The organism is Nitritalea halalkaliphila LW7, assembly GCF_000265075.1.
Lineage (GTDB): Bacteria > Bacteroidota > Bacteroidia > Cytophagales > Cyclobacteriaceae > Nitritalea > Nitritalea halalkaliphila.
In genome coordinates, this window is record NZ_AJYA01000007.1 from 1 (window position 1) to 83,765 (window position 83,765).

Consider the following 83,765-nt stretch of genomic DNA (forward strand, 5'->3'; position numbering starts at 1 on the left):
GGTGGATTTGGCCGGAGATCACGGTTATCGAACTGCGCCGACGTGTTTCTTAAGGAGGACGGCTGGGTTTTTGGATAAAAAGGGCTAACTTACTTTTTTACTTCTTATGCTGCGTTTTGTTTTCGTACTTCTTTTGTTGCTGACTGCTGTCTTTTTTGCCGGAACGGCAAAGGACTTAACGCCTGCAGACTCTTCGCTTCGGATGGACCGTCCCCGTGTGGGGCTGGTGCTGAGTGGGGGTGGAGCTAAGGGCTTTGCCCATATCGAAGTGCTGCGGGAGATGGAGCGGGCAGGCATTCGGCCGGACTATATCGCCGGCACTTCCATGGGTGCCGTGGTAGGTGGACTCTATGCCAGCGGCTATTCGGTGGATGAGTTGGAGGACATCGTGCGGACGGGAGACTGGGGGCTGATTACGTCGAATCGGGTGCGTTTTAATGAAATCGCCTTTGAGGAGAAGGAGTATTATAATCGGTACCTCGTGGAGCTGCCGATCGTGGATTGGAGGCTGCAGCTGCCTACGGGCCTGATCGAGGGCCAAGAGCTTTCGCAGCTGCTGCACCGGCTGACCTGGCCGGTAAAAGATGTGGTGGATTTCGATGCGCTGCCCATTCCTTTTCGGGCTGTGGCTACGGATGCCAGTCGGGGCGTGAGGTGGTGATTCGAAAGGGGTACTTGCACGATGCCCTTCGTGCCAGTATCGCGATTCCCACTGCATTTACAGCGTTTCGGACGGATTCTACACTGCTGGTGGACGGAGGTGTGGTAAATAACTTTCCCGTAGATGTGGTGCGCGAAATGGGCGCTGAAGTCGTGATCGGGTCGAATGTGGGCGATGATGATTTTAAAGACCTAGAAGGGCTCGGGAGCTTTTCGGAGATCCTCTTGCAGCTGGCCATGGCGCGTTCCTATGAGAAGTTGGAGGCGCATATTCGCGATTGTGATGTGTATGTAAGTCCCGATCTTAGTGGTTTTGGGACGGCTTCTTTTAATCGTTTCGATGGGATTTTAGCGCGTGGGCGAGAGGCAGCCGAAGCAGAACGGGAGGCCTTTACGGCTTTAGCAGAACGATTAGGCGTGAGCGGAGAGGAGTTGCCAGATCGTGGCCTATCTCTCTCAGAATTACGGATTCGCAAAGCGAATTTTCGGGCAATTCCCTATTTAACACTACCTTACTGGAAAGCAAGCTCGACTTGCCGCTGTGTAGCCCTGTGAATTCTAAGCAGTTAGAACAAGCCATCGCGCGCGTGTATGGCATTAACGCCTTTCGTAAGGTGGACTACAGTCTAGACTTACAGGAAGGGGAAACCGATATTTTCGATCTGAATATTCGTGTCCTGGAGAAGCCTGATGCGCTGCTCTTTGGGGCCATACATTACGACAATCTTTTTTCGGTGGGGATCTTGCTCAACTTAACGCTGCGGGATTACATCGGTCGGCTTTCGCGCCTGCACCTGATCACAGATATCTCAGAAAACCCAAGTTTTCGAGCCGATTATTACCGCTACTTTACAGAAAAAAAGCGCTACGCTTTAAACGTGCGCTACGATTTTCTCTTTCGACGTCTTCCTATTTATGAAAACGGACGGCAGCGCGACATCGTAAACAGCCGCGATCAGCAGCTCCTGGTCCAAGCGATCTCTACGCGTTCCCTTAAGCAAAGCTATTTTCTGGGCGTGGTCTATGAGCGCAATCGTAGCGCTTCCCGCTTCAATTTTAACTTTCCAGAGGAGGTGCGTTTTCTTCGTCAGGAGTTTTTTGGCCCCCGGGCCGTATATACCCGTAACTCCCTAAATGACCGTAATTTTCCTACGAGCGGTGCTGAGACCTTCGTACAGGGGCTGTACAAGTTGAGCAGCCGGTATCGGGTGAATTTATTTGCAGGAGAGGAGGGCTTTGAATTTCAGACGCTGCGAGGAGAACGTAGGGAGATTCCAGAAGCGGAAATAGCAGATTTTCTTCGGGATGTCACGCCTCGCGATTATGCTACGGCTTTTTTTGCCTATCAGCGCTACTTCCCACTGGGTAAAGACCAGCAGTTGGTCCCAGAACTGGGCTTGGGCATGACACTTAGCAGCGAGAGTCAGGAGAAATTATTCCAAAACTTCCCCATAGGAGGGGTGCAGCGCGTCCTGTTTACCGATACACGGGCTTTCGGCTGGAACTACGCCGAGCTTTTCGCCCCGAACTTCATGAAAGTGGGGGCCGCGTATCAGTACACGGGCTGGCGCAAGTTGTACCTCCGTGCGGGAACGAATGTGGTGGGGCTGATGCAGCATGTGCCGCTCGCGAATGCTGCCCAGCTGGATTTTGATCCCCTGGTGTTAGGGAGGCGTTTGGATATCGGCTACGGTGCGGACTTGTCCTATGATTCTTTTTTCGGGCCGATTACCGTTGGGGTAGGAGGAAATTCCGGTGATCGGAACCTCCGTTTCTATTTTTCTTTTGGTTATTCTTTTAACTTTAATGATCGCTAAGAGCAGAAAATGCTTTAAGTGGTTGTGGGCGTCTTTTACCTGTATTTTTTTTGCGCGGGAGCGCAAAGGGAACGTGAATTTCCACCTTAGCTTGCGGTATTTTCCTCTACATGCGGCGCCATTAGGTGTAAGATCGCAGCGGCTTTTATCAGCTGATTACAGGTAAAATACACTGGATTTACGCGGTTCCGGATTTTTACTTCGACCACACCTTCTTCTAAGGCTAAAATGATGTCCTCCACATCTGCGATGCGGTAGGAACGAATTCCTGCGCCGTGGTCGATTTCCAAAGACTGGTTGGTGATGCGGAAGATGCCTTCCACGTCGAGGGTATAGCCGATGCGGCGATAGCGCGTGCCTGAGAGGTGTAGGAGCTCAGGGTGGCGCGTCGAAGGAATTTTCCATCATCTTCGAGGTAGCAGCTTTCGCCTCTTTTCATGGTTCGGCTGGCGTGGATGGGGGGAGCCCCTTGGCTGTGCATTTCGCGCATTTCTCCGAGCTCGCGAATCATTTGGCGCAGCCGCTGCCGGATCTCAGGACTCAGGTCCCAGGCGGCAGCTACTTCCATGAGCAGGGTTTCTTCCTCGCTGCTGAGCTGATGATCGGCCAACAGGTTTCCACGCGATTCGAGAGGACCATGTCTTTTACCAGGCGCAGATGCTGACTTTCCAAGGGGAGCCAGCGGTAATCGTTTGCACGGAAAGGGCTGCGGGCTTTATCTAGGTCTTCTTCCAGTAGCCTGCCGGCAAAATCTAGGGCTAGGGCTTTTTGGTCCTCGAGAGGTAGGGAGGAGGCGTAACGCTCCCAGCTGTTTTGATCGGCCATCGTGTTCGGGTCTTCCAGTAAATGTTTTTTCGCCTGTTTCAGCTTATGGCGACCCCAGAGCTGGTAGGCGTATTTCGCGACGAGGTAAAAAGCAATGAGGCCGAGAAATACGTAAAAGGGCTCCCAGCGGAAGATAAACGCCACGACCCCCATGAGGAACAGTTTTCCGGCGGGGGATTCGATTTTGGGCTTATCCAGTGTCTCGATTCCCTTCGGTAGTTCACGAGCTAGGGACAGATAGGGCGTGGTGAGACCGTTATGCTCGAAACTATCTACTACCTGAGGGCCAAGCTGCTGAAAAAGCTGGTCGGAGGCACTGGTTTGGGGTGCAGGGGAAGGGGTGGTGGAGCGACCGCGGGAACGTTTTCCTTTACTGTCCAGAAACTGACGGTAATAGATGCCATGGCGGCCGGCATGCACATAGGGTCTTCCTTGGCTGTTCACACCCAAGCGAGCTCCTTTTACACCTCCGGAGATGCCGATTCCTGACTTAGAGAAATTTAAACGCAGGGACCTACGCCCACAGATTTTCTTAAAAAAAAGCCCATACTTGTTCGATTGTTCCTTTATTACGTCCTAAAGATAACGTAAGTGACAGTTTTGGCCTTAAAAAAGTAACAGAAATTCGTTGTTTGGCGGCTGTTTTGCCCTTGTGTAGCAGGTTAAAGGAGGGGAAATAGGGAAAAAAACAAAAGCTGTTCAGGAGAACAGCTTTTGTTTTAACATCCAGAAGGAGAACGAGATATTTTTTGGACTCCACCAGGCGGCGTGGCTATCGAAAAGCAAGCGTCCATTATGGACTAAAGTTACTTTTTGGTCTAACTGCTGCCGGGTGCTCGCATAAAGTTTCCAGAGCGTTTTGATATCGGGTAGGCTTACGGGTAATGTGAGTGGTCCGCGAACGGCTATCCCGATTTCTTGAGCATCACTTTGGATTAAAATATGTTGTTCTCCCTGCGAGATGCTTAAATTCGCGTCTATGTGCAGGACTTTCATATTAGGCTCCTTTCTCGGAAGTGGAAATTTTAAGCTTTCCATTCATTTTCCAGGTGGTGTAGTCTGTAGATCCCACTTCACGAGGCACTCCTATGCTAAATTCTTCGAAGTCATAGGTGATGATAGCTCCTTTACCTGTTAACTTTTCATAGAGGCCTATAGCCAAATCTGGCCAAGATTGAATTTTTTCTGTTTGTTCTGCCATTTTTATGGTGTTTTGGTTAGTTGACTATATAACTTGCTCTCTGGGCTATTGTTTGTTTTTTTTGCAGGAGGGGGGTGGTTTTTTTAGTTGGGGTAGCCTAGCTCGACTATGGGTAGCTTGGCCTTTTGTATGTGCTTGGGTCGAGATTCACAAGCGTTGTTCAGTATGGCTACTTTTTGCCAGTTCTCGAATAAAAGAATAGAATGAAGCGGCAGTTACCATTCCCGTAATTTTTTTAACATTTTAAAAACGACTGCTTTTAATACCAAAAATTTTTACATACATTCGGATTGTAGCTTAAATTATGGTAAAAGCTGATCAAAAGCCTTTATTTTTCTACTGCTGTTATTTGCTTGAATTTTATGGATGAAGCGATTATCCAGCATAATAGCGCCCAAATTGCCTGAAAATTCGTGTTTCAAATTTCATAATTCTAAAAACCCTACTATGCGTAGAATCTTTACAAGTCTGTTGACGCTTCTGCTGGTTTTAGGAGTACATCTAGGGCTTTTTGCCCAAGGGGTACAAATCAGCGGGACGGTAACCTCTCAGGAGGATGGAGGCCCCATGCCTGGGGTGAGTGTTTTGGTACGTGGCACCACAGTGGGTGCTGTTACGGACATCGATGGAAGCTACACGATAAGTGTTCCAGAGGGCTCTGGATCCTTAGAGTTTTCCTTTATCGGTTTCGAAAAGCAGGTGGTTTCCATACGGAACCGCAGTATCATTAATGTTGCTTTACAGTCGGATATCTCCCAGCTATCGGAGGTGGTGGTGACGGCTTTCGGTATCGAGCAGGACAAGAAAGCCTTGGTTTCAGCTACACAGGAGGTGAAAGGCCGTGAGCTGGCACTTTCTCGTGAGCCGAATATGGTGGACGCTTTGAATGCCAAAGTGGCCGGTGTGCAAGTAACACGCCAGGGTGGATCTGCAGGTGCGGGGTCTAGTATCGTTATTCGCGGTATGTCTTCGATTTCGGGGGAGAATCAACCCTTATTCGTAATTGATGGTATCCCGATCAACAATTCTTTCCGTACGCGTTCTTCTACTTCGGGTGTAGATGTACCGAACCGAGCCATCGACATCAACCCGAATGATATCGAATCCATGAACGTGTTAAAGGGGCCTGCGGCTACGGCACTTTATGGTATTCAGGCAGCCAGTGGGGTAGTCATTATCACTACTAAAAAGGGTTCGCGCTCGGATGGCCGTACCATGTCTGTCAATATCAGCTCGAATACGGCTGCTGATCAGCTTCTAACGCGTTTTCCTACTCAGATGATGTATGCTCAGGGGGACAGGTCGCTGTTTGGCACTACGACTTTTGGCCACTTCGGCCCTCCTTTAAGTACACTTCGCTACGACGGATCTACGAATAATCCTGCCGACCCACGAGGGTTTATCGTGGATATGAATGATCCACGGGCCTTAGCGGACGAGCGTTTAATTCCTGTGGACAATCAGGCCTTGTTTTTCCAGACAGGTGTCACCACGGATAACAATATTAGCATTAGCTCAGGGACGAAGCACAGTTCCTTTTTCTTCTCTTATGGGGATTTTCGTCAGCAAGGGATTATTCCAAATAATGACTTTAATCGGCAGTCTTTTAAATTAACTGCAGAGTCTAGCTTAACGGATAAGTTTAAGCTCACTGCATCAGCGAATTACGTCTATTCGACCAGTACTCGTTTCGGTCGTGGTAATAATTTTTCTGATGTCGTTCAGGGAACGATACGTACTCCTCCAAGTTTTAATAATGCGCTTGGCTTCACGCTCCCTGACGGTAGCCAACGGGCTTTCCGTAATAATTCTCCTGATAATCCTTTCTGGGTAGTTAATAACAACCCATTTACAGACGAGGTGAATCGCTTGATTTCTTTTGTGCAGGCTGATTATCAGGTAACGCCTTGGTTAAGTATTTTGTATCGAGTGGGGGCTGATGTGTCTTCAGATAAGCGAAATCAGCAGTGGGCTGTTGGCTCCTTTGGTGGTGATGCCCTTCCAGGTGGTCGGGTTCAGGAACAGACTTTTAATGATCGTGTACTAAACTCAGACTTAATCATTACGGCTACCAAGGAGTACGGAGATTTTAACGTAAGCGCTATGGTGGGGAACAACTTTTTCTCCAACTCCTTCCAGTCCCAATTCTTCGATGGCCGTAATCTCGCTATTCCGGGCTTGTATAATATTTCCAATGCTCAGACCAATTTGGTACAGGAGCAGTTTCGCTCTTTGAAAGAGACAGCGGCAGTGTTCTCTCGTGTAGCAGTGGACTATAAAAATTACCTTTTCTTAGAGTTAAATGGCCGTAATGAGTGGACTTCCACCTTACGACCACCGAATAATAGTTTCTTCTATGGGTCTGTCGGTACTGGTTTTGTGTTTACCGAAGCCTTTAATTTAGATGGAGGCATTTTCTCTTTCGGGAAATTACGCGCTTCGTACTCTGAGGCAGGGCGTGATGCTCCTGTGTACACGGATCAGACCTTCTTTAATCGCGCTACCGTAGGGGGTGTTTGGGGTGGAGGTCTCGTCTTCCCACTTCCTTCAGGAGTAGGTGGTTCTCAGCTAGGCTTGACGGCAGGAAATCCAAATTTGCGCCCAGAGCGCAATAAGTCCATCGAAATAGGTGGTGAATTCCGCTTCTTCGAAAATCGCTTAGGTTTGGATGTGACCTACTACCGTGAGCGAAACGTGGATCAAATCATCCCTGTTTCTGTACCGGGAAGTACGGGCTTCGCGAATCAATTCATAAACGCTGGAACGATTCAAAACCAAGGTTGGGAAATCGTAGCTAATTTCACACCTATCCAGGGGGAATTTAGATGGGATATCGTAGCGAACTTTTCTCGAAACAGAAACATCGTATTGGATTTGCCGGTAGACCGTATCGGCCTCACAGGTTCGGTAATCTACGTCCACTTGTAAAAGAAGGACACCCGTACGGTGTTTTCTTCGGTACAGGTTTCCGCCGGGATGATGCAGGGAATGTGATTATCGGTCAGGATGGCTTCCCTATGCGCGAGATGCCTTCTCCAGAAAATCCTACAGGGGACGTAATGATCGGGGATCCTACGCCTGATTTCTTGTTAGGTATTCGAAATAACATGGCGTACAAAAACTTTGCCCTGACATTTTTATGGGATATCCGTGTTGGTGGCGACGTAGCAAATGTAACTACGAACTGGACGCGTGCTCAAGGTATCGATGCCTCCACGATGGACCGTGGCAGCCAGGTGATTTTCAGAGGGGTACTTGAGGATGGAAATGTGAATAATATTCCAGTTATCATCGATGATGTGAACTATTATAATAACACTAGAGGAAATCGTGATATCGCCGAGCGCTTTATCGAAGATGGCTCTTGGGTACGTTTACGTGATGTAACACTGTCTTACAGTGTCCCAAATAACATCGTGAATAAAATGAAGATGCGTAATCTGAATATTGGGATTTATGGAAGAAACTTGCTGCTTTTCACGGCTTATCGTGGCGTAGACCCTGAAACCAATTTGGGCGGTCCGAATACCTCTATGGGTGTAGATGCCTTTGGTACGCCTAACACACGAAGTGTAGGTCTTAATATTACAGCAGGTTTTTAAATTAACGCAATCAAGTTATGAGAAAATATATCAATAAATTATCAGTTTGGACCGTTGGGGTCGCAGCGGGCTTGGTAGTGAGCTCCTGTGATTTACAGGAAGCCAATATAAATCCAAACGCAGTGACGGATGCACCGATTAATGTAGTGTTACCGGCCGCACAAGCGAATATGACCTGGGCGATAGGAGATTTTTCTTCCCAGTCCGCCAGCACATTAGTGCAGTACATCACAGGTATCTTAAATGTGCAACAAAACGTTACCTTTTATGCCTATGTTCCAGCGAACTTCCAAACTACCTGGAACAATCATTATTACCGAAGTTTACAAGGTCTGAAAAAGATCATCGAAGATGGAGAAGCAGCGGGTGCCCTGCATTATAGTGGCATCGGAAAGATTCAGACTGCCTTAGTTTTAGGTCACTTGGTGGACTTATTTGGAGATGTTCCTTTTTCAGAAGCATTAAATCCGGAGGAGTTCCCCACACCAAGGTTCGATTCTGCTGAGCAGCTGTACGATGAAATCTTCCGCCTGCTGGATGAGGGAATCGCAGACCTGAATGCAGAGTCCAGCGCCTCTCCCTCGATAGATGATCTCGTTTTTCCGGCTACGAACGCGAATAACTGGAGAGCAAACTCACGTCCTAACTGGATAAAATCTGCACACGCCTTAAAGGCTCGGTACGCAAATCATCTGAGCAAGGTCGATCCTCAGGGTTCCGCTCAGGCAGCTTTGGCAGCCATTCAGGCAGGTGCTATCGACTCCAATGCCGCTAACTTGAATGTCATTTTTGGCACCACTCCAGATGCTGCAGGCCCTTGGTTTGGGTTTCTTCAGGGGACCTTCGGTCAAAATAACATTGCGCTGAATAACACCTTTCTTTCGAAGCTCATCGATCGCATTAGTCCAGGCGTTTCCGATCCGCGCCTTCCCTTTTATGCACGTGCGAATAGCGCAGGAGAGTTCGTAGGAGCGATAACGGTGCTTCATCTATTCCCTCTAATGTTTCTGTTATCGGAGAGTATGCCTTTACTCCTGGTGCGCCGACGAATTTTATCACCTTCGCAGAGGTGAAGTTCATCGAAGCCGAAGCACAGCAGCGATTGGGTAATTTTTCCGCCGCCGCGGAAGCGCTTAATGCAGCGATTACTGCGTCTATGCAGCGCGTGACCGGGAGTGCCCAGCCTGCCTATTTAGCTGTTTATGGTGCTACGGCAGCAGATATGGCGGAAAACGGACTAGAACGTATCTTCACCGAAAAGCACATCGACATGTTCCTGCAGACCGAGTCTTGGGTAGACTGGAGAAGAAGTATTCCAGCTGGAGCCGCCCCCACCGTAAGTGGTATTCCAGCGCTAACTGCGCCAGCGGGCAACCTTACAGATAACGCCTTTCCGAGAAGGTATCTGTACCCACCCTCTGAGCTGGATAACAATGCTGCGAATATTCCGGAAACCTCTCTTCTGGCACGTGTATTTTGGGACCGATAAAAGAAAATAATCATGAATATAAAAGCATCTATCGCAGGACTTTTCGTCCTTATCGCCTTCAGCTTGAGCTCCTGCTTCCAAGAATATGACGAAGGCTACGAACTCGTCGGCCGCGTGGCTACCATCTCCGTGTTTACGCTGAACCCTACCTCAGCACCCGCAGGAGCAAATGGGACAGCCACCGTACGCTACTTCTCCGAGCACGAGCTCGTCACCGCTTATAGACTCATCCAGTCTGTCGGTGGACAGCGTACAGAGGTCGTGAACGTTCCCGTCCAAAATCATAATGTGGAGGACTCTTACCAGGAAACGCTTAATTTCACCGTGCCAAATGTGGCCGCCGGAACGACGGTAACCTACATCATGCAGGTGGAAACCGCTAATGGTCTCGTGCGAGAGCGTACAGCGAACTTGACAGTAACGCAGTAAACAGCAGCTCCTCTCGATGCTGTAGAGGAGCGATTGAAAGGGTAGTGCCTAAGCAAAAGGGCGCTACCCTTCCTTTTTTGGCCCCTGGGCCAAAGGCTTCTGAAGAGAAAAGCAGGCCCTCATTCAACTAGCGGCCCTCAGGTAGAATAGAACATTTTACCGAAATCTTTTATCCCTAAGCAGATTCCGCGTATTTTTACGGTCATAGAAATTCGATTATGCAAAAAGTAGATGTGATTATCGTGGGCACAGGTCCCGCAGGTGCTTTCGCTGCCTACACCGCGGCAGCAGCTGGAAGAAGTGTCCTGCTCGTGGAAAAAGAGTGCCTGCCACGCTATAAAACCTGTGGCGGTGGACTGGTGTGGAGAGGCCGAAAACTTTTGCCCTTTGATATTAGCCCCGCTATAGAACGTGAATTTACCCGCGCCCATGTCTATTTCGAGCATTTACCGGACCCTGTCTTCGCCACACGTGAGGAACCCATCGTCACCATGGTCATGCGCGATACCTTTGATCAGTTGATCGTAGAGGAGGCGCGCAAGTTAGGCGCAGAGCTGCTCGAACAAGCAGCAGTGACCGCTGTTCGTGAGACTGCCGAGGGGGTGGAGGTGGACACCAAAAAAGGTACATATACAGGGAGCTACCTGATCGCCGCAGACGGCATGCTCAGCCCCACGGCCAAGCTAGCGGGATTTAAAGACGACCGCCAACTTATCCCTGCCATAGAATACGAGGTAGGCGTTTCGGAAGCGGATTTTGCGCGGCTAGCGCAGGAGGTACGCTTCGATGTGGACGCCATTCCGAAGGGCTATGGCTGGTGCTTCCCGAAGAAAAACCACCTCTCCATCGGTGTAGGTACCTTCGAGCGCAGAAAGATTAATCTGCGAACCTATTACCAAAGCTACCTCAAGCTCCTCGGAATTCAGGAGACTACCTTCGAGGAGGCTCATGGTTTTCAGGTGCCGATCACGCCACGCTCCCAGGGAATTGCTAAGGGGCGTGTCCTGCTGGTCGGCGATGCCGCCGGTTTCGCCGACTCTCTCACGGCGGAAGGAATTTCGAATGCCCTGTACACGGGTAAGCTGGCCGCCGAGGCCATCCATGCCGATTTCCATCAGCCACAAGCTGTGGTGCAGGGGTTTCAGGCCCTGCTGGATGCCTCCCTGATCCCGGAACTGGGGACCTCCCATATACTGGCCCGCATGTTTTATGGCCAAAAAACCATTCGTAACTTTATGCTCGGCACACGCCTCCAAGAGGTTTGCGATGTGCTGACGGGGGTTTTTATGGGGGAGCGCACCTATCCCGTGGACATGAAAAAAAGAGCCTTGCAGCGCATTCGGCAAGCACTCTTTTAAGCTATTTAGAACTTGAGGCCTTGGAAACAGGGCCTTATTTTATTCCCCTAGCGCAGCCTTTGGGCCGAGGCCCAAAAGGAAATCTCGGAATTCTGCCGTGTCAAAGTTGGACATCCCCTCCTGATAAAAGACGATTTTTCCCTCCGGACTGACCACCACCGTAGTCGGAATGCTCTGACTCTGCAAGCTGGGGCTTAGGCCTGCACCTGCATGGAGAACAGGAAAGTGAAAGCCTTTTTGCTCATGGAAGCGAAAGGCCTTTTCGGATTCTTGATCCACTGAGAGCATAAGAAAGACCAGATCCTCGGAGGCCACCTTTGTATATAAAGCATCGATATGGGGCATTTCTGCGCGGCAGGGCGGGCACCAAGTCGCCCAGACATTAATAAAGAGCGTTTTCCCCGCATAATCTGCTAGCCGCACGGTCTCTCCGGCGGCATTAGTGAAGGTCCCGCGAAAGTCAAAATCCTCCAAGGTGCGGTCCGTTAATGTGACTTTCGGCTTCTTAATGCCCGTGGCCAGCAGTCCCGACTGCACAAAGCCCATGATCGGCGTGATCCAGCCCGTCACATAAAGCAGCCCGAAGACCAGCGCCATTAGGGCATAGTCGCGAAGTATCGTTTTCCATGTGGTTGTATGCGTTTTTTTCTCTTTAGCGTTCTCCATGTGTAAGCGTGTATTTCAGGTACAAGAATAGGGATTGAAAGTCAATTTGTTAGTAACATTTCATACAAAAAACCAACAGAATGCACGTGAAGCCCCTCTATTTTCCTTTTCTTTGTGCTTCGAACAGGCGAATGTAGCATGGAAGTAAACCACTTTATTACGATAGCAAAAGAGCTGAACGTCAGCTTGAAACAAGTGAGCGATACCGTCGGATTACTCGATGAAGGAGCCACGGTGCCCTTTATCTCCCGATACCGAAAAGAGGTCACCGGCAGCTTAGATGAGGTGCAAGTGGCTGGGATCCGGGACCGCGTGGCACAGCTACGCGAACTGGAAAAACGACGCGAGGCTGTCCTCAAGTCTATCAAGGAACAGGGCAAGCTTACCGAAGAACTGGAAAAGAAGATCGCCGCCGCGGAAACGATGGCGGTCTTGGAGGATTTATATTTGCCCTTCAAGCCGAAGCGTAGAACGAAGGCGATGATTGCCCGTGAGAAAGGCTTGGAGCCGCTGGCGCAAAGGCTTTGGAATCAGGAAAACTTCGATCCGGAAGAGGAGGCGCAGCAGTACGTAAATGCAGCGCTAGAGGTCGCCGACACGGCGGCTGCTCTACAGGGTGCCCGTGATATTTTAGCCGAATGGATCAGTGAAGATGCTGGTCTCCGGCAGAAAACGCGCCAGCTCTTTTTAGAGGAAGGAAGCTTTACCTGTAAGGTCATCGCAGGGAAGGAAGAAGAGGCGGCTAAGTACAAAGATTATTTCGACTGGACAGAGCCGATTAAGACCGCACCTTCTCACCGAATCCTAGCCATGCGGCGCGGAGAAAAGGAGCTTCTTCTCCTTTTAGATACCGCACCTGATGAGCTCGATGCCCTTAATCTCATGGAACGCCACCTGCTGCATAGCGCAGAAAATAGGGTGCGTGAGCAGTGGTTGCTGGCCATAAAAGACAGCTATAAGCGCCTGCTCAAGCCATCTATGGAGACAGAGGTACGGATGCTAACGAAAAAGCGCGCCGATGAAGAGGCGATTCGGGTTTTTGCAGAGAATCTGCGCCAACTACTCCTCGGGGCACCACTAGGAGAGAAAGCGGTCATGGCCCTGGATCCAGTTTTCGTACAGGTTGTAAGCTGGTCTGCCTCGGTGCACAAGGGCAGCTTTTGCATTATGACACGATCTTCCCGCATGAGCCACAGCGTCGGACAGCTGAAGCTGGGGCGAAGGTGCGTGCACTCGTGCAGCAGTATGACTTGAAGGCCATCGCGATCGGAAATGGGACCGCCAGCCGGGAAACCGAGCAGTTCGTCCGCAGTCTGCAGCTAGGACCTGAGGTACTGGTGGTAATGGTAAATGAAAGTGGAGCTTCGATTTACTCCGCCTCTGAAGTGGCGCGAAATGAATTTCCAGACTTAGACCTGACCGTTCGTGGCGCCGTATCGATCGGTCGCCGCTTGATGGACCCCCTGGCCGAGCTGGTGAAAATCGATGCTAAGTCCATCGGCGTAGGACAGTACCAGCATGATGTGGATCAAAATGCCCTAAAGGCAGCCTTAGATGACACGGTGATGTCGGCGGTAAATGGGGTAGCGTAGAGTTGAATACGGCCTCGAAGGAGCTGCTGACCTATGTATCCGGCCTCGGACCGTCTTTAGCGCAGAATATTATTAACTATCGAAATGAGCACGGTCCTTTTACTTCGCGGACAGCGCTGAAAAAAGTGCCTCGATTAGGGGAAAAGGCCTTTGAACAGGCAGCGGGCTTTTTGCGCGTACGCGCGGGCAAACATCCACTGGATCGCTCTGCTGTGCACCCGGAACGTTATGGCCTCGTGGAAAAAATGGCTCAGGATCTCGGCGTGACGGTAGAAGCGCTGATGCAGGATCCGGCACTTCGTGCCAAAATAGATTTGAAGCGCTATGTGACGGCCGATGTGGGCCTACCGACCTTGCAGGATATTTTTGAGGAGCTTGCTAAGCCGGGACGTGATCCACGGGAGGCTTTCGAAGCGTTCGCGTTTCAAGACGGCGTGCACACTCTACAGGATCTGCGCGTGGGCATGAAGCTGCCAGGGCTGGTCACGAATATTACCAACTTCGGGGCCTTTGTCGATATCGGGGTGCATCAAGATGGTTTGGTACACCTGAGCCATTTGGCAGATCGTTATATCAGTGACCCGAATGAAGTGGTAACCGTTAACCAAAAAGTGGAAGTCACGGTCATGGAGGTAGATGTGGCACGTAAGCGCATCGGCCTGAGCATGAAAAAAGATCCTTTTGCGGCGAAAGCCGCTCCGGGCGGGAAAAAATCAGGTCGTAACAGGCAAGAGCCAGCCGCGGAAGGGGATTTAGCCAGTAAACTGGCTGCCCTGAAGCAGAAATTCGGCCAATAAAGTAGAGCGGTTCCAGTGCCAAGAGTAGTTCAAAGCACTGGAACCGCTTTTTTAGTTCCTGATCCTGTGTTTCTGGAGGGTGGAAAGGCCCTGAATTTTAAGCCTTTTTGTTTGAAAGTTGGTGTTTTCTTGTAATTTTGCTAGAACCACAGACTAAAAAGCCGCTTAAGGCTGTTCCCCACTTGAACCCAGTACGCATACTACTCTTCCTTATTTGCAGTTTTACTGCGGCCCTACTACCGGCACTTGGCAACACGTCCTTTGACTCGCTTGTACAAGAAGCGCGGCAAGTGCGTGTGAATAATCCAGATGCTGCCCTGAAGCTCATCGCGGAGTGGAAAGAAGCTGTAGGCTCAGATAAGCTAGAGATGTATTTTCCGCGTCTTCAAAATGAATGTGGCGCCATTTTTTATATTCGCGGAGATTATGTAAAGGCGCAGGAGGCTTACGCTGCTGCCTATCAGGCGCTTTTAGAGCGTTCTGACTATCCTGAGCATGCCACACACGTAGCACGGGCCTTAAATGGTAGAGGACTCGTCCGCCTGATGTATCATGATTATCAGCAAGCTAAGGCGTTTTTTCAGGAGGGGCAGGCACTTTTGGCGGGTGCAGATAAAGGTCTGGAGGCCTCACTGATTTTTAATTTAGGCTTGTGCTATTCAGAGCTGGGAGAGCTCGCTACCGCCTTGGGCTTTTTCTATGAAAGCCTAGAGCATCTCCCCGAGACAGCCCTTTCCGATCGTAGCCTGCGTTTTAACCGCATTGCCAAGACCTATTTAGACCTCGGGCGTTTAGCGGAAGCTGAGCAGGCCCTGGCTGCTCTAGATCTTCTGGAACCGCTGCCACTTTGGGAAGAAGCCTTTCGGGCTGCTACACAGGCGGAGCTGGCTGGCGCCAAAAGAGATACACTACGTATGCATGCTTTTGCGCTTCGCGCGTATGAGCAGGCTACGGAAATGGGAGCTATCTGGGATAAAAGCCGTGCTTTAGCACTTTTAGCAGATGCTACACGTACGCTGCAGCGCTGGGAGGAAACCGTGCACTGGCAGCAGGAACTCTTAGCTGCTAAGGATAGCCTGATGACGCGGGATAAGCTACTAGAAATTCAGGATTACGAGGCTAAAATAGCTGCTTTAGAGAAAGAAAAACTGTCGGATCAACTGGAATTATTTGAAGCGGCGACAAAAATAAAATCCTTAGTCATCGGAGTGGTAGTGCTTTTACTGCTCTTGCTCCTAGGCTTGTTTTGGTTTCAGCGTCGCACCCTTTATCTGAAGGCCCGTCAGATGGAAGAGGTGCAGGGGCTATATGCGAAACTGCAAGAGGCACACGCGGATTTACAGGTGCAAAGTGAGCGCTTGGCAGCTGTAAATCAGACGAAAGACAAGCTGTTTTCTTTAATTTCTCATGATATTCGAAGTCCATTAGGGATTTTGATTTCCTACCTGAGACTGCCAAGAAATGGGGGTGTTGACAGCTGAAGAACAGCAGCTCTCCCGGTCGAAGATTCTACAACAAACCACAGATACCCTCGCGATGGTGGATGCCTTATTAATTTGGGCCAAAGGCCAGCTGGAAGGGTTCAAGGTTCGGCCTCAGCGGGTGGCTATTCCGCCTATAGTGGAGCAAGTTTATCACCTTTTCGAGCCGAAGTTTAAAGATAAAAACGTTAGACTGCATGTAGATTCGCAACTTTCCTCGCTTTCCGTATTTTGCGATGAGCAGCACATGCGAATTATCTTCCAAAATATTTTGGCGAATGCCATCAAATACAGTGAAGTAGGGACTACGATCACCCTTATGAGCTATTCCTGTCCGCTGGGATATGTGGGTGTGGCTATTCAGAATACAGGTGCTAAGCCCCCTGAAAAGGTGTTACAGGATCTAAATGAAGAGGTGAAAATCGAGTCCAGCACGCCAGGAACAGCCTCGGAAAGAGGCACTGGATTAGGCTTGTATCTGGTGAAGCAATTACTCTTCCAAAACAGAGGTCATTTTAATCTGCAGTGCTGGGAGAAGGGGGTTGTGGTTCTTTTACAGCTTCCTACGGCCGATTTGGTGGTGGAAGATGGCGCTCTGCCGGAGGAAGTCCATAAAAAGCGGCTCTCCTCTTGGAAGAAATGGCAAAATGTTTAAATTCGTTTACAATCCTTTAGCTCCCGACTCCAGTCTCGTTGCATTTGTATGTTTGAGTATTCTTTAATCAAAACGATGAATACCTATGAAAAACAAAGTGCAGTTGATCGGCCGCTTAGGCAATAAGATCGAAATTAAAAAAGGGGGCAATAATGTCATTTTCGCCCGATTTAGCTTAGCCACCAACACGTACACCCAGCGCGATGGCGAGCGAGTAGAGGATACCCAGTGGCACCAGGTGGTGGCATTCGGAAAGGCGGCCGAGACCTTAGCGCAGCATACCGATAAAGGTCATGAGCTGGGGCTTACGGGTCGTTTATCCTATTCCTCCTATGAGGATAAAGAAGGAATCAAGCGCTACCAGACCGATATCATTTTAGAGGAGTTTATGTTTATGCAGAATCAGAGTAAGTCGGCCTAAAGGCCAATGGGACTTACGGGCTGCCGCTCGGTTATGAAATGCAAGTTTCTGAAAAGAAGCTTGCATTTTGACTATTCCAGCCGCATAGTTGCTTTCAGCGAAAGGTTTCTGTATCTTTTCCTAGGCTTAAGCATGCTTTTTGTGCTATAGCCTCCCAAGAAGTTTAGTAAACCAAAATAGCAGAACATGAGTAAACAAGCGACTTATAGTCTCTTCGAAGATGTGTGTAAATTCGTGGATGAGGCGGCTAGCTACATGCAGGTGCATCCAGGACTTTTAGAGCAAATTAAAGCCTGTAACAGTATTTTTCAGTTTAACTTTCCTTTAAAAAAAGCTGATGGATCCTACGAGGTGATGACGGGGTATCGCGTGCAGCATTCCCATCACAAGCTCCCTGTAAAGGGTGGGATCCGGTACAGTGAAAATGTGGAGCAAGAGGAAGTCAAAGGCCTTGCCGCCCTGATGACCTTTAAATGTGCGCTTGTAAATGTCCCTTTTGGAGGTGGTAAGGGAGGTGTCAAATTAGACCCAACCAAATACACGGCCGAGGAGTTAGAGCGTGTCACACGCCGCTACACCGCGGAGCTGATCAAAAAGAAATTTATCGGCCCGGCCATCGACGTTCCAGCACCGGATTACGGGACCAGCGCACGGGAAATGTCCTGGATCGTAGACACCTATGAAGCGTTTAATCCGGAGCTGATTAATGCCAAAGGCTGCGTCACAGGGAAACCCCTTTCTCAGCATGGTATCGACGGGAGAACAGAAGCTACGGGTTTAGGTGTCTTTTTTGGGATACGCGAGGCCTGCTCTGTGGCGGAAGACATGGAGGAAATAGGCTTGGAGCCAGGGCTCAAAGGAAAAAAAGTGATCGTGCAGGGACTTGGTAATGTGGGCTTTTATTCAGCCAAGTATCTCCAAGAGGCTGGAGCTAAAATCATCGGTGTAGCTGAATGGAATGGAGGTATCTTCGATGAAGCTGGCTTAGATGTCGAAGCACTAAAGGCATATCAAACCAAACATAAGACCTTTGAAGGTTTCGGTCGAGGAACTTTCGTGTCCGAAAGTTCGGAGCTACTCACCTATGCCTGTGACATCCTCATTCCAGCTGCTTTGGAAAATCAAATTACAAGCGAAAACGCTGGGGATATTCAAGCGAAAATCATCGCTGAAGCAGCGAATGGACCTGTGTCCCAAGCAGCAGAAAGTACACTTTTGGATAAAGGGATTCTGATACTACCCGATATGTACCTAAATGCAGGTGGGGTGACGGTTTCCTATTTCGAATGGTTGAAAAATCTCTCACGCGTTTCTTTTGGGAAACTGGAAAAGCGCTACGATATGGAAAAGTACCGAAAATTAATGGGGACGATCGAAAATGCAACAGGGGAACGCTTTACAGAAGATGAAAAGGAGGCCTTGATTCGCGGCGCCTCGGAAAGAGATCTGGTGATTTCGGGACTAGAAGAAACCATGGTTGACGCCTACCATAGCATGAATAACATGAGAAAAGCGAAGAAAATTAAAAGCCTTCGAACAGCAGCATTTATTCTTGCTTTACAGCGCATCGTCATCTCCTATACAGATCTCGGCATTTTCCCATAAAAGAGAACATGCACTTATTGGAAAATCGCATACACTTATGAAGTATTTTGATGCACTTGTAAATTCATCCGTGATGCATGCATTACACTTCGTACATTTGAACTATCAAAAGGAATTGAACCGGTAATCAAACCTCCTTATAGATAGCCATTATGTGTGGTCAGCCGATGGAAAAAGGCTGTAACCATGCCAGATCGGGTGATTTTTTTAGATTTAAACTTACCTAAGGAGAACTCTCATAAGTGGACTCCTTAGGGATTTTTTTTATAGGTGAAACCAACAGAATAACAAAAGCCCTAGCGCTTATTCCTTAAGAACAGGCGCCAGCACTTCTAATAGTTGTCTTGTGTTTTTTTGTAAGCTTTCCCAATCTATATGACCCGCTTTCCCCACTTCCTCTACCTGTGCCCATARCAGTCTCAGGGATATGCGCTGCCTGCGGCTGTAAAGCCCGTCCTGCTTCCTGAAGATGTATTTCCTGCTGCCTTTCGTCTTGAAAAGAGCGTTTGCGGAGGAGTAAATGCTGGCTTTCCATGCGCTTTAATAGGGGACTTAGCGTATTCGAGTTTAGGTGAAGGAGCTCGCTCAACTCCCGCATACTGACTTTTTCACGCTCCCAAAGGACAAGCATCACCAAATACTGTGGATAAGTCAGCCCTATAGCTTCTAAATGAGGCTGATACGCCCGCGTGAGCAAGCGCGATAAGGCGTAAAAAGGGAAACAAAGCTGCCGATTTAAGGAAAGATTCGTTTCCATGACTTATTTGGCTATGTAAGAGGCTATCTTCTCTGGTTTGGTCACCGGAGCAAAGCGCTTTACAGGCCGTCCTTGTTCATCAATTAGAAATTTAGTGAAGTTCCACTTGATGCTCGAGCCGAAAAGCCCACCCAACTGCTTTTTCAAGTATTTAAAAATCGGGTGTGCAGCATCGCCATTCACATCTACCTTAGCGAACATGGGAAAAGTAACCCCATAATTCAGAACACAGCCCGAAGCGATGCTAGACTCATCCCCAGGCTCTTGATTGCCGAATTGATTACACGGGAACCCTAAAATAACAAAATCTTTATCCTTGTATTTTTTATACAAGGCCTCCAGACCCTCAAACTGCGGCGTGAGCCCGCATTTGCTGGCGGTATTCACCACTAAGATCTTTTTTCCCTTGAATTCCTCCATGGAGATCTCCTTGCCTTGTAAGGTCGTCGCAGTAAAATCATAAAATCGCGTTGCTGCCATAGTCGTTTAATTCGTACGTGTAGGTTATGTTTCTCTACAAGCTACAACTCTTAAAAACCAGAAAAGGTTTAGCGCGGACGATTAAATCGCACACGATTGATTTAATTTTTACATGTTCTTGTGCGCCTACTTGAAAAGGTGTCCTAACCTGTACACCAAAACCCTAAGCCTGCATCAGAAGATAAAGTGCTCGCGCTGACGCTGAGGAGGTAGCTACTTTCAGTAATTTTTAAGGCCAGCAGCGCCACCTTCCTGACAGAGAAGAACACATAAAAAAACAGCTGGAAATTACTCCAGCTGTTCGATTCATTTCGTTGGTTTAGTGAAAAATTAATTAGGATTAAAAGGCAAAGAGGATTTATGTACGATGATACGCAGTTTTCCATCATCACCTTTTTTAAATACCCAAGTTTTGTCCACCATAATTTCATTTCCTTCTTTATCGGTCACATACACATTTCCCATCGTAATGGCAGTAGCACCGTAAATTTGGATTCCCTCACGTGAGCTTCCCAAGTTCTCGAAGCGGGCTTTCACATAAGGCGCTAGCGCAAATCCCTTGTCCTCTGGGAATTTATCACTTCCCCCCACGAAATAGGAGAGCGCGCCCTCCTTAGTGGTTCGGAACGTGTTCGTCCCGTAGGCTAAGGTCGGCTTAAAGAACACTTTTCCATACTGATAGTTGTAAGCCTCATCGATGACCTGCTCTGCATAGGCACGGTAATCCTGCCCCGCATCATAGCGTCGGCCTATTTCTACCAGAGCATCACACCAGGCATGTTGAGCAGCGAGTACCTCCTCGTAGGTAATAATCGTCGAAGCACCGTCCTCCACATACTGAAGCCTTAATTCTTCTACGATGCGCTGCACCTCTTCTTGCTGCTTGGTTAATTCAGAGGATTCTTTTTCTGGAGCCTGACAAGAAACCATCAGACCAAGGCTGCCAGCATGGCAAACCACTGCTTTTTAATTGTCATAAACGGGTAACTTAATAGAGTTAAATAAAATGAATAGATAGATAGTTTTTGTGAATCGAATGTCCACTCCCACTTATACTGTTATGCGTGTAAAAAGTTATATTTTTAGATGAAAATAAATTTAAAGAAACTCCCTACAATTTCTATAGAGAGTTATTAATTTATAAGCTTTGTATAATTAAAAAAGCATTCTAGCGCTTCCGGCTTCCAGGCTGATAAGACTCCTGCGCATGCTCCAAGACATCCTCCAGATAGTAGTGGACGGGCTTGAAATCACCCTGCACATACCGTTCCGCCTGATCATTAAAATGAGGAGAAGCAGGGTCTCCGCTTTGGCCCCCGGCCAAAAGGGACTTCGCCACCACGCGATCCCCGAACTCTACCGCAGCCACAAAACTGTTCCCCACATTTCCGTACCAGCGCTTGGTGTTCGGATAGGACCGGCTACCGTATGCGGCCAAACTACCCCACTGAGAGGAATTAAAGGGTACCGGAAGGCTCTCCTCTGCATCGCTGAAGGCGGGAGAAATGGAATTGTTGATCCGCTGAAAGCGATTGATCTCTCCCCAAGGGGTCTGCCAGCTGCCGAAATCATCCTCCAGCTTATCCAAGGCTTTTTTCAGAGCTTCTACCTGCATCTCTGCTGGCGCCGCCTCGGCTAAAAACTCAAAAACATAAGCATCCCAAGGACGGTCCAGTCGGCGGCCTGCGGCCAAAAGCGCCTGCCCATAATGCACGGCCACACTAGTGGCGATAGACTCCGTGCCCGTATGTAAATTCCAAGCCGTCAGGGTATCTATCGCCGCTTTGCCAAGGGCAAAAAAGGCATCCTCTTCACCTACTGTCTCACTAAAGGCTTTCGCCAGAGCTGGAATTAAGGCTCAAAGGCCAGTAATGCCGGATCATAGGCCACCTGAATGAGACCATCTAGGTCTAGCTTACCTGTCCGCTCGAGCACACGTACGGCATTAATCCCCCGTGCATTTTCGAGATCCCAAGCCACATAAGGGGGATAATCCTTCGGGTCAGGGCTCTCTTTTCCGGCGGCTGTAAAGGGGGTAGAATTACAGTTTTGTATCCAAGAAGTCGCTGGATTTTTAATGTAAATAAGCTCTTCTACCGCATGCAGCCCCTGCCAGTCCGTGGCTGGATTACTGCCATCACAGTGTTTCGCCAGTCAAAGAGAAGGATCCCGAACGGGCACAAAGTTTCCATGGTAGTAGGCGATCGTCCCGTCCTTATCTGCATACACGGTGCTGTTCGAGGAATTAGTCTGCAGCTGCATTGTCTGATGAAATTCGGCATGGTTGCGGGTTTTCGTCCGCATATAGGACTGTGTCAATGCTTTTTCTCGCTCCACCATCAGCGCGATGGCAATCCAGCGCTCGCCCTCAGCCCGAATTACAGGGCCGTGGTGGCTGTAAAAGGCCGTAAAATCACGTTCTGCCATGCTCCCATCCTCTTCCTTGTAGTTTAGACGAAGGGTTTTGGTTTCGAAGGGCTTCCACTCCGCGCCGTGGCGGTAAAAAAAGCCTTCTGAACGCTCCTCTACCTCCAAGCTAAACAGGTCGATGGCATCCGCCTTAGCACTGGTGTGCATCCAACCATTATGTGCATTAAATCCCTGATAGATAAAGAACTGCCCCCACGTTACGGCGCCGTACGCATTTAAGCCCTCCTCACTGACCATGTGCACCTCTGGACGAAAATAAAAGCTCGTATGCGGATTAATCATCAGCAGGGCATTGCCGCTGCTCGACTTTTCTGGGCCGATCGCGAACCCATTGGAGCCCTTAGGCTCTAACTCAAAATCCCGCTCCTCATACACCCAGGCGGTGTAAAAGCGGGATCATAAAACTCCTTTAAAGGATTTACCGGAATGGTTTCGATATCCCCTCCGATGCTACCCTCACTAAAGCTGAGCGCCATCCATGGCTCAAAACGGGTCAGCAGCATGGGCTCCACCTCCGGATGCGTATGCAGGTAGTAGTTGATACCATCCGCCCAAGCATCCATCAGCTCCCGCAGCCAGCGCGGACTAGCCGCATACTCCGCCCGCAAGTCCTCCTCATCGATGTAAAGGCGCATGCGTAAATCCACATACAACTTGCCGATGCCTTCCACCTCCGCCATTCGCCCCAGGGCATTAATGAAGTTCGTTTCCACCCGCTTAAAATCGTCTTCGCACTGGGCGTACACCATGCCGAAAACAGCGTCGGCATCCGTCTTCCCATACACATGGGGGACCCCGTAGTCGTCGCGGTGGATGGTGATGCGTTCCGCAAAGCCTTCCCAGCGGGCCTTTTCTTCAGGGCTGCTGGACTGGGCCTGAAGCGCACCACTTAACCAGAGGAAAATTACCCCCAGTAGCCAAAACATGTTTCCTTTTCGTATCATGTGCTTGTTTGTTGTCAAAATGCTCGGCGAGCAGGCGGGCTACCCCCCTGAAAGCATGTCGTAAAGCTAATTTCGGGGTAATATAGAGCCTAGGACGGGAATTCCAATAGCTAGCGTAGTTGCAGGTGCTGCGCTTTTACGGTCGGTAGCTGATGCATTTTACAGGCAGTTCAGTAGGAAAAAAGCGCTCGAAAGCGTAGTTTGGATGCTCGATTACCGATTAGACCCTATTCCTATGGCTTCACAGCACGCCTATGTGCGCTTTTTATCCATCACTGCTGCCCTCGGCGGCTTTTTATTTGGTTTTGACACCGCCGTGATCTCCGGCGCCGAACGCGAGATTCAGCTGGTCTGGCAGCTCGACGACTGGACTCATGGTCTGGCCGTAGCCATCGCCTTATACGGCACAGTGCTTGGCGCACTTTTCGGCGGCATTCCCGCAGATCTACTGGGAAGAAAAAAAGCACTGCTGGCCATCGGCCTACTCTATCTGTTGTCTGCCACTGGATCGGCCTTCGCTCCAGAAGTGTACAGCTTTATGTTTTTTCGCTTCCTCGGTGGGCTGGGGGTAGGGGCTTCCTCCGTGGTGGCGCCCATGTATATCGCCGAAATCGCTCCCGCACGGCAGCGGGGACAACTGGTCGCCATGTATCAGTTTAACATCGTACTGGGCATCCTGGTGGCCTATTTCTCCAATTACCTCATCGGAACGGCCGCACCCCCTTCCGCCTGGCGCTGGATGCTGGGGGTAGAGATTTTACCCGCCTTTTTCTATACCTTGCTCATGGTGCGCATCCCAGAAAGCCCTCGCTGGCTCTTAGCGAGCGCCAGGACTTCACTCAGGCACGTCTAATCCTGACCAAAACAGACCCCGAGGGCGTGGAGGCAGCACTTATTAAGGCCCAAAAAGAACTCCAGACGCTTCCCCCAAAAGCAGCTTTTCTGACGCTTTTCCAACCTGCTTTTCGACGTTCTACCGTCTTTGCGATGCTCATCGCCTTCTTTAACCAGCTTTCGGGCATTAACGCCGTCATTTATTTCGCACCACGCATTTTCGAGGCTGCAGGCTTACCCGCCGAAGACGCCCTTTTTTCCACCATCGGAATCGGGGTGGTAAACGTTTTGGCCACCTTAGCAGGCCTCTACCTCATCGATCGCCTCGGCCGACGCGTGCTGATGGGCATCGGCTCGGTGGGCTATGTGATTTCCCTCAGTCTGATGGCCTACAGCTACTTAGGGAGCGGCCTTCCCGAAGGACTTTTGCCCTTTTTCGTCTTTTTCTTCATCGCCTCCCATGCCATCGGACAGGGAGCTGTCATCTGGGTCTTTATCGGTGAGATGTTTCCGAACGCCCTCCGGGCAAAGGGCCAAGCGCTAGGCTGTGGCATCCACTGGGTGCTGGCCGCCCTGATCACCAATGTATTCCCCGCCCTCGTCAGCATCTTCGGTGCGGGCCAACTCTTTCTCTTTTTCGCAGGCATGATGCTCCTTCAGACCTTCTGGGTATGGAAATTTATGCCTGAAACGAAAGGCAAAAGCCTCGAGGAAGTACATCATTCACCTGCTAATTAATCACCAATGTCTAAAAAAATACTTTGCTACGGCGAAATGCTCTGGGATGACTTTCCGAGTGGCCGCGTCCCAGGTGGTGCCCCTTTGAATATCGCCTCTAACTTGATTCAGCTCGGGCTGCAGCCCATGCTCGTCAGCGCTGTAGGGCAGGATGCGGCAGGAGAGGAGCTGCTAAACCTTTTGCGCCAGCGCCAAATCCCCGAGACGTGGATACAGCAAAATAGGCTCTCCACCTCTCGTGTGCAAGTGGACGACAGCCAGCCCGAAGAGGTTCGCTATGAGATTTTATTTCCCGTCGCCTGGGATCGCATCGCCTGGAACGAGGCGCTCCGAGAAGCCGCTGAACAGGCTGATATGGTCATATTCGGTAGCCTCAGTCTGCGCCACCCCCAAAGCCTCGCCACCCTCCGACAGCTTCTAGCGCATACCTCCGCTCAGGTGATTTTCGATCTCAATCTGCGCCCTCCCTTCCTGCATTTTCCGGATGTAGAGGACTTTCTGCATCGGGCACAGCTGCTAAAAGTGAACGAAGAGGAGCTCCTTTTTCTCACGCGCTATCTGCTCGGAAATGCTTCAGCATCAGCTACGACGGAGACACTTGTGGCAGCTGCAGCGGCACTTTGTCAGCGCTATCAGTTAGCAGGAATTTGGCTCACCCGCGGCGGAGAAGGGGCGTACTGGCTGGCTCCTGATCGCGCGCCCCTGGCGCAAAAGGCCTATCCTGTGCAGGTGAAAGATACCGTAGGTGCCGGGGATGCCTTCCTCAGCGGTATGGTGGCAGGGCTGGCTGCCGAAAAGAGCGCAGCAGAAATCTTGGATTTTGCCGCCCGTCTGGGGGCTTTTGTGGCCAGCCAAAGTGGAGGCGCTCCACTGCATGATCCAGCAGCTATCGCCGCTCTTAAATACTAAGGCCAGCGTGAAGAAAAGGCACAAGTAAAAAAAAGTACGTTTAGCACTGTGATGCTAGGATTGTATGGCGTAAGTTTGTTTTTTTAATTGGTTAGACATGTTTTCATGATAGATACAGTAAAAATAGGAATCATCGGTTGTGGTAATTTAGGCAAAGCGATCGCCAGAGGGCTCTTGGAACAACCGGGTTTTCTGCCGGGGAACTTGCAGGTCACCCGTCGCAACACCGAGGCGCTGCGGGACTTAGCCGATCTGGGCGTTGCCGTACATACCGATAATGTGCAGCTGGCGCGCGAGGTGGATGTGCTTATTTTGGGTGTTAAACCCTTTAACATCGATAAAATCATGCGGCAAATCGCTCCTGTTTTAGAGGCAGATCGACAACTTTTGTTAAGCTTGGCCACAGGGATCACCTTGGAAGCATTGTACGCGCATGTACCAGAGCAGATGGCAGTGTACCGCGTGATGCCAAATATCGCAGCGGATATTCAAGAGTCAGTGACCTGCTTCTGTTCCCGGCATCAAGACCCGAAACAGGATGCCTTAGTGCGCGCCTTGATGAACGGGGTAGGGGAGAGCATCCAAATCGACGAGCCGCTGATGGAAGCTGCTACCGTGCTGGGAGCCTGCGGAATCGCCTATGTTTTGCGTTTTATGCGCGCCATGATTCAAGGCGGGATCCAAATCGGTTTCGATGCGAAAACAGCAGCAAAAATCGTGAATCAAACAGTGAAAGGGGCCGCTGAGCTTATGATCCAGCAGGATTTACATCCAGAGGCGGCCATCGATAAGGTGACGACGCCTAAAGGCTGTACGATCGTAGGTTTAAACGAAATGGAGCATCAAGGCTTCAGCTCTGCCTTAGTACGTGGTGTATTGGCTTCCTATAAAGATATCGAGAAGAAATAAACCGCGCTCCGCTTTTTATTTTTTGATAAAGCGCAGGTAGAGCGGTGGGGACAGGACACTGGGCCGTAGGGAAAGCAAATAGCTGCCTGCGGCCAAGTGGCTTATATCCCAGCGAAGCCGCTGTTCGCTAGCACTTTCGAGCAGCACCCCAGCGGGAGCCATGCGCTGCCCATTTAGCCCGATGATTTCCCAAGAAACCAGTAGGTTCAGGTCATAGCTTTCCGGTAGCTCTAAAATCAAATGATTTCCAGCAGGGTTCGGGTACAGCCGCAACTTCTCGCCGGGGCCAGCCTGAACTGGGGGTTCCTCCTCCCTTTGCGCGAGCGGAACCAAAACCTGCACCACATCCTCATATACGCGCCGTTCCACACGCTGCAGGGCATACTGTCGATCCAAAATAGGAAATGCATGCACCGGGCTGAAGGTAATGCGGGCAAACTCCTCGTTTTGTTGCTGTACTTTCTCTACGGTAACCTCTAAGTGGCCATAATGCTTGCCACCGCGTGTCAGCTGAGGAACACCATCGATAAGTTCCCAGACCTCGGGGGCATCCTGGTCCGCTGTCCACATCTTGAAGGGATTATAGCCTAAGGGTGCCGCACCAGCACCAAGCTTTCTTTTCGCTCACCTCTCAGGCCATCGCCCGCCACCCCCACATCGTAGTAGTGTACCCCACGGCTGCCGGGATTTTCCTGCACAAAACTACGTTCAAACAGTTCGCTGTGCCCACTAAAGACAGCGATCACACCATGTGCCTCGAAGAGCGGATGGTACACCTGCATCGGCGTGCCCCCCTGTCCGGAGGAAAGCACATGGTTCATCGGGAGCCCATGCTCACCACTCGAAAAGGGCGCATGATGAAACTGCACAAAAATCAATTGTCCCGCTTCCTCCGCAGCGGCCAGATGCTCCGCAGCCCATTCCCACTGTGCAGAGCCGACATTAAATGGCTCTAGGCCTTTGCCCCCCTGAGCCACAAACTCCTCCTGCGTAAAATTCGCCTGCGTATCCGTCCCCGGCCCTGTAAAATCGCGTCCGCGAAGACGGCTTTCCTCCGAGTAATTACTGCGCAGGTCCTCGGGTATGCCATTCGAGGAGTCCAGAGTCAGCACGGTGATGGGGCCATAGTCGATGCGATAGTAAGCCCGCGACTCCTCCTTGTCCTTGGCCTGCGGCAAAGGAAAATAGGCCTCAAATTTCTGTCGCCCCACTACCGGATTAAAAGCCCCCAAGCCATTAAAGCCATAGCCATTATTCAGCGTTCCGCCGAAATTTTCCCAGTTGCCGATCGCCGGAAACAGCGGCGTAGTGGTGAGTAGCTGATCGAAAGCGCCAGCATTATGGCGAAAAAACTCATCCCAGCCCGGCTGATAGCCGCCGCCCTGCACCAGATCACCGGGCATCAGGATAAAATGTGGCTTGCGGCTCCGCATGATGCGGATGTTTTCGCTGTAGCCCTCCGTCTCTGTCAGCGGGTAACGCAGCGTGGGAATGTTTCCGGGCAGCGTGGCCGTTCCGAAGGTACGTGCCCAGTTCGAGTCGCTTAGCTCAGGGCGGGCACTCCCCGGAGCGAGGGCTCCCACCTCCCATTCACGGCGAAGTACGCGGCCCAACGGTTCCGTTTCCGCATCTGCTAATGCCATAAAGGTGATTTTTTGCCAGTTGTCCTTGTCAGGAGGGCTTTGGAATGAGGCCGAAAAGGTGCTTCCGCCTAAAGTGACCCGATAGGTATACGTGGCGTCCGGGGTCAGTGGTGGCAGCTGTATGCGGTAGCGGTAGTTGCTGTCCCTCAGCAACCAATCTTCTGGCCGCAATCCGCCGGGAAGCTGTTGCGCTTTCTCAGCGGGCGTATAGCCTAGCTTAGGAAAAAAGATCCCGGATATATTTTCTTCGCGTAAGACATTTCCTTCGGCATCTTCGAGACGAAAGGTGCTTGTTCCAGCCGTTTCGGACCACCAAGTAAGTATAAATGCGCCAGACTCGCTGCCATTTAGGTACGGCAAAACCCGAAATGCGCTGTGGTTTTGTGCCTGAAGCGCCGGACAAAACCTCAAAAGCAGAAAACTAAAGAATAAAATGAGGAAATAGCGCATAAAAGTAAGCGGTTATACTGAGTTTTTCAATTCCACAAAAATAAGTATAAATCTAAAATAAAAAAGCTGCCAAATAGTATCGGCAGCTTTTTTTTACTTTGCGCCTGGGAAGGCGCTTAATGAACCATATAAAAAACGCTCCATGTCGGAGAATTTTACACACAAAAATATAAAAATTTTATCAAATCGAAAGTTATCGCAGGAATTAAGTTGAGATAAGAAACTCTTTTAATAGAAAAATTATATTATTGGTCTCGATAAAGCACTATTTCGTTAGGGTTTGTCGGTTGACTGGATCATTCGTACACTTTTTCCCCTTTTTTCAACCAAATCCCCCAGCTTTTGCTGTACGTGTGCACTTGTTTCGTGGGCACTTCGCCCTTTACCAGCGTCTGTTCTTCATTCGCCCAGTGAATGATGCCACCGTACAAATTATACACCTCTTGAAAGCCAGCCGCCTGCAGTTGTTTCCCGATCGCTTGGCTGCGTGCACCCACGGTGCAGTAGACCACGACAGGTTTTGACTTGTCAAGGCCCGCTACGCGCTCCAGCGAAAAATCGTCATACCCCACCCAGCGAGCGCCTGGAAGATGCGAAACGGCGTATTCGTGCCGCTCCCGAGTATCTAAAAGCGTATAGGCATCGGGCTTTTCAGCCACTTTATCGCTATGGACCACTGGGAAATCACTGTCGTAAAGTCCCTTTAAAAGTGTTTTGTACGCGAAACTTTGCGCTTGGGAAGTAAATCCTAAAGCCATACACACAAGAAAGAATAGATAAAAACGGAGACGCTCCATACAGCTTCTTAGCTACTGCTCGGCTGCTTATCCATAAAAGTCGGATAGGCGGGCCAAAGCTTTCTTATCATTTACGATAATTTTCTTTCCCTGGAACGTGATCAGCTTGTCTTTTTTAAATTCGGACAACAGGCGAATCACCGTTTCCGTGGCCGTACCCACTAAGCCAGCGATTTCCTCCCGCGTGAGTACGATGTCGATTTTCTCCCCTTCTGTACCATCTACGCCATAAGACTCACTGAGCATGAGGAGCGTGAACGCTAAGCGCTCCCGGATCGATTTTTGGGTAGCATCTGTGAGCTGGTTTTCCATCATACCCAAATCATTACAGAGCGCCTTCGTGATTTTTCGGTGAAAGCCTGTATCTTCTGCCAGTACCTTTAAGAACGTATCCTTGGGCACAAAGCAAATATTCGCATCCTCCACGATGGTGGCTGAATTCGTGTAGGTCTCCTCTCCCAAAAGGCTCGTGTATCCTAAAAAATCACCCTTTTTTGCCAAGCGTGTAATTTGCTCCTTGCCATTCGAGGCTGTTTTAAAGACTTTCACCACCCCATCGCTGACACAAAATACCCCAAGAGGCTTGGTGCCCTCGTAATAAAGTATTTGTCCCTTTTTATGCGTGATATGGTTTTTACTTTCGGAAAGCTGACACAACTGCTGTTCTTTTAAATCTGAGAACAAAGAAAATTTTCTACTCACACAGAGTTCGCAGGGGCTGGATTTCGTTTGTGGCTTCATAATGCTTCGGTAATACTACTGGCAAAATTAAAATTCTAATTTAAGAAAAATGCTGATAAAAGTCAGCTTTCTGTGGATGAAAATTTAGGTACCTGCCGGATTTGGCTGATTTCGCCGCGCTGCCTGTCATAGCGTAAAAAGAGATGCTTGTGCCCATTCGTGATGCCTAAAAAAGGAGCATGCAAGACCGCATTATAAGTACAGAGCTGCTTGAGCGTCGCCTGACTGAGTGCCACCTCTGGGGCTTTACACTCGATAAGTAAAAAGGGTGCCCCCTCCCGATCTCGTACTAAAATATCTGTGCGCTTCGCCAATCCATTAAACTGAAGCCCTTTTTCTACCCCGATTAAGGCCTTCGGATACGCATAAAGCTGCACCAGAGCCTGAATCATGTGTTGACGCACCCATTCCTCAGGGGTGCAGACCAACCATTTTTTGCGCAGCGCATCTAAAATCAGGTACTGCCCTTCTTCTTCGCGGTAGCGGATGCCTAGGGAGGGGAAATTCAGATCTGGAAAGGGGCGCGGGGCTGCTTGCATGGCACAAATATCCCTTCTTTCCGCTCCTCCTACAAGGGGGTAGCGCCTTAATTTAGGCAGAAGCCCCCTAAATTTCCCGAAAAAATCCCTCGTGTATCGACTTATCGGCGAGGAGATTCAGTGGAAAGCCACAAGAATCCTACGCATAAGGGGAACTTTTTCGCCGTCTTTTCCTATTTTCGTAAAAAAAAGACTATGTACATCGGCTTACAGCATGCGCATTCTGGACTGGCCTATCTGGCGCTCCTCGCCCTCATCGGCGTTATTTTCTATGCCCTCTATGGCGCCCTCACGGGCAAAGGTTTCACTGAAAAAGACCGTAAAATCGCCATGGTTGCCTTTATTTTGGCACATATTCAGCTCCTTATCGGCCTTATTTTGTATTTTGTAAGTCCGAAGGGCTATTCCCTTTTGGCCTCTGGTTCCGCTATGGGAGACGCAGCTGCCCGCCTCACCGCTCTAGAACATCCTGTGATAAATATCATCGCCATCGTGCTGATTTCGGTAGGTTACATACGTGCAAAAAAACTTACTGTGGACACTGCCCGCTTTCGCTCCATTTACATGTTTTATGCGATCGGCTTGGTCCTCATTCTTTCCCGAATTCCATGGACCAGCTGGCTGGGTTAAGTAGCCATTAGCTCCCTTATAGACCGAGATTCCCTCTGGAGTCTCGGTTTTTTCGGCCAAGGGGCCAAAGGGAAAGCGAAAAGTACCCGCTTCCAAAAACCTAAGAAAGCTGTTAAATCCAAATAATTCACCGTTTAAGGCTGATTTTTTGTCCACTATGTGCGGTTTTGAACGCTTTACATGCGGTGTAAAAAATTTTCTATTAAAAAAACCTTAGAAACTTTGAACTATCTGAAAGTTTCCTGAGTTTTGCATCCGATTACTAGACCCTGAGGGAATTGGAGACAAGAGAAAAGATCATGAAAGTGGCCACCGAGCAGTTTATGCATTTTGGGATTCGGGCGATAACCATGGACGATATCGCGCGCCTATCGGGGGTCTCGAAGAAGACGATTTACCAGGAGTTTGGAGATAAAAACCAACTCGTATATGCCTGTTTCGAGCAGGAGCTTCAGGAGGATGCCTGCCTGATGGAGGAAGGACTGGAGAAGCCAGATTTCGATGTGCTGCACACCTTAGTGGGACAGACACAGCATATTCGCAAGCGTTTCAGCACCTTTAATCCGCTGGTGCTGCATGAACTTCAGCGCTACTTTCCGAGCTGCTGGGAGCTGTTCGAGAACTTTAAGCGAGAGGTGATCTTGAAGCATATCAAGTTCCTGCTGGAAAAGGGGAAGGAGCAGGGCTACTTTCGTGCCGAGATCGATACCCGGATTTTGGCGCACATGCGCCTAGAGCAGACCATGGACACCTTCGATCCCTTAAAATTTCCTCCCACGCAGTTCGATCAGGTGACGTTACAACTTGAAATTTTCGACCATTTTATACATGGAATCCTCTCTGATAAGGGGAGGGAAGCCTACCTATCCTTAAAGCAAACCAATTAAATGCTATGAAATCAATACGAAACGGGCTGCTGCTGGCGCTCTTGTTTGTCACCCCACTTTTAGCGCAGCAGAAGGTAAGCCTGACACTGAAAGATGCAGTGGAATATGCGCTCGAGAATAATGTGGAGGCGAAAAATGCCAAGCTGGAAAATCTAGCAGCGCAGGCGATCATTCGCGAGAACCTCTCCAGAGGCTTACCGCAGGTGAATGCCACCTTTGATTTTACCCATAACTTAGCGATTCCGGTCATCTTCCTTCCTGGAGGAATCGACTTTGGACTCCCGGGAGATAATGGAAATGGTGGAGGAGGCCAAGATGTGCAGGAAGTACGTTTCGGGGTGGATTACCAGTCCAGTCTCAACCTGCGCGTCGATCAGATGATTTTCGATGGTTCCTATTTCGTCGGCTTGAAAGCGGCGCGAACACTTAGTCAGCTGACCAAATTCGACGAAGAAAAGGCCCAAAACGATGTGATCGAAAATATCAAAAAAGCCTATTACACAGTCATGGTGAATGAGGAACGTAGGAAATTACTGGAGGCTAATCTTGGGCGCCTGGATGCACTCTTAAAGGAAACCGAAGCACTTTTTGAGGCTGGTTTTGCTGAAAAACTAGAGGTTTCGCGTGTGAAAGTGCAGCGAAACAACTTAAAAGCGGATTTAGATCGTATCGTGTCTGCTTCGCGTGTGTCGAAACAGTTGCTGAAGTTACAGTTAGGGCTCCCCCAAAACTTAGATCTGGAGCTTTTAGAGACGCTAGAGGAAATGAATAAGCCCGAGGAGCTAGCCGAACTCTTAGCGAATAATGGCTACCGCCGCGTGGAGGTAGATCAGTTGGAGAAAAACCTCGAGTTGGCTGAATTGGAAAAAAGAAATAACCTGGTACAGTATATCCCTACGCTGAACGGTTTTCTGACCTATCAGCGTGCGGGGGCGGCATTAGACTTTAATAACATCTTCCGAAATGACTGGTTTACGGGTGCTTTTGTGGGGGTGACGATGAACATTCCGATATTCGATGGCTTCCAGAAGCGGCAGTCGGATACAGCAAAATCGCGTTCAAATCAAGCAGCTCGAAAATCAGCGTTATTTCTTGAGTGAAAACATCCTACTGGAGCAGCTGCAGGCGAAGGAAGAGCTGCGTGCCACGTTAGAGATACTGGAAGTGCAGCGCGAAAATAAGGCATTAGCACTAGAAGTTTTCGAAATGACGAAAACCAAATACACCGAAGGCGTAGGGGCTAATCTAGAAGTAGTGGAAGCAGATGCGGCGTTAAAAGAAGCGAGGCTAATTATTACGCAGCGCTTTACGATGCCTTAGTGGCGAAAGTGGATTTAGAAAAAGCATTAGGAATTTTATAAGCAATACGCATTTAATCAAACGATCATATGAAACGTTTTTCACGCATGGGCAGCTTGGTGCTGCTGGCTGTAATCGGATTTAGCTGCGGCTCTGAGGATGAGCTGAGCGAAAAGAAAGCTGCCTTAGAGTCTTTAAAGAAGGAGTATGCAGCGCTAGCAACAGAAATCGAGGCGCTCGAAAAAGAGGTGGCGGCATTAGACCCTGAGTTTGGGAAAGAAACCCGCAAAACTGTTTTGATTACAACTGTAGAAGCGGAAAAAGGTACTTTCCAGCATTTTGTAGAGGTTTCTGGTGCGGTGCTTTCGAAAAAGAATGTAAATATATCAGGTGAGGTTTCTGGCCGCGTGCAGGAAATCGTCGCTGTGGAAGGCATGCAGGTGAAAAAAGGCGCAGTGCTGGCCCGTATAGATGCGGAATCGGTGCAGCGTAACATGGAAGAGCTGGAGACACAGCTGGACCTCGCGCGCACGGTGTTCGAAAAACAGGAGCGCCTCTGGGAACAAGAGATCGGAACGGAAATCCAATACCTCGAAGCGAAGAACCGCAAGGAGCAGTTGGAAAAAAACTTGGCCTCCCTCCAAACACAGATGGACCGTACCACCATCCGTGCACCCTTTAACGGTACGGTGGAGATGGTAAATGTACGCCTCGGGGAGCTGGTGCAGCCGGGCACACCCATGTTCCAGTTTATCGGCGACAGCGACCTATTCATAGAGGCAGACCTCAGCGAGCGCTACATCGGCTCTATCAGCAGAAACGATGAGGTAGAAGTACGTTTCCCTTCATTAGGGGTAGCAGAAACGACCAAGGTGACGGCTGTCGGCGCGGTGATTAACCAAAATAACAGGACGTTTAAAGTCGAGGCCCGTTTACCGGATTTGCCGAAGGCGAAACCAAACATGATCGCGGTGCTTCGTGTCCGCGATTATCAGGCAGAGGATGCCGTCATCATTCCGAACTACCTGATTTTACAGGATAACAAGGGCGACTATGTCTATGTGGTCGAGTCTGGGCAGAGTAAAAAGCGCTACATCAAGCGCGGCATGGTCTACCAGGAACGTACCGAAATCCTCGAAGGCCTTCAGGGCGGCGAGACCCTAGTGGATAAGGGATTCCGCGACGTAGGGGATAATTTTAATGTAAGCATCGCATCTTAAGCCAATCGAAATCGCGAGATGGAAGAGAATAAGCAGAAAAAAGAGGTAATTCGGGAGTTTGGCCTGAGTTCCCTCTCGATCGATAACCAAACCTCGGTGGTGATCCTGGCGGTCATCATCACGGCACTCGGAATTTTAGCCTACACAACCATGCCGAAGGAGAGCTTTCCAGAGATCGTCATCCCGACGGTCTATGTGGGAACGGCCTATCCGGGAAACTCTCCCGTGGACATGGAAAACCTGATCACCCGGCCGATCGAAAAAGAGCTGAAGTCCATTAATAACGTAAAGGACATCAAGTCCACCTCCGTACAGGATTTTTCCTCGATCGTAATCGAATTTAACCCCGGTGTAGAAATTTCCCGCGCCATACAGGACGTAAAAGATGCGGTGGATAAGGCTAAAAGCGAATTGCCAAGTGACCTGGATCAGGATCCGGATGTAATCGAGGTGAATACTTCGGATTTTCCGATTATGAACGTCAACTTATCGGGCGATTTTTCTCCGGAGGAGTTGAAAAAATTCGGAGAGTACCTCGAAGACGAGATTGAAAAGCTCTCCGAGGTCAGTAAGGCAGAGCTTCGAGGTACCATCGAGCGTGAAATCCGTGTCGACGCAGATATCTACAAGATGGAAGCCCTCGGCGTGTCCTTTTCGGATATCTCCGATGCGATTTCACAAGAAAATGTGACCATCTCAGGGGGAAATGTCTTGGCGGGAGATTTCCGCCGTTCCCTGCGTATCACCGGAGAGTTTAAGCACCCCGATGAGCTGAATGAGATCATCATCAAGACGGAAAACAATAAAATCGTCTACCTGAAAGACGTAGCAGAGGTGCGTGATACCTATAAGGAGCGCGCTTCCTATGCACGGAGTAACACCCTCCCGGTAGTGACTGTAAACGTGGTCAAGCGAAGTGGTGAAAATCTCTTGGATGCTTCCGATAAAATTAAGGCGCTAATCGAGCGCGCCCAGCGCGACCGCTTTCCGGAGAACCTAGAAATCAGCATCACGAATGACCAGTCCAAGCAGACCCGCTCGCAGGTAAAGGACTTGGAAAACAGCATCATCTTCGGGATTATCCTGGTGGTACTGGTGCTGATGTTCTTCCTTGGCTTCCGAAATGCACTCTTCGTAGGGGTAGCCATCCCGCTTTCCATGTTCATCTCCTTCTTGATTCTGAACTCCTTCGGGGTGACACTGAACCTGATGGTGCTCTTCTCGCTGATTCTAGCACTCGGCATGCTCGTGGATAATGGCATCGTGGTGGTGGAAAATATTTACCGCCTGATGCAGGAGGGTAAAAGCCCCATCCGCGCAGCCAAAGAAGGGGTAGGAGAGGTCGCCTGGCCGATCATCACCTCTACGGCTACCACGCTGGCAGCCTTTTTGCCCTTAGCCTTCTGGGATGATATCATCGGAGAGTTTATGAAGTACCTGCCGATCACACTGATCATCGTGCTTTCTTCCTCTCTCTTTGTAGCACTCGTCGTGAACCCCGTGCTGACCTCCCTCTTTATGAAGGTGCAGGACGTGGATGCACAAAAGCCTAAGCAGCGGCCACTCATCATAGCGGGCACCCTAGCCGTCATCGCGATCATTTCTTACAGCGCGGGATGGAACGCCATGGGCAGCATCACGGCAGTAGCTTCCCTCTTTACGGTCTTTAATGTGTTTTTCCTCCGCGGAGCGATTCGCTGGTTCCAAAATGTATTCCTCGTTTACCTGGAAAACATCTATGAGCGCACGCTGATTTTTGCCCTGAAGGGCAAAAACCCTTACCTGTTCTTCTTCGGGATGATCCTGCTGCTCTTTTTGTCCGTAGTCCTGCTGGGCATCCGCTCGCCGAAGGTGCTTTTCTTCCCAGATAACCAGCCTGCACTAGTGAACGTGTTTATCGAAAAGCCGATCGGGACAGACACGGAGGCGACGAACTCCTTTATGCTGAGCATGGAGCAGGAGCTCTTCGAGGTGCTCAAGCCTTACGAGGAAATCATCGAGTCCATCATCACACAGGTGGGCGAGGGTACAGGAGATCAGTCCGAAGGTCCTAGCACGGCCGCTACGCCGCATAAGGCGAAAGTGACCATTTCCTTCGTGGAGTACCAGTTCCGCCAAGGCCTAAACACGAACCGCGCCATGGAAGACATCCGTCGCCTGGTAGAAAAATATCCTGGCATTCTCGCTACGGTAGATAAACAGCGAAATGGACCGCCTGTCGGCAAAGCCATCAACCTGGAGGCCAGCGGCGAGGATTTCGAAGAGCTTATCTTCTTCACCCAAGGGATGCGCGAATACCTATCCAGCGCTAACATCCCCGGTGTAGAGGAGCTTAAAAGTGACCTGGAGCTGGGTAGCCTGAGGTGGTGCTCAGCATCGACCGCGATAAAGCCAGACGCTTCGGCTTGTCCACCGTGACGATCGCCAATGAGCTGCGTACCGCACTGTTCGGCCAGGAAGTGAGCAAGTACAAGGAGGGTGAGGATGACTTCCCGATTCAGCTGCGCCTGATGGACGAGTACCGCTACGACCTCACGGCACTCCTGAATAAGAAAATTAATTTCCGTGATAAGTTCGGGAACCAAAAGGTGATTCCTATCTCCGCAGTCGCTGACCTCAGCTATGGTTCTACCTACGGATCGGTGAAACGTAAAGACCTCAACAAGGTGATTTCCATCTTCTCGAATGTGACCGATGGCTATAACCCGACCGAGATAAATGAGCAACTGAAGGCGATGGTGGCCAATTATGACATTCCGGAGGGCATCACCGTTCGCTTTACAGGGGAACAGGAAGAGCAGGCGAAATCTTCCGCCTTCCTACTGCGCGCACTGGCTATCGCGATTTCGGTGATCTTCTTTATCATCGTAGCACAGTTTAACTCAGTGACGACGCCCTTTATCATCTTGGCCTCCGTCGTGCTCAGTACCATCGGGGTGTTCTTGGGACTCGTGGCCTTTAATATGGATTTCGTGGTGATCATGACAGGTATTGGGATCATTTCCCTGGCTGGGGTAGTGGTAAATAATGCCATCGTACTGATCGACTACACGAACCTGGTGCGCACGCGCAAAAGAGAAGAACTCGGTCTCCAAGAGAATGAGTACCTGAGCTACGAAGACCTACTCGCCAGCATCGTTCAGGGGGGCAAAACCCGTCTGCGCCCTGTACTGCTGACAGCCATCACCACCGTACTGGGCTTGATTCCGCTAGCCATCGGGATGAACATTAATTTCGCCACCTTGCTGACGGAGTTTGACGCTCAGTTTTATGTGGGAGGAGATAACGCAGATTTCTGGGGCCCAATGGCTTGGACCGTTATTTTTGGCTTAACCTTTGCTACGTTCCTTACGTTAGTCATTGTACCAGTGATGTATTTGCTTGCTGATAAAGCGAATATCTTACTGCGAAGATTGAAATAGATAAATAAAGGTTGGTGGTTTTTTAACACTGAAAATCCCTCTGGGCCTTGCCTAGGGGGTTTTTTTATGCCTATAAATCCTATAAACTAAAGGAAGAGGACAGAGCCTTTCGTATTTTTATCCTAAATTTGTTCCATGCAGAAGTTAGTTAAACCTGTTTTCCCCTTAAAATGGTTCGTCCTGTACACCCGCTCGCGCTTTGAGAAAAAAGTGGCGGAAAGGTTGAGCCAAAAAGGCATAGAAACATTCGTGCCCACGCGTATCGAAGTACGAAAATGGAGCGACCGCCTAAAAAAAGTGGAACGTGTTCTGTTTGGGGGATATGTTTTCGTGCGTACGAAAGAAAATGAGCTTTACGACTGCCTACAAGATCAGGGGGCGGTGTTTTTTCTTAAAATAGAGGGCAAATACGCCACCGTAAGGGATTCCGAAATCGAAACGATCAAGCGACTACTCGCCACAGGTGTGGCCGTGGAAGTAAGTGAACAGGAACTGGCTCCGGGCATGCAAGTAGAAATCATCGGGGGACAGCTCGAAGGCTTTACAGGAGAATGTGTGGAACTGGCGAATGGCGAGCATCTTATCATTCGCATCGAAGCCATTCAGCAGCAGCTGCTGGTCACCATCGACAAGAAATACCTGAAAAAAATAGAGGCCTAAGCATAGGGGAGGAAGGGACAGGCAACCGCCCTTACTCCCCTAAAATTCCTTTTAGACCAGCATCGATGCCGCTAAGTTTTTCCTTACAGGCGGCGATCAGCTCTGTCGCCTCTTTCACCTCTTCTGTCAACTTTTCCATGCTGAGCTGCCGCTCTCGATGTTTTTGACGATGGCCTCAATACGTAAAATGGCCTGATCATACGAAAAAGAGGGCTGGCCTGCAGCCGCATCCTTGTTTAACTCACTCATTGTCTTTCTTTAATTGTGTAACACTTGTAATAACGGCTTTCGCCGCGAATTTACGGGCATAGACCTGCAACTGATCGCCAGGAAAGGGTTGCTGATCCACCCAAGGCTGCCCGTTCAGGTCCGTACGCGTATAGCCTCGCTCTAACAGGCGCAAGGGGTCTAAACGGACCAAGTCCTTCTCCCAGTTCTCCAGACGCAGTTCTTGCTGCCGTAGCCAGTGATCTTTCGCGCGTACCAGCCCCTGCTGCAGCTGTTCGAGGCGATTTCCTTCTTGTAGGAGCCGCCGTTCGGCCAGTCGCCCCAGCTGCATACTACGTTTTTCCAGCCCCAGCCCTTCGGCATGCAGGCGTTTCCGTGTGGCCTCCTGCAGTCGGGCCTGAAGGCGCTCCCCTCGCACTTTTTCACGCTCCACGCGCAGTTGGCTGGATCTGTAAATGGCCACCTTCGCCTGCTCCAGCCGCTCATCGAACTGCTTAAAGCCTTCGAGTAAAAAAGCTGCCACTGCCGTAGGCGTTTTTAAGCGGGTATGCGCCACCAGGTCGGCGATCGTCTCGTCCCGCTCATGGCCGATGCCCGTGATGATGGGGACGGGGGCTTGCGCCAAAGCCCGCACTAAGCCTTCATCGTCGAAGCAGTCCAGGTCTGTTTGCGCCCCGCCGCCCCGAATCAGGACGATCAAGTCAGGCTGCTCGGAAAGGGCCTGCTGCACGGCCTGAACGATACTGCCAGGTGCCTGCTCTCCTTGCATGAGTGCCTCAAAGAAGAGTAGCTCCATGCGGTAATGCCCACCCTGCTCGCTGAGGTGGGTTTTAAAATCCCCATAGCCAGCAGCCTGTGCAGAGCTGATGATCGCCACCCGCTGCGGGACGAGTGGCAGGCGCCAGCGTTTATTCAGGAGCAAAAGACCCTCCTGCTCCAGCTTCTGGATCAAAGCCTGCCGCCGCTTGGCCCGATTCCCTAGGGTGAAGTTGACATCGATGCCTTTGATCACCAGGGAAAGGCCGAAAACCTCATGGTACTGTACCGTCACCAAACAAAGAATTTCCATGCCTGGCTTCAGGGGGCCACCCGTATGTGCGATAAACTCATTCTCGATCTGGCTGAAGGTATACGACCAGCAGTTGGCCCGCAGCTTGGCCACGATCTTTTGGCCCTCTTTTTCTACCAGGTCGAAGTAGGCATGCCCCACACGGGCGCGCTTCAGCTCTGCGATCTCCGCTTTTACCCAGATATGCGGCGGTAGCTGTTCTTCTAAGGTGCTCTTAATGAGGGTCGAAAGTTCGGAAAGGCTGAGCTGTTGCATGCGTTTATCTTTTCTTTAAAGCGGCGCGAATGGCGTCTTTTAATTCATCCGTAGCTTCCAGTAGGGGCAGGCGTACGTCAGGCCCGCAGATGCCCATCAGGCTTAGCAGCGCCTTCAGGCCGACTGGATTACTCTCCCGATACATGAGCGGATTAAGCTCCAGCAAAGAGAAAAGGGCTTTTTGCGCCAGCGCCTCCTCTTCATGGCAGAGGGAATAGAAGGCCTCAGGAAGGGCGTTCGCTAAAACCGAGATCACACCATCCCCCCCAGCGCCCGCAGGGGCAGGGTGAGCATGTCATCGCCTGAGATCAATAAAAAATCCTTTGGCCTGTCCGCCGCGATGCGCATGCACTGCTCTAAGTTGCCTGAAGCTTCCTTCATCCCGATAATATTCGGGTGCTGTGCCAGCGTCAGCGTGGTGGCGGCTTCCATGTTCGACATCGTGCGCCCCGGGACATTATAGAGGATAATCGGCACGGGACAGGCATCTGCCAGCTGCTGGTAATGGGCGATGATGCCGGCCTGGCTGGGTTTATTGTAGTAGGGGCTAACCGAGAGCACGGCATCCACCCCCGTGAAGTCCGTCTCCTGTATCTCCTGCAGGAGAGCCGCCGTATAATTTCCTCCCAAGCCATACACGATCGGCTTGCGCCCCGCATTCACGGCGATCGCATGACGCAGCACCTGTTTCTTTTCCTGCTTACTCAGCGTGGCCGTTTCGCCAGTGGTGCCCAGGACGACCAAGTAATCGGCTTTGCCAGCGAGGACATGCTCGATGACAGCGCTCAGGCCATCATAATCTACACGTAGATCCGTGTCAAAAGGAGTGACTAAGGCGACTCCCGTGCCTTTTAGTGCTAACATGCGTTTGCGATTAATTGATAATAATGAAATAAAGCCTCATAAGGCCGCTGTTTTACCTCCCTTCCTGACACATGAGGTCGAGGTGGGGCTCTAAATCGCGCTGATGGAGGCCCATGCGGAAGCAGGAGCGCTTACTATACAGTAAAAGTAAGGAAAATGCGCTAGGTTCGGGCTCCGCCCAAATCAGAAGATCTATTTCCGCATCGATGAAGGCCTGAATCTTCGGCTCAGGCAGGGCCATCCAGTCAAAATCATTTTCGTTAAATCCTTCTAATTCAGTGGTTTCCTCTTGCCAGTACAAAACATGAAACTGCTCAGCACCCGGAATATGGGTTTTAGCAAGTTCCTTGCACGCTTGTGCACTTTCCTTGCTGCCTGCTAGGATGCCGACTACCCGCGGGGCGACAGGAAATGGGAAGGTCTTCCCTGCCGAAGCGCGTTCCGCCTTGCGCAGCTGCCGTTTTAAGAACCATTTTTTCAACCACTCCATCTTTATGTATTTGACTTCTCGATCAGCGCCATAAACTCCGCCTCTGTGATGAGTTTGACTCCTAATTTTTCTGCTTTTTCGCGCTTGCTCGGTCCCATATCTTCACCTGCGATAATGAAATCCAGGGACTTAGAGACCGATTTGACATAGCTGCCGCCGTGTGCTTCCACCACGCGCACGATTTCCTCTCGGCTGAAGTTTTCTAACTTGCCTGAGGCCAAGATTTTCAGCCCTTCGAGGGCCGATCCGAGGGCTTCTTGCCCTGCTTTTGGCCGGTAGGCCATGGCGAGCCCTGCCTGCTCGAGCGCTCTCAGTACCTGCACCTGGGCTTCGTCCTGAAAGTAGGCACGCACGCTGCTGGCGACCGTCTCACCGATGCCGTTCACTGCGGCCAAGCCTCGAGATCCGCTTCCATCAGGCATCCAGACTCCCGAAATGCTCGGCCAGCAGCTGGGCGGTGTTTTCCCCCACATGCCGGATGCCGATCGCAAAGAGGACCTTTTCGAAAGGCATCTGACGGGAAGCTTCGATCCCCTTCACCATATTCGCCAGCACCCCGGACTGAAAGCTGGAGCCTTTAAACCGGGCGACCTGCTTGTCCACTGCCGCGGGGAGCTCCTGATCAAGTGCGCGGAGAACCTGGTGGGTGGTGCTGGCCTTACGGCAAAGTGCGCGTAGGGTATCCAAGTCGCTGTAGCGATGTAAAACGCTGTAAAGGAGTGGGGCGAGCGGCAAGAAATCGGCTACGGCAGGGTAGCTATGCGCTTCATAAGCTTCCCGAAAGCGGGCGAGCATGCCCAAGTTTACCGCTGTCTTTTTCCCTTTATCGCGGATAAAGGCCTCCGCCTCCCGGAAAATGCCTGCGCTGTCTGTGTCAGGATGCTCCGCACTGAAGTTTTGCCACTGGCTGAGGGAGAGCCCCTCTGTGATGCCGTACAGGCCTTTAGCCAGCTGGATGTACAGGGAGCCGTCCTCGGCTTTGGTGTACTGATCCTGTGACATTTCTAAGCCTAAAAGGGCCTCCTGCTGCTCGGGAAGGCGGTAAAAATCCGCAAAGGTCTTTAAAAAGCCCTGATCGATCAGCGTGCGCAGGCGTTCCGTGCCTAACGAGTCAATGTTAAGCGCGCGCTTGGAAATAAAATGCTCCATGCGACCTAAAATTTGCGGCGGGCAGCCGCTGCTGTTCGGACAGAAATGCTTAGCCTCGCCTTCCTGCCGCTCCAGGCGCTGCCACATTCCGGACAGTGGTCGATGTAGCGGATGGGCTGGGCACCGGGCTCGCGAAGGGCCTCCACCACGCCCGTCACTTTGGGGATGATTTCACCTCCTTTTTCGACTTGAACGGTATCGCCCTCATGCAAGCCAAGCCGCTGAATTTCATTGGCATTATGCAGGGAGGCACGCTTTACCACGGTCCCGGCCAGGGCTACAGCTTGGAGTTGTGCCACCGGCGTAATAGCCCCGTACGGCCCACTTGGTACTGTATGCCCAGCAGGCGGGTCGGCATGCTTTCGGCCGCATATTTATAGGCGATGGCCCAGCGCGGGATTTTGGCGGTAAAGCCTAGCTCTTCCCGCTGGGTAAAGTCATTTAATTTCAGCACCACCCCATCCGTATCTACGGGTAAGCTGTGGCGTTTTTCCTCCCATTCTTCGATGTAGGCGAAGACCTCTTGGATATCTGCACACTTTTTATAAGTGGGAGAGACGTGGAAACCCCAAGCCTCTAAGCGCTGTGTGGCCTCCTCATGGGTGTCTAGGCCGAGATTTTCGCCCAGCAACTGGTAGCAGTAGCAGTCCAGGCGGCGCTTGGCCACGATGCTGCTGTCCTGCATCTTTAAGGTTCCGGAGGCTGCATTTCGGGGATTGGCCAGGAGGGGTTCCCCAGCCTTTTGGCGCTCGGCATTGATGCGGTCAAACTCCTTCCGGGGTAAAAAGACCTCTCCACGCACCTCAAAGCGCTCGGGCAGATCCGGGTGCTCGATGTAGAGGGGGATACTGCGGATCGTTTTGACATTTTCGGTCACCACATCTCCCTGCGTACCATCCCCGCGGGTTACGGCCCGAACGAGGCGTCCCTGCTCGTAAATGAGGGAAATGGCCACCCCGTCGAACTTGAGTTCACAGCAGTAGGCGTAGTCGCGGTGTCCCAGCCCTTTGGCCACGCGGCCGTCAAAGTCCTGTAGCTCCCCCGGACTGTAGGTGTTCCCCAGGGAAAGCATGCGGTACTGATGGGTGGCTTGCGCAAAGTTCTTGGTAATCGTGCCTCCCACGCGCTGCGTCGGGCTATTCGGGTCAGCCAGCTCGGGGAAGGCCTCCTCCAGCTGCTGCAGGCGCTTGAGCAGCAGGTCGAACTCCTGATCGGAGACACGCGACTCATTGTTTTGGTAATACAGATGGTTGAGCTCCTCGATTTTTTCGGTGAGTGCTTGAATCTTTTCGCGTGCTGCTGCTGCCTCCATAAAGTAAAATTCGAACCGTTAGGGGGTCAAAAATACAAGTTTAGCGCTGTTTCCCCAAATACAATCTGTCATCTGCCGGGATTGCATTGGGGGAAAAAGGGATATGTTGTTATATTTGCCGACTAGCTGATGAAGATGGAGAAAAACGTAGGTACAGAAGAGCGAATTTTAGAGGTGGCGTATGCGCATTTTCTTTCACGGGGGTATAAGCATACCACCATGGACGATATCGCGCAGGCGCTCGGCATGAGTAAAAAGACGCTCTACAAGCATTTTTCGGGCAAGTTAGAACTGCTGGCAGCGGCATTCGAGCGGCTTAAGACGCGCCTATCCTTAAAAGTGGAGGCCCTACTCGAAACTGAAGAAATGCGCTTCACGGGAAAGTTAAAAGCCATGCTGCGTGTGATCGCAGCGGATCTGGCGCCGATCAACCCGGAGCTGCTGGCTGATCTTCGGGAGCATGCTCCAGAGGTCTGGGCGGCACTTCAGGATTATGTGCGCCAGTCAGGCTACCTGCGCTTCAGTCGCCTCATCGAGGAGGGCATCCGGCAGGGACGGGTGAAGGAAGACATCAACCAAAGCCTGGTGGTGCTGCTCTACGCTTCTGCTATTCAGAATCTGATCGATCCCAAGTTTCTGTCCCAGTTTCCGCGCGAGATGCGGGAGGACCTGGCCATCAGTACGGCTGAAATCTACGATCAGGCCATCTCCATCATTTACCAGGCATCCTAACTGAGGAGGGCCGTCAGGAGCTACGCGATTAAGTGCCCTTTGGCCCCCTGGGCCAAAACCAACGATATATCATACCTTTCAATCTTTTCCTCACCATGTCAGAAAAAACATTCAAGCGCTACACGATTACTTCGGCGCTGCCTTATGCGAATGGGCCTTTACATATCGGTCACCTGGCGGGCTGTTACGTGCCTGCCGATACCTATGCACGCTATCTGCGGCTACGGGGGCGAGATGTGGCCTTCGTCTGTGGCTCGGATGAGCATGGCGTGGCCATTACGATCAAAGCCCGGAAGGAGGGGATCTCTCCGCAGGAGGTGGTGGACCGCTACCACGCGCTCATGCAGGAGAGTTTCCGTGATTTTGGTATCAGCTTCGATCATTACAGCCGGACTTCTGCCGCCATTCATCATGAGACGGCGAGTGATTTTTTTCGGGATCTGTATGAAAAGGATGCTTTTATCGAGCGCAGTACCGAGCAGTATTTCGACCCGGAGGTAGGGCAGTTTTTAGCGGACCGCTACATCGAGGGGACCTGCCCCAAGTGTGGCTATGCCCATGCTTACGGGGACCAATGCGAAAAGTGTGGCTCCTCCCTCAGCCCGGAGGAGCTGATCGAACCTAAGTCCAAGCTGAGCGGTTCCACGCCGGTGCTGAAGGAGACCAAGCATTGGTTTTTAGATTTAGCGAACTACACGGAGTTTTTAAAGGACTATATTTTGGGCAGCCATGCCCATGACTGGAAAAATAATGTCCTCGGACAGTGCCGCTCCTGGTTAGAGGCGGGCGATGGCCTTCAGGCGCGCTCCATGACGCGGGATATGGACTGGGGGATTCCAGTGCCTGTTCCCGGTGGCGAGGGCAAGGTGCTCTATGTCTGGTTCGATGCGCCGATTGGGTATATTTCAGCCACGAAGGAGTGGGCCGCCCTGTCGGGCAAAGACTGGGAGCCGTACTGGAAAGAGGAGGATACCAAGCTGGTGCATTTCATCGGAAAGGATAATATCGTATTTCACTGCATCATTTTCCCGGCGATTTTAAAAACGCATGGAGCTTATATTTTACCGGATAATGTGCCGGCCAATGAGTTTTTGAACTTAGAGGGGGAGAAGATTTCCACTTCGCGCAACTGGGCCGTGTGGCTGCATGAGTATTTGGCTGATTTTCCGGGCAAGCAGGATGTGCTGCGCTATGTTTTGACGGCGAATGCGCCGGAGACGAAGGATAATGATTTTACCTGGAAGGATTTCCAGACGCGTAATAATGCGGAGCTGGTGGCTATTTTCGGTAATTTCGTGAATAGGGCCTTGGTGCTGACGGACAAGTATTTCGAGGGACGTGTGCCTGAGGCGGGGACTTTCGGGCCTATGGAAGAGGAGCTACTCGCGCAGATGGCGGCCTTCCCCGAAAAGATCGCGGCCTCCATCGAGCGCTACCGCTTCCGTGAGGCGCTGAGCTATGTAATGGATTTTGCCCGTATGGGCAATAAATACCTGGCGGAAACGGAGCCTTGGAAGACCATCAAAACGGATCAGGAGCGTACAGCGACTATTTTGCACGTAGCCCTGCAAGTAGTCGCGGGCCTCAGCGTGCTGGCCAAGCCGTTCTTGCCCTTTACCGCCGCGCGCTCGAGGAAGCGCTCGGGCTGAAGGAGACGAGTTGGGAGGATGCTGGCTCCGGCCAGCTGTTGGCGGCGGGCAGTCCTGTCCAACAGCCGGGGCTATTATTCGAAAAGATAGAAGATAAAGTGGTGGAGGCGCAGGTGCAGCGCTTGTTAGATGCGAAGAAGGCCAATGCCCTTCAGGAGCAGCCAGCCGCTCCGATGAAGGAGATCACCAGCTTTGAGGCATTTTCGCAGATGGATTTACGCGTGGTGACGGTGTTGAGGGCCGAAAAAATGCTGAAGTCGAAGAAGCTGCTGAAGCTTCAGGTGGACACGGGTTTAGGAGATCGTACGGTGTTAAGTGGTGTGGCCGAGCATTTTAGTGCGGAGGAGCTGGTGGGGCGTCAGGTGGTGATGCTCTTGAACTTAGCGCCACGTAAGATGATGGGCATCGATTCGGAGGGGATGATTTTAATGGCTGAAGATAAGGATGGTACGCTGCGCCTCTTGCAGCCGCATGAGGCGGTGGCGCCGGGAGCTGTAATTTCTTAGGAACAATCTGCCGTCAGGGACGTTTGATAGGAAAACATAAACAACCGTACTTATGGAAGAAATAGAAGTGGTGTATACGGCTACGGCGCGTAACACGGGAGGTCGTAAGGGACATGTTAAAACAGACGATGGTCAGTTGGATTTTGCTGTGGCGATGCCAAAGGAAATCGGCGGATCTGGCGGGCAGACGAATCCTGAGCAGCTTTTTGCAGCAGGTTATGCGGCATGTTTTGGTGGCGCTTTGGGTGCTGTGGCGAAGGGAGTTTCCTTATCGGACGCCGAGGTGGCGGTGAAGGCCCACTTAGGCAAAACGGCCGCGGGTGGTTTCGGTCTGGCGGTAGACATCGAGGTGAAGATTCCTCAGGCTGCTTCGCTAGAAGAAGCGCAGAAGTTGGTAGATGCGGCGCATGAGGTGTGTCCGTATTCCAAGGCGACACGCGGAAACATCGCCGTACAGGTAAAGGCCATCGCTTAATCGAAGCGTACAGCAAATCCGTAGCATTTACTAGAAAAAGCAGAAGCCCTCAGCGTTCGTTGAGGGCTTCCGTTTTTTGTGGGCTGCTCGGGGTCAAATGTTCGTTTGCTTTCTTTTTTATGTTCGATTGTGATCGTTTGCTTTCTTTTTTCGTCAAAAAGCTTTCGTTTGCTTTCGTTTTGATGTTCGATTGTGTTCGTTTGCTTTCTTTTTGAAAATTTAGCGGGGGCGAGTTCGAAACGGTTCAGGGGGTGTTTCGGAAGGAGCCTCACCGCACACCCTTATTCTGCCTTTCCTCTAAAGAGCTTGAAGAGCAGTAGGCGGCTATCGATCGTGCATTATAGAATGGAATTTTTTTACTGGTCCGCAGCCCGATTTTTTTTCCTAAAGCTAAATTTCCTGTGAAGATAGCTCCCGTGTATCCCGTGCAGCGCTGTTTCATAAAATCCCCTAAAGCGGCATAGGTGGCTTCCAACTCTTCCTCTTCACCGAGACGCTCCCCGTACTCTGGGTTAACCATCAGCACCCCATAGCCCGTTTCGGGCACGGTGGCTTCCCGAAAATCCACTTCCTCGAAGGTTATTAAATGTGCCACCCCCGCGGTCTCCGCATTTTCTTTCGCAAAGGCGATCGCTTGCGGATCATTATCGGATGCATAGATGGCCACACCCGGATTATCTACGATCTGTTTTTCTAAGCTCTCAAAGATGCGCCGGTACACTTCCGCATCATAGCCGAGAATATGCATGAAGCTGTAATTTTCACGGTAAAGTCCCGGGAAGCGATTGCTCGCCAAAAGGGCTGCCTCTATGGCTAAGGTCCCCGAACCACACATGGGGTTCAGAAAGGGGGTGCGGCCATTCCAACCGCTCGCTTGGATGCAAGCGGAGGCGAGCGCTTCTAGCATTGGCGCCTTACCCGGGATTTTGCGGTAGCCATGCTTGGCCAGGGTCTCCCCGGAGGTATTGATGTAAAGAATCGCTTGCTTGTCTTTCCAGTACATCTGAAAAACCGCCCCATCGAAGGAGGACCCAGAGTCTGGGCGACGTCCCGTTTGATCGCGGAAGCGATCTACGATAGCATCTTTTATCCGCACGTTTACAAAGAGGGGATTGTCTACACTCGGATTATCAACATGGGACTGTACCGAAAAATAAGTGAAGGCATCGATGTAGTTTTCCCAAGGAATACTTTTTACACGGCGGTAGATGTCGTCGGCATGGTGCAGATAGAAGCGTTTGATCTCAAAAAGCACATGCGAGGCCGATCGTAGACGGAGGTTCAACTTGATACAATCATTCATGCTGCCGCGAAGGCGGTGCGATGTTCTCCCTTCTTCTTCGATGGGGTATCCGAGCGCCCTAAGCTCCTCCGCGACGGTATACCCAAAACGATCTTTAAATGTTACTACGATCTGCCCGATGCTATCAAAATCTATCATGCCACAAAGCTACGTCATTTCAAGCAATAGTTTAGCGTTTGGATAGCAGGGAAACAGACAGAATCAGTCGGCTAAGGTTTGCAGCGTAGTCATACCGACAAAAATAAGGTAGAAGGTGAGGGTTCCCTTACAACTTGTAAGGTTCTGGCAGCTTAGTCCAAAACGTCTGGTTCACCAGGCCCCGGAATGATGACGGTTTCCGCAGACAGATAGGGACTCACCATAAACACACCTAAAACAGGACCCTCATGCCCTACTGGACGAATATTCGTGACAGGGTTCTGTGGCGGCGGGCTGAATAGACCCCCATCGTTAAAGAGCAGCGAGACGAGCTGATTAAAGTAATCGAACACAACTCTTTCAAAGCGGAAAAGCTCTAGCCGCACCCGGTCTTGGGGACGGAATCGGAAGTTCAACTCAAATCCTCGATCGAGGATTTCTGTGCCAAAACTGTCGTCAAAAAGGAGGATATCTGAGCGGCGGTTCAGCAGCGTATCATTGCGCACGATCCGAATGCGGTAATTGTTGTTTTCTTCGAAAGGAATAGCTCCAAACACCGAGATGTAAAAGCCCTCCCGACGGAAGCCCTGCTGCGGACGAAAATTAACAGCTAAGCTATCTAAAATGGGAGGCTCTAACAGGACAGACTCACTCTCATAGCGTTTTTCCTGCCAGTCCACCTGCAGGCGATACCGATGCCCGATGCGGCCGGCTTCTTGATCCAAAGGAAGGAAGGCATTGGCCTCTTCCACATAAAAGAAGGAGATTTCTCTGTTGGCGGTCAAGTCCAAGATACGCACACGGGCATCGCTCAGCTGAGGAGCGGTGTCGGCATCGAAAAAGTCCTGCGAGCTGCTCACACTTACCCGATTTAGACGGATATTATCGGTCCAAAACGCTTCGATCACCGGGATGGTTTCTGAAGGGCGTAAGGGTAAAACCACTTCCTCCTGACAGGAGGGAAAAAAGCCAAGCGCGAGCAGCCCTAGGCCCAGCAAAAGCAGGCGAAAACCTTTCCAACTAGCGATATTTTTTTGCATCAGAATTCGAAGTTATAGCTTAGAGCAGGTAAGAATGTAAACAAATAGGTCATCACAATCGCAGGACGGCGACTCACGATTTCATCTGGACTTCCGGCGAAATTTAGGTCATCGTTTACGATTTCAGTGAACTGGTAGGAGAAGGGATTTCTTCTGCCGTAGGCATTATACATGCTGAAATTCCAGCTGCTGCGCCATTTCCTCCCACGATCGGGCACCTTATAGTTTATCGAGAAATCCAAGCGGTGATAATCGGGAAAGCGGTCCTCATTACGTAAATCCGAGAACAGCGGCACGCGCTGATTGTCCACGATATAGGCTCCTATCGGAAAGGTGACCGCCTGCCCGGTGGTGTAGATGAAGTTGACATTCCCCGACCAGCGCTCATTAAAGGTATGGTTCAGGACTAGCGCCAAATCATGCGGCCGATCAAAGCGCGGATTAAAGCGCTGCCCCAAGCTGATACCGTCAATCACCCTCCAGGTGCGGGAGTAGGTGTAACTAAGCCAGCCATTGGTCTTGCCCACATTTTTGCGCAGCAAAAACTCCACTCCATAGGCATACCCATTTCCGGTCAAGATTTCCGTTTCTATGGCATCATTAAAGAGTACATTCGCCCCCTGCCGCAGGTCGATGATATTCCGAAAATCCTTATAAAACCCTTCTACCGAGAGCTCCCACTTGTTGTCAGCTAAATTCTGAAATACCCCCGCTGCGATCTGATCGGCACGAACGGGCTCGATGTAGGGCCCCGCTGGCACCCAGCGATCGATCGGCAGCCCTGCAGAGCTATTGGCAGCCACCTGCACATATTGGAAGTTTCGATTAAAGGCCGCCTTTAGGGAGGTGCTCGGGCCCAGCAGGTAGCGCATGCCTACCCTCGGCTCGAATCCTTGGTAGAATTTCATCAGGTCAAGGGCGCCAAACTGCAGGGTATCGATCGGCGGCAGCTCGGGATTCGGTAGGTCATTTTCGTAAAGGAACTGCACTCCAGGGCCCACACGGCCATAAAGGGACCAGCGCAGTCCTCCTTCCACTGAAAAGCGCTCCGTCAGCTCGCGGCTCCCCTGCAGAAAGAAATTCTGCTGGATGCCGAGGTTAGGGTTCGTCTCGATCGGTTCGATGATGGATCCTGGCGCGGGGCGCAAATCTATCGGCGCAAAATTATAGTATTGGGTATGAAACCCCCAGTCGATCTGGCTTCGGCTATCGGGGAGATAGTCCATGCAGCGCGTAGGCCCGTTTCCCCGAGTCGATTGGTCCAGTCAAACCCGATGTCCGGGTCCGTGAATGCCACTTCGTAATCGTAAAAAGACTGGTAAAGATTCAGGTCAAAAAAGAAATCGCTGCGGATGCTGCGCGTCCACTTGACGCTGGCCAACTGGTTTTGCCAGCCTAAGCGAAACTGCTCATTAAAGCCTAAGAGATCGCGCCCGCCATATGCAGAGACAGTCAGCTTATCACGATCCCCTAAACGAAAGGTCAGCTTACCGCTTAAGTCGTAGAAGTACAGTTGATTATTTCGAACGTTCGGATCATTCGCAAACCGCAAGAACACATCCGCATACGTTCTCCTGGCCGAGACGATAAAGCTGCTGTTTTCTCCGAAAAGTGGGCCGTCCACAGTGAGTTTGGAGCTGATAATTCCGAGTCCACCTTCCCCTTTAATCGCATCAAAATTTCCTTCTTTCAGCCCGATATCGATCACAGAACTGGCTCGTCCACCGAAAGTAGCGGGAATGTTTCCTTTAAAAAAGTCGATTTGGTCGAGGGCATCGGGATTAAATACCGAGAAAAACCCGAAGAAGTGGGAGGGATTATAGACAGGGGCACCGTCTAGCTGCAGGAGGTTTTGGTCGGCAGACCCACCGCGCACAAAAAGTCCCGTAGTACCCTCTCCGGCATTGGTCACCCCGGGAAGCAGCTGCAGACTCCGCAGCACATCTACCTCTCCGAAGAGAGCGGGTATATTTTTAATGGTGCTGATGGGGACCTGTGAACGGCCGATGTCCATGCTGCGCACATTCGTGTCGGGTGCGCGCCCACTGATGACCACCTCTTCCAGGGCCACCTCGTCACTCCTGAGGGCGATGTCCAGATTGGCTGCTTCCTCACTGCTGCTGATGCGCAGGGTAAGCGTTTCAAATCCGATAAAGGAGACCTGTATGTCAACAGGAAGCTGGGCTACGTCGAGCTGGAAGCGGCCCTCTATATCCGTCACCATGCCAGAGCCGGCAGCACCCACGACCAAGACATTTGCGCCCGGAAGTGTCTCCTTTGTTTGCGCATCGCGCACCACCCCTTTTAGTTCCACCGTGCCCTGAGCCCACAGCACCGCCGGCTGGCTGAAGAAAAGCACAAGCCCCAGCAGCCAAAAACAATTTTTCATATCTACATAAACGTAATTAAGGGTGCCCTGTTATTAAGGTCCTAGGAGTAGTAAAAAGGGGTGTTATAAAATTTTAAGGGAATGAAGCGCTTGTTTTTAGGGGTTTAGGTAGGTGGAAAGGGTGTTCATGCATTTTTTATGTGGTTAAATAGGGAGTGATAAAATGAAATTTTGTGTGCTTTCATACGCTTTTTCTGTTAAGGACCGTTAAAGCTGTAAAATATGCAGGGAAATCCTGCTCACTTTCTTATATTCGTGGACGAAGTGCCCTGCTATTTGTTTTGCGCCTAGGCGCAAAGTTCCTCCAAGCGGAGTCTGTATTTCTTCAGGAAATGGAAGCAGGGAGCATTAATGCGTGAAATTATGATTTGGGCATATCCTGATAAAGGCCTGATTTTAGGCATGGTGGTGGTTTTTCTGCTGCTGTATAATATTTACTTGTTTCGCTTTTACCGCATCAACAAAAAACTGCGGGTGAAAAAGACGCGTCTGGCGTATAAGTTAGTGTTGCGCGGGCTGTATGTGCTCCTTTTTTTAATCGCACTGGCGGGTCCGAGCATCGGTAGTGCGCTTAAGGAGATCAAAGAGGAGGGGCGTGATATATTTATTGCGGTGGACCTTTCGCGCTCCATGAATGCCACAGATATCGCACCGAGCAGGCTACAGCGGGTCAAGTTTGAGTTGAAAAATTTAGTACGTACATTTTCGGGTGATCGGCTGGGGCTCATTATTTTCAGCTCGGAAGCCTTTTTGCAGTGTCCATTGACCTTTGATCAGAATGTGCTACAGCTGCATATCGATGGCTTGAATACGGATTTAGTGCCGAATCAGGGAACGGATATCGCCGCGCCGCTGGCTATGGCCTTAGACCGTTTTCGTCAGGATGCGGATGTGGCACCGAATACAGCGAAAACCATTATTCTAATTTCCGATGGAGAGGACTGGGGAGAAAATTTACCTCCTGTGATCGATCAGCTGCGTGAGGCGGGGATTTCCGTTTTCTCCTTAGGGGTGGGGACCGAAGCGGGCAGTACGATTCCGGAAAAGGGCAGTGTGCTGCTGGATCGAACGACACGACAGCCAGCCATCACTATTTTGGAGGCGGATAACCTAAAAATGATCGCCAACCAAACGGAAGGGCAGTATTTTGAGTTAAGTGATGTGGCCCAAGAGATGCCGTTACTTATTCAAGAGGTGCAGCGCTTAGAAGGCGCCGTGATCGGCAGCCGCACGGTGGAGGCTTCTGCCAATAAGTACTTCTATTTTCTCCTGGCTGGCCTCGTGCTGGCCTTTATAGACATGATTTATCCCGTAAAGACGATCGCCCTATGAGTCATACTATTGTGGGTGTTTGCCTCACCTTTATTTTACTGCTGCTGCCGAATTCCCTCAAGCGGATCGGAGAGCAGAATAAGCTGATTAGTGAAAGTGAAGAAGCCTTTGCCGCAGGCAATATGGAGCTGGCGATCGCCAAGCAGAAAGCCCTCATCGACATCCTAGAAGGAGATGAACGGCAGTCCCTTGTGCGCCTGAATTTAGCGCTGAGCTATCAGCGTCTAGAGGAAAAGGAAGAGGCGCTGCGGCTGTTTAATCAGTTGCTTTCCGAAACTAATGCCGAGGTAGCCAGTATCGCTGCGAATCAGTTGGGCCTGATGCAAGCGGCTGAAAATGATTTTGAGGAAGCGCTAGGCAGCTTTCGCTATGCCTTGATTAAAAACTACGAGAATGAGACCGCGCGCTATAATTTTGAATTGTTGAAGCGCTGGATGGAAGAAAATCCTCCTTCGGATGATCAGCAGGATGAGAACCAGACGAAGACGGTGAGGGTGACGATCAGGATCAGGATCAGCAGGGCGATGGTGATGAGCAAGAGCAGGAGGAGAAAAGTGGCGAAGGGGATGAGCAGACGAATGAAGACGAGGGAGGCGACCCGGAGCAGATGGAGGATGAGCGTGGCGAAAAAACCGAAGAGGAGCGCGAGTCGGAAGAGGCTTCCGACCGAGAAAGTGACCTAAGTGATCGCGAGAAGCGGCAGGAGCAGCTAAAAGAGCGCTTGGAGCAGATGAACCTGACGCCAGAGCAGGCAGCCCAGATTTTAGAGGCCATGAATGCTGCTGAGCAGCGCTTTATCCAAGCAAAACAGGAAAAAGCCGACGCAGCGTCCGGACAGCAAGCGACCAGACTGGTAGCGCTCGAAAGATGTGATAAGGAAATTGTTGTTTCACCTATTTATATAAACCCAATGAAAGAAGTATATATCGTCTCCGCCGTACGCACGCCTTTGGGCTCCTTCGGGGGCTCTCTGTCAGGTTTTACCGCGGTAGAATTAGGAAGTTTCGCGATAAAAGGGGCCTTAGAAAAGGCCGGAGTGGCACCTGAGCATGTAGAAGAAGTTATCATGGGTAACGTGATCTCTGCCAACTTAGGCCAGGCACCAGCACGTCAGGCGGCTGTCGGTGCGGGTATCGGTTATCAGGTTCCCTGCACGACGGTCAACAAAGTATGTTCTTCAGGCATGAAGGCCGTGATGTTCGCAGCCCAAGCCATTATGACCGGCCAAGCTGAGGTGGTGGTCGCTGGAGGAATGGAAAGCATGTCGAATGTGCCTTTTTATGTGCCTAAAGCGCGCTTCGGTTACAAGTATGGCAATGCCGAATTCGTAGACGGACTCGTGAAAGACGGCTTGTTCGAGGCCTATTACAAGTTCCCCATGGCAACTGTGCCGATAACACGGCGAAAGAAATGAACATCAGCCGCGAGGAGCAGGACAGCTACGCGATTCAGTCGTACACACGTGCTGCTGAGGCCTGGAAGTCTGGGGCTTTTAAGGATGAGGTGATTCCTGTGGAGGTGAAAGACCGTAAAGGAAATGTCACGCTTATCGCGGAAGATGAAGAATTTAAAAATGTGAATTTCGATAAAATTCCAGGGCTACGACCTGTGTTCACGAAAGATGGAACGGTAACGGCGGCGAATGCTTCTACGATGAACGATGGAGCGTCGGCACTGGTCTTGGTATCCAAGGAGAAGGCACAGGAGCTCGGGCTGCAGCCAATCGCTAAAATTCGCGGTTTCGCGGATGCAGCTCAGGATCCACTTTGGTTCACTACCGCCCCGGCCCTTGCGATTCCGAAAGCCATCAAAAATGCGGGTATCGAAGAGAACGATGTGGATTTCTATGAAATTAACGAGGCCTTCTCGGCAGTAGCCCTGGCGAATCAGAAGCAGCTCAACTTAGACGCGGATAAGCTGAATGTGTACGGTGGAGCGGTTTCTTTAGGTCATCCACTCGGTGCCTCCGGCGCGCGTATCATCAGCACGCTCTGTTCGGTTTTAGGACAGAAGTCCGGAAAAATCGGCGTGGCAGGCATCTGCAATGGAGGTGGCGGCGCTTCTGCGATCGTGATCGAAAAATTATAAGTTGGCATGCACGTGCGGGGCACAATCTCCTAGACCTCCGTACGTTATGCTAGCAGCTGGACAAGCTCTTTTTCCTCTGCCTGAGGGAGGAGAGCTTGCCTTGTTTTATTAGCCTGCGGATGCGGGCGATGGCTATCTATCTTATGCAAAACTCCTTTTCTTTCCCTTTCGGTACCCTTTTCCCTAGGCTGGCTGAAGTTTCCGGGTGGCTCTTTTTGACGCTGTTTTTTTGGCCGAAGGCCTGTCGGCCAAAACATCCGGACCACCTACTACGATGCCCAGCGGCAGCGCGTGAAAGAGCGCTATGAGGCAGTAGATACGATTCCGGTGGGGCGTTACGAGCGCTTTTATGAGGATGGCTCCTTAGCCGTGCGCGGGCGTTTCGGGAAGGGCTGCAAGAAGGGCTTTTTGTGGATTATTTTCCGAAGACGGGGGATACAGCGCGTGTGGTGCAGTATGTGGCCGGAAAAAGAGAAGGAGAAACGCTTTCGTATAGCCCAGAAGGGATTATCCTGCAGCGCAGCACCTATGTGGCGAATAAGTTGGAAGGGCCTTCTGTCACCTATTTTACGGACGGCAGTCCCCAGCACAAGATGGAGTTCAAGGCCGATCGCCCACATGGAAAAAAAGAGACCTATCATCCTTCGGGCTATCGCTTAGAGGAGATGGAGTTTAAAGAGGGAGTAGTAGAAGGTGCCTTGCGGCGCTTTTTTCCATCGGGGGACTTGCAGTATGAGGCTCGCTATAAGCGGGGCGTTCTGCATGGAGAGGAGCGCTCTTATTTTGAGAACGGACAGCTGCGCAATGTGGTACGGTATAAAAAAGGCTATCAGCATGGCAAAACGGAAGCTTTCGATGGGGAAGGTCGCCGTGTTCGGGCAGGTAAGTACCGAAAAGGGGATCCAGATGGAGTGCAGCTGAGCTTTTTTCCGGATGGAAGCATCGAGGAGCGGGCCGTGTATAAGCGCGGCATTCCCCTAGGAACGCACCAAACCTTTTATGCAGATGGTACGCTGCAGCAGGAAGCGGAATACGACAGCTTTGGAGACTTGATCCGTTTTAAAGCATATCATACGAATGGGCAGCTGGCCCGCGAAATGCCGTTTCGCCGAGAGAAGGAGCATGGGCAGGCGCGCTTTTATGATGAGCAGGGGCGGCTGACACGCACGAAAAGCTATGTGAATGGACAGGCTGAAGGGCCGGAGGAGTGGTACGATGCTGCAGGGAAGGTGGTGGAGCGAAAAGTCTTTCGCAAAGGCGTTTTACTGCGAGAGGAAAAAGAAACTGCGGATGAAAGCGCCGGAAATGTAGAGCAAAGCCGTTAATTTTCCTATTTTTGTATGCCTATGTCAGGCGAGACTTCGAAAAGCAAAGCATGAATAACGCGATAAAAGAAACTAATTTCAGCTTTCCCGGGCAGCGGGATTTTTACCGTGGAAAAGTCCGTGATGTGTATATGTGGGAGGAAGAGCTGGTGATCGTAGCTACCGATCGTATCTCGGCCTTCGATGTGGTGCTTCCGCGGGCGATTCCCTATAAGGGGCAGGTGCTGAACCAGATAGCTGCTAAGTTTTTAGCTGCTACGGCTGATGTGGTGCCCAACTGGGTGCTCGGACATCCGGACCCGAATGTAACTGTGGGGAGACGCTGCGAACCCTTCAAGGTGGAAATGGTGATCCGAGGTTACTTGGCCGGTCATGCCGCGCGCACCTATGCGAGTGGAGGACGGGAGCTCTGTGGGGTGCCATTGCCCGAAGGGCTAAAGGAAAACGATCGCCTTCCGGAGCCGATTATTACCCCTACGACGAAGGCCTCCGAAGGCCACGATGAGGATATTTCACGGGAAGAAATTTTACGCCAAGGGATCGTTTCGGAGGCCGATTATGTGCAGCTAGAGCAGTATACGCGCGCGCTTTTTGCCGCAGGCACAGCCATGGCAGCAGAAAAGGGCCTAATCCTGGTAGATACCAAATATGAGTTCGGGAAAGTGGGAGACACCATTTACCTCATCGACGAAATCCATACGCCAGATTCCTCGCGTTACTTCTATGCCGACACCTATGCAGAGTACCAGCAGAAGGGCCTTCCACAGCGCCAGCTCTCCAAGGAATTCGTGCGGCAGTGGTTGATCGAGAACGGTTTCCAAGGCAAGGAGGGACAAGTAGTGCCCGAGATGCCGGATGAGTTCGTGGAGCAGGTTTCGGCGCGCTATATCGAGCTGTATGAGCGGATTACGGGAGAGACTTTCGAGAAGGCTCCAGCAGGCGCCATCGCTCCCCGGATAGAAGCGGCGATCCAGCAGTACGTGGCGAAACAAAAAAAAATAAACAAAACCCCGGTTTTTCAGTCCTAAAGAGAAGAAAAGCCTTAACCAATGAACCTTTATGAGATACGCGATTGAGAAAAAAGAAGATTATGTGGTGTTTACGCCGCAGATAGAGAAAATAGATTCTACGGTAGCGCCGAAACTCAAGTCAGAGCTCCTGACCCTGCAAGCAGAAGGGTTCCAACACCTGGTCTTAGACCTTTCCCAGGTAAAATATGCCGATTCCAGTGGGCTCAGCGCGCTGCTAGTGGGCAACAGAGAGTTTCGTAAGATGGGCGGCGTGTTTATCATTAACGGCGTTCAGGACCATGTGATGAAATTGATTAAAATTTCCATGCTGGATCAAATTTTCATGCTCAGCAAGGACCTCGAAGAGGCCGGCAAGATGATTTTTATTCACATGGTGAATGCCGAAGAAGAGGGGGAGCAGGAGTAAATTTTCGTGAGCGCAGAGACTTTTGACATCACCATTTTAGGAGCAAATTCTGCGGTGCCGGCGCATGGTCGGCACCCAAGTTCCCAGTATGTGCGCATCGGGCAGGACGCGCTGCTTATTGACTGTGGCGAGGGCACGCAGATGCAGCTGAAGAAATTTCGGTGTAAGTTGAATCGCATCGCCTACATCTTCATTAGCCACTTACATGGCGATCATTTTTATGGCTTGATCGGGCTGCTGAGTTCCATGCAGCTACAGCGGCGTGAGCGGCTCCTGACGCTTATTGGCCCCCCGGGCCTGGATGAGATCATTACGGTACAGCTGAAGCATAGCCAGAGCGCGCTGGAGTTTCCACTCCGATTTTTGGCGGTGCAGCCTACGGCAAAGGAGCTGCTCGTGGAGGAGCCCAGCTACCGTGTGTATGGTTTTCCCCTGCAGCATCGGATCCCCTGTACAGGCTTTCTCATCGAAGAAAAGACCCCATTTCGGAAGCTGATAAAAGAGGCTTTGGAGGCAGATAGGCCTCCTGTGGAGGTGATTAAGGCGCTTAGAGAAGGGCGTGAGCTGCCGGATCCCGAGACGGGGGAGGTGCGCTACCCACTGAGCAGGTATGCCTACCCGAGCCCTCAGCCGAGAAGCTATGCCTACTGCTCGGATACCAAGTATTTTCCAGAGCTAGCTGACATGATTCGTGGCGTCAGTCTTCTGTATCATGAGAGCACCTTTAGTCAGATCGATGCACAGCGCGCCCTAGAAACAGGACATTCTACGACGCGCGATGCGGCATTTTCGGCCCTTCGTGCCGAGGCGGGAGAGCTGCTGCTGGGGCATTTTTCTAGCCGATATGTAGATTTAGCCCCGCTGCTGGCGGAAGCCCAAACAATTTTCCCTTCCAGTCACTTATCAGAGGAAGGCAAGACATTTATCCCTAAAGTAAGGTAGCGTGAAACCATTAGAGGTATTTAAGGAACCGGAGACAGGTGATGCTGAGGCACGGTACCAAAGTAAGAAAACGAATCTTTTTATCATTTTATGTGGGATTTTCCTCACCAATGCCATCTTGGCGGAGATTATCGGAGTGAAAATCTTTTCCGGAGAATACACCCTCGGCCTGGAGCCGGCAGGATGGACCATCTTCGGGGACTATGTGCTGGATTTTAACCTGACGGCCGGGGCAGTGATCTGGCCGATCGTATTTATCACCACCGACATCATTAATGAGTACTACGGGAAAAAAGGGGTCCGTAAAATCAGTTTTATAACGGCTTTTTTTATCGCTTACATCTTTTTTGTGATCGTGGCGGTAACCAACCTGCCGCCGGCGCCTTTTTGGCTGGAGGTAAACTCTCCCGATCCTGCCGGGCAGCCTTTTGATATCGATTATGCCTTCACGGTGATTTTCCGACAGGGACTGGGCATCATCCTCGGCTCGCTCGTGGCTTTTCTGCTCGGGCAGCTCATCGATGTGTATGTGTTCCAAAAGCTCCGTAAGTTCACAGGCCCGAAGATGATCTGGTTGCGGGCGACGGGATCCACGCTCGTCTCCCAATTTATCGACTCCTTCGTCGTGCTCGTCATCGCCTTTTATATTTTTGGCAACTGGTCCTGGGCGCAGGTGGCTTCAGTGGGCATCATTAACTATATTTATAAATTCGGCGTAGCTGTCTTACTCACGCCGCTGCTGTATGTGGGGCATTATTTAATCGATCGTTACTTGGGTAAGGATGTGGCTGAGCGCATGACGGCAGAAGCCTCTGAGGACACCTCTTTTTTTATAGAATTATTTTCCTGTTTCGGTTTGAATCCCCGCTCTCTGCTGTGCTCATCTGATGTCTATTACTGGCCAGCAGAAGCGAGTTAGGCAGGTACGGGTTTCCCTTTTGCCCCGGGGGCAAAGAAAAAGACCTCGCAGCTGCTGCAGAGGTCTTAATTAAAGGATTTTCGAGATGCATTTTTAGGGCATAGCGCCCAGGAGCATTAACGAATCACGATGGGGAGCTTAAGTTTTTCCCAGCGCACCACGATCCCCGGTGTTTCGATACTGATGGAAAGTTGCTCTTGGCTCTCTTCCACGAACTCAGGGGTAGCCACGGTACGGATGACGTCGAATTTCTCATCGTACTCGAAGTGCCCATGGGCGAGGTCCCACTCTTCGTTCAGGATGACCGTCCAGTCGCCATTTTCTTTCGGGATAGTAAATAGGGAATATTTGCCCGGTGCCACTTCTTTATCGCCGACCGTTAGGGTTTCGGTAAATTCGATGTAGGTCGCCTCGTTAGCACCTGTTCTCCAAACATTATCGTAAGGAACGAGCTCGCCCCAAACAGTTCTTCCCTTCACAGAAGGCGCACCATACTGAACGAAAAGTTGCTTTCCGCTATCAAGAGTGCCTTCTAAAGTGCGAAGTGGACTGGCACGCTCATTTTTAGCAGGCAGTTCCATCTCCATTTCTTCGCTTTCGGCTTGTTCTGAGCCGCTGTCAGCTCCTCCGCAGCTGTAGAGTCCGAATACGGCCAACACACTGAGGGTGAGTAAGGTGATACGTGTTTTTTTCATGGTAAATCTTGGTTTACGCCTGTGAAATTACGATAAAACAGATGAAAGTAAAGGCTTTCTTCTGTTTTATTTTGTACCTAAGGCGCTTAGGACATCTGAGCGAAAGAATAAATGGCTAAAAAATGGGTTGAAGCGGGCTTCTGGGAGTTTTTTTTTAGCCATGTGGGGATTTAGCAGGCAAGCGCTGAACCGCAGGTGTGAGCCGGTAGTAGCTTCCCGAAAACAGAAATAAATTCGGTACGCGGCATGTGGAGAAAGCAAAAAAACCTGTATTTTAGCCTTAAATGTCGCCACACCCTATTTTCGACGCTTAAGGATCCGAAACATGCGCTATTTTGCTTTTATTCTTTGTTTATTTATTTCTCTGTCACTGGCAGTGGCTTTGGTTTTGCCCATAGGGCCACTCCCTCCACTCATTCATGTACTGGATCCCCAAAATGGGTTTTGGGCCAATAGTTTTTCTGAGGACATGATACTGGAGGAGGAGCTGCAGCTGCCCGGCCTGGAAGCTCCTGTGCAGGTGTATTACGATGAGGCTTGGGTGCCGCATCTGTATGCGGAAAATGAGCGAGACCTGATGCGAGCCCAGGGCTATGTGACTGCCCAGCATCGCCTGTGCAAATGGAATTTCAGACCATGGCGGCGGCAGGTCGCGTGTCAGAGCTAGTAGGGGATGTGGCCATCGACCTGGATCGGATGACGCGAAGAAAAGGGCTGCCCTTCGCCGCTGAAAATGGATTAGAGTTTCTCATGCGCGAAGATCCAGATACCTACGCCTTGGTGGAGGCTTTTTCAGATGGAGTGAATGCCTACATCGAAGGCTTGAGTCCTGCACGGCTTCCTGTAGAGTATAAGCTGCTCAACTATCGCCCGGAACCTTGGAGTCCGCTGAAGAGTATGTTGCTGCTGAAGTACATGGCCGACATGCTGGTAGGGGATAATGACCTGCAGTTTTCGAATTTACTTAGCTATTTAGGAAAAGACCTGGTGGATGCGCTCTATCCAGACTTTCCAAGTATTCAGGATCCTGTAATCGAAGCGGAAAAGGTTTGGAACTTTAAGGCGCTGCCTTTGCCGGAGGCACCAGATAATTTTCTTCCAGATGGAGCGGCTGGTCTTAGTGCTTTCCTTCCTAATCCTGAGCCGGGGGTGGGCAGTAACAACTGGGCTGTTTCGGGTGCACTCACTGCGGATGGGCGCCCTATTTTAGCGAACGATCCCCACCTGGGCTTGAATCTGCCTTCTATATGGTTTGCTATGCAGCTAAGTTGTCCCGCCTACACGGTAAAGGGGGCTACCTTGCCGGGGGCCTTGGGAATTATTTCAGGCTTTAACCGGGACGTGGCCTGGGGAGTGACGAATGCCACCCGCGATGCGCGAGACTGGTACCGGATCACGTTTAAAGACGCCTCTCGTACCGAGTACAAGTACAATGAGCAGTGGATTCAAAGCACACTGCGTATCGAAGAAATCAAGGTGAAGGGGCAGTCCCCGCTCCTAGATACGGTGGTGTACACCCATCATGGGCCTGTGGTTTACGATGCTTCCTTTCGCGCAGAACGCAAAGACGTGAACTATGCACTTAAATGGACGGCACATGATCCCAGTAATGAGCAGCGCACTTTTCTCATGCTGAACCGTGCGAAAAATCATGAGGATTACCTAGAAGCACTCAGCCACTACACGTCTCCAGCCCAAAACTTCGTTTTCGCCTCTGCTAGTGGGGACATCGCCATGAAGGTGCAGGGCAAGTTCCCGCTAAAGTGGCCCGAGCAGGGCAAGTATTTTCTGGATGGCAATTTGCCAGCGCATGAATGGCAGGGCTATATCCCGAATGCACATCATGCCGCCACTAAAAACCCGAAGCGAGGGTTCGTGTCTTCTGCTAATCAGCACCCAGTGGCCGACAGCTATCCCTATTATGTGTTCGATTACTCGTACGAGCACTACCGAAACCGCCGCCTGAATGAGCGCCTCGCTGCGATGAACCGCATCACGATAAAGGATATGAAGGCGCTGCAGTTCGATAATTATATGTTGCATGCTGCCGAGGCAGTACCTGCGCTTCTGCTACGTTTAGGGGACGTATCGGCCTACACGGCCAAAGAACAGGAGGTGATCGCTAAGCTTTCGGACTGGAATTTTTATACCCACCCGAATCAGGAAGAGCCCAGTTACTTTGATCTATGGTGGAAGCTGGTGAAGGAGGGGATGTGGGAGCCATTGCGCCAGCAGCCGGGTATGCTGTTACCGAATAACTTTGAAACCACGCGGCGTCTACAGGAGGGGCTCGAAGAGGAGGTGCTGGCACGCTTTCCGGAGCTGGCGGCCGCTCCACTGAATGCGCTGATTCGCGATCGTTTTCAGAGTACCGTGGCGCATATGGACAGCCTGAAGCAGGAGGGAGAAAAAATCAACTGGGCCGATTACAAGCGTACCTCGATTTTGCACTTAGTGCCTAATTTCGTTTCTTTTTCGCATCAAAACATCTATACCGGTGGTGGTCGGGGCATATTAAATGCTACCAGTGAGCGCATGGGGCCAGCTGGCGCATGGTCGTGGCGATGGGGGAGGAGATCGAAGCCTATGGCATTTACCCGGCGGAGTCGGGAACCAGGGACGTGAAGTTTAATTGACAACTGGATTCACCCTGGTCCTTAGGGGAGTATCATCCTATGCCCCTGTACCCGAAAGAGGAGGCCGAGGCCTTGTTTACCCATTCACGCTTAGTTCCTTAGTCTATGAAATTCTTTGTTCTGCTTGTCCTTGTTGCACTTATTGGTTTTTTCGCGGGGCCCTTTGTGCCGCATTATGCGCTTATGCTGCTGATTGCCCTCTTCGCTTTCCTGCTGAACAGCGGGGGCTGGGCGGCCTTTATGGGGGGTGGCCTGGGCCTTGGGCTCCTTTGGTTTGGGCTCAGTACTTACACGGCTATCGTGACGGAATCGGCCCTTCCTGACAGGATGGCGCAGCTTTTTCAGTTGCCAGACCCTGCCTATCTCGCGCTACTTACAGCCTTAGTGGGTTTTCTACTCGGGGGTTTTTCTGCCCTTACGGGCAAAACACTTCGCAGCATCGTTTCTCCCAAGCCACGGGTAAAACCTTATCGCTAGATCAAGGGTGTCCCTAAGAAGGGGCTTTCCTTCCTTTCGGCGAAAAGCTGTATCTTTAGGGCAAAATCTGACGAAGTACCTTCATGAACGTGATACGCTATTTTTTAACGACCCTGCTGACTATCGGCTGTGCATGCCTACTGCAGGCGCAGCAGCTGAATGACTTGCGCAATCTCCAAGTTGATCAGCTTTCAGATCGGCAGCTGGTGCAGCTTTTGGAGCGTGCCGCCGAGGAAGGACTTTCCGAAAACCAGTTGCTTGATTTAGCCCGCGCACAGGGCCTGCCAGAAAGACAGCGGCAGGCGTTGGCTCAGCGGCTGCGTGAGCTACCGAAAACAGGCGGGCGTAGGGCCGAGGGGAATTCTACTCGTGAAGGCACGATGCGCGGTACGCTGCGCACGAGGGAAGAACGGACGGGTGCAAGTGTCTTAGGTGCTCAGGCTACGCTAAATAGGGGGCAGCTGGTAGGTGAGCAGGCGGACAGCCTCTCGCTTTCACAAGTTTTAGCGGGCTTCGATGGGCTGAGCCCCTTGCAAAAGCAGATTTTTGGCTATTCCCTGTTCGAGGGAGCAGCGGAGGCTTTTGCACCGAATTATAATTTGGCCACACCGAGTAATTATGTCTTGGGCCCAGGCGATGAAATTTTTGTAGAAATTTATGGGGCATCAGAAAATAGCTTGACCTGGCAAATAAATCCTGAAGGACAGGTACTGCTACCGCAGCTGGGCCCCCTTACGCTAGCCGGCTTAACGGTGGAGGAGGCCAAAGAGCGCCTGCGTGAGCGTCTGGCAGGGCAATATGCCGGCTTGCGTGCTCGCCCAGCGGATACTTTTTTAGCACTTCGTGTGGGCAACACCCGCAGCATTCAAGTCACTCTAGTGGGGGATGTGAAGCGGCCGGGAACCTATCAGCTGCCTGCTTTTGCGCAGACCTTTAACGCCCTGTACGCCGCGGGAGGGCCCACAGAAAATGGGTCTTTTCGAATGATTCAACTGTACCGAGGCAACAGCCTTTTGGCTACTTTGGATTTGTATGCCTTCATTTTAGAGGGAAGCCATGCAGGCAATCGGCTGCTTCAGGATAATGACGTCATAGTGATTCCACCCTACCAGCAGCGCGTGGCCTGGGAAGGAGCCGTACGCCGTCCAGGGCTATACGAACTCCGTCCAGAAGAGCGGCTCGATGCACTTTTACGTTTTAGCGGAGGGCCTGCAGCAGGAGCCTTTACCGAGCGCCTTCAGGTGCAGCGAAAGGAAGCCGGGCAGCAGCGCTTACTCAGCGTTCGCAAAGAAGCCTTTTCAAGTTTTGCTTTAGCAGACGGAGACCGCATCGCAGTGGCAGAAGCCCTCGAGCGTATTGAAAATCGGGTGCAAGTAACCGGTTCTGTCTTTCGGGCAGGTGCCTATATGTTGGCAGAAGGCATGGGCGTCCGAGCACTCATACAGGAGGCAGAAGGCCTTCGGGAAGATGCCTTCACCGCGCGCGCGACCCTCTACCGAGTGGGTACAGACATGCAGCAGGAGGCCTTAGAGCTGGATTTAGGAGCCATCCTTTCCGGTCAGCAGCCAGATATTTCCCTTCGGCGTGAGGATGTGCTTTTTGTGCGTTCCATTTTTGATTTGCAGGAAGAGGTTTTCGTGCAGATCAGTGGAGAGGTGAACCGCCCGGGCCCCTTTCCCTTTCGGCGTAACATGACGGTGGGCGAGTTGATCCTGCGGGCTGGCGGTCTGCGGCAGTCAGGGAGTCTGGAGCGCGTGGAAATTGCCCGAAGGGCAAAGGGTCCTGATGGCACCCACGTGATGGAACTGATCCCTCTGGATTTACCGGAGGACTGGGCGCTGTCTGATGCCGAGGCGCAGGTGCCTTTGATGGCCTTCGATCATGTTTTTGTTCGGCAGAAGGCGGGTTTCCGTCGGGAGCAGTTGGTGGAAATACAGGGCGAGGTGGCCTTTCCGGGGACTTATGCACTCCGAACGCCGAACGAACGCATTTCCGATGTCATCGCGCGTGCTGGCGGGCTCACGGATTTTGCCTATGCGCCGGGGGCCACACTGATTCGCAGGACAGAGTTTTATCAGGAAAGGACAGATTTCGAGCGTAAGGAGCGGATTCTACGGCAGATCGTTCGCCGGATGGAAGAGGCGGAGCTGAATGAGGCCGATCAGGTTTTTTTAGCGCGGTTGCAACGAACATTGGCCGACAAGGCCCTCTTAGAAGAGGAGCTTTCTGAGGAGCGTCTGCTGCGCAATGCCTCGGCCAAGTTTCGTGAGGAACGGCTGCGTAGTGATCGCATGGCCTTCGGAGAGGAAAATGAACTGGCTGAGCAGGAGTCGGCGTTTTTGTTTCGGCAGCAGGAGCTTGTGGGCATTGATTTAGCCCAAATCCTCAGCAGCCCGGGTTCTGCGGGGAATCTGCGCTTAGAAGAAGGTGATATTATTCGGGTGCCGAAGGAGCTGCAGACGGTGCGCATCCGCGGAGAGGTTTTGTTCCCAACCACCGTGCGCTATCGGGAATACAGTGGCTTGCCGGCCTACATCACCCGTTCGGGCGGTTATTCTGAGCAGGCGCGTAAGCGCAAAGCCTATGTCGTCTATGCGAATGGCGATGTGAAGCGTACCCGAAGCTTTCTGTTTATGCGCTTTCATCCCACGATCGCACCGGGTTCGGAGATTATCGTACCTAAAAAGCCGGAGAGAGAGCGCTTGCCAGCCCAAGCCTGGGTGGGGCTCGCAACGGGCTTGGCCTCCCTAGGTCTTATTATCGCCAATATCGTCCAGTAGCTGCGAGGCGCGCTCTTCGAAGACCGAAAACAAGCGAATTAAGGATATTCTACTTTGTTTTCTTTCGATTGCGTCTTACTTTTACATGCCTTTATGTTTTTACTAGAAACTAATAACTTTTATTCAAGATGAAAATAACTAAAATTTGTTGTATCGGTGCTGGATATGTGGGAGGCCCTACGATGGCTGTCATCGCGCAGAAGTGTCCGGATATTACAGTTACTGTGGTGGATATCAACCAAGCGCGTATAGATGCCTGGAACGGAGAGGACCTCGACAAGCTTCCTGTGTACGAGCCGGGTCTGGACAAGGTGGTAGCTGAAGCACGTGGTAGAAATTTATTTTTTTCAACAGATGTGAACAAGGCGATCGATGAGGCGCAGATGGTGTTTATCTCTGTAAATACGCCTACGAAAACTTATGGTGAGGGCAAGGGAATGGCGGCAGACCTGAAGTGGGTTGAGCTATGTGCCCGCCAAATCGCGGCAGCCTCTACTTCGGATAAGATTGTGGTGGAGAAGTCGACTTTGCCCGTGCGTACAGCACAGGCTGTAAAAGATATTTTAGATAATACAGGGGGAGGACGCAAGTTCCAGATTCTATCGAATCCTGAGTTTTTAGCTGAGGGAACTGCGGTAGAAGATTTATTGGCACCGGACCGTGTTCTAATCGGAGGAGATCCGGGACCAGAGGGGCAGGAGGCGATCGAAGCGCTGGTAAGTGTGTACGCGGCATGGGTGCCGAGAGAAAGAATTCTCACCACGAATATTTGGTCTTCGGAGCTTTCTAAGCTGACCGCTAATGCCTTTTTAGCCCAGCGTGTTTCGTCGATTAATGCGATCTCGGAGCTTTGTGAGCAGACGGGTGCAGATGTGACGGAGGTGGCCCGTGCGATCGGTGCGGATAGCCGTATTGGGCCTAAATTTCTAAAGGCCTCTGTAGGCTTCGGGGGCTCCTGCTTTCAAAAGGATATATTAAACATGGTGTACATCTCCCGCAGCTATGGCCTCACGGAGGTAGCTGATTACTGGGAGCAGGTCATTAAGATGAACGACCACCAGAAGGCGCGTTTCGCTAAAAACATCATCAAGTCCCTTTACAATACAGTAAATGGAAAGAAAATCACGTTTTTAGGTTGGGCCTTCAAGAAGGACACCAACGATACACGGGAGTCTGCTGCTATCTACGTAGCCGATCATTTGATTAATGAGCAGGCTCAGATTACGGTGTACGATCCGAAGGTAAGTGAAGAGAAGATTTACGCCGACCTCGAGTACTTGAACACACGCTCTCCAGAGGAAATCCGTCGCTTGGTAAAAGTAGTATATGATCCGTATGAGGCTTGTCTGGACGCACATGCTGTGGCTATTTTAACGGAGTGGGATGAGTTCGTCGACTACGACTGGCAGCGTATTTATGAGGCGATGCTGAAGCCCGCGAAGGTCTTCGACGGTCGAAATATTCTTCCGCATGAGGAGCTGAGAACCATGGCTTCCGCGTACAGTCCATCGGAAAGGCAGTACAGTAATTACTGAAAAATACAGCATCATGAAAGGAATTATTTTAGCAGGGGGATCAGGTACACGCCTGCACCCCATCACCAAAGGAACCTCTAAGCAGCTCTTAGCCATTTACGATAAACCGATGGTGTACTATCCACTGTCGGTTTTGATGCTGGCTGGGATCCAAGATATCCTTATCATCAGTACCCCGGATGATTTACCGAATTTCAAGAAACTTTTCGGGGATGGTTCCACCTTAGGGATTCGCCTATCTTATGCGGAACAGCCGAGCCCGGATGGTTTGGCGCAAGCCTTCATCATCGGAGATACGTTTATCGGCGAGGACGATGTCTGCCTGGTGTTAGGAGATAACATCTTCTATGGGGACGGCATGTCGCAGCTGCTAAAGAATGCGCGCGCCTCCTTAGTGCAAAAGCGTGAAGCGACGGTCTTCGGTTACTATGTAAATGATCCTGAGCGCTATGGCGTGGTGGCCTTTGATGCCTCCGGCAAAGCCTATGCTATCGAGGAGAAGCCGAAAAAACCGAAAAGTAACTATGCGGTCGTAGGCCTCTATTTTTACCCAAACGATGTGGTGCAGGTGGCCAAAACCATTCAGCCAGCGAGCGCGGGGAGTTGGAAATCACCAGTGTCAACCAGCATTACCTCCAGACAGATCGGCTGCGCGTACAGATGATGGGCAGAGGCTATGCATGGCTCGATACCGGTACCCATGAATCGATGATGGAGGCCTCCAGTTTTATTTATGCCATCGAAAAGCGGCAGGGTCTAAAGGTGGCCTGCTTGGAGGAAATCGCCTTCGACAAGGGCTGGATTTCTGCTGCAGACCTCGAAAAGCAGGCGGAGTTGCTGAAGAAGAGCTCGTATGGGCAGTACCTGTTAAAGCGCATTGCGCAAGCGCATCAAGATGGAAACAAATAAAAGAATTTGGCTCAGCCCTCCTCACATGGGAGGTAATGAGCAGCTATATGTGCAGGAAGCCTTTGCAGGGAACTGGATCGCGCCGGTGGGCGAGAATTTGAATAAATTCGAGCAAGCCATCGTGGAGGCCACTGCCTGCGGACATGCGGCGGCCATCACCTCTGGCACGGCAGGTCTGCACCTCGCCCTCATCCTCTCAGGAGTGGGGCCAGGAGATTATGTTTTGTGTCAGTCGCTGACCTTTTGCGCGAGCGCAAACCCTATCCGCTATCTGGGAGCTATCCCGGTCTTTATCGGCAGTGAGCCGAATAGCTGGAACATGTGCCCGAAGGCCTTAGAAGAGGCTATTCAGGCCTGTATGACGGGGGAAATCCAACAGTTCGCCCAGGCAGACTGTCCGGATTACGCCCAGCTTACTGCTAAAAAGCCAAAGGTTATTTTGCCCGTGCACCTGTATGGTATGCCAGCAGATATGGACCAGATTCTAGCAGTGGCGAAGCGCTATGAGATTCCAGTAGTGGAGGACGCGGCGGAGGCCTTAGGCGCTTCGTATAAGGGGCAAGCCTGTGGTACCTTTGGGGACTTTGGGATCTATTCCTTTAATGGAAATAAAATCATCACCACCTCAGGGGGGGGCGCTATCGTCTCTCAGGACGCAGCCAAAATCGCTCATGCTCGACATCTGGCGACGCAGGCACGGGATCCGGCACCGCATTATCAGCATACAGAAATCGGCTATAATTACCGCCTGAGTAATGTAAGTGCGGGAATCGGCCGGGGCCAAATGGAAGTGCTGCCCGAGTGGGTTAACAGAAGAAGGCGGAATCATGCCTTCTACAAGGAAGCGCTCGGCCAGTTGCCTGGAATAGAGTTTTTAGAAGAACAGCCAGATACCTATGCAAACCATTGGTTGACCTGCATCCTATTAGATCCAGCCTCAAGTGGCGGTGTAGATAGGGAAACTATTCGCTTGCACTTGGATGCTCAGAATATCGAGTCGCGGCCGATTTGGAAGCCCATGCACCAGCAGCCCGTCTTCGCTTCTTTTCCTTACGTGGGAGATGAAACGGCAGATCGCGTGTTCGAAAGAGGGCTTTGCCTGCCGAGCGGATCTTCTATGGAAAAAGAGGATTTAGAGCGTGTGGTGGAGCAGATTATCGCTTGTTTTCAGGCCGTATCGGAGAAGATGCTTTAGCGGGCTGAGGCAGCTGATGCAAAAAAAATGAAACGGAAATTGGAGGAGCTCGGATTAGAGTTCCTCCAGTACTGCTTGCACGAAGGGCCACTTACGTGGCACGCTATTCATAATTAAAATATCTTCCCAAAGCGCACTTTCTTCGTCTAAAAAGCGAAAGAGTCGCTGCATGCTATTTTTGATATACAGCTGCTCGAAGACGTCCACGCCTGCTTCTTTTTCTGTGAGCATCACATTCATCAGCACGGCGTCGAACAACTTGTACCTACCGAACCGGGGTGTTCGAAGCTTCCTTTACCCGTCTCTAATTTTCTTATAATCCGCTGTACATGTTGGAAGTTGCGCACAAAGGAATACCCTGTGCTTGCCTTTACCGTGCCGGCGAGTGTGCCGATGGGGATGACGGGCCCTTTGCCTGCCTTCGGATGGAAGCGCGCTGTGGTCATTGGGATTTTATTGTGCTCTATTTCCAGAATTTCGTAGGGAGTATCTCCTAAATAGGTCTTGATATAGTCCCGCAAGGCCTCCTCATAGCGCTCTTTTTCCCATACCTCGGCAGAAAAAAGGGTGTATTCCACTAAGGCCACGTTTTCCTTTTCGGGTAGCAGGTAGCAGAAGGTCAGGCCAGGATCCTTTTGCGGTACCCGCAAATCCATATAGGTAAAGGTTTCTGTGTTCCAAAGCGGCTTCGGCTACCCGAATTTCCAGCCTAGAAAATGCTGCCACATAAAAGGCCCCTGCTGCTGCGCTAGTCCCTGGAGCGCCTGCGCCTCGAAATACCCTTTAAAACAGTAGTGCTTGAACTGGAAGTCGCCTTTATTCGTGACTACGCGCTGTGCATGGGGCAGCACGGTTAATATATCCGCCTGAAGACGGGTGATTTGCTTGCTTTTAGCTAGCTCCTCTGCGATAAAGGTGTAAAACCGCAGTCCTTCGATGGTGTAGTAGCGGTAGGGGTCCAGCTCGATCTCTAAGGTCTGCTGGCGCAAAGGGATCTCCGCCCGCGACCAGGAATGGTGCAGGGGAAGCTCCTTTAGCCAGGGCGTGTCCGAACGCAGCCAGAAGCTCCAGGTGCGGTCGTTCGTGTTTTTCGCATCGCGATCGATAAGTAAAACCCGTTTGTCACGCAGTAAGGGAGACTTGCTGATTTGCCAGGCTAAGGTCAAGCCCGCCAGTCCTCCGCCGGCTATGATATAATCGAATGTGGTCGCTGTGTCCATAGGTGATAATCAAAATCGGCGGTAGCAAAAAGCCTGATTTCGCATGTGCTGACAACTAAAATCGGGGTCTTGCTGTTTCTAAAGGTAAAGAAATTCTTTTAATCTTCTTCTTCTATGCGGTTTCCACGAAGAAAATCCGCTATGGGCATTCTTTTTTTATTCGGTGCCTGCACCTCTAAAAGAGCCACAGCCCCCTTTCCACAGGCGACATGCCAAAAGGTTTTTTGATCCGTCCGCGTAGTGCCAGGGGCTGCTTGCCAGTCCTCATCGGGCAGCAGCGCCGTGCGAAAGACCTTGTAGCTGCTGCCTGCCTTCGTGAACCAAGCTGCGGGATAGGGGGAGAGGCCACGCACGAGGTTATGCACCTCCTCCGCGCTTTGTGTCCAGTCGATTTCGCAGGTTTCTTTAAATAGCTTGGGAGCTGCATGAATGGCCAGACTTTCATCCTGTGGCTGGGCCTGAACTTCGTCCCGAGCGATGGCCGCGATGGTTTTGGCCACCAGGCCGGCACCTTTATGCATGAGCCGCTCGTAAAGTGTGCCTACGGTGTCCTCAGGATGAATGGGTTCTTTTTCCTGCAGGATAATATTTCCGGTGTCGATTTCATGCTTCAGAAAGAAAGTACTCACGCCTGTCTCTTTCTCCCCTTTGATAATGGCCCAGTTGATGGGGGCCGCACCGCGGAAATTTGGCAGCAGGGAGGCATGCAGATTTAAGGTGCCCAAGGGCGGCATGCTCCAAACAGCCTCGGGAAGCATGCGGAAGGCCACGACTACCTGTAAATCGGCAGCGAATGCGCGGAGTTGCTCCTGAAATTCAGGGTTTTTTAGATTCGTAGGTTGTAAAATGGGCAGCTCTAATCGGAGCGCACATTCTTTTACTGGTGAGGGCTGCACCTTTTTGCCGCGGCCCTGTGGTTTATCTGGAGCGGTGATCACGGCCACGAGTTCCACATAGGGCTGGCATGGAGTGCTTCTAGGCTGGCCACAGCGAAATCGGGCGTGCCCATGAAAACTACTTTCAACTTTTTCTGCGCATCTGTGTTCATGTAACAAAAATACGAAGCTGTGCGGGAGTAACCGCATGGATGGTCTAAAAACAAAAATTTTTGCCTTTATTGGGGTCAATTAAATGATTTTATGTAATTTCAATATGCCGTTGAGGTAAAACTGTCCAAAATAACCTTCATTTTACTAGCAAAACACATGAAAATCCTATCGTATTCCTTTTTGTTTCTGGCACTTCTGGTGGTAAGTGCTTGTGGTCCAAGTGGCAACTCTTATTCCATCCGAACAGAAGCTTTAGAGCTGAAGGCGGAGGGCCCGCTTTTCGAGGGTTCTAATATGGCACAGGCCAGCTGGGAATTCGACGTGGCAGAATTATTAAGCCAAAACCAAATCGATGGATCCACGATCACGCGTGCGCAGATCAGCGGCATTCAGATTCAGTATAAGGGAGAGCCGATCGACATGCAGAAAGTAGTCTTGGAGGTCACCTCTAAATCGGTCGATATGAGCCGTATCGCCTCTACGAGGGAGAGATTATGGTGGATAGTCCGATGGATTTGGGCCTCGCCCAAAAGCAACCGAACCTCGCCGATGGCTTTATGAAAGACGGCCGCATCACCTTCGTGGCGGACTTCGATCTGAATCAAGAAGACTACTGGGATGATGTCGTGATGGAACTTTACGTAACCTTTGAACTATTAGTCAAGTAAACTATCCTACAATTAACCTAAAAAAACCAATTATGAAAAAACTACTGTTCTTATGTAGCTTCTTGCTCATGGCCTTCTATGTTTCTGCTCAGGATGCAGATGCATTACGGGAGTTTGGGAGCCAAGTAATGGAAAGGTGCGGGTGAAAATCGATCAAATCGAAGATAAGTTTTACGGACGTATCGTTTGGCTCAAAGAGCCCAATGATCCGAATACGGGCAAGCCTAAGGTGGACCAAAACAATCCGGATGAGTCCATGCGTAATGTGCCGCTTCGTGGATACCGGATGCTGAAAGATTTCGTGTATAACGGAAAAGGCGAGTGGACAGAAGGAACGATTTACGATCCAGAGTCTGGAAACACGTATAACTGTGTGATCACGATGAAGGATGATAACACCTTAGATATCCGCGGTTATGTGGGAGTGAAAACTTTCGGCAGAACGGATACCTGGAAACGTTTAAAGATCAAAGGCTAATCAGATACCTATGAAGAGATATTTAGCCGGCTTGGCCCTGTTCGCAGGGCTTAGCTTTTCATTTGGCGCCTTCGCCCAAGGAGAAGAGGAGGAAGAGGACTGGGACCTGTATGGGGAACTGGAGTTCGTGGATGAAAAGGGGGGGAAGGCCTACGCCAAGCCCACTATCGTCGGGATGTCACCACAGCGGTTTTTTATGATCGGATGGGACGTGCAGACGCCTTATGACATGCGTTTCTCGCAGACGCGCTTCCCCGCTTCCGAAAATACGGGCTTTGCAGTAGATGAAAATCCGGATCCTGCACAGACGGCTCGCGCGAATTATACGGGAGGTTTTCGCTTCAACAGTGTGATACCCGTGATTTCGAAAAGTAATTTGGTTTGGCAGTCCGGAATTAATTTTATGGACGTGCGCTACCAGATTACCGATATTCAAGGCGACACAGGCGGTGGTGAGCGCGGCTTGGCACAAATTCTTAATGAAGACGGTCTGCGTAACCTGAATTGGACGAATACGGTCTTCGTGCCGATTAATGAGCAGTCATTCTTCGTTTTCCAAGGACAGCTGGACATGAGTGGCAACTTTGATTTTGGGTTCCAGCCTTTCAATTCCGTGCGCGTAAGTGCAGCTGCTATTTATGGAAAGCGCGTTTCTGATTTAAAGCGCTGGGGGTAGGTATTTCGCGTACCTACCGGGTGGGGAATATGAATTATATCCCCGTAGTGATGTACGACTGGACGAGCCCAGACCGCAAATGGGGTACGGAAATCTTATTCCCTGCCCGTGCGAGTGGTCGCTATAACTTCAGCAAGACCTCCTTATTGCTTTTTGGCTTTGAGCTGGAAGGACAAAGTTACCGTATCGATGATTTCAGCAGAGGAAATAATAGCTTTGAGATCCGTCGAGGCGAGCTCCGTCCCCGCTTAGAATATCAAAAGCAGATTACAGGCCCTTTTTGGTTTAACATGCAGGCAGGCTACCGTATCGACTGGTCCTTTGATGCGGATGAGCTGGATGGAGGACGTGAGTTCTTCAGAGGGTTTTTCGGCTCGCAGGAGTTCGGGATGCGCAATAATCTAGGTAACCCACTTTATTTTAATGTGGGAATCAGTTTCGTAACACTATAAAGGCTATGTGATTAAAACACGTTTACCTACTTATAGTATCGCTTGAACAGGAGATGCCGCTTTCCTTTAGCGCGTGAGTTTCCTCGCCTGTTCCGTTTTATTTTGTCGCCCCGCTAAGGGGCGACTTATTTTTTTATGGATTTAGAACCCTTTATCGGATTTATCTGTTAATTTTGAAATTGCTTATCAAGAAAGACTGAGGGACGGGCCCGATGACGTCTTAGCAACCTCTAGCAAGGTGCTAATTCCCATTTTCTACTAATCCTTATAGGAGAAAATAGAGATGAGCGGTAGTTGAATCCCTGTATTTTTCTTCCGGTTCTTGATAGGCATTTTGTGATTAGCTATGATGAACAGAACCGAGTTACTCTTAGACGCTCTATCCAAACGCATTTTGATCTTAGATGGAGCCATGGGAACCATGATCCAGCGCTATGGTCTTCAGGAAGCGGATTTTCGTACACCAGCCTTACAAGACCATCCGAAGCCGCTGAAGGGCAATAATGATTTGTTATCTCTAAGCAGGCCCGATGTTATCCGCGCCATTCATGACGCTTACTTGGAGGCGGGCAGTGACCTGATAGAAACCAATACCTTCAGTGGAACCAGCATCGCGCAGGCGGATTATGCCCTGGAGCATTTAGCCTATGCGATCAATAAAGCGTCAGCTGAGATAGCTGCTGAGGCTGCGGCGGCCTATACGGCCAAAAACCCCGACAAGCCCCGCTTCGTGCGGGTGCGCTGGGACCCACGAACCGAACAGCTCCATTTCTCCCGATGTTAATGATCCCGGCTACCGAGCCGTCACCTTTGACCAGTTGGCAGAAGCCTACACCGAGCAGGTGGAAGGACTTTTAGATGGGGGGTCGGATATTTTACTCATAGAAACGGTGTTCGACACCCTCAATGCGAAGGCGGCGCTTTATGCGATTCAGGAGGTCTATGAAAAAAGAGGCCTGCCCTTAGATCCACGCGAGGGTGGAATCCCTATTATGCTATCCGGCACCATCACGGATGCTTCGGGCCGTACCCTCTCCGGGCAAACCACCGAAGCCTTCATGATTTCTGTTTCCCATGTGCCGCTGTTAAGCATCGGGCTGAATTGTGCGCTGGGCGCTAAGGAGCTGCGTCCCTACTTGAAAGTACTAGCAGATAAGGCACCTTTTTATGTGAGTGCCTATCCGAATGCTGGGCTTCCAAATGCTTTCGGGGCTTATGATCAAGGTCCAGGGGAGATGGCGCAGCAGGTAGAAGAGTTTTTAGCCTCCGGCTGGGTAAATATCCTCGGAGGCTGCTGCGGCACGACGCCGGAGCACATCGGGGCCATTGCGGCGGCAGCCGCCAAGTACAGCCCCAGACCTTTACATGAAGAAGACGTGCAGGCATGAGAAGAGGACAAAATTACTTACAACTTTCCGGGCTAGAGCCCTTAGTATTCACCCCTGAGCTGAATTTCGTGAACATCGGCGAGCGCACGAATGTGACGGGGTCGAAGCGTTTCGCGCGCTTGATTTTAAATGGACAGTATGACGAGGCCCTGGAGGTAGCCCTGGATCAGGTTCGGGGCGGGGCTCAAATTCTGGACGTCTGCATGGATGAAGGCATGCTCGACGGGGTGGAGGCGATGACGCGTTTTCTGCACTTGATCGCCTCGGAGCCGGAAATCAGCCGGATTCCGATTATGATCGATAGCTCCCGCTGGGAAATTATCCTGGCTGGCCTAAAATGTGTGCAGGGGAAGGCCATCGTGAACTCTATTTCGCTTAAAAATGGGGAAGAAGAGTTTATCCAGCAGGCCAAGACGATTAAAAAATTTGGGGCCGCAGTGGTAGTCATGGCCTTCGATGAAAAGGGGCAGGCAGACACTTATGAGCGCCGAGTGGAAATCTGCGGACGCAGTTATCAGCTACTCGTGGAAACGGTGCGCTTTAATCCACAAGACATCATTTTCGACCCCAATATCTTTCCCGTGGCGACAGGGATGGAAGAGCATCGGAAAAATGCATTGGATTTCTTTCATAGCACGCGCTGGATCAAGCAAAACCTGCCGGGCGCTAAGGTGAGCGGTGGGGTCAGTAATGTGAGCTTCAGCTTTCGGGGGAATAACCCGGTGCGAGAAGCCATGCATGCGGCGTTCCTTTACCATGCGATTCGGCATGGCATGGATATGGGGATAGTGAATCCCTCCATGCTGGAGGTCTATGCGGATATTCCGAAAGACTTGTTGGAAAAAGTAGAAGACGTGCTTTTCGACCGGCACGAAGGGGCTACGGAGGCCTTACTTGCCTTCGCTGAAACGGTGAAGGCGGGAGACAAAAAAAGAAGCCCAAACGGCGGCTTGGCGTGAGGAGCCGGTGGCTAAGCGCATCGAGCATGCCCTAGTGAAAGGGATTTTAGATCATATCATCGAAGATACGGAGGCTGCTCGCCAAGAACTTAAAAATCCTCTGCATGTCATCGAGGGTCCCCTGATGGACGGCATGAATGTGGTCGGAGATCTGTTCGGCGAAGGCAAAATGTTTTTACCGCAGGTGGTGAAATCTGCTCGTGTGATGAAAAAGGCGGTGGCCTACCTGGAGCCGTTTATGCCACTGCCCGATGAGGCAGCCATTCGATCAGGCAAGTCTTCTGTCAAGAAAATCTTGCTCGCCACGGTGAAGGGGGACGTGCATGACATCGGGAAAAATATCGTAGGCGTGGTACTGGCCTGCAACAGCTACCAGATCATCGATTTAGGCGTGATGGTGGAGGCGGAGAAAATTATCGATGAAGCCGTGCGGCAGCAGGTGGACATCATCGGGCTGAGTGGCCTGATTACCCCCTCGCTGGATGAAATGGTGCATGTGGCAGCAGAAATGGAGCGGCGAGGCCTGCAGATTCCTCTGTTGATCGGCGGCGCCACCACGTCGCGTATCCATACGGCGGTGAAAATCGACCCGGTATATAGCGGTACGGTCATCCACGTGACCGATGCCTCGAAATCCGTTCCGATCGCGGGGGATGCGATACATGAAGAAACGCGAGAAGCCTATCATCGAGAGATCAAAGCCACCTATCAGGCGCTGCGTGAGGAGCATGAGGCCAAGCAGCAGGTGAAAAAGCTGGTACGCCTGCAGGAGGCGCGCGCTAACGGCTTCCAAGTGGACTGGCAGCAGCACCCGATTCAGGTGCCGAAGCAGCTGGGGATCTTCACGCCGGAGCTGGACCTGAATACCCTGCGTGCATACATCGACTGGACGCCTTTCTTTCAGACGTGGATGCTAAGTGGTCGTTTTCCGAAGATTTTAGAAGATCAGGTGGTGGGCGCGGAGGCGCGCAAATTATACGCCGACGCCACAGCGATGCTGGATACCTTAATCGCAGAGGAATGGCTGTCTGCCAAAGCCGTAATCGGGATTTTTCCGGTACGCCGACAGGGAGATTCTGTCACTGTCTTGGATGCTGCGGGTCAGGAAACGGGACGTCAGTTTCATTTTTTGCGCCAGCAAGGCCAAAAAGGAAAAGGGGTACCGAACCGCTCGCTGGCGGATTATCTGCACCCGGAGCAGGTGGACTACTTAGGTGGTTTCGCCGTGACGACCGGACTGGGGATGGAGCCTAAGCTGGCCGAATACGAGGCGAATGGCGATGACTACTCCAGTATTTTGTTTAAGGCACTGGCGGATCGATTAGCGGAGGCGGGTGCAGAATACTTGCATGCCCGTGTGCGCCAAGGCTATTGGGGTTATGCCCCGGAGGAGAATTTGGATAATGAGGCCCTGATTAAGGAGGCCTATGTCGGTATTCGCCCTGCCCCGGGTTATCCTGCCTGCCCGGAGCATTCGGAAAAGGAAGCGCTCTTCTCTTGGTTAGAGGTGCCGCAGCGTACGGGAATTACACTAACAGATAGCTTTGCGATGCTCCCGACCTCGGCGGTAAGTGGATTTTATTTTGCGCATCCGGAGGCACGTTATTTCGGTCTGGGGAAAATAGCAGAAGATCAGGTGGCCGATTATGCGGCCCGCAAAGGGGTCTCTGTGGCGCAGGCGGAGCGCTGGTTGTCTCCTAATTTGGCGTATAGCCCATCCTTACACATAGCAGCAGTTTAAATGAAAATTACAACGTACATACAAGAGGCCAAAAAGCCTTTATTCTCTTTTGAGATTTTACCGCCCTTAAAGGGGCAGAGCCTGAAGGATTTATTAGACGGGATCGAGCCGCTGATGGAGTTTCAGCCTCCTTTCGTGGACATCACCTACCATCGGGAAGAGTTTATTTATAAGGAGCGTCCGGGGGGACTGCTGCAGAAGGTAAGCACGCGGAAGCGGCCCGGCACGGTAGGAATCTGTGCAGCGCTGATGAGCCGTTATCAAGTGGATGCGGTGCCGCACCTGCTTTGTGGTGGGTTTACGCGGGAAGAGACCGAGAATGCCCTCATCGACCTGAGCTTTATCGGGGTACAGAACGTGCTGGCCCTGCGCGGCGATGCCCCTAAAGCAACAGGGGTCTTTGTGCCGGAGGCAGAAGGGCATGTGTACACCAAGGACCTGGTAAAACAGATCACGGCCATGAACCGGGGGCAGTACTTGCATGAAGAGACGGAGACGGGTTTTCAGACGGACTTTTGTGTGGGCGTTTCCGGGTATCCTGAGAAGCATTTTGAGGCGCCGAGCCTGAACTGGGACCTCAAGTATCTGAAGGAAAAGGTAGATGCGGGCGCGGAATATATCGTAACGCAAATGTTTTTTGATAATGCCAGGTTCTTCGATTTTCAGCGCCGTGTGCGCGAGCTGGGCATTACGGTGCCGATTATTCCGGGATTGAAGCCGATTACGACATTGGGCCAAATTCAGGCGCTACCGAGAACCTTCTTTTTAGATTTTCCAGATGCGCTGATGCTCGAGCTGGAAAAGTGCCGCTCAAATGCGGAGGTGCGTGAGGTGGGGATCGAGTGGGCGATCGCCCAAAGTAAGGAGCTGGTGGCTGCGGGTGTGCCGGTCTTGCATTACTACACAATGAGTAAGGCAGAGGCAACACGCAGAATCGCCGCGGAGGTGTTTTAGTCGCTTAGAGGCCGCCTCCCAAGCATCCGGGGGAAGCGAAATGGTGTTGCGCGTGCGTCATATTAGACGGAATGCCGATGTTATCAAACACTATTAGGTAAAAAAACAGGGTTGCTCTTTCGGGCAGCCCTGTTTTTTTAAAGGAAAATCGTTTTTGGCTTAAAGCAACTCCAGGAGGGCATCGATTTTCTGCCTCAGGTCATCGAGCGCTGCGGCATAACGCGTGTCCCATTCGGCTAGTCGCTCGGTGGACTTGCGTTCTACCTCGTACTGAATGCCAGGGAGGATCCAACTGGCATAGCCACTGAAGGGATCATTACTCGCGTACAGGGAGCGGTACCAGTCTCCGAAGTACATGCCTTTCTTATCGATAAAGCTCTTTTCGAGGCCCAGCAGCTGCTTATTGATCGTTTTGAGTTGATCCGGCTTGAGGCTGCCAGTCGCTAAAGCCTTTTCCACTGCACTGTCCCACGCTTGCCCTTTGGCCGTCAAGGCCTCCAAGGCAGCACGCACCTGTGGGAAGCCTTCAAATCCTTTATCGAAGCTTTGCACCTGGCGGGTCGCGGTCTGGAAATGGCCTTCCAGATCCTGGGCATAGCGGGAAACCTGATAGGGAATCACGTCCGCATTCGCGAGGCGTAGGGTCAAAATGCCCACAAGGCGCTCCACTGCGGCTCCCATTTTAAAGCTCGGATCAGCGAAGGTTTCGTAAAAGTGCATGTTGTCGTAATTCGTGTGGTACAGGGTAGGCCCACTGGCGCCGCCGCTGAGGGAAGGGATGCCCGCATGCATGTAGAAGGCGATATGGTCGGAGCCCCCGCCGAGGTTGCCGATGGTAGGTTCCTCTTTTTGGCCGGCCCAAACCTCGAATACAGTCTTGGCTGAATCGGGGAACGTAACCATTTTGGCGGCCTCGATGATACCCTGCTTTAAGGTAGGGGAGGAGGCTGCGCCAAAGTTCCTGCCCGAAACGGCTGCGTCTAAGTTGATGTACGCTAATGCTTTCGCCTGTAGCTCGTCATGGAGCTGCTCTACCCATTCGGTGGAGCCGATGACGCCATGCTCTTCGGCATCCCAGTGGGCGATGAGGATGGAGCGTTCAGGACGGTAGCCTTCCTGTGCCAGTTTCTGTAAGGTTTCGCTGAGGTTCAGGAGCAGCGCCGTACCGGAATTGGGGTCCGTGGATCCGAAACTCCACGCATCGTAGTGGCAACCTAAAATGATCCATTCATCGGGGTACTTGCTGCCTTTCAGGGTCCCGACCACATTGGTGGCGCGCACAAACTCCCGTTTTTGATCGACCATCACGCGAACCTCTAACCCGCTACCCCCTTCGATGCGGTAGGTGAAGGGAAGCCCCCCTTGCCAAGCGGGAGGGACGGCTTGTCCCTTCATTTGGCTGAGGATTTTTTCTGCGGCACCATAGCCGATCGGCAGCACGGGAATACTGTGCAGCAGGCCTTCCGTCTCTGGATCGAGCCGGTCTACCTTTTGTTTTCCGTCTCGGGGCAAGGCAGGTTTAAAGGGGGTAAGTGCATCGCCCGTCCACGGTACTGTTAGCAGGGACCCCCGCTGTATGGCGCTGGCATCGTAAAAAATGCCCTCTGGATAGGTCAGCCCCCGAGTGAAGCCGGAATCCTTCGGATCGGTATAAATAATCAGGCCGGCAGCACCCGCCTCCTCGGCAAATTTCGCTTTGAACCCTCGGAAATTTCCGCCATAGCGCGCCAGAAGAATTTTGCCCTTTAGGTCAACTCCCATTTTCTTTAGTGCCTCGAAGTCAGCTTTTACGCCATAGTTGACATACACCACTTCCCCACGTACATCTCCGCTCCCCGAAAAAGCATTCCAACCCTTTCCTAAATCAGGATGAGCGAGGTAGGGATCTGCTTCCCATTCATTTTCCTGCTGGCTGAGTGGCTCCCGATTAGGCCGAATGATCTCGATAAGGGAAGTCCCAGGCTCCTTACTTAGGTACACATCGTACGGATAGCGCTTTACTTCCCAGCCTGCTGCCTGCATGGTTTCCGCCATATAGGCCTCCACGCGCTTGTTGGCTTCACTCCCAGCCGGATGGGGCTCTTTCGTAAGTATTTCCAGATGCCTGCGAAACCCGCTTTCGTCTACCAGGTCCAAGAAGCGTTTTTCTAAGCTTTCCTGCTGCTTTTGTTTCTCCGTGCTGAACCCGTTCAGGGTCTGCGCCTGAAGTATCGGGAGGTGCAGCGCCATACATAGCCCAAGGCCATACAGGTATTTTTTCTTCATGCTGTAGCTTTCTTTGTTAAAAAGCCCAAGATACGGGTTAAACAGGAAGTGGCCACGCTTTTTATGTAAATGGTCAGGGGGAAAGGCTTTTTTTGGCTGCGCCAAAACGTGGGCACTGGCCTCTTTTTACACGTGCAAGAAATTTTTGATGTTCGCTCTTTGGTGTTTTAGTGGAGTTAATTGGTATTTTTTGAATATAAAATGTAGTTTGGAATGCTGTTTGAGTTAAAAGAGGCATAACCAATAACAATTAAGATGAAAAATATACAGCATAAAGTATTTTTTGCAGGCTTGCTTGCCTGGTTGTTCTTTGCCTGTTCACCGCGTACCGTCGTTACGGGCACCTGGAAATCGCCCGAGGCAGACCGCATGTACGAGCGTGTTTTTGTGGCTGCTTTAGTGGATGACCTGCGTTTACGCTCTGAGGTGGAGCAGGAGTTCGCCACGCGTTTTGCGAATCGTGATGTAGAAACGGTCAAGAGTTTAAATAGCATACAACCCGATTTCTTCGATGAAGAGGAGTTGAGCCAAGAAAAACTGCTGGCAGTCGTCCGGCAAACGGGAAGTGAAGCGATTATGACCGTTCGTTTACTGGACATCAACGAGGAAGAGCGTTTTGTTCCAGGAGGCGTGATGGGACCGCGCTTCGCGCCGATGGGATTCGGGCACTATGGAACTTTCGGGGGCTACTGGAACCACTGGTATGGCAATGCCTGGAACACAGGCTATGTTTCAGTAGATAAAACCTATGTGCTGGAAACCAATTTGTACGACGCAGAATCCTTAGCCCTCGTCTATTCCGCACAGTCCGAGACCCTAAACCCCTCGGATATGCAGGAGTTTGCGGAAGTTTATGTCGATAAGTTAAAAGCCTCCTTGCGTGAAGAGGGATTAATTCAGTAAGCATAGCTCCGGCTGGGCTATTCAGCTCCCATGCAGTGCTTTCCCGAAAGACGTGTACGGGCTGAAAGCTGCCTAATAACTGAAAAGTTTTGGCTCCAGGTAAATAAAAAAGGCCTTGTATATCCCATACAAGGCCTTTAAAATTTCTAGCGTCGGGGTGACAGGATTTGAACCTGCGACCACTTGCACCCCATGCAAGTACGCTACCGGGCTGCGCCACACCCCGAAAGGAAAAGAAAAGTTCGTCGGGGTGGCA

Annotated in this window: 70 protein-coding genes, 1 tRNA gene, 14 pseudogenes and 1 riboswitch; of the genes and pseudogenes, 48 read left to right on the plus strand and 37 right to left on the minus strand. The window is 51.2% G+C overall.

Annotation, left to right across the window (positions count from 1 at the left end; translation table 11 throughout):
- Window positions 1–106 precede the first annotated feature (106 nt).
- Genes A3SI_RS17005 through A3SI_RS02950 form a run of 3 tightly spaced genes read left to right on the plus strand, consistent with a single transcriptional unit; the run spans window position 107 to window position 2,477 of the window.
- The gene (locus tag A3SI_RS17005) at window positions 107–661 is read left to right on the plus strand and encodes a patatin-like phospholipase family protein (RefSeq protein ID WP_009053561.1); all 555 of its coding nucleotides are present in this window, start codon (window positions 107–109) and stop codon (window positions 659–661) included.
- Complete coding sequence (locus A3SI_RS17010) at window positions 655–1,215, plus strand: patatin-like phospholipase family protein (RefSeq protein ID WP_009053562.1); 561 nt, start codon at window positions 655–657, stop codon at window positions 1,213–1,215. The genes A3SI_RS17005 and A3SI_RS17010 overlap by 7 nt, the downstream gene beginning before the upstream one ends.
- Window positions 1,212–2,477 (plus strand): BamA/TamA family outer membrane protein, encoded by a 1,266-nt coding sequence (locus A3SI_RS02950; protein ID WP_009053563.1) that lies wholly within the window; start codon window positions 1,212–1,214, stop codon window positions 2,475–2,477. Before A3SI_RS17010 ends, A3SI_RS02950 begins: the two co-directional genes overlap by 4 nt.
- Before the next feature lie 86 nt (window positions 2,478–2,563).
- Here the strand turns inward: A3SI_RS02950 and A3SI_RS02955 are convergent, their stop codons facing one another.
- From A3SI_RS02955 to A3SI_RS02970, 6 genes and pseudogenes are all read right to left on the minus strand, one after another.
- A complete protein-coding gene (locus A3SI_RS02955; protein WP_162098407.1) occupies window positions 2,564–2,719 on the minus strand; it encodes a hypothetical protein in 156 nt (51 codons plus the stop codon).
- On the minus strand, window positions 2,701–3,087 hold the full coding sequence (locus A3SI_RS18765; RefSeq protein ID WP_156810137.1) for a hypothetical protein: 387 nt from the start codon (window positions 3,085–3,087) through the stop codon (window positions 2,701–2,703). The genes A3SI_RS02955 and A3SI_RS18765 overlap by 19 nt, the downstream gene beginning before the upstream one ends.
- A complete protein-coding gene (locus tag A3SI_RS02960; protein WP_040669981.1) occupies window positions 3,036–3,746 on the minus strand; it encodes a hypothetical protein in 711 nt (236 codons plus the stop codon). Before A3SI_RS02960 ends, A3SI_RS18765 begins: the two co-directional genes overlap by 52 nt.
- Before the next feature lie 3 nt (window positions 3,747–3,749).
- Window positions 3,750–3,872: pseudogene (locus A3SI_RS23520) on the minus strand (DUF4236 domain-containing protein); the annotation flags it as partial.
- A 129-nt stretch (window positions 3,873–4,001) separates the two neighbouring features.
- Entirely contained in the window at window positions 4,002–4,298 is a 297-nt protein-coding gene (locus tag A3SI_RS02965) for a hypothetical protein (protein ID WP_009053566.1), read from the minus strand.
- A gap of 1 nt (window position 4,299) precedes the next feature.
- Complete coding sequence (locus tag A3SI_RS02970; RefSeq protein ID WP_009053567.1) at window positions 4,300–4,503, minus strand: hypothetical protein; 204 nt, start codon at window positions 4,501–4,503, stop codon at window positions 4,300–4,302.
- Between the two features lie 447 nt (window positions 4,504–4,950).
- On the opposite strand from A3SI_RS02970, the gene A3SI_RS02975 reads away from it, so the two are divergent.
- From A3SI_RS02975 to A3SI_RS03000, 6 genes are all read left to right on the plus strand, one after another.
- A complete protein-coding gene (locus A3SI_RS02975) occupies window positions 4,951–7,431 on the plus strand; it encodes a SusC/RagA family TonB-linked outer membrane protein (RefSeq protein WP_162098408.1) in 2,481 nt (826 codons plus the stop codon).
- 62 nt (window positions 7,432–7,493) lie between these two features.
- Window positions 7,494–8,105: a hypothetical protein gene (locus tag A3SI_RS02980; RefSeq protein ID WP_040669987.1), complete on the plus strand. Its 612-nt coding sequence runs from the start codon at window positions 7,494–7,496 to the stop codon at window positions 8,103–8,105.
- Window positions 8,106–8,122: 17 nt separating this feature from the next.
- Window positions 8,123–9,178: a SusD/RagB family nutrient-binding outer membrane lipoprotein gene (locus tag A3SI_RS21440; protein WP_040669992.1), complete on the plus strand. Its 1,056-nt coding sequence runs from the start codon at window positions 8,123–8,125 to the stop codon at window positions 9,176–9,178.
- Window positions 9,175–9,594: a SusD/RagB family nutrient-binding outer membrane lipoprotein gene (locus tag A3SI_RS21445; protein ID WP_040669994.1), complete on the plus strand. Its 420-nt coding sequence runs from the start codon at window positions 9,175–9,177 to the stop codon at window positions 9,592–9,594. The genes A3SI_RS21440 and A3SI_RS21445 overlap by 4 nt, the downstream gene beginning before the upstream one ends.
- 12 nt (window positions 9,595–9,606) lie before the next feature.
- Window positions 9,607–10,023, plus strand: a complete 417-nt coding sequence (locus tag A3SI_RS02995; protein WP_009053568.1) for a hypothetical protein — start codon at window positions 9,607–9,609, stop codon at window positions 10,021–10,023.
- A gap of 218 nt (window positions 10,024–10,241) precedes the next feature.
- Complete coding sequence (locus A3SI_RS03000; protein ID WP_009053569.1) at window positions 10,242–11,381, plus strand: geranylgeranyl reductase family protein; 1,140 nt, start codon at window positions 10,242–10,244, stop codon at window positions 11,379–11,381.
- 39 nt (window positions 11,382–11,420) lie between these two features.
- Here A3SI_RS03000 and A3SI_RS03005 read toward each other — a convergent pair whose 3' ends face one another.
- A complete protein-coding gene (locus A3SI_RS03005; protein ID WP_009053570.1) occupies window positions 11,421–12,047 on the minus strand; it encodes a TlpA family protein disulfide reductase in 627 nt (208 codons plus the stop codon).
- Window positions 12,048–12,185: 138 nt separating this feature from the next.
- Between A3SI_RS03005 and A3SI_RS03010 the strand changes: the two are divergent.
- The 5 genes and pseudogenes from A3SI_RS03010 (at window position 12,186) to A3SI_RS03030 (ending at window position 18,598) form a co-directional block, all read left to right on the plus strand.
- A pseudogene (locus A3SI_RS03010) lies at window positions 12,186–14,436 on the plus strand (Tex family protein).
- A 182-nt stretch (window positions 14,437–14,618) separates the two neighbouring features.
- Window positions 14,619–15,917 (plus strand): phytochrome family protein, encoded by a 1,299-nt coding sequence (locus A3SI_RS03015; protein ID WP_156810139.1) that lies wholly within the window; start codon window positions 14,619–14,621, stop codon window positions 15,915–15,917.
- Window positions 15,898–16,572 carry a sensor histidine kinase gene (locus tag A3SI_RS03020; RefSeq protein WP_009053572.1) on the plus strand — a complete coding sequence of 225 codons (675 nt, stop codon included), beginning with the start codon at window positions 15,898–15,900 and terminating at the stop codon, window positions 16,570–16,572. The genes A3SI_RS03015 and A3SI_RS03020 overlap by 20 nt, the downstream gene beginning before the upstream one ends.
- Window positions 16,573–16,657: 85 nt before the next feature.
- Window positions 16,658–16,993, plus strand: a complete 336-nt coding sequence (locus A3SI_RS03025) for a single-stranded DNA-binding protein (protein WP_009053573.1) — start codon at window positions 16,658–16,660, stop codon at window positions 16,991–16,993.
- 186 nt (window positions 16,994–17,179) lie between these two features.
- Window positions 17,180–18,598, plus strand: coding sequence for a Glu/Leu/Phe/Val family dehydrogenase (locus A3SI_RS03030; protein WP_009053574.1), 1,419 nt, complete (start codon window positions 17,180–17,182; stop codon window positions 18,596–18,598).
- Between the two features lie 310 nt (window positions 18,599–18,908).
- Here A3SI_RS03030 and A3SI_RS03035 read toward each other — a convergent pair whose 3' ends face one another.
- From A3SI_RS03035 to A3SI_RS22090, 6 genes and pseudogenes are all read right to left on the minus strand, one after another.
- The gene (locus A3SI_RS03035) at window positions 18,909–19,355 is read right to left on the minus strand and encodes a MarR family winged helix-turn-helix transcriptional regulator (protein ID WP_009053575.1); all 447 of its coding nucleotides are present in this window, start codon (window positions 19,353–19,355) and stop codon (window positions 18,909–18,911) included.
- A gap of 3 nt (window positions 19,356–19,358) precedes the next feature.
- Window positions 19,359–19,835, minus strand: a complete 477-nt coding sequence (locus A3SI_RS03040) for a glutathione peroxidase (RefSeq protein ID WP_009053576.1) — start codon at window positions 19,833–19,835, stop codon at window positions 19,359–19,361.
- 330 nt (window positions 19,836–20,165) lie between these two features.
- The gene (locus A3SI_RS03045) at window positions 20,166–20,795 is read right to left on the minus strand and encodes a hypothetical protein (protein WP_009053577.1); all 630 of its coding nucleotides are present in this window, start codon (window positions 20,793–20,795) and stop codon (window positions 20,166–20,168) included.
- A gap of 208 nt (window positions 20,796–21,003) precedes the next feature.
- A complete protein-coding gene (locus A3SI_RS22080; RefSeq protein ID WP_316929059.1) occupies window positions 21,004–21,687 on the minus strand; it encodes a penicillin acylase family protein in 684 nt (227 codons plus the stop codon).
- Window positions 21,687–22,640, minus strand: a pseudogene (locus A3SI_RS22085) (penicillin acylase family protein). The gene A3SI_RS22080 and the pseudogene A3SI_RS22085 overlap by 1 nt, the downstream one beginning before the upstream one ends.
- On the minus strand, window positions 22,613–23,209 hold the full coding sequence (locus A3SI_RS22090) for a penicillin acylase family protein (protein ID WP_316929054.1): 597 nt from the start codon (window positions 23,207–23,209) through the stop codon (window positions 22,613–22,615). Before A3SI_RS22090 ends, A3SI_RS22085 begins: the two are co-directional and overlap by 28 nt.
- Before the next feature lie 235 nt (window positions 23,210–23,444).
- On the opposite strand from A3SI_RS22090, the pseudogene A3SI_RS03055 reads away from it, so the two are divergent.
- From A3SI_RS03055 to proC, 3 genes and pseudogenes are all read left to right on the plus strand, one after another.
- A pseudogene (locus A3SI_RS03055) lies at window positions 23,445–24,781 on the plus strand (sugar porter family MFS transporter).
- A 6-nt stretch (window positions 24,782–24,787) separates the two neighbouring features.
- Window positions 24,788–25,690 carry a PfkB family carbohydrate kinase gene (locus A3SI_RS03060; RefSeq protein WP_040669996.1) on the plus strand — a complete coding sequence of 301 codons (903 nt, stop codon included), beginning with the start codon at window positions 24,788–24,790 and terminating at the stop codon, window positions 25,688–25,690.
- Window positions 25,691–25,795: 105 nt separating this feature from the next.
- On the plus strand, window positions 25,796–26,599 hold the full coding sequence (gene proC, locus A3SI_RS03065) for a pyrroline-5-carboxylate reductase (protein WP_009053580.1): 804 nt from the start codon (window positions 25,796–25,798) through the stop codon (window positions 26,597–26,599).
- Window positions 26,600–26,614: 15 nt separating this feature from the next.
- On the opposite strand, the gene A3SI_RS17015 is transcribed toward proC, so the two are convergent.
- The 5 genes from A3SI_RS17015 to A3SI_RS03085 all read right to left on the minus strand — a co-directional run bounded on the left by A3SI_RS17015 (window position 26,615) and on the right by A3SI_RS03085 (window position 30,769).
- On the minus strand, window positions 26,615–27,169 hold the full coding sequence (locus tag A3SI_RS17015) for a T9SS type A sorting domain-containing protein (RefSeq protein WP_050977349.1): 555 nt from the start codon (window positions 27,167–27,169) through the stop codon (window positions 26,615–26,617).
- A 17-nt stretch (window positions 27,170–27,186) separates the two neighbouring features.
- Window positions 27,187–28,692 (minus strand): metallophosphoesterase family protein, encoded by a 1,506-nt coding sequence (locus tag A3SI_RS03070; protein ID WP_050977350.1) that lies wholly within the window; start codon window positions 28,690–28,692, stop codon window positions 27,187–27,189.
- Between the two features lie 296 nt (window positions 28,693–28,988).
- Window positions 28,989–29,489, minus strand: a complete 501-nt coding sequence (locus tag A3SI_RS03075) for a rhodanese-like domain-containing protein (protein ID WP_009053581.1) — start codon at window positions 29,487–29,489, stop codon at window positions 28,989–28,991.
- Between the two features lie 27 nt (window positions 29,490–29,516).
- On the minus strand, window positions 29,517–30,230 hold the full coding sequence (locus tag A3SI_RS03080) for a Crp/Fnr family transcriptional regulator (RefSeq protein WP_040669998.1): 714 nt from the start codon (window positions 30,228–30,230) through the stop codon (window positions 29,517–29,519).
- A gap of 62 nt (window positions 30,231–30,292) precedes the next feature.
- Complete coding sequence (locus tag A3SI_RS03085) at window positions 30,293–30,769, minus strand: type I restriction enzyme HsdR N-terminal domain-containing protein (RefSeq protein ID WP_009053583.1); 477 nt, start codon at window positions 30,767–30,769, stop codon at window positions 30,293–30,295.
- A gap of 195 nt (window positions 30,770–30,964) precedes the next feature.
- On the opposite strand from A3SI_RS03085, the gene A3SI_RS03090 reads away from it, so the two are divergent.
- The 6 genes and pseudogenes from A3SI_RS03090 to A3SI_RS03115 all read left to right on the plus strand — a co-directional run bounded on the left by A3SI_RS03090 (window position 30,965) and on the right by A3SI_RS03115 (window position 38,887).
- On the plus strand, window positions 30,965–31,399 hold the full coding sequence (locus tag A3SI_RS03090; protein WP_040670012.1) for a hypothetical protein: 435 nt from the start codon (window positions 30,965–30,967) through the stop codon (window positions 31,397–31,399).
- Between the two features lie 299 nt (window positions 31,400–31,698).
- Window positions 31,699–32,286, plus strand: coding sequence for a TetR/AcrR family transcriptional regulator (locus A3SI_RS03095; RefSeq protein WP_009053585.1), 588 nt, complete (start codon window positions 31,699–31,701; stop codon window positions 32,284–32,286).
- Window positions 32,287–32,291: 5 nt separating this feature from the next.
- A pseudogene (locus A3SI_RS03100) lies at window positions 32,292–33,606 on the plus strand (TolC family protein).
- A gap of 68 nt (window positions 33,607–33,674) precedes the next feature.
- Window positions 33,675–34,805, plus strand: coding sequence for an efflux RND transporter periplasmic adaptor subunit (locus A3SI_RS03105; protein WP_009053586.1), 1,131 nt, complete (start codon window positions 33,675–33,677; stop codon window positions 34,803–34,805).
- 18 nt (window positions 34,806–34,823) lie between these two features.
- A pseudogene (locus A3SI_RS03110) lies at window positions 34,824–38,227 on the plus strand (efflux RND transporter permease subunit).
- A gap of 135 nt (window positions 38,228–38,362) precedes the next feature.
- On the plus strand, window positions 38,363–38,887 hold the full coding sequence (locus A3SI_RS03115) for a UpxY family transcription antiterminator (RefSeq protein ID WP_009053587.1): 525 nt from the start codon (window positions 38,363–38,365) through the stop codon (window positions 38,885–38,887).
- Between the two features lie 31 nt (window positions 38,888–38,918).
- Here the strand turns inward: A3SI_RS03115 and A3SI_RS23100 are convergent, their stop codons facing one another.
- From A3SI_RS23100 to ligA, 9 genes and pseudogenes are all read right to left on the minus strand, one after another.
- Window positions 38,919–39,026 carry a hypothetical protein gene (locus A3SI_RS23100; RefSeq protein WP_156810140.1) on the minus strand — a complete coding sequence of 36 codons (108 nt, stop codon included), beginning with the start codon at window positions 39,024–39,026 and terminating at the stop codon, window positions 38,919–38,921.
- Window positions 39,014–39,136 carry a hypothetical protein gene (locus tag A3SI_RS21450; RefSeq protein WP_262491752.1) on the minus strand — a complete coding sequence of 41 codons (123 nt, stop codon included), beginning with the start codon at window positions 39,134–39,136 and terminating at the stop codon, window positions 39,014–39,016. The genes A3SI_RS23100 and A3SI_RS21450 overlap by 13 nt, the downstream gene beginning before the upstream one ends.
- A complete protein-coding gene (gene xseA, locus A3SI_RS03120; RefSeq protein WP_009053588.1) occupies window positions 39,129–40,439 on the minus strand; it encodes an exodeoxyribonuclease VII large subunit in 1,311 nt (436 codons plus the stop codon). The genes A3SI_RS21450 and xseA overlap by 8 nt, the downstream gene beginning before the upstream one ends.
- 4 nt (window positions 40,440–40,443) lie before the next feature.
- Window positions 40,444–41,303: pseudogene (gene dapA, locus A3SI_RS03125) on the minus strand (4-hydroxy-tetrahydrodipicolinate synthase).
- A 52-nt stretch (window positions 41,304–41,355) separates the two neighbouring features.
- Window positions 41,356–41,793: a DUF6913 domain-containing protein gene (locus A3SI_RS03130; RefSeq protein ID WP_009053589.1), complete on the minus strand. Its 438-nt coding sequence runs from the start codon at window positions 41,791–41,793 to the stop codon at window positions 41,356–41,358.
- Window positions 41,794–41,795: 2 nt separating this feature from the next.
- Complete coding sequence (locus A3SI_RS22100; RefSeq protein WP_009053590.1) at window positions 41,796–42,215, minus strand: BRCT domain-containing protein; 420 nt, start codon at window positions 42,213–42,215, stop codon at window positions 41,796–41,798.
- Window positions 42,208–42,942: a helix-hairpin-helix domain-containing protein gene (locus tag A3SI_RS22105; protein ID WP_009053591.1), complete on the minus strand. Its 735-nt coding sequence runs from the start codon at window positions 42,940–42,942 to the stop codon at window positions 42,208–42,210. The genes A3SI_RS22100 and A3SI_RS22105 overlap by 8 nt, the downstream gene beginning before the upstream one ends.
- Before the next feature lie 5 nt (window positions 42,943–42,947).
- Window positions 42,948–43,241, minus strand: coding sequence for a hypothetical protein (locus tag A3SI_RS22110; protein WP_316929057.1), 294 nt, complete (start codon window positions 43,239–43,241; stop codon window positions 42,948–42,950).
- Window positions 43,220–44,254: an NAD-dependent DNA ligase LigA gene (gene ligA, locus A3SI_RS22115; protein WP_316929058.1), complete on the minus strand. Its 1,035-nt coding sequence runs from the start codon at window positions 44,252–44,254 to the stop codon at window positions 43,220–43,222. The genes A3SI_RS22110 and ligA overlap by 22 nt, the downstream gene beginning before the upstream one ends.
- A 135-nt stretch (window positions 44,255–44,389) precedes the next feature.
- On the opposite strand from ligA, the gene A3SI_RS03140 reads away from it, so the two are divergent.
- The 3 genes and pseudogenes from A3SI_RS03140 (at window position 44,390) to A3SI_RS03150 (ending at window position 47,616) form a co-directional block, all read left to right on the plus strand.
- The gene (locus A3SI_RS03140) at window positions 44,390–44,986 is read left to right on the plus strand and encodes a TetR/AcrR family transcriptional regulator (protein ID WP_238531571.1); all 597 of its coding nucleotides are present in this window, start codon (window positions 44,390–44,392) and stop codon (window positions 44,984–44,986) included.
- A gap of 95 nt (window positions 44,987–45,081) precedes the next feature.
- Window positions 45,082–47,141: pseudogene (gene metG, locus A3SI_RS03145) on the plus strand (methionine--tRNA ligase).
- A 52-nt stretch (window positions 47,142–47,193) separates the two neighbouring features.
- Window positions 47,194–47,616 carry an organic hydroperoxide resistance protein gene (locus A3SI_RS03150; RefSeq protein ID WP_009053595.1) on the plus strand — a complete coding sequence of 141 codons (423 nt, stop codon included), beginning with the start codon at window positions 47,194–47,196 and terminating at the stop codon, window positions 47,614–47,616.
- A 268-nt stretch (window positions 47,617–47,884) separates the two neighbouring features.
- Here A3SI_RS03150 and A3SI_RS03160 read toward each other — a convergent pair whose 3' ends face one another.
- The 4 genes from A3SI_RS03160 to A3SI_RS20100 all read right to left on the minus strand — a co-directional run bounded on the left by A3SI_RS03160 (window position 47,885) and on the right by A3SI_RS20100 (window position 52,486).
- Window positions 47,885–49,057 carry a THUMP domain-containing class I SAM-dependent RNA methyltransferase gene (locus tag A3SI_RS03160; RefSeq protein WP_009053597.1) on the minus strand — a complete coding sequence of 391 codons (1,173 nt, stop codon included), beginning with the start codon at window positions 49,055–49,057 and terminating at the stop codon, window positions 47,885–47,887.
- 152 nt (window positions 49,058–49,209) lie between these two features.
- Window positions 49,210–50,097: a DUF4249 family protein gene (locus A3SI_RS03165; RefSeq protein ID WP_009053598.1), complete on the minus strand. Its 888-nt coding sequence runs from the start codon at window positions 50,095–50,097 to the stop codon at window positions 49,210–49,212.
- A complete protein-coding gene (locus A3SI_RS20095) occupies window positions 50,097–51,323 on the minus strand; it encodes a TonB-dependent receptor plug domain-containing protein (RefSeq protein WP_238531572.1) in 1,227 nt (408 codons plus the stop codon). Before A3SI_RS20095 ends, A3SI_RS03165 begins: the two co-directional genes overlap by 1 nt.
- Entirely contained in the window at window positions 51,248–52,486 is a 1,239-nt protein-coding gene (locus A3SI_RS20100) for a TonB-dependent receptor (protein ID WP_238531573.1), read from the minus strand. The genes A3SI_RS20095 and A3SI_RS20100 overlap by 76 nt, the downstream gene beginning before the upstream one ends.
- A gap of 363 nt (window positions 52,487–52,849) precedes the next feature.
- On the opposite strand from A3SI_RS20100, the gene A3SI_RS03175 reads away from it, so the two are divergent.
- The 8 genes and pseudogenes from A3SI_RS03175 (at window position 52,850) to A3SI_RS03215 (ending at window position 60,529) form a co-directional block, all read left to right on the plus strand.
- Window positions 52,850–53,818, plus strand: a complete 969-nt coding sequence (locus tag A3SI_RS03175) for a vWA domain-containing protein (protein WP_040670014.1) — start codon at window positions 52,850–52,852, stop codon at window positions 53,816–53,818.
- Entirely contained in the window at window positions 53,815–54,501 is a 687-nt protein-coding gene (locus tag A3SI_RS17020; protein ID WP_009053601.1) for a hypothetical protein, read from the plus strand. Before A3SI_RS03175 ends, A3SI_RS17020 begins: the two co-directional genes overlap by 4 nt.
- A gap of 227 nt (window positions 54,502–54,728) precedes the next feature.
- Window positions 54,729–55,906: pseudogene (locus A3SI_RS03185) on the plus strand (acetyl-CoA C-acyltransferase).
- Window positions 55,907–56,316: 410 nt separating this feature from the next.
- Window positions 56,317–57,231 (plus strand): toxin-antitoxin system YwqK family antitoxin, encoded by a 915-nt coding sequence (locus A3SI_RS03195; RefSeq protein ID WP_009053605.1) that lies wholly within the window; start codon window positions 56,317–56,319, stop codon window positions 57,229–57,231.
- Window positions 57,232–57,281: 50 nt separating this feature from the next.
- Window positions 57,282–58,259 (plus strand): phosphoribosylaminoimidazolesuccinocarboxamide synthase, encoded by a 978-nt coding sequence (locus A3SI_RS03200; protein WP_050977354.1) that lies wholly within the window; start codon window positions 57,282–57,284, stop codon window positions 58,257–58,259.
- A 31-nt stretch (window positions 58,260–58,290) separates the two neighbouring features.
- Window positions 58,291–58,668, plus strand: a complete 378-nt coding sequence (locus tag A3SI_RS03205; protein ID WP_009053607.1) for an STAS domain-containing protein — start codon at window positions 58,291–58,293, stop codon at window positions 58,666–58,668.
- Between the two features lie 6 nt (window positions 58,669–58,674).
- On the plus strand, window positions 58,675–59,610 hold the full coding sequence (locus A3SI_RS03210; protein ID WP_009053608.1) for a ribonuclease Z: 936 nt from the start codon (window positions 58,675–58,677) through the stop codon (window positions 59,608–59,610).
- A 1-nt stretch (window position 59,611) separates the two neighbouring features.
- Window positions 59,612–60,529 carry a queuosine precursor transporter gene (locus A3SI_RS03215; RefSeq protein ID WP_009053609.1) on the plus strand — a complete coding sequence of 306 codons (918 nt, stop codon included), beginning with the start codon at window positions 59,612–59,614 and terminating at the stop codon, window positions 60,527–60,529.
- 116 nt (window positions 60,530–60,645) lie between these two features.
- On the opposite strand, the gene A3SI_RS03220 is transcribed toward A3SI_RS03215, so the two are convergent.
- Window positions 60,646–61,224, minus strand: coding sequence for a DUF2911 domain-containing protein (locus A3SI_RS03220; RefSeq protein ID WP_009053610.1), 579 nt, complete (start codon window positions 61,222–61,224; stop codon window positions 60,646–60,648).
- A gap of 469 nt (window positions 61,225–61,693) precedes the next feature.
- Here A3SI_RS03220 and A3SI_RS03230 point away from each other — a divergent pair.
- From A3SI_RS03230 to A3SI_RS03255, 6 genes and pseudogenes are all read left to right on the plus strand, one after another.
- Window positions 61,694–63,849, plus strand: a pseudogene (locus tag A3SI_RS03230) (penicillin acylase family protein).
- A 116-nt stretch (window positions 63,850–63,965) separates the two neighbouring features.
- Window positions 63,966–64,337 carry a hypothetical protein gene (locus A3SI_RS03235; RefSeq protein WP_009053612.1) on the plus strand — a complete coding sequence of 124 codons (372 nt, stop codon included), beginning with the start codon at window positions 63,966–63,968 and terminating at the stop codon, window positions 64,335–64,337.
- An 83-nt stretch (window positions 64,338–64,420) separates the two neighbouring features.
- The gene (locus A3SI_RS03240) at window positions 64,421–67,117 is read left to right on the plus strand and encodes an SLBB domain-containing protein (RefSeq protein WP_009053613.1); all 2,697 of its coding nucleotides are present in this window, start codon (window positions 64,421–64,423) and stop codon (window positions 67,115–67,117) included.
- Between the two features lie 128 nt (window positions 67,118–67,245).
- Window positions 67,246–68,652, plus strand: a complete 1,407-nt coding sequence (locus tag A3SI_RS03245) for a UDP-glucose 6-dehydrogenase (protein ID WP_009053614.1) — start codon at window positions 67,246–67,248, stop codon at window positions 68,650–68,652.
- A 13-nt stretch (window positions 68,653–68,665) separates the two neighbouring features.
- Window positions 68,666–69,561, plus strand: a pseudogene (rfbA, locus tag A3SI_RS03250) (glucose-1-phosphate thymidylyltransferase RfbA).
- Window positions 69,548–70,756, plus strand: coding sequence for a DegT/DnrJ/EryC1/StrS family aminotransferase (locus A3SI_RS03255; protein WP_156810141.1), 1,209 nt, complete (start codon window positions 69,548–69,550; stop codon window positions 70,754–70,756). The pseudogene rfbA and the gene A3SI_RS03255 overlap by 14 nt, the downstream one beginning before the upstream one ends.
- Window positions 70,757–70,810: 54 nt before the next feature.
- Here A3SI_RS03255 and A3SI_RS03260 read toward each other — a convergent pair whose 3' ends face one another.
- The 3 genes and pseudogenes from A3SI_RS03260 to fmt form a co-directional block, all read right to left on the minus strand.
- Window positions 70,811–71,014 carry a hypothetical protein gene (locus A3SI_RS03260; protein ID WP_156810142.1) on the minus strand — a complete coding sequence of 68 codons (204 nt, stop codon included), beginning with the start codon at window positions 71,012–71,014 and terminating at the stop codon, window positions 70,811–70,813.
- Window positions 70,996–71,976 (minus strand): annotated as a pseudogene (locus A3SI_RS20105) (lycopene cyclase family protein). Before A3SI_RS20105 ends, A3SI_RS03260 begins: the two are co-directional and overlap by 19 nt.
- A gap of 98 nt (window positions 71,977–72,074) precedes the next feature.
- Window positions 72,075–72,929 (minus strand): methionyl-tRNA formyltransferase, encoded by an 855-nt coding sequence (fmt, locus tag A3SI_RS03275; protein ID WP_009053619.1) that lies wholly within the window; start codon window positions 72,927–72,929, stop codon window positions 72,075–72,077.
- Between the two features lie 252 nt (window positions 72,930–73,181).
- Here fmt and A3SI_RS03280 point away from each other — a divergent pair, with 252 nt between their 5' ends.
- The 7 genes and pseudogenes from A3SI_RS03280 to metF all read left to right on the plus strand — a co-directional run bounded on the left by A3SI_RS03280 (window position 73,182) and on the right by metF (window position 80,341).
- A complete protein-coding gene (locus tag A3SI_RS03280) occupies window positions 73,182–73,586 on the plus strand; it encodes a hypothetical protein (RefSeq protein ID WP_009053620.1) in 405 nt (134 codons plus the stop codon).
- Window positions 73,587–73,835: 249 nt separating this feature from the next.
- On the plus strand, window positions 73,836–74,171 hold the full coding sequence (locus tag A3SI_RS03285; protein ID WP_009053621.1) for a DUF2147 domain-containing protein: 336 nt from the start codon (window positions 73,836–73,838) through the stop codon (window positions 74,169–74,171).
- Between the two features lie 10 nt (window positions 74,172–74,181).
- Entirely contained in the window at window positions 74,182–74,847 is a 666-nt protein-coding gene (locus A3SI_RS20110; protein ID WP_009053622.1) for a hypothetical protein, read from the plus strand.
- A 29-nt stretch (window positions 74,848–74,876) separates the two neighbouring features.
- Window positions 74,877–75,299, plus strand: coding sequence for a DUF6268 family outer membrane beta-barrel protein (locus tag A3SI_RS20115; RefSeq protein ID WP_009053623.1), 423 nt, complete (start codon window positions 74,877–74,879; stop codon window positions 75,297–75,299).
- Window positions 75,300–75,479: 180 nt separating this feature from the next.
- Window positions 75,480–75,589, plus strand: a riboswitch (SAM riboswitch).
- Between the two features lie 56 nt (window positions 75,590–75,645).
- Window positions 75,646–76,687 (plus strand): annotated as a pseudogene (locus A3SI_RS18040) (homocysteine S-methyltransferase family protein).
- A pseudogene (metH, locus tag A3SI_RS03295) lies at window positions 76,684–79,387 on the plus strand (methionine synthase). The pseudogenes A3SI_RS18040 and metH overlap by 4 nt, the downstream one beginning before the upstream one ends.
- Window positions 79,388–80,341 carry a methylenetetrahydrofolate reductase [NAD(P)H] gene (gene metF / locus A3SI_RS03300; protein ID WP_009053624.1) on the plus strand — a complete coding sequence of 318 codons (954 nt, stop codon included), beginning with the start codon at window positions 79,388–79,390 and terminating at the stop codon, window positions 80,339–80,341.
- Between the two features lie 159 nt (window positions 80,342–80,500).
- Here the strand turns inward: metF and A3SI_RS03305 are convergent, their stop codons facing one another.
- Entirely contained in the window at window positions 80,501–82,606 is a 2,106-nt protein-coding gene (locus A3SI_RS03305; protein WP_050977353.1) for a M28 family peptidase, read from the minus strand.
- A gap of 255 nt (window positions 82,607–82,861) precedes the next feature.
- Here A3SI_RS03305 and A3SI_RS03310 point away from each other — a divergent pair, with 255 nt between their 5' ends.
- Window positions 82,862–83,509, plus strand: coding sequence for a hypothetical protein (locus A3SI_RS03310; RefSeq protein WP_009053626.1), 648 nt, complete (start codon window positions 82,862–82,864; stop codon window positions 83,507–83,509).
- A 152-nt stretch (window positions 83,510–83,661) separates the two neighbouring features.
- Here A3SI_RS03310 and A3SI_RS03315 read toward each other — a convergent pair.
- A tRNA-Pro gene (locus A3SI_RS03315) sits at window positions 83,662–83,735 on the minus strand.
- Window positions 83,736–83,765: the final 30 nt, after the last annotated feature.

Excerpts from the sequence above, each read along its gene's own strand:
- A3SI_RS17005 (WP_009053561.1), top strand. The coding sequence starts at position 107 with ATGCTGCGTTTTGTTTTCGTACTTCTTTTGTTGCTGACTGCTGTCTTT.
- A3SI_RS02965 (WP_009053566.1), bottom strand. The coding sequence starts at position 4,298 with ATGAAAGTCCTGCACATAGACGCGAATTTAAGCATCTCGCAGGGAGAA.
- A3SI_RS02970 (WP_009053567.1), bottom strand. The coding sequence starts at position 4,503 with ATGGCAGAACAAACAGAAAAAATTCAATCTTGGCCAGATTTGGCTATA.
- A3SI_RS02975 (WP_162098408.1), top strand. The coding sequence starts at position 4,951 with ATGCGTAGAATCTTTACAAGTCTGTTGACGCTTCTGCTGGTTTTAGGA.
- A3SI_RS21440 (WP_040669992.1), top strand. The coding sequence starts at position 8,123 with ATGAGAAAATATATCAATAAATTATCAGTTTGGACCGTTGGGGTCGCA.
- A3SI_RS02995 (WP_009053568.1), top strand. The coding sequence starts at position 9,607 with ATGAATATAAAAGCATCTATCGCAGGACTTTTCGTCCTTATCGCCTTC.
- A3SI_RS03000 (WP_009053569.1), top strand. The coding sequence starts at position 10,242 with ATGCAAAAAGTAGATGTGATTATCGTGGGCACAGGTCCCGCAGGTGCT.
- A3SI_RS03005 (WP_009053570.1), bottom strand. The coding sequence starts at position 12,047 with ATGGAGAACGCTAAAGAGAAAAAAACGCATACAACCACATGGAAAACG.
- A3SI_RS03020 (WP_009053572.1), top strand. The coding sequence starts at position 15,898 with ATGGGGGTGTTGACAGCTGAAGAACAGCAGCTCTCCCGGTCGAAGATT.
- A3SI_RS03025 (WP_009053573.1), top strand. The coding sequence starts at position 16,658 with ATGAAAAACAAAGTGCAGTTGATCGGCCGCTTAGGCAATAAGATCGAA.
- A3SI_RS03030 (WP_009053574.1), top strand. The coding sequence starts at position 17,180 with ATGAGTAAACAAGCGACTTATAGTCTCTTCGAAGATGTGTGTAAATTC.
- A3SI_RS03040 (WP_009053576.1), bottom strand. The coding sequence starts at position 19,835 with ATGGCAGCAACGCGATTTTATGATTTTACTGCGACGACCTTACAAGGC.
- A3SI_RS22090 (WP_316929054.1), bottom strand. The coding sequence starts at position 23,209 with ATGATACGAAAAGGAAACATGTTTTGGCTACTGGGGGTAATTTTCCTC.
- A3SI_RS03060 (WP_040669996.1), top strand. The coding sequence starts at position 24,788 with ATGTCTAAAAAAATACTTTGCTACGGCGAAATGCTCTGGGATGACTTT.
- proC (WP_009053580.1), top strand. The coding sequence starts at position 25,796 with ATGATAGATACAGTAAAAATAGGAATCATCGGTTGTGGTAATTTAGGC.
- A3SI_RS17015 (WP_050977349.1), bottom strand. The coding sequence starts at position 27,169 with ATGTGGACAGCGGACCAGGATGCCCCCGAGGTCTGGGAACTTATCGAT.
- A3SI_RS03070 (WP_050977350.1), bottom strand. The coding sequence starts at position 28,692 with ATGCGCTATTTCCTCATTTTATTCTTTAGTTTTCTGCTTTTGAGGTTT.
- A3SI_RS03075 (WP_009053581.1), bottom strand. The coding sequence starts at position 29,489 with ATGGAGCGTCTCCGTTTTTATCTATTCTTTCTTGTGTGTATGGCTTTA.
- A3SI_RS03080 (WP_040669998.1), bottom strand. The coding sequence starts at position 30,230 with ATGAAGCCACAAACGAAATCCAGCCCCTGCGAACTCTGTGTGAGTAGA.
- A3SI_RS03085 (WP_009053583.1), bottom strand. The coding sequence starts at position 30,769 with ATGCAAGCAGCCCCGCGCCCCTTTCCAGATCTGAATTTCCCCTCCCTA.
- A3SI_RS03090 (WP_040670012.1), top strand. The coding sequence starts at position 30,965 with ATGTACATCGGCTTACAGCATGCGCATTCTGGACTGGCCTATCTGGCG.
- A3SI_RS03095 (WP_009053585.1), top strand. The coding sequence starts at position 31,699 with ATGAAAGTGGCCACCGAGCAGTTTATGCATTTTGGGATTCGGGCGATA.
- A3SI_RS03105 (WP_009053586.1), top strand. The coding sequence starts at position 33,675 with ATGAAACGTTTTTCACGCATGGGCAGCTTGGTGCTGCTGGCTGTAATC.
- A3SI_RS03115 (WP_009053587.1), top strand. The coding sequence starts at position 38,363 with ATGCAGAAGTTAGTTAAACCTGTTTTCCCCTTAAAATGGTTCGTCCTG.
- A3SI_RS23100 (WP_156810140.1), bottom strand. The coding sequence starts at position 39,026 with ATGGAAAAGTTGACAGAAGAGGTGAAAGAGGCGACAGAGCTGATCGCC.
- A3SI_RS21450 (WP_262491752.1), bottom strand. The coding sequence starts at position 39,136 with ATGAGTGAGTTAAACAAGGATGCGGCTGCAGGCCAGCCCTCTTTTTCG.
- xseA (WP_009053588.1), bottom strand. The coding sequence starts at position 40,439 with ATGCAACAGCTCAGCCTTTCCGAACTTTCGACCCTCATTAAGAGCACC.
- A3SI_RS03130 (WP_009053589.1), bottom strand. The coding sequence starts at position 41,793 with ATGGAGTGGTTGAAAAAATGGTTCTTAAAACGGCAGCTGCGCAAGGCG.
- A3SI_RS22100 (WP_009053590.1), bottom strand. The coding sequence starts at position 42,215 with ATGCCTGATGGAAGCGGATCTCGAGGCTTGGCCGCAGTGAACGGCATC.
- A3SI_RS22105 (WP_009053591.1), bottom strand. The coding sequence starts at position 42,942 with ATGGAGCATTTTATTTCCAAGCGCGCGCTTAACATTGACTCGTTAGGC.
- ligA (WP_316929058.1), bottom strand. The coding sequence starts at position 44,254 with ATGGAGGCAGCAGCAGCACGCGAAAAGATTCAAGCACTCACCGAAAAA.
- A3SI_RS03140 (WP_238531571.1), top strand. The coding sequence starts at position 44,390 with ATGGAGAAAAACGTAGGTACAGAAGAGCGAATTTTAGAGGTGGCGTAT.
- A3SI_RS03150 (WP_009053595.1), top strand. The coding sequence starts at position 47,194 with ATGGAAGAAATAGAAGTGGTGTATACGGCTACGGCGCGTAACACGGGA.
- A3SI_RS03160 (WP_009053597.1), bottom strand. The coding sequence starts at position 49,057 with ATGATAGATTTTGATAGCATCGGGCAGATCGTAGTAACATTTAAAGAT.
- A3SI_RS03165 (WP_009053598.1), bottom strand. The coding sequence starts at position 50,097 with ATGCAAAAAAATATCGCTAGTTGGAAAGGTTTTCGCCTGCTTTTGCTG.
- A3SI_RS20095 (WP_238531572.1), bottom strand. The coding sequence starts at position 51,323 with ATGGACTATCTCCCCGATAGCCGAAGCCAGATCGACTGGGGGTTTCAT.
- A3SI_RS20100 (WP_238531573.1), bottom strand. The coding sequence starts at position 52,486 with ATGAAAAATTGTTTTTGGCTGCTGGGGCTTGTGCTTTTCTTCAGCCAG.
- A3SI_RS03175 (WP_040670014.1), top strand. The coding sequence starts at position 52,850 with ATGATTTGGGCATATCCTGATAAAGGCCTGATTTTAGGCATGGTGGTG.
- A3SI_RS17020 (WP_009053601.1), top strand. The coding sequence starts at position 53,815 with ATGAGTCATACTATTGTGGGTGTTTGCCTCACCTTTATTTTACTGCTG.
- A3SI_RS03200 (WP_050977354.1), top strand. The coding sequence starts at position 57,282 with ATGAATAACGCGATAAAAGAAACTAATTTCAGCTTTCCCGGGCAGCGG.
- A3SI_RS03205 (WP_009053607.1), top strand. The coding sequence starts at position 58,291 with ATGAGATACGCGATTGAGAAAAAAGAAGATTATGTGGTGTTTACGCCG.
- A3SI_RS03220 (WP_009053610.1), bottom strand. The coding sequence starts at position 61,224 with ATGAAAAAAACACGTATCACCTTACTCACCCTCAGTGTGTTGGCCGTA.
- A3SI_RS03235 (WP_009053612.1), top strand. The coding sequence starts at position 63,966 with ATGAAATTCTTTGTTCTGCTTGTCCTTGTTGCACTTATTGGTTTTTTC.
- A3SI_RS03240 (WP_009053613.1), top strand. The coding sequence starts at position 64,421 with ATGAACGTGATACGCTATTTTTTAACGACCCTGCTGACTATCGGCTGT.
- A3SI_RS03245 (WP_009053614.1), top strand. The coding sequence starts at position 67,246 with ATGAAAATAACTAAAATTTGTTGTATCGGTGCTGGATATGTGGGAGGC.
- A3SI_RS03255 (WP_156810141.1), top strand. The coding sequence starts at position 69,548 with ATGGAAACAAATAAAAGAATTTGGCTCAGCCCTCCTCACATGGGAGGT.
- A3SI_RS03280 (WP_009053620.1), top strand. The coding sequence starts at position 73,182 with ATGAAAATCCTATCGTATTCCTTTTTGTTTCTGGCACTTCTGGTGGTA.
- A3SI_RS20110 (WP_009053622.1), top strand. The coding sequence starts at position 74,182 with ATGAAGAGATATTTAGCCGGCTTGGCCCTGTTCGCAGGGCTTAGCTTT.
- A3SI_RS20115 (WP_009053623.1), top strand. The coding sequence starts at position 74,877 with ATGAATTATATCCCCGTAGTGATGTACGACTGGACGAGCCCAGACCGC.
- metF (WP_009053624.1), top strand. The coding sequence starts at position 79,388 with ATGAAAATTACAACGTACATACAAGAGGCCAAAAAGCCTTTATTCTCT.
- A3SI_RS03305 (WP_050977353.1), bottom strand. The coding sequence starts at position 82,606 with ATGAAGAAAAAATACCTGTATGGCCTTGGGCTATGTATGGCGCTGCAC.
- A3SI_RS03310 (WP_009053626.1), top strand. The coding sequence starts at position 82,862 with ATGAAAAATATACAGCATAAAGTATTTTTTGCAGGCTTGCTTGCCTGG.